General features: G+C 39.3%; 108 protein-coding genes and 2 tRNA genes (1 of these 110 running past the window's edge). 74 read left to right on the top strand and 36 right to left on the bottom strand.

Features of this window, described 5'->3' with window-relative positions; all coding sequences use genetic code 11:
• Positions 1 to 837: 837 nt before the first annotated feature.
• A complete protein-coding gene (locus H5157_RS06665) occupies positions 838 to 1,452 on the top strand; it encodes a trimeric intracellular cation channel family protein (RefSeq protein WP_002957915.1) in 615 nt (204 codons plus the stop codon).
• A 34-nt stretch (positions 1,453 to 1,486) separates the two neighbouring features.
• Positions 1,487 to 2,998: a YifB family Mg chelatase-like AAA ATPase gene (locus H5157_RS06660; RefSeq protein WP_182724398.1), complete on the top strand. Its 1,512-nt coding sequence runs from the start codon at positions 1,487 to 1,489 to the stop codon at positions 2,996 to 2,998.
• Here the strand turns inward: H5157_RS06660 and H5157_RS06655 are convergent.
• Positions 2,995 to 3,699: a response regulator transcription factor gene (locus H5157_RS06655; protein WP_002957913.1), complete on the bottom strand. Its 705-nt coding sequence runs from the start codon at positions 3,697 to 3,699 to the stop codon at positions 2,995 to 2,997. The genes H5157_RS06660 and H5157_RS06655 overlap by 4 nt on opposite strands.
• Before the next feature lie 216 nt (positions 3,700 to 3,915).
• Complete coding sequence (locus H5157_RS06650) at positions 3,916 to 6,411, bottom strand: S9 family peptidase (RefSeq protein ID WP_182724397.1); 2,496 nt, start codon at positions 6,409 to 6,411, stop codon at positions 3,916 to 3,918.
• 84 nt (positions 6,412 to 6,495) lie between these two features.
• Between H5157_RS06650 and H5157_RS06645 the strand changes: the two genes are divergently transcribed.
• Complete coding sequence (locus tag H5157_RS06645; protein ID WP_002957910.1) at positions 6,496 to 7,572, top strand: hemolysin family protein; 1,077 nt, start codon at positions 6,496 to 6,498, stop codon at positions 7,570 to 7,572.
• Between the two features lie 32 nt (positions 7,573 to 7,604).
• On the opposite strand, the gene H5157_RS06640 is transcribed toward H5157_RS06645, so the two are convergent.
• Positions 7,605 to 8,816 carry an EAL domain-containing protein gene (locus tag H5157_RS06640; RefSeq protein WP_182695530.1) on the bottom strand — a complete coding sequence of 404 codons (1,212 nt, stop codon included), beginning with the start codon at positions 8,814 to 8,816 and terminating at the stop codon, positions 7,605 to 7,607.
• Positions 8,817 to 8,982: 166 nt separating this feature from the next.
• Between H5157_RS06640 and H5157_RS06635 the strand changes: the two genes are divergently transcribed.
• The 6 genes from H5157_RS06635 (at position 8,983) to H5157_RS06610 (ending at position 14,694) form a co-directional block, all read left to right on the top strand.
• Positions 8,983 to 9,999 (top strand): metalloprotease, encoded by a 1,017-nt coding sequence (locus H5157_RS06635; RefSeq protein WP_182724396.1) that lies wholly within the window; start codon positions 8,983 to 8,985, stop codon positions 9,997 to 9,999.
• 146 nt (positions 10,000 to 10,145) lie between these two features.
• Complete coding sequence (locus tag H5157_RS06630) at positions 10,146 to 11,387, top strand: HlyD family efflux transporter periplasmic adaptor subunit (protein ID WP_182724395.1); 1,242 nt, start codon at positions 10,146 to 10,148, stop codon at positions 11,385 to 11,387.
• A gap of 188 nt (positions 11,388 to 11,575) precedes the next feature.
• Positions 11,576 to 11,731, top strand: coding sequence for a lactobin A/cerein 7B family class IIb bacteriocin (locus H5157_RS06625; RefSeq protein ID WP_182724394.1), 156 nt, complete (start codon positions 11,576 to 11,578; stop codon positions 11,729 to 11,731).
• A complete protein-coding gene (locus H5157_RS06620; protein ID WP_182724393.1) occupies positions 11,731 to 11,895 on the top strand; it encodes a hypothetical protein in 165 nt (54 codons plus the stop codon). The genes H5157_RS06625 and H5157_RS06620 overlap by 1 nt, the downstream gene beginning before the upstream one ends.
• A 50-nt stretch (positions 11,896 to 11,945) precedes the next feature.
• Entirely contained in the window at positions 11,946 to 12,521 is a 576-nt protein-coding gene (locus H5157_RS21095) for a CPBP family intramembrane glutamic endopeptidase (RefSeq protein ID WP_182724392.1), read from the top strand.
• 40 nt (positions 12,522 to 12,561) lie between these two features.
• Entirely contained in the window at positions 12,562 to 14,694 is a 2,133-nt protein-coding gene (locus H5157_RS06610) for a peptidase domain-containing ABC transporter (RefSeq protein WP_182724391.1), read from the top strand.
• 46 nt (positions 14,695 to 14,740) lie between these two features.
• On the opposite strand, the gene H5157_RS06605 is transcribed toward H5157_RS06610, so the two are convergent.
• A complete protein-coding gene (locus tag H5157_RS06605; protein ID WP_182724390.1) occupies positions 14,741 to 16,051 on the bottom strand; it encodes a short-chain fatty acid transporter in 1,311 nt (436 codons plus the stop codon).
• Positions 16,052 to 16,220: 169 nt separating this feature from the next.
• On the opposite strand from H5157_RS06605, the gene H5157_RS06600 reads away from it, so the two are divergent.
• A complete protein-coding gene (locus H5157_RS06600) occupies positions 16,221 to 17,288 on the top strand; it encodes a potassium channel family protein (RefSeq protein ID WP_002957906.1) in 1,068 nt (355 codons plus the stop codon).
• Positions 17,288 to 17,485 (top strand): PLDc N-terminal domain-containing protein, encoded by a 198-nt coding sequence (locus H5157_RS06595; protein WP_182675765.1) that lies wholly within the window; start codon positions 17,288 to 17,290, stop codon positions 17,483 to 17,485. The genes H5157_RS06600 and H5157_RS06595 overlap by 1 nt, the downstream gene beginning before the upstream one ends.
• A 36-nt stretch (positions 17,486 to 17,521) precedes the next feature.
• On the opposite strand, the gene H5157_RS06590 is transcribed toward H5157_RS06595, so the two are convergent.
• Positions 17,522 to 18,556 carry a cytosolic protein gene (locus H5157_RS06590; RefSeq protein WP_182724389.1) on the bottom strand — a complete coding sequence of 345 codons (1,035 nt, stop codon included), beginning with the start codon at positions 18,554 to 18,556 and terminating at the stop codon, positions 17,522 to 17,524.
• Between the two features lie 69 nt (positions 18,557 to 18,625).
• Positions 18,626 to 19,084: an EVE domain-containing protein gene (locus H5157_RS06585; protein ID WP_182693725.1), complete on the bottom strand. Its 459-nt coding sequence runs from the start codon at positions 19,082 to 19,084 to the stop codon at positions 18,626 to 18,628.
• A gap of 77 nt (positions 19,085 to 19,161) precedes the next feature.
• Here H5157_RS06585 and tesB point away from each other — a divergent pair, with 77 nt between their 5' ends.
• Positions 19,162 to 20,019 (top strand): acyl-CoA thioesterase II, encoded by an 858-nt coding sequence (gene tesB, locus H5157_RS06580; protein ID WP_024597275.1) that lies wholly within the window; start codon positions 19,162 to 19,164, stop codon positions 20,017 to 20,019.
• 20 nt (positions 20,020 to 20,039) lie between these two features.
• Here tesB and plsB read toward each other — a convergent pair whose 3' ends face one another.
• Positions 20,040 to 22,478 (bottom strand): glycerol-3-phosphate 1-O-acyltransferase PlsB, encoded by a 2,439-nt coding sequence (gene plsB, locus H5157_RS06575; RefSeq protein WP_002957901.1) that lies wholly within the window; start codon positions 22,476 to 22,478, stop codon positions 20,040 to 20,042.
• 417 nt (positions 22,479 to 22,895) lie between these two features.
• Here plsB and rpsJ point away from each other — a divergent pair, with 417 nt between their 5' ends.
• From rpsJ to H5157_RS06470, 21 genes are all read left to right on the top strand, one after another.
• The gene (gene rpsJ, locus H5157_RS06570) at positions 22,896 to 23,207 is read left to right on the top strand and encodes a 30S ribosomal protein S10 (protein WP_002957900.1); all 312 of its coding nucleotides are present in this window, start codon (positions 22,896 to 22,898) and stop codon (positions 23,205 to 23,207) included.
• A 27-nt stretch (positions 23,208 to 23,234) separates the two neighbouring features.
• Positions 23,235 to 23,870: a 50S ribosomal protein L3 gene (gene rplC / locus H5157_RS06565; RefSeq protein WP_002957898.1), complete on the top strand. Its 636-nt coding sequence runs from the start codon at positions 23,235 to 23,237 to the stop codon at positions 23,868 to 23,870.
• Positions 23,871 to 23,887: 17 nt separating this feature from the next.
• Positions 23,888 to 24,493: a 50S ribosomal protein L4 gene (gene rplD / locus H5157_RS06560; RefSeq protein ID WP_002957897.1), complete on the top strand. Its 606-nt coding sequence runs from the start codon at positions 23,888 to 23,890 to the stop codon at positions 24,491 to 24,493.
• On the top strand, positions 24,490 to 24,792 hold the full coding sequence (rplW, locus tag H5157_RS06555; protein WP_002957896.1) for a 50S ribosomal protein L23: 303 nt from the start codon (positions 24,490 to 24,492) through the stop codon (positions 24,790 to 24,792). The genes rplD and rplW overlap by 4 nt, the downstream gene beginning before the upstream one ends.
• Before the next feature lie 15 nt (positions 24,793 to 24,807).
• Complete coding sequence (rplB, locus tag H5157_RS06550; protein WP_002957895.1) at positions 24,808 to 25,632, top strand: 50S ribosomal protein L2; 825 nt, start codon at positions 24,808 to 24,810, stop codon at positions 25,630 to 25,632.
• Between the two features lie 15 nt (positions 25,633 to 25,647).
• A complete protein-coding gene (gene rpsS, locus H5157_RS06545; protein ID WP_004588689.1) occupies positions 25,648 to 25,926 on the top strand; it encodes a 30S ribosomal protein S19 in 279 nt (92 codons plus the stop codon).
• A 13-nt stretch (positions 25,927 to 25,939) separates the two neighbouring features.
• Positions 25,940 to 26,272 (top strand): 50S ribosomal protein L22, encoded by a 333-nt coding sequence (rplV, locus tag H5157_RS06540; protein WP_002957892.1) that lies wholly within the window; start codon positions 25,940 to 25,942, stop codon positions 26,270 to 26,272.
• A gap of 11 nt (positions 26,273 to 26,283) precedes the next feature.
• Complete coding sequence (gene rpsC, locus H5157_RS06535) at positions 26,284 to 26,985, top strand: 30S ribosomal protein S3 (RefSeq protein WP_002957891.1); 702 nt, start codon at positions 26,284 to 26,286, stop codon at positions 26,983 to 26,985.
• 12 nt (positions 26,986 to 26,997) lie between these two features.
• Positions 26,998 to 27,411 carry a 50S ribosomal protein L16 gene (gene rplP, locus H5157_RS06530; protein ID WP_002957890.1) on the top strand — a complete coding sequence of 138 codons (414 nt, stop codon included), beginning with the start codon at positions 26,998 to 27,000 and terminating at the stop codon, positions 27,409 to 27,411.
• Entirely contained in the window at positions 27,411 to 27,602 is a 192-nt protein-coding gene (gene rpmC / locus H5157_RS06525; RefSeq protein ID WP_002957889.1) for a 50S ribosomal protein L29, read from the top strand. The genes rplP and rpmC overlap by 1 nt, the downstream gene beginning before the upstream one ends.
• Positions 27,602 to 27,859, top strand: a complete 258-nt coding sequence (gene rpsQ / locus H5157_RS06520) for a 30S ribosomal protein S17 (protein WP_002957888.1) — start codon at positions 27,602 to 27,604, stop codon at positions 27,857 to 27,859. The genes rpmC and rpsQ overlap by 1 nt, the downstream gene beginning before the upstream one ends.
• A 622-nt stretch (positions 27,860 to 28,481) precedes the next feature.
• Positions 28,482 to 28,949 carry a tRNA (adenosine(37)-N6)-threonylcarbamoyltransferase complex ATPase subunit type 1 TsaE gene (gene tsaE, locus H5157_RS06515; RefSeq protein WP_182712012.1) on the top strand — a complete coding sequence of 156 codons (468 nt, stop codon included), beginning with the start codon at positions 28,482 to 28,484 and terminating at the stop codon, positions 28,947 to 28,949.
• 27 nt (positions 28,950 to 28,976) lie between these two features.
• On the top strand, positions 28,977 to 30,320 hold the full coding sequence (locus tag H5157_RS06510; RefSeq protein WP_138489744.1) for an N-acetylmuramoyl-L-alanine amidase: 1,344 nt from the start codon (positions 28,977 to 28,979) through the stop codon (positions 30,318 to 30,320).
• A gap of 36 nt (positions 30,321 to 30,356) precedes the next feature.
• Complete coding sequence (mutL, locus tag H5157_RS06505) at positions 30,357 to 32,204, top strand: DNA mismatch repair endonuclease MutL (protein WP_182724388.1); 1,848 nt, start codon at positions 30,357 to 30,359, stop codon at positions 32,202 to 32,204.
• A gap of 10 nt (positions 32,205 to 32,214) precedes the next feature.
• Positions 32,215 to 33,132 carry a tRNA (adenosine(37)-N6)-dimethylallyltransferase MiaA gene (miaA, locus tag H5157_RS06500; protein ID WP_182724387.1) on the top strand — a complete coding sequence of 306 codons (918 nt, stop codon included), beginning with the start codon at positions 32,215 to 32,217 and terminating at the stop codon, positions 33,130 to 33,132.
• Between the two features lie 78 nt (positions 33,133 to 33,210).
• Positions 33,211 to 33,474: an RNA chaperone Hfq gene (gene hfq / locus H5157_RS06495; RefSeq protein ID WP_002957883.1), complete on the top strand. Its 264-nt coding sequence runs from the start codon at positions 33,211 to 33,213 to the stop codon at positions 33,472 to 33,474.
• Positions 33,475 to 33,489: 15 nt separating this feature from the next.
• Positions 33,490 to 34,779 (top strand): ribosome rescue GTPase HflX, encoded by a 1,290-nt coding sequence (gene hflX, locus H5157_RS06490; protein WP_024597267.1) that lies wholly within the window; start codon positions 33,490 to 33,492, stop codon positions 34,777 to 34,779.
• Between the two features lie 100 nt (positions 34,780 to 34,879).
• On the top strand, positions 34,880 to 36,049 hold the full coding sequence (gene hflK, locus H5157_RS06485; protein WP_002957881.1) for an FtsH protease activity modulator HflK: 1,170 nt from the start codon (positions 34,880 to 34,882) through the stop codon (positions 36,047 to 36,049).
• Positions 36,050 to 36,054: 5 nt separating this feature from the next.
• Entirely contained in the window at positions 36,055 to 36,933 is an 879-nt protein-coding gene (gene hflC, locus H5157_RS06480; RefSeq protein ID WP_002957880.1) for a protease modulator HflC, read from the top strand.
• A gap of 214 nt (positions 36,934 to 37,147) precedes the next feature.
• On the top strand, positions 37,148 to 38,461 hold the full coding sequence (locus tag H5157_RS06475; protein ID WP_024597266.1) for an adenylosuccinate synthase: 1,314 nt from the start codon (positions 37,148 to 37,150) through the stop codon (positions 38,459 to 38,461).
• Between the two features lie 111 nt (positions 38,462 to 38,572).
• The gene (locus tag H5157_RS06470; protein ID WP_039489024.1) at positions 38,573 to 39,211 is read left to right on the top strand and encodes a tetratricopeptide repeat protein; all 639 of its coding nucleotides are present in this window, start codon (positions 38,573 to 38,575) and stop codon (positions 39,209 to 39,211) included.
• Between the two features lie 69 nt (positions 39,212 to 39,280).
• Here H5157_RS06470 and H5157_RS06465 read toward each other — a convergent pair whose 3' ends face one another.
• Entirely contained in the window at positions 39,281 to 41,128 is a 1,848-nt protein-coding gene (locus tag H5157_RS06465) for a sodium:proton antiporter (RefSeq protein ID WP_182724386.1), read from the bottom strand.
• Between the two features lie 869 nt (positions 41,129 to 41,997).
• Between H5157_RS06465 and proB the strand changes: the two genes are divergently transcribed.
• Positions 41,998 to 43,104, top strand: coding sequence for a glutamate 5-kinase (gene proB, locus H5157_RS06460; RefSeq protein ID WP_002957876.1), 1,107 nt, complete (start codon positions 41,998 to 42,000; stop codon positions 43,102 to 43,104).
• Positions 43,101 to 44,348, top strand: a complete 1,248-nt coding sequence (locus H5157_RS06455; RefSeq protein WP_182724385.1) for a glutamate-5-semialdehyde dehydrogenase — start codon at positions 43,101 to 43,103, stop codon at positions 44,346 to 44,348. The genes proB and H5157_RS06455 overlap by 4 nt, the downstream gene beginning before the upstream one ends.
• A 72-nt stretch (positions 44,349 to 44,420) precedes the next feature.
• Here H5157_RS06455 and H5157_RS06450 read toward each other — a convergent pair whose 3' ends face one another.
• The 4 genes from H5157_RS06450 to H5157_RS06435 all read right to left on the bottom strand — a co-directional run bounded on the left by H5157_RS06450 (position 44,421) and on the right by H5157_RS06435 (position 51,423).
• Positions 44,421 to 46,628 carry an EAL domain-containing protein gene (locus H5157_RS06450; RefSeq protein WP_182724384.1) on the bottom strand — a complete coding sequence of 736 codons (2,208 nt, stop codon included), beginning with the start codon at positions 46,626 to 46,628 and terminating at the stop codon, positions 44,421 to 44,423.
• Between the two features lie 59 nt (positions 46,629 to 46,687).
• Positions 46,688 to 49,906 (bottom strand): hybrid sensor histidine kinase/response regulator, encoded by a 3,219-nt coding sequence (locus tag H5157_RS06445; protein ID WP_182724383.1) that lies wholly within the window; start codon positions 49,904 to 49,906, stop codon positions 46,688 to 46,690.
• Positions 49,906 to 51,168, bottom strand: coding sequence for a PotD/PotF family extracellular solute-binding protein (locus H5157_RS06440; RefSeq protein WP_182724382.1), 1,263 nt, complete (start codon positions 51,166 to 51,168; stop codon positions 49,906 to 49,908). The genes H5157_RS06445 and H5157_RS06440 overlap by 1 nt, the downstream gene beginning before the upstream one ends.
• Positions 51,169 to 51,347: 179 nt before the next feature.
• Positions 51,348 to 51,423 (bottom strand) — tRNA-Ala (locus H5157_RS06435).
• Positions 51,424 to 51,589: 166 nt separating this feature from the next.
• Here H5157_RS06435 and H5157_RS06430 point away from each other — a divergent pair.
• Together H5157_RS06430 and H5157_RS06425 are read left to right on the top strand one after the other, a co-directional pair.
• Entirely contained in the window at positions 51,590 to 51,985 is a 396-nt protein-coding gene (locus H5157_RS06430) for a hypothetical protein (RefSeq protein WP_182694033.1), read from the top strand.
• 1 nt (position 51,986) lies between these two features.
• Positions 51,987 to 52,487, top strand: a complete 501-nt coding sequence (locus H5157_RS06425) for a prolyl-tRNA synthetase associated domain-containing protein (protein WP_154903604.1) — start codon at positions 51,987 to 51,989, stop codon at positions 52,485 to 52,487.
• On the opposite strand, the gene H5157_RS06420 is transcribed toward H5157_RS06425, so the two are convergent.
• Positions 52,454 to 53,602 carry an MFS transporter gene (locus tag H5157_RS06420; protein WP_165723902.1) on the bottom strand — a complete coding sequence of 383 codons (1,149 nt, stop codon included), beginning with the start codon at positions 53,600 to 53,602 and terminating at the stop codon, positions 52,454 to 52,456. The two genes, H5157_RS06425 and H5157_RS06420, sit on opposite strands and share 34 nt — an antisense overlap.
• A 198-nt stretch (positions 53,603 to 53,800) precedes the next feature.
• Between H5157_RS06420 and H5157_RS06415 the strand changes: the two genes are divergently transcribed.
• The 4 genes from H5157_RS06415 (at position 53,801) to H5157_RS06400 (ending at position 56,982) form a co-directional block, all read left to right on the top strand.
• Complete coding sequence (locus tag H5157_RS06415; protein ID WP_002957867.1) at positions 53,801 to 54,340, top strand: DUF2058 domain-containing protein; 540 nt, start codon at positions 53,801 to 53,803, stop codon at positions 54,338 to 54,340.
• 183 nt (positions 54,341 to 54,523) lie between these two features.
• On the top strand, positions 54,524 to 54,847 hold the full coding sequence (locus tag H5157_RS06410) for a c-type cytochrome (protein ID WP_024600212.1): 324 nt from the start codon (positions 54,524 to 54,526) through the stop codon (positions 54,845 to 54,847).
• A gap of 165 nt (positions 54,848 to 55,012) precedes the next feature.
• Positions 55,013 to 55,780, top strand: a complete 768-nt coding sequence (locus H5157_RS06405) for a class II aldolase/adducin family protein (protein ID WP_182724381.1) — start codon at positions 55,013 to 55,015, stop codon at positions 55,778 to 55,780.
• A gap of 26 nt (positions 55,781 to 55,806) precedes the next feature.
• A complete protein-coding gene (locus tag H5157_RS06400) occupies positions 55,807 to 56,982 on the top strand; it encodes a mandelate racemase/muconate lactonizing enzyme family protein (protein WP_007375956.1) in 1,176 nt (391 codons plus the stop codon).
• Between the two features lie 93 nt (positions 56,983 to 57,075).
• Here the strand turns inward: H5157_RS06400 and H5157_RS06395 are convergent, their stop codons facing one another.
• The 8 genes from H5157_RS06395 to zapB form a co-directional block, all read right to left on the bottom strand.
• The gene (locus tag H5157_RS06395; RefSeq protein WP_182724380.1) at positions 57,076 to 57,447 is read right to left on the bottom strand and encodes a hypothetical protein; all 372 of its coding nucleotides are present in this window, start codon (positions 57,445 to 57,447) and stop codon (positions 57,076 to 57,078) included.
• A gap of 49 nt (positions 57,448 to 57,496) precedes the next feature.
• A complete protein-coding gene (locus tag H5157_RS06390; RefSeq protein WP_182724379.1) occupies positions 57,497 to 58,336 on the bottom strand; it encodes an amidohydrolase in 840 nt (279 codons plus the stop codon).
• Entirely contained in the window at positions 58,333 to 59,061 is a 729-nt protein-coding gene (locus H5157_RS06385) for an SDR family NAD(P)-dependent oxidoreductase (protein ID WP_024595817.1), read from the bottom strand. The genes H5157_RS06390 and H5157_RS06385 overlap by 4 nt, the downstream gene beginning before the upstream one ends.
• 21 nt (positions 59,062 to 59,082) lie before the next feature.
• Complete coding sequence (locus tag H5157_RS06380) at positions 59,083 to 59,571, bottom strand: peptidylprolyl isomerase (protein WP_002957860.1); 489 nt, start codon at positions 59,569 to 59,571, stop codon at positions 59,083 to 59,085.
• A 66-nt stretch (positions 59,572 to 59,637) separates the two neighbouring features.
• Complete coding sequence (locus H5157_RS06375; RefSeq protein ID WP_182724378.1) at positions 59,638 to 61,107, bottom strand: LysM peptidoglycan-binding domain-containing protein; 1,470 nt, start codon at positions 61,105 to 61,107, stop codon at positions 59,638 to 59,640.
• Positions 61,108 to 61,162: 55 nt separating this feature from the next.
• Positions 61,163 to 62,185, bottom strand: a complete 1,023-nt coding sequence (locus H5157_RS06370; protein WP_182724377.1) for an MBL fold metallo-hydrolase — start codon at positions 62,183 to 62,185, stop codon at positions 61,163 to 61,165.
• A 63-nt stretch (positions 62,186 to 62,248) separates the two neighbouring features.
• On the bottom strand, positions 62,249 to 62,554 hold the full coding sequence (locus tag H5157_RS06365; protein WP_002957856.1) for a cell division protein ZapA: 306 nt from the start codon (positions 62,552 to 62,554) through the stop codon (positions 62,249 to 62,251).
• Entirely contained in the window at positions 62,554 to 62,784 is a 231-nt protein-coding gene (gene zapB, locus H5157_RS06360; protein ID WP_002957855.1) for a cell division protein ZapB, read from the bottom strand. The genes H5157_RS06365 and zapB overlap by 1 nt, the downstream gene beginning before the upstream one ends.
• Positions 62,785 to 63,022: 238 nt before the next feature.
• On the opposite strand from zapB, the gene H5157_RS06355 reads away from it, so the two are divergent.
• The gene (locus H5157_RS06355) at positions 63,023 to 63,862 is read left to right on the top strand and encodes a 23S rRNA (adenine(2030)-N(6))-methyltransferase RlmJ (RefSeq protein WP_182194443.1); all 840 of its coding nucleotides are present in this window, start codon (positions 63,023 to 63,025) and stop codon (positions 63,860 to 63,862) included.
• Positions 63,863 to 63,969: 107 nt separating this feature from the next.
• Here the strand turns inward: H5157_RS06355 and H5157_RS06350 are convergent, their stop codons facing one another.
• From H5157_RS06350 to H5157_RS06340, 3 genes are all read right to left on the bottom strand, one after another.
• Positions 63,970 to 64,788 carry an META domain-containing protein gene (locus H5157_RS06350; protein WP_182724376.1) on the bottom strand — a complete coding sequence of 273 codons (819 nt, stop codon included), beginning with the start codon at positions 64,786 to 64,788 and terminating at the stop codon, positions 63,970 to 63,972.
• A 121-nt stretch (positions 64,789 to 64,909) separates the two neighbouring features.
• Positions 64,910 to 65,476: an alkylphosphonate utilization protein gene (locus H5157_RS06345; protein ID WP_024605602.1), complete on the bottom strand. Its 567-nt coding sequence runs from the start codon at positions 65,474 to 65,476 to the stop codon at positions 64,910 to 64,912.
• A gap of 78 nt (positions 65,477 to 65,554) precedes the next feature.
• Complete coding sequence (locus H5157_RS06340; protein ID WP_024595823.1) at positions 65,555 to 66,304, bottom strand: ABC transporter substrate-binding protein; 750 nt, start codon at positions 66,302 to 66,304, stop codon at positions 65,555 to 65,557.
• Between the two features lie 149 nt (positions 66,305 to 66,453).
• Between H5157_RS06340 and H5157_RS06335 the strand changes: the two genes are divergently transcribed.
• The 7 genes from H5157_RS06335 to H5157_RS06305 all read left to right on the top strand — a co-directional run bounded on the left by H5157_RS06335 (position 66,454) and on the right by H5157_RS06305 (position 75,772).
• Positions 66,454 to 67,719: an EAL and HDOD domain-containing protein gene (locus tag H5157_RS06335; protein WP_024595824.1), complete on the top strand. Its 1,266-nt coding sequence runs from the start codon at positions 66,454 to 66,456 to the stop codon at positions 67,717 to 67,719.
• 2 nt (positions 67,720 to 67,721) lie between these two features.
• Entirely contained in the window at positions 67,722 to 68,336 is a 615-nt protein-coding gene (locus tag H5157_RS06330; RefSeq protein ID WP_024595825.1) for a paraquat-inducible protein A, read from the top strand.
• Positions 68,337 to 68,430: 94 nt separating this feature from the next.
• Complete coding sequence (locus H5157_RS06325) at positions 68,431 to 68,793, top strand: hypothetical protein (protein ID WP_240915895.1); 363 nt, start codon at positions 68,431 to 68,433, stop codon at positions 68,791 to 68,793.
• A 257-nt stretch (positions 68,794 to 69,050) separates the two neighbouring features.
• Positions 69,051 to 70,427: a TolC family protein gene (locus H5157_RS06320; RefSeq protein WP_182724375.1), complete on the top strand. Its 1,377-nt coding sequence runs from the start codon at positions 69,051 to 69,053 to the stop codon at positions 70,425 to 70,427.
• Positions 70,417 to 71,988 carry an efflux RND transporter periplasmic adaptor subunit gene (locus H5157_RS06315; protein ID WP_182724374.1) on the top strand — a complete coding sequence of 524 codons (1,572 nt, stop codon included), beginning with the start codon at positions 70,417 to 70,419 and terminating at the stop codon, positions 71,986 to 71,988. The genes H5157_RS06320 and H5157_RS06315 overlap by 11 nt, the downstream gene beginning before the upstream one ends.
• An 8-nt stretch (positions 71,989 to 71,996) precedes the next feature.
• The gene (locus H5157_RS06310; protein WP_182724373.1) at positions 71,997 to 75,116 is read left to right on the top strand and encodes an efflux RND transporter permease subunit; all 3,120 of its coding nucleotides are present in this window, start codon (positions 71,997 to 71,999) and stop codon (positions 75,114 to 75,116) included.
• 200 nt (positions 75,117 to 75,316) lie between these two features.
• Positions 75,317 to 75,772: a hypothetical protein gene (locus H5157_RS06305; RefSeq protein ID WP_002957844.1), complete on the top strand. Its 456-nt coding sequence runs from the start codon at positions 75,317 to 75,319 to the stop codon at positions 75,770 to 75,772.
• A 137-nt stretch (positions 75,773 to 75,909) separates the two neighbouring features.
• On the opposite strand, the gene H5157_RS06300 is transcribed toward H5157_RS06305, so the two are convergent.
• Entirely contained in the window at positions 75,910 to 76,416 is a 507-nt protein-coding gene (locus H5157_RS06300; protein ID WP_002957843.1) for a glycine cleavage system protein R, read from the bottom strand.
• A gap of 380 nt (positions 76,417 to 76,796) precedes the next feature.
• Here H5157_RS06300 and H5157_RS06295 point away from each other — a divergent pair, with 380 nt between their 5' ends.
• The 7 genes from H5157_RS06295 (at position 76,797) to H5157_RS06265 (ending at position 85,444) form a co-directional block, all read left to right on the top strand.
• A complete protein-coding gene (locus H5157_RS06295; protein ID WP_024597535.1) occupies positions 76,797 to 79,031 on the top strand; it encodes an ABC transporter permease subunit in 2,235 nt (744 codons plus the stop codon).
• A 15-nt stretch (positions 79,032 to 79,046) separates the two neighbouring features.
• A complete protein-coding gene (gene pstA, locus H5157_RS06290; RefSeq protein ID WP_002957841.1) occupies positions 79,047 to 80,696 on the top strand; it encodes a phosphate ABC transporter permease PstA in 1,650 nt (549 codons plus the stop codon).
• 27 nt (positions 80,697 to 80,723) lie between these two features.
• Positions 80,724 to 81,551, top strand: coding sequence for a phosphate ABC transporter ATP-binding protein PstB (gene pstB, locus H5157_RS06285; protein WP_002957840.1), 828 nt, complete (start codon positions 80,724 to 80,726; stop codon positions 81,549 to 81,551).
• Between the two features lie 46 nt (positions 81,552 to 81,597).
• Positions 81,598 to 82,299: a phosphate signaling complex protein PhoU gene (phoU, locus tag H5157_RS06280; RefSeq protein WP_007586465.1), complete on the top strand. Its 702-nt coding sequence runs from the start codon at positions 81,598 to 81,600 to the stop codon at positions 82,297 to 82,299.
• Positions 82,300 to 82,449: 150 nt separating this feature from the next.
• Complete coding sequence (locus tag H5157_RS06275; RefSeq protein WP_002957838.1) at positions 82,450 to 83,127, top strand: TIGR00153 family protein; 678 nt, start codon at positions 82,450 to 82,452, stop codon at positions 83,125 to 83,127.
• Between the two features lie 39 nt (positions 83,128 to 83,166).
• A complete protein-coding gene (locus H5157_RS06270; protein ID WP_024597536.1) occupies positions 83,167 to 84,435 on the top strand; it encodes an inorganic phosphate transporter in 1,269 nt (422 codons plus the stop codon).
• Positions 84,436 to 84,517: 82 nt separating this feature from the next.
• Complete coding sequence (locus tag H5157_RS06265) at positions 84,518 to 85,444, top strand: hydrogen peroxide-inducible genes activator (protein ID WP_002957836.1); 927 nt, start codon at positions 84,518 to 84,520, stop codon at positions 85,442 to 85,444.
• Between the two features lie 18 nt (positions 85,445 to 85,462).
• Here H5157_RS06265 and H5157_RS06260 read toward each other — a convergent pair whose 3' ends face one another.
• Together H5157_RS06260 and H5157_RS06255 are read right to left on the bottom strand one after the other, a co-directional pair.
• Positions 85,463 to 85,675 carry a hypothetical protein gene (locus H5157_RS06260; RefSeq protein ID WP_182724372.1) on the bottom strand — a complete coding sequence of 71 codons (213 nt, stop codon included), beginning with the start codon at positions 85,673 to 85,675 and terminating at the stop codon, positions 85,463 to 85,465.
• 190 nt (positions 85,676 to 85,865) lie between these two features.
• The gene (locus tag H5157_RS06255; RefSeq protein ID WP_039489071.1) at positions 85,866 to 88,397 is read right to left on the bottom strand and encodes a GGDEF domain-containing protein; all 2,532 of its coding nucleotides are present in this window, start codon (positions 88,395 to 88,397) and stop codon (positions 85,866 to 85,868) included.
• A 186-nt stretch (positions 88,398 to 88,583) separates the two neighbouring features.
• Between H5157_RS06255 and queA the strand changes: the two genes are divergently transcribed.
• The 7 genes from queA to H5157_RS06220 all read left to right on the top strand — a co-directional run bounded on the left by queA (position 88,584) and on the right by H5157_RS06220 (position 96,869).
• The gene (gene queA / locus H5157_RS06250) at positions 88,584 to 89,615 is read left to right on the top strand and encodes a tRNA preQ1(34) S-adenosylmethionine ribosyltransferase-isomerase QueA (protein ID WP_182724371.1); all 1,032 of its coding nucleotides are present in this window, start codon (positions 88,584 to 88,586) and stop codon (positions 89,613 to 89,615) included.
• A 183-nt stretch (positions 89,616 to 89,798) separates the two neighbouring features.
• The gene (gene tgt, locus H5157_RS06245) at positions 89,799 to 90,926 is read left to right on the top strand and encodes a tRNA guanosine(34) transglycosylase Tgt (protein ID WP_002957831.1); all 1,128 of its coding nucleotides are present in this window, start codon (positions 89,799 to 89,801) and stop codon (positions 90,924 to 90,926) included.
• A 25-nt stretch (positions 90,927 to 90,951) separates the two neighbouring features.
• Positions 90,952 to 91,287 (top strand): preprotein translocase subunit YajC, encoded by a 336-nt coding sequence (gene yajC / locus H5157_RS06240; protein WP_002957830.1) that lies wholly within the window; start codon positions 90,952 to 90,954, stop codon positions 91,285 to 91,287.
• Between the two features lie 19 nt (positions 91,288 to 91,306).
• Positions 91,307 to 93,166, top strand: a complete 1,860-nt coding sequence (secD, locus tag H5157_RS06235; protein ID WP_002957829.1) for a protein translocase subunit SecD — start codon at positions 91,307 to 91,309, stop codon at positions 93,164 to 93,166.
• A 9-nt stretch (positions 93,167 to 93,175) separates the two neighbouring features.
• Positions 93,176 to 94,123 carry a protein translocase subunit SecF gene (gene secF, locus H5157_RS06230; protein WP_002957828.1) on the top strand — a complete coding sequence of 316 codons (948 nt, stop codon included), beginning with the start codon at positions 93,176 to 93,178 and terminating at the stop codon, positions 94,121 to 94,123.
• 129 nt (positions 94,124 to 94,252) lie between these two features.
• Complete coding sequence (locus tag H5157_RS06225; protein WP_182724370.1) at positions 94,253 to 96,040, top strand: bifunctional diguanylate cyclase/phosphodiesterase; 1,788 nt, start codon at positions 94,253 to 94,255, stop codon at positions 96,038 to 96,040.
• A gap of 19 nt (positions 96,041 to 96,059) precedes the next feature.
• Positions 96,060 to 96,869, top strand: coding sequence for an ABC transporter substrate-binding protein (locus H5157_RS06220; RefSeq protein WP_182695500.1), 810 nt, complete (start codon positions 96,060 to 96,062; stop codon positions 96,867 to 96,869).
• A 53-nt stretch (positions 96,870 to 96,922) separates the two neighbouring features.
• On the opposite strand, the gene suhB is transcribed toward H5157_RS06220, so the two are convergent.
• Entirely contained in the window at positions 96,923 to 97,726 is an 804-nt protein-coding gene (gene suhB, locus H5157_RS06215; protein ID WP_002957826.1) for an inositol-1-monophosphatase, read from the bottom strand.
• Positions 97,727 to 97,969: 243 nt separating this feature from the next.
• Between suhB and H5157_RS06210 the strand changes: the two genes are divergently transcribed.
• Positions 97,970 to 98,386 carry a VOC family protein gene (locus H5157_RS06210; RefSeq protein WP_182682573.1) on the top strand — a complete coding sequence of 139 codons (417 nt, stop codon included), beginning with the start codon at positions 97,970 to 97,972 and terminating at the stop codon, positions 98,384 to 98,386.
• A gap of 38 nt (positions 98,387 to 98,424) precedes the next feature.
• On the opposite strand, the gene H5157_RS06205 is transcribed toward H5157_RS06210, so the two are convergent.
• Complete coding sequence (locus H5157_RS06205) at positions 98,425 to 99,093, bottom strand: LiaF domain-containing protein (protein WP_024597540.1); 669 nt, start codon at positions 99,091 to 99,093, stop codon at positions 98,425 to 98,427.
• Between the two features lie 328 nt (positions 99,094 to 99,421).
• Here H5157_RS06205 and H5157_RS06200 point away from each other — a divergent pair, with 328 nt between their 5' ends.
• From H5157_RS06200 to H5157_RS06185, 4 genes are all read left to right on the top strand, one after another.
• Positions 99,422 to 99,988: a BON domain-containing protein gene (locus H5157_RS06200; protein WP_182693927.1), complete on the top strand. Its 567-nt coding sequence runs from the start codon at positions 99,422 to 99,424 to the stop codon at positions 99,986 to 99,988.
• Positions 99,989 to 100,060: 72 nt separating this feature from the next.
• Positions 100,061 to 100,219, top strand: a complete 159-nt coding sequence (locus H5157_RS06195; RefSeq protein ID WP_002957822.1) for a YqaE/Pmp3 family membrane protein — start codon at positions 100,061 to 100,063, stop codon at positions 100,217 to 100,219.
• Positions 100,220 to 100,588: 369 nt separating this feature from the next.
• The gene (locus H5157_RS06190; RefSeq protein ID WP_259399352.1) at positions 100,589 to 101,086 is read left to right on the top strand and encodes a hypothetical protein; all 498 of its coding nucleotides are present in this window, start codon (positions 100,589 to 100,591) and stop codon (positions 101,084 to 101,086) included.
• Between the two features lie 253 nt (positions 101,087 to 101,339).
• Positions 101,340 to 101,416: transfer RNA gene (locus H5157_RS06185), tRNA-Ile, on the top strand.
• A gap of 310 nt (positions 101,417 to 101,726) precedes the next feature.
• Here H5157_RS06185 and H5157_RS06180 read toward each other — a convergent pair.
• Complete coding sequence (locus tag H5157_RS06180; RefSeq protein WP_002957818.1) at positions 101,727 to 102,056, bottom strand: 5-carboxymethyl-2-hydroxymuconate Delta-isomerase; 330 nt, start codon at positions 102,054 to 102,056, stop codon at positions 101,727 to 101,729.
• Positions 102,057 to 102,263: 207 nt separating this feature from the next.
• Here H5157_RS06180 and H5157_RS06175 point away from each other — a divergent pair, with 207 nt between their 5' ends.
• From H5157_RS06175 to H5157_RS06150, 6 genes are all read left to right on the top strand, one after another.
• Positions 102,264 to 102,749, top strand: a complete 486-nt coding sequence (locus H5157_RS06175) for a CreA family protein (protein WP_002957817.1) — start codon at positions 102,264 to 102,266, stop codon at positions 102,747 to 102,749.
• A 47-nt stretch (positions 102,750 to 102,796) separates the two neighbouring features.
• On the top strand, positions 102,797 to 103,570 hold the full coding sequence (locus H5157_RS06170) for a hypothetical protein (protein WP_002957816.1): 774 nt from the start codon (positions 102,797 to 102,799) through the stop codon (positions 103,568 to 103,570).
• Between the two features lie 11 nt (positions 103,571 to 103,581).
• Positions 103,582 to 104,220, top strand: coding sequence for a LysE family translocator (locus tag H5157_RS06165; RefSeq protein ID WP_024597544.1), 639 nt, complete (start codon positions 103,582 to 103,584; stop codon positions 104,218 to 104,220).
• A gap of 27 nt (positions 104,221 to 104,247) precedes the next feature.
• Complete coding sequence (locus H5157_RS06160; RefSeq protein WP_024597545.1) at positions 104,248 to 104,742, top strand: gamma-glutamylcyclotransferase family protein; 495 nt, start codon at positions 104,248 to 104,250, stop codon at positions 104,740 to 104,742.
• A gap of 15 nt (positions 104,743 to 104,757) precedes the next feature.
• Complete coding sequence (locus tag H5157_RS06155) at positions 104,758 to 106,299, top strand: serine hydrolase (RefSeq protein ID WP_182724369.1); 1,542 nt, start codon at positions 104,758 to 104,760, stop codon at positions 106,297 to 106,299.
• 118 nt (positions 106,300 to 106,417) lie between these two features.
• Positions 106,418 to 107,335 carry a histone deacetylase family protein gene (locus tag H5157_RS06150; RefSeq protein WP_149593802.1) on the top strand — a complete coding sequence of 306 codons (918 nt, stop codon included), beginning with the start codon at positions 106,418 to 106,420 and terminating at the stop codon, positions 107,333 to 107,335.
• A gap of 13 nt (positions 107,336 to 107,348) precedes the next feature.
• Here the strand turns inward: H5157_RS06150 and H5157_RS06145 are convergent, their stop codons facing one another.
• The 6 genes from H5157_RS06145 to purH all read right to left on the bottom strand — a co-directional run.
• Complete coding sequence (locus H5157_RS06145) at positions 107,349 to 107,642, bottom strand: hypothetical protein (RefSeq protein ID WP_002957811.1); 294 nt, start codon at positions 107,640 to 107,642, stop codon at positions 107,349 to 107,351.
• Positions 107,643 to 107,648: 6 nt separating this feature from the next.
• Positions 107,649 to 108,458, bottom strand: coding sequence for a DUF2797 domain-containing protein (locus tag H5157_RS06140; RefSeq protein ID WP_024597548.1), 810 nt, complete (start codon positions 108,456 to 108,458; stop codon positions 107,649 to 107,651).
• A gap of 22 nt (positions 108,459 to 108,480) precedes the next feature.
• Positions 108,481 to 111,021: an EAL domain-containing protein gene (locus H5157_RS06135; protein WP_182682567.1), complete on the bottom strand. Its 2,541-nt coding sequence runs from the start codon at positions 111,019 to 111,021 to the stop codon at positions 108,481 to 108,483.
• A gap of 112 nt (positions 111,022 to 111,133) precedes the next feature.
• On the bottom strand, positions 111,134 to 112,417 hold the full coding sequence (gene purD, locus H5157_RS06130; RefSeq protein WP_182724368.1) for a phosphoribosylamine--glycine ligase: 1,284 nt from the start codon (positions 112,415 to 112,417) through the stop codon (positions 111,134 to 111,136).
• A gap of 15 nt (positions 112,418 to 112,432) precedes the next feature.
• Positions 112,433 to 113,254, bottom strand: a complete 822-nt coding sequence (locus tag H5157_RS06125) for a class I SAM-dependent methyltransferase (RefSeq protein WP_182724367.1) — start codon at positions 113,252 to 113,254, stop codon at positions 112,433 to 112,435.
• A 106-nt stretch (positions 113,255 to 113,360) separates the two neighbouring features.
• Positions 113,361 to 113,721: the 3' portion of a bifunctional phosphoribosylaminoimidazolecarboxamide formyltransferase/IMP cyclohydrolase gene (purH, locus tag H5157_RS06120; RefSeq protein WP_024603688.1), read on the bottom strand. Its footprint extends 1,226 nt past the window's final position; only the last 361 of its 1,587 coding nucleotides appear in the window; its start codon lies beyond the right edge, outside the window; it ends in the stop codon at positions 113,361 to 113,363.

Raw genomic sequence — 113,721 nt, 5'->3', positions numbered from 1 at the left:
TAAAATTTGGTGTGTATATTGTGGCTCATAACCCGAAGGTCGTCGGTTCACCTTTTATAAGTTCAGGCTCCCGCAACCACTGAAATAAATAAGAATGAAACGGCACGCTTAAAGCGTGTTTTTTTATGTCTAAAATTTAGTGTGTATATTGTGGCTCATAACCCGAAGGTCGTCGGTTCACCTTTTATAAGTTCAAGCTCCCGCAACCACTGAAATAAATAAGAATGAAACGGCACGCTTAAAGCGTGTTTTTTTATGTCTAAAATTTGGTGTGTATATTGTGGCTCATAACCCGAAGGTCGTCGGTTCACCTTTTATAAGTTCAGGCTCCCGCAACCACTGAAATAAATAAGAATGAAACGGCACGCTTAAAGCGTGTTTTTTTTATGTCTAAAATTTGGTGTGTATATTGTGGCTCATAACCCGAAGGTCGTCGGTTCACCTTTTATAAGTTCAGGCTCCCGCAACCACTGAAATAAATAAGAATGAAATGACACGCTTAAAGCGTGTTTTTTTATGTCTAAAATTTAGTGTGTATATTGAGGCTCATAACCCGAAGGTCGTCGGTTCAGCTTTTATAAGTTCAGGCTTCCGCAACCACTGAAATAAATAAGAATGAAACGACACGCTTAAAGCGTGTTTTTTTATGTCTAAAATTTGATGAGAGTGGTGAGATCATCTTCACTGCATGAGGCATTCACTTCTCATAAGCGCAAGCTCCCGCCCCCCTGAGATACACTTTAAAATGTTATAAACTTCTTAAAATAAATCGTTATTACTTAAAACCTTGTTTGGTTTGTGTTAAAACGGCACAAATATTTTTAGGTTGTTACAAATATGACTGAACTTTACCACTGGTTTGATTTAATAGGCATTGCGGTGTTTGCTGTATCGGGCACTTTGCTAGCGTATGAGAAAAAAATGGATGGCTTTGGGGTCGTAGTTTTAGCGACAGTAACTGCTATTGGTGGTGGTACAGTGCGAGATCTAATTTTAGATGTTCCAGTGTTTTGGTTACACGATCAAAGTTACTTTTTTGCCATACTCGCTTCAGTATTTGTTACAACACGCCTTATAAATAAACAAAAGCCGATACCTCATTATATTTTACAAACAGCGGACGCGTTTGGGTTAGCTTTTTTTGCAGTAATGGGGGCGCAAAAAGCACAGCTTGTTGGTATGCCCGATATGACTGCGGTAATTATGGCTGTAATTACAGGCTGCTTTGGTGGATTAATTCGAGATGTGCTTGCACGCGAGATCCCTATGCTATTAAAGGGTGAGCTTTACGCTATTACCTGTATAGCGGGTGGTACTGTTTATACGCTTGGCATTAGTTTTTCGTTAGCAACCGAAATGGCGATGGTATTAGGAATGTTAATGACCTTATTACTTCGTTTAGCCGCTATAAAATGGCAAATCACATTACACGTTTTTAAATATCCTGACTAAACTGGTGTAATCACACCATTTACTAGGATAAGGAATGTCGTTAGCTCGTATATTTTCTCGTGCTCAAGTGGGCATAAATGCCCCTGAAGTTATTGTAGAGGTTCACCTAGGAAATGGTTTACCCGCTTTTCATATTGTAGGCCTGCCCGAAGCGTCTGTTAAAGAGTCGAAAGACAGGGTACGTAGCGCACTCGAAAACTCACAATTTGGTTTTCCCGATCAACGAATAACCGTAAATTTAGCCCCAGCCGACTTACCAAAAGATGGTGGGCGGTTTGATCTGGCTATTGCGGTGGGTATTTTAGTCGCCTCTGGGCAAATAGTGTGTCCTGATATTCATAAGTACGAGTTTTATGGTGAGCTTGCTCTTAATGGTGAAGTGCGTGGTGTAAACGCTATTTTACCTTCGGTACTTGCTGCAAAAGAAGAAGATCGCTGCTGCTTTTTACCTCTTGCAAACGACAGCCTAGCAAGCTTAGTTAATGGCGTTAAACGCAAAGCCGTAAGCTCTATTCAAGAAGTGTGGGGGGATTTACTTAATCAACAACCCTTGCTATTAAATATAGAGTACCCCGACTGCACACAAGCCCCTGACTTTTTGCTCGATTTAAGCGATGTGAAAGGTCAGCCTGGCGCCAAGCGAGTATTAGAAATAGCCGCAGCTGGCGGGCATAATTTACTATTTTTAGGCCCTCCAGGTACTGGTAAATCAATGCTGGCCCAGCGAATGGCAACTATAATGCCTACTATGTCGGACGATGAAGCTATTTCAACAGCTGCGCTTTACTCTATTATTGGACAATCCATAGATTTAACTAATTGGCGACAGCGGCCATTTCGTAATCCGCATCATACGTGCTCAGCTGTTGCTTTGGTGGGGGGCTCTTCAAATCCCAAGCCTGGTGAAATTTCGCTGGCACACAACGGTGTGCTCTTCTTAGATGAGTTACCGGAATTCGAGCGTAAGGTGCTTGATTCACTGCGTGAACCAATGGAGACCGGCACAGTAACTATTTCACGTGCAGCTAGGCAAATGGAGTTCCCAGCGCAGTTTCAGCTTATTACAGCATTAAACCCAAGCCCAACGGGGAGCCATACTGATAAGCGGGCAACTCCCGATCAAGTTATGCGTTATTTATCACGCGTGTCGGGGCCTTTTATTGACCGTATTGATTTGCAAATAGAACTACCTCGTTTAACGAGTGTTGAGCTACAAAGTACTCAGCCGGAGGAAACCAGTGCTGAGGTTAGAGCAAGAGTTGAGGCTGCTTATTATGTGCAGCTAAAACGCCAAGGTAAGGTTAATGCGAGACTTAATAATAAAGAAATGAGTGTGCACTGTGAACTTGCGCCTGCAGAGTTGCAATTTTTAGCTAGAGCAAGCGAGAAGTTGTCTTTATCGCCACGCTCTTACCATAGAGTAATTAAGGTGGCGCGGACTATTAGTGATTTAAAAGGCGCTGAAAACATTAGTTTAAATGAGCTTAAAGAAGCACTTAATTACCGCGCATTTGAGCGCCTTATTGCGCAATTAACTAAGTATTAAATAGAAAGCATATAGCCTTTACCGCGTACGGTAACGATGCGTTTTTGATCTTTTTCGTCATTTAATTTTTTACGTAAACGACCAATAAGCACATCAACAGTACGATCGTTTGGGCTCCAATCGGGCTGGCCTATTTCTTCTGATATTTTTTCACGGGATGTGGCTTTACCTGCATTACTAATTAAGCAAATAAGCACTTTATGTTCGGCTTCAGTTAAGCGTGACTCAACGCCCGCAGCAGTAATTAATGTGCGGTTATCAGGATGAAGCTTAAAGTCAGCATATTCTATAAACTCTTCGCTTTCGTCGTCTTCTAGGTTAACTGCAACACGCTTATAGAGCGCGCGCATGCGAAGTTCTAACTCAAGTAAATCGACGGGCTTACAAATATAGTCATCAGCACCTTGTGCAAGACCTGCAATACGATCGGCTTGGGAGTCACGACTCGATAATACAATAACGCCAATATCGGTCAGTGTGTTTAATTCTTTTGCGAGCTGAAGCCCGTCGCGCTTTGGTAAGACAATGTCAATTATGGCTAATGATATAGCACCGCGCAGGTTTACCCGCTGCCTTACAATGTTAAGTGCATCAGCGCCAGTGGGGTCTACCTCTATTGTAAATTCGGTATCTGCAAAGTGATTTTGGATGCGTTTAACGAGTAGTTCATCGTCTTCAACCAATAAAACATTAATAGCCATAGTACTTTATTTTGAATGCTTATAGCTCTGTATGGTAGCACCAATAGGTAAATGCTGAGAAGGGGGTTTATTAGTTTTAAGTAACTTAATATTTCAAAGGGGTATAAGACGTTATTAGAGGATGAGGTTAGCACCTTTAGACTAATTAAAAGGTGCTAAATAATTAATTCTACTATTAATAAATCTGTATTAAGTCGTTATTTTAAAGGTTCAGGCTCAGTCATTTTTATACATCGAGTCCCACCATTGAGGCTCGTTTTTTAGCTTTTTATCAAAGTATGCGAGCATAGTGTTCCACCAATCAAATCGTTTGTCGCGTGCAAAAATTTGATGGTCGGCGCCTTTGTATTCGATTAACTCTACGTCCTTATTAAGCAGTTTAAGTGCAGTGTACATTGTTAAGCTTTCGCCAACAGGTACATTGGTATCGCTATCACCATGAAGAAGTAGCATAGGTGTTGTTACTTTGTCGGCATGAAATACAGGGCTATGTTGGCTGTAAAGCTCAGGGTTATTCCACGGGAAGCTATTTTTTGATGCTTCGCCAGAATATAAGTAGCCCCACCAACCTTCACCCCAATACGAGGTAATATTAGAAATACCCGCATGAGCTATTGAAGCACTAAATATATCGGTTTTAGTTGCCAATAACATGGTCATGAAGCCACCGTACGATGCCCCTAAGTTACCTACTTTTTTACTATCAACATAGTTGTATTTATTTAAAAAGGCTTGTGTGCCTTCGATAATATCATCTGCGGTGTAGTCGCCCCAGGCATTAACATGCTGCGCTGAAAACTTTTGTCCAAACCCTGTTGCGCCAGTAGGTTGTACTACATAAACAACGTAGCCATTTTCTGCCCATAAGTTAAACGGGTAACGACCTGTAAAACCACGCGTAACGGGTGAAGTACCGCCGTAGTAATACACGAGCGCAGGGTGCTTTTTAGTTTTATCTAAATTGCTAGGAATGTACACACGACCAGTTATTTCGACACCATGTTTATTTTTAAAATTAAACTCTTCTAATGTAGGGAGTCGTGTATTTGCATAGCTACTTGGTTTTGAATCCCATATTAAATCTGTTTTATTTTTACTTACGTTAAGGCGCTTTAGTTGTTGTGGCGCTAAAGCGTTAGTGCCACTTAATAAAATTTCGGTATTACGGTCGTGTGAGTAACTAAATTGTTCAACAATATCCAATCCTGTATTTAACTTTTTAAAGCGCTGTTTACTTAAATCAAATAGGTAAAGTGGTTGAGTGTCTTGCTCTGTTACTTTAATAAGCGCATCGCCGTTTTCTAAAACGTGCAGTTGGCCAATAGCGGGGTCGAACTGTTTACTGAGTGCTTTTACGTTTTTACCGCCTTCAGTAAGTAGATAAATTTGCCCGTCGTAGTTATTAGCAAGCATTGCTTTTGGTAGAGCTCTGCCTGCGCCATTTTTAAAGTCAGGGCCTGCAACTACATAAATGTCTTTATTTGCATATTTAGCTAAATTAAACGTTTTAAATTTACCAAGCGATGAAAGCTTGTTTGATTTTAAATCGAGTTCGGCTAACTCTGTTTCAGGGTGGGTTGATGCCTGCATTGCCATTACTGGGCGGCTCATTAATACTTTGCCACGGTTACTATTTGAATCTTCAAGGCTGTAAGAAAGAGGACCTTGGCTAAGTGCTTTTGTTAAACCACTTTTAGTATCAAGCATATAAATTTGGCTGGTGGTACGTGCATACGACCAGCGATCTTGCAGACCTTTATAGTGCTTGGTTAAGCTGTTAGTGCTCTCAGGTGATTTAGACCAGCTAAACAAAAGACTGGTGTCGTTATAAAAGGTAAAGCCATTAGCTCCTTCTAAATCGTTTGCTAATGTTTTTATTGAGAGGTTTTTACGGTTAAGTTGTTTAAGCTCACCATTTAACAAATACACTAAATATTGGTTATCTGGACTCCAAATAATGTTACTTGGTTGGCCTGCTTCAAAGCGATAAAGCGTTTGATTGTCTGAATCTTTAAGTACAGTAACTGTATTTGCTTGATTTTGTGTTTTATCGCTATAAGTGCGAGTGGTAGTAACGTACTGCTTGGCATTAGGTGCGAGTGATAATTGGCTAATGGTAGGAGCATCAAACAGTTGTTTTGCAGATAAACGTTTTATGTGTGAAGTGCTGAGCGTAATTTTATCAATGTCGCTCTTTGGAGCAAAATCAAGCGTTACATCGTGCCAATTAGCTACTTGCTGGGCTACTATTAAAACAGTGTGAGTACTGTTATTTAAAGCTAACTTATAGCTATTTTTATCGCCTGTTTGTAGTTCGCCATTAATAAATAACTGCCCTTGCTCAATCCCTTTTAAGGTAAGCGTACCTTGTGTAAAGCGGGTTGTTTCAATATTAAATTTTAGTGCCTGTAACCCACCTAAAGTGAGCGCATTGATTTTATTAAATGGCTGCCAGTTTTGTTTTTTCCCAAATACAGAAAAACTATCTGTGTCTGCTTGTAATTGTGGCAATAGGTTGTTAATAATCGCACTGCCATGAGGTGTCTGAAAAGGCTTTAACTGCATATCTTCGGCAAGTGGGCCGATAAACTGAATTTTTGATTTATCCAATGGTGCCGCTATTGCAGCAAAGCTTAAGCTGCTAAGCGTTAAAAGAGCTGCTGCGTACTTAAATAGCTTATTTTGATGACACCATGGTGCGCTAAATTTCATTATTATGCCTATTATTATTGGAAGTTTGGCCAAATATAGCATGTATTGTTACCATGCTCACATATCCAATATAGAGGAGAGAAAGTGACTTTACTGATAGTTTATATGGTAGTGGCGATTGTTATTTCGTTTTTATGTTCTGTGATGGAGGCTGTGTTATTAAGTATTTCGCCCAGCTATGTTGCATCACTTAGAAAAAAACACCCTGAGCTTGCTAAACAGCTCGAAAAGCTTAAAAACAATATAGATCAGCCTTTAGCTGCTATTTTAACTTTAAATACAGTTGCCCATACTGCAGGTGCAGCGGGAGTTGGTGCACAAGCGGCTGTCGTTTTTTCCGATGCGGCTGTAGGTATTGCATCAGCCATCATGACATTTCTTGTATTAATTCTTTCTGAAATTATACCTAAAACCTTGGGGGCTAATTACTGGCGAGCTTTAACCCCAAGTGTTACCTACGCTTTGCGTTTTTTAGTTATATCGCTAAAGCCTTTTGTATGGTTTGCTCAAAAGCTAACAAATTTAATGGGTCCAAAGCACGATGAGGCTTACTATATTCGTCAAGAGATAGAGGCAATGGCAGATATAGGCACGGAGTCGGGAGCATTACACCAAGATGAATCTGATATTATCCGTAATTTGTTGCATTTTAAGCATGCAAAATTATGTGATTTAATGACGCCTCGAACGGTTATTTTCAAAATCCATAAAGATTTAACAGTTAATCAGTATTTAAATGAACATGGATCGTCATCGTTTTCTAGAGTGTTGGTATTTGATAAAGATGCCGATGATATCGTTGGGTTTGTGCATAAAAACGATATTATGCTGGCATTTCACCGCTTAGGCACCGATTACAAAATTAGCAAATTGATTAAGCCTATTTATACCGTACCAACTTCTCAGAACGTATCGTCGTTACTGCAAACTCTTTTAACAAAGCGCACGCATATATGCCTAGTTGTAGATGAGTACGGTGACGTGCAAGGTATTGTAACGCTAGAGGATATGATTGAAGCTTTAATGGGGCTAGAGATTGTAGATGAGCGTGACCAATCTACTAATATGCGCGCAGTAGCAAGGCAGCGTTGGCACAAACGTTTAGCAAGCAGTGCGCATATAGTCAGTGAAGAAGATAAACACACTCGGGGTGATAATTAGTTAACCAGCCCCGATTAAATATTAATACCGCTTTAAGCGGGGCTGCCATCAGTCTTCAGCCAATCTTTAGCCCAAGATATAAATTCGTCTTGTGGTTTAGGGCGGCTAAATAAAAAACCTTGTATGGCTAGTTTTCTTCTATAATGCCTTAAATAAACGAGCTCTTCTGGTCGTTCAACACCTTCTGCTACTAAGTCTAAATTATCTTTACTCGTAATATTAAATAACGAACTTACGACCACTTGAGAAAATAAATCTGTTTCTATATGGCTAATAAGTGAACGGTCTATTTTAATTTCAGTAAAAGGAAGATTTCGAAGCTGATTCATATTAGTAAAACCAACACCAAAATCGTCTAGCGATATACCAAAGCCATGCATTCTTAATCTGTTTAGTGTTTCTAATTGCATGAGGCTTGAGAGTGCATGTTGTTCTGTTATTTCTATAATTATATTACTAGGTGTGAGTTGGTTTAGTTCTAAAATGAGCAGTAATTTATTAGGGCAGTTTAAGTCGTCGAGCTGAGTTGGCGATAAGTTAAATGCCATTTTAAAATCATGACCTAGTTGCGCTTTCATATTTTTGAATTCGCTGGTGGCCTTTTCAAAAAGAGAAAATGTAATTTGATTAATTAAGTTGTGTTGTTCGGCAGTGTTTATAAAACGGTTAGGTAAAATAATATTGCCGTCTTTACTTGATAAAATACGTGCTAAGACTTCAACGCTTTCAATTTTATTGTTATCAGCGTTTATTTTTGGTTGGTAAAAAGGCGTTATTTCATCGTTTTTTAATGCATCAATAAGCTCATCTTTTGAAATGGCTGACTCTTTTAATAAAGTGTGGCTGTTTAATTGCGCCACTTTAATAAGTAACCTACTAACCTGAGACAGTTGCACTGGCTTTGAAATATTACCAATGAGGTGAGCGTTATGTTGTTTCGCGAGATTGGCAGCTAAGCTAATAACTTTATGGTCCATTTCAGAAACAATTATAATACCGCCTTGATAATGTAACTCTCCTAAGTGGCGGATTAGTTCCATGCCGTCCATTTCGGGCATATTGAGATCAGTAAAAATAGCATCAAAGTAGTTGATATCCTCTTTAACTTTTTCAAGAGCTTCTTTTGCATTCAGGCACGTAGTTATAGTGTTAGACATACCCAATTCGTTAAGTATAGCTTCCATAACGATCAAAATTGCTTTTGAATCGTCAACAACTAAAATATTAGGCACTATTTTGTCCACTGTTATCCCTTTCAATGTATCGCTTGGAGTTACTATAAAAGTAGTAGTGTTTTTTTATTTTGTCAGTATCAAATACTTTTATTTTGAAAATAGTTACCTAGCACCTTCACTCGTGTTTTTAAGCTGATTAGGTATACTAGCGCCATTATTTTAAACGGTCTTAATTATGATAAGAATAGATCTTACTTTAGCCGAGCAACCATTTTCGCTTATGGTGTCTGGGCAAAAAATTGTGCAGGTATTTCACGCGCAACAAGCCATTACATTTGATAACCCTCGTGAAAACTATTTTCAATTTACTTACGACAACAAAGTAATAGGTATTGATACAGCGGCAGTGGAAGAGCAAAGCATTTCGCTCTTTGTAGATGATCAATTTGCAACACAACTTGCGTTACCAGCACCTACAAATGGGTCACCTAAAAAAGGCTTTTTAGGGCTAGCTGCATTAGGTTTTAAGCTTTTTAAAAGTGCTAAGGTAATTAAAGTAGTGCTTGCCGGGGCTTCTGTTGCAGGCTATGCGTGGTTATTTAGTATTGAATTTGCACTAATGCTAATTGGTTGCTTAGTCGTACACGAATACGGCCATGTGCGAGCAATGAAATACTTTGGCATAAAAACCAAAGGTATTTACTTAATCCCGTTTGTTGGTGGGCTAGCTGTAAGTGACGATAAAATAACAACCCGTTGGCAAGATGTCGTTATATCATTAATGGGGCCTGCATTTGGTTTAATTACCTCGGTACTGGGTGTCGTTTTATATTACGCCACCGAGATGGAAATATTTGCAGGTGTGGCAGTTCTTAGTGCGTTATTAAATTTATTTAACTTGTTACCTATTTTACCGCTTGATGGCGGGCATGTATTAAAAAGTATTAGCTTTTCAATGCGTTCATGGATTGGTTTAAGCGTATGCTTATTAGGCGTACTATTTGGCTTATGGCTGAGCTACACCTTTGGCTTAATGTTACTGGTATTCTTTTTGTTTGTAGGTGCGCTGGAAATTGTATTTGAATGGCGAGGCCGTCACTATTCACATTTAATGCCACTAGATAAATATGGCCAAGGCTCTTCAGCCGCTATGTACGCGATTGTAGTTGCAGGCCATGTATCAGTAATGATGCATTTTGCGGATTCTGACAATCCAATATTGAGTCTGCCGATGACGATTTTATCAAGCTAATAATAAAAAACAGTATGGAAAGTTTAAAAAACGCGCATGATGCTGTTTTTTTGTTCGGTTGTTGCTGCTTTTAAAGGTTTTTGTGTTTTTATTGTTGTTTTTTTGTAACTGAAGATGTAACGTACTGGTATTAGTTTTGTTCAGGGATGTTATTTAGAAAGGAAGCTGTCGCTCAGCAAAGTGAGCGTTTAACGGGGGCTATAACCCTCGCACAACCGCTATCAATAAAATTAACTGTGTTTATTTTAGCTTGTGTGGCTATCGCAGTTATTACCTTCTTATTCACCGCAGAATATTCTCGTAAAGAAACCGTGCGCGGTTTTTTAATGCCCAACAAAGGGATGATCCAGAGCTTTGCTAATCAAGGCGGCATGATTGAGCAGTTATTTGTACAAGAGGGTGATGCCGTTACTAAAGGTCAGCCGTTGGCGACTATTATTGTGCAGCAAAATAACAGCCAAGGTATTGCCTTAAGTACCCAACTTATTGAGCAGCTAATTATGCAAATACAGTTGCTCAATGATGAGATAGCACAAAACCACACCCTACAAAAGCAAGAGTCACTTAACTTGCAAGCGCAAAAGCATGCGTTAACTAATGAGCAAGCTGCATTACAAAGTCAACTTGCATTGACCGATGAAAAACTAGCACTACTTAACCGTCAACAAAGCAACCTTAATCAACTTAATAAAAATGGCTTTTTATCAAACATCGAGCGAGAGCAACAGCAGCAAGCCCTCTTAGATGCTAAGCAAGAAAAACAAAACCTAGCGCGCTTGCTTATGCAGCAAGAAAATCAATTAAGTCAACTTAGCTTTAATACTGCCAATGTGCCCCAGCAGTATATGTTGCGTATAAATAGTCTTAAACGCCAACAAGCGGATATTCAAAACCAGCTCACACAAATTAAAAGTAACTATCAATATACCATAACAGCCAGTAACAGCGGTACGGTTACTGGTATTCAAGTGGTTGAGGGGGAAACACTTACCCAAGCCAAACCACTGTTGCATATTATTCCCGAAGGCTCAGAGCTAGTAGCAGAGTTGCTGCTCCCAACACGTTCAGCAGGCTTTATACAACTAGGTAACGATACGCGCCTGCGTTTTGATGCTTTCCCTTATCAACGCTTTGGTTTTATTAACAGCAAAATTATCCGCATCGACAAAGCACTCATTACCCCAAATGAAATACGTTTGCCCATTGCACTGCAAGAGCCTGTGTACCGTTTGCGAGCAACACTCAGCCAACAGCAAATGCAGGCCTATGGTAAGGCGTTTGAGCTGAAAAGCGGCATGTTGTTTGAGGCAGATATTATGTTGGAGCAGCGCACATTAATCGAGTGGTTACTCGAGCCACTGTACAGCCTAAAAGGGCGCGTAAGTTAAGTGTAGCACTTTATGAAATAAAGAAAAATTTGAAATTTTGGTGGTTTGCTAAATGCAAACAACCGAAAAAGACGGCCAGCTTTAGTTAACTTTAGCGAGCAGCTAAAGCCAGCCTATTAACCGCCCTCCTTTATTGTAAGGTTGGGCATATTAACAACCCGACGACTTAACTAAAAAGCGTCGGATACATGGAGTATAGTATTATGCGTGAAATAAACGCAAATGAAATTCAAGAAGTTAGTGGTGGTGGTGTTGGTCCGTTGCATTATTTTGCAATAGTTGGGGCTGCTGAATTTATGTATGAATTTTTTGCTGGTGTTGATGAAGGTTTGGGAGAAGGTTAATGAGAGAATTAAATAAATCAGAGCTTAATATTGTTGTTGGTGGTGGCTGGGCTAGAGACGCTGGCGTTTTTGTTGGTGAAACTATGAGAAGTATAGGGGATTCTCTCGAAAGTAGTGCTTATGAAGCAATTGATTGGTGGTTAGACCTAAATAATATTGACTAGAAATAAGTAGGGGGCTGAGCCCCCTTTTTTGAAATAATTAAGAGTTTTAAATGCTTAAGCTAATAGTAGAATGTTGTTATATATTTCTTTTTATATTTTTATCGGTAATTTCAGTTTATTTTTTTGATGCTAATGCCCCAAATTCATACTATTCAATTATAATGTATTTATCTATGATATTTATTATTATCCTTAATAGAAAAAGACTTACTCCAATCGGATGGGGTGTAAATCCATTTAACAAAAATGGAGGGAAGCTGATTTTATTATGTTTCTTTTCTATTTATCTTCTAGATAGAATATTATTTTATTTTTCATCGATTAGTAATTACAGTTTAGAACCTGCAAATAACAACTTATTTTATACTTTAGTCCTAGCCCCTATCCTAGAAGAACTCTTATTTAGAGGTGTAGTTTTTTTCCACTATTGTAAAGTCGTTGGAGTAAAGAGTTCCGCGTTAATAAGTTCGGCTCTATTTACAGTTGTACATTTTGGATTAGATATTTTTGGGCTCATTTCTATATTTATAAGTGGTCTTATTTTCTGTTATTTAACATATAAGGTTAAGGGGGGGATTTATCTTGCCCTAACACTACATGTGCTTATTAATATTGTGAGCTTATAAAAGTGTTTATTAATTTTATTTTTTCATATAAAAGATTTTTATGATTGATTTCTCAGTGAGCAACAGAGTTGATTTAATTCTTCAATCCGAAATTGCGGAATGTGGCCTAGCCTCTATCGCAATGGTGGCAAGTTACCACGGTCATCAACTTGATATGCCTGCTATGCGCAAGCGCTTTTCGGCTAATCTAAAGGGGATGAACTTACAGCAACTGATTGAGCTAGGTGATAATTTAGGGCTAGCTAGCCGTGCGCTACAATGTCCGCTTGATGAAGTGCATAAACTACAAACGCCGTGTATTTTACATTGGGATATGAATCACTTTGTGGTGCTGACCAAAGTCTCTGGCAAAGGTGTTGCAGCTAAATTTGCAATTAATGACCCAGCTGTTGGTAAGCGCAGTTTAAATAGTAATGAGTTTAGTAAACACTTTACCGGTATTTGTTTAGAGCTGACTCCAACCAGTCATTTTGAAGCCAAACAAGAACAAGCACAGATGAAGTTTACCCAACTTTGGAGCTCAATGAAGGGCTTAAAAGCAGGGCTACTAAAACTGATTGCGTTGTCACTGGTATTGCAATTATTTGCTTTGATGACCCCTTATTATATGCAGTGGGTGGTGGATGAAGTACTCATTAGTTTTGATGAATCGTTATTAACGGTACTCGCTATGGGGTTTGCGCTGATTGCGATTATTTCGGTGGTGACTAATGCTGTGCGAAGCTGGTTAATTTTACGGCTTTCCAGCCTTTTGAATATGCAAATGGGTGTGAACTTACTCCGGCACTTATTGCGGCTACCGATGAATTATTTTGAGTCGCGCCATGTTGGCGATATTGTATCGCGCTTTGGCTCATTAGCGCAAATACGGGAGCGCATAACTACAGGGTTTGTAGAAACACTGGTCGATGGCGTGATGGCTATTACCGTTTTGATTATGATGCTAGTTTATTCGCTAAAGCTCACTGCAATAGTTGTAGGTGCAATTGTGCTTTATACCTTAGTGCGTTTAGCGCTTTACAGGCCACTGCACCAAGCTACTGAAGAAATGATTCAATCATCTGCCAAAGAGCAGTCGAACTTTTTAGAAAATATTCGGGGTATGCAAACTATAAAATTGTTTGGTAATGAATCGCAGCGCCAAGGTATTTGGCAAAACCGTTATGCAGAGGTAATAAACAGTGAAATTCGTTTAGGGCGTTTAAACATTAGCTTTGATTCATTTAATAAACTGTTATTTGGCCTTGAAAATGTATTGGTGATTTACTTTGCTGCATTGCTAGTTATGAGCAATAGTTTGTCTGTTGGTATGGTACTGGCGTTTATTGCTTATAAAAACCAGTTAACCAGCCGCTTTGCCAACTTAATTGAGCAAATTATTCAATTCAAAATGATGCGCTTACACTTAGACCGTATTGCAGATATAGCACTCACGAAACAAGAAGCTAATCGTGACGGTGAAATGGCCTATACCGGTGATGACGAAGGTAAAGCAAAAGGTCAGCTTACCCTTGAGAATATTTGCTTTAGTTACAGTGAAGAGCAAGCGCCCATTTTAAATAATGTTAATTTAACGCTGAATACCGGTGACTCGATTGCTATTACAGGGCCATCTGGCGCGGGTAAAACTACACTAATGAAAATTATGCTGGGGTTATTACAGCCGACCTCGGGGACGGTGTTGCTTGATGGCAAAGATATTACCCAGCTTGGCCTTAAAAACTACCGTAAACAAATAGCTGCAGTGATGCAGGATGACACATTGTTAGCTGGCTCAATCGCCGATAACATCAGTTTTTTTGACCCACAGCCCAATTACTTGAAAATAGAGACGTGTGCTCGTCATGCGGCTATTCATGATGATATTACTAAAATGACTATGGGTTATAACTCATTAGTAGGTGATATGGGATCAAACTTATCTGGCGGTCAAGTACAGCGTTTACTCCTTGCACGCGCATTGTATCAATCGCCCTGCGTGTTATTTATGGACGAAGCAACCAGCCATTTAGATAAGGATAACGAGGCGAAAATAAGTGAGCAAATTCAGCACTTACCAATCACACGGATTATGATTGCTCATCGCCAAGAAACTATTAATATGGCTGGCAAAGTCTATCATTTAAATGCAGGTGAATTAGTGGACTTAGACCAGCAAAGTGAGAGTGCATAAAACAATCAAGGCGTGTGTATTACACGCCTTTTTATTATGCTTGCCGTTAGTAAAAGCTCAATACCAGCGATATAAAAACCCCAGTTACAAACAACTGCACAACACAAAACCCCATAATATCTTTTGCTTTTAAGCCTGCGATAGCAAGGACTGGTAATGCCCAAAACGGTTGAATTAAATTAGTCCACGCATCACCCCATGCAACGGCCATTGCAACGCGAGATATATCGGCGCCTAGCTCTTGCGCTGCGGGTATTACAATGGGTGCTTGTACAGCCCATTGGCCACCGCCAGAGGGAACAAACATATTAACGAGTCCTGCACTTATAAAACTAAAAAATGGCAAGCTATCAGCATCTGCAATGGCAATAAAGCCACGTGATATCTGTTGTGCTAATCCGCTATCAACCATTACCGCCATAATGCCAGCATAAAAAGGAAATTGAATAACAATGCCAGCCCCGCTTGGAGTTGCTTGTTGCAGACTGTTAAGTAAATTATGGGGTGTTTGATGCAGCGTAATAGCTAAAAACAAAAATACGGCAATAACGCTATTAAGGTTTAAGTTTCCGCCAGCAATAAAAAAGTAATAACCTAAATATGCCAAACCTAATAAGCCAATTGTCATGCCGAGTAGTTTGCTTTGTTCCAAATGTTGGGCAGGTCTGGTTATTGTAGTGGGCTTAGGTGTTGTCTCTTGTAAAAGAGCTGGGTCGATATATACGCTTTCTTGAACGCTTGGCAGCATATAGCGATTAACGAGCGGCATAATAATGAATAAACCAACTAATATGGCTATATTAAAGCCCGCAAATAAAGTGTGCTCTGTACTAATAATACCAATGCTGGCCTCTGAGAAGTGACCATCGGTTGCGATAGTTAAAGGAATCGAGCCAGCTAATCCGCCATGCCATACAACAAAACCTGAGTAAGCGCTGGCTACTAATAATCGATAATCAACACGAGTATGTTTAGCAATTGCTTTGGCAAAAAGGGCACCAATAACTAAACCAAATCCCCAATTTATCCAGCTCGCTAAAAGCGAAATAAGCGTTACCAATATAATTGCTTTAGGTGCTGTATTTGCGAGTGTTGCTAGTTTTTCTAATAACTTACTTATAGGTGGCGTACTTGCCAACATACAGCCTGTAATTAACACTAGTAGCATTTGCATCGCAAAACTTAATAAGTTCCAAAACCCACCTCCCCACGCTTGTAATACTTCAATGTTAGTTGCGGTTGTAAATAAGCTCGCACTGACAAGGGTAATTATTGTAAGTAAAATTACAAATATAAAAGGGTCGGGAAGATAGCGCTCTACAATTTTAGTAAAAGGGCGGGCTATTTTATTAAGCATAAGCACAACTGTTTTGGTTATTATTTTAACGCTAATTAATCATGAAAAATCACCATTGGCAAACAGCATTTAGTCTAATATTTGCGGTTAAAAGCTTAAACATTGCTTAAAAGCATCGCTTACAGTAACGTACTGTTTATAGATAATTTACTAACGAAGACTTTGTATTATGCCGGTGATATTTAAAAGGCTAGCGTTACTTGTTCGCGCTCATATAGATCAGTTGAGTTGGCAAGCAGTGGCATTAGCTATTTTGACTCATATGCTATTAACATGGAGCTTACTATTTATAGCGAATGAGAAAGCGTTAACCTCGCTTACTACCTTTTTTTACTATTACACAGTAACAACATCAACAGTGGGATATGGTGACTTTAGTCCAACTACTGATCTTGGTCGTTGGGTGGTTGCATTAATACAAATTCCATTTGGTTTAGCTTTATTTGGTGTTTTGCTAGGAAAAGCAGGACAAACTGTTACTTACTTAATTAGGCGCGCTATGACTGGTGATAAAAACTTTGCCCACAGTAACCACCATATTATTATTTTTGGTTGGCACGACACTCGTACAAAAAAGATGATTGATTACATTTTGGCAGATACGAAACGTACTGACCGTCGTATTTTACTCGCGGTAACAGAGCAAATGGATCATCCTTTTTTAGCTAACGAAAGCGTTGATTTTGCACGTTTAACGAGCTTTACTAATTTAGCTGAGCTAGAGCGGGTTGCTATTCGTAGTGCTGATAAAGTGATTATTGATGGTCAAGATGACGATCAGACATTTACAACAGCCCTGCGCATTAGTCGCTTAGTAAAAGATGATTGTCATATAAGTGCTCACTTTTTGGATGAAACCAAAGTTGAGATGATGTTAGAGCATTGCCAAAATGTAGAGTGTAGTAGTGCAAAATCAGCTGAGATACTCGTACGCTCAATGCAAGATCCAGGTTCGAGCCGTGTGCAAGAGGAGCTGCTATCTACTTTGCACGGCGATACACAATTTAGTTTGAAAATACCAGGCGGCTGCAAAGATATGGAGTTTGGTACTTTGTTTCATCATTTTAAGCTTGAGCATGATGCAATACTGTTGGGTGTTGCTCATAATTTAAGTGCGCAAAATATGGATTTAAATCCACCATTAGATTACAAAGTAAGTGAAGGCGATATTTTGCACTATATATCGGTAGATCGAGTATTAAGTAGTGAAGTAGACTGGTCGAGCCTAGAAAAATAATGAATGAAGTTGTATTTTTAATTGTTGTTTTAAGTGCTTATATATTACCTGTCGTTATTGTACTCAACAGTAAGCGTACACAGGGTCATGAAAAGAATGGCTGGCTAATGGGAATAATTATATTTTCTTGGTTAGGGTTAATGATGTACTTTGCCATTGTGCCCAAGTATGGGCACAAAAAGAAAAAGGTTAAATAGAGTAGTTGGCCTTTACAGCCGCTTTTACTGGCGTAATTACTCTTCTAGTTGCTTAATTTTATGCTCAATTAAAGGATCGTCAGGTACAAGTTGTTGAGCAACTTCTAATAACTGAATGGCATCATTAGGATGCTCATCTTGATGCTTGAGGGCAACATCTATTAATGGCTGAATATCAATTTTTGCCTGATGTTCCTGTACGTGAACTTCTTTTTCATCAATCAAAATATTATGAGCTTTGCTTAATAGTGTTTGACGGTGAGCTGAGTTTACATTCGCTTTATTAAGGCTTTTGTAATAATCCTCTTTAAAGCGTAAGGTTTTAGTTTGCATACGAAATTGCGCAATATCAATTTGCTGATGCTGGATAAAATCGACGGCTACTTGCTTATAAAATCCAAACTTATTCAAATATGTGGCATGTGTGCCATGTCCCATACCAAATACTCGTAAGTGAGTTAACTGCTTATAGCGCTTAGCGTGCATTCGGTCTATACGATTAGTAGGATCGTAAATAATATAGCCTTGGGCATCTCCTAAATCTAGATCGTGATAATCTTGCTGCCAATCAAACTGCTGAGCTATATCGGTACTAGAGCGGTCATCCCACGGTACTAATTCTTTATTTTTAGTACTTACCGGATGGAAGAACAACACCTGATTTAGCTTTAATAGTTTAGCAAAAGCGCCAACAGCAAATCCGCCACGACTTAAACCATAGCCAAGTCGACAGTCAAACGGCGTAAGTAATGTTGATAATTGCTCGAGAAAAAAGATTAAATTACGATTACGAAACCAATTACTTTTACCCAAATGCTGAAAAGCGATTACGTTTACGTTTTGTTTTTGAGCTAAGTGATAACCCCATGGTGCAAAATCAGGATGAAGATCTTGCTCTTGCACGTTAGTGCCAGCTGGGGAAAAGGTAAAAAGCAGGGGTTTATTAACGTCAACAAAATCATACTTAACAAATACATCGCCGAGTAAATCACTACCCGTCATGGGTAATCGAGTTTGTTGCTCATTGTGCGGGAGAGTTAACCATTCATCTAACCAATACAGTAATTTCATTAATCCTCCAGCTATAAGTCAGCATAGATCATATCAAACTCAATGAAATTAGGTCAAACCGATAGGGTATTACTGCGCCATTTTGATTATTACATCCCAGTCATTTTTAGTAACAGGCATTATTGATAGACGTCCGCCCTTTTTAAGTGCGATTTCAGTAATATTGTCATTGGCTTTAATATCTTTAAGGCTAATTAATTTTTTTAAATGGCTTTGATAAGTAACCTCAACAACAACCCAACGTGGTTTGTCGCTGGTGGCTTTTGCATCGTAATAGTCGCTGCTTAAATCAAATTGAGTGGGGTCTGGGTAGGCTTCTTTAGTAACCTCGGCAATGCCCGCTACGCCCACGTGTTTACAGCTTGAATGATAAATCATTACTGAATCACCGACTTTGACGTCGTCACGCATAAAATTTCGTGCTTGGTAATTACGCACACCTTCCCAAAGAGTTGTTTGTTTTGGTGCATTTTTTAAGTCATCTAATGAAAACGCATCGGGTTCAGTTTTAAATAGCCAGTAAGCCATAACAGTATTCCTAACAAATATTTACTTCCCACTATTGTATAGTATCATTTGGACACTAGGGTAATGAGGAAGAAATAATGAGCCAAGTATTAGATGATTTATTGTCGTTGTTAACACTTGAAGAAATTGAGCAAGGTTTATATCGAGGACAAAGCCAAGATTTAGGCTTTGGTGCTGTATTTGGTGGTCAAGTAATGGGGCAGGCGCTTTCTGCTGCCAAAGAAACTCTACCTGAAGGGCGAATAGTTCATTCATTACATTCTTACTTTTTACGCCCAGGCGATCCGGCTAAACCCATTGTTTATGACGTTGAAACTATTCGTGATGGAAAGAGCTTTAGTACGCGCCGAGTCAAAGCAATTCAGTACGGTAAACCTATTTTTTATATGACCGCGTCATTCCAAGGTGAAGAGAGTGGGTTATCGCATCAAGCGACTATGCCTGATGTTCCCGCACCTGAAGAATTACGTTCATCGCTTGAGTTTTACCAAGATAACGCTTCGCATATCCCAGAGGTTATCCGTAATAAGTTTACCCGTGAAATGCCAATTGAAATGCGACCGGTTACTTTTCATAACCCGTTTAAACCAGAAGTTATGGAGCCGGTAAAGCATATTTGGTTTAAAGCTAATGGTGAAATGCCGGACGATCAGCGTATCCATAATTACTTATTAGCGTATGCGTCTGATTTTGAGTTTTTACCAACTGCATTGCAACCTCATGGTGTATCGTTTATGCAGCCAAATATGCAAGTAGCTACTATTGATCATGCAATGTGGTTTCATCGTCCATTTAGAATGGATGATTGGATTTTGTATTCAATTGATAGTCCAAGTGCGAGTAATGGGTGTGGTTTGGTACGGGGGCAGTTTTTTGATCGCCAAGGCAACTTGGTTGCCTCAACAATGCAAGAAGGGGTTATGCGTCAACGTTAACCCCTTCTGTAAATGCATTGCTAGTTACACTGATCTTGAACTATATCGCTGATTGACTGCCAGACGCGTGCTGGCAGTAATGTTTTAAGGTGTGCGTAGGTTTCACATAGTTGTGTGCTACCTACTAAGCCCTTATCACCCTCTGTTATTAACGACTCGCCACGTAAGTTTTCGATAAAACTAACAAGTACTTTTTTGTCAAAAAACTCAGGTGTTTTAATACCATGCAGTGTACCTAAACGTTGTGCGAGTACTTGGCTTTCTCTTTCAAGCTCGGCTTTTTCAATGCCATCACTTGTTTGAATAAAACCAATCACAATAGCGTAACGTTGTAGGGTAAAGCTAAGTGCTCGTCCAAGCATTTCTAGCTTAGCTAAGCAGTCGTTACTGTTTGTTATATGAATGTTATCGCCATCAAACTCAATTAAATTTTGATCGGCAAAATTAGCTAAAATACGCGTTATGTAGTTTTCATCAAGAGGTTGTAAATACCATTCTTTAGCAAATAGCGGATAAAATGTTTTTACAAGTTGTTGGCATTGAGCAATCGTAGTGCTGTGTTGTTTAAATAGATGTAGTGCAATTAAGCTTGGTACTGCAAACAAGTGCAAAATATTGTTTCGGTAGTAGTTAAACAGTACTTTTTCTTTATCGCTAATCGTAATAATTTCGCCAAACTCATCACTGATAACTTCAAACTTATTAAGCTTTAATGCATGCGTTAGTAATTGCTCTGGTGTTTCGTCTGGTGTAGTTACTTTATTACTGTAGCTTGCATCACGCTGTAAGCGCAGATAAAAATCAAGCTGAGCTAATAGCTTTGGTTTACTCAATGCTTGCTTATCATTAACCAGCAATATCATCGCTAGTAAGTTAACCGCATTAAGCGCCGCTGCATTATTAATTTTAACCATTACTTGGTCGGCAAGTTTAGTTACTTGTGGTGCTAACCATTGTGGCTTTTGCACGTCAGTTGGGTGTATTGAATCACGCCAATCAGGTTGGTTATCGTTTAAGTATTGGTTAATAGAGATTGGATCGCCAAAGTTTAAATTACCACGACCGTAGTTTTTAAGGTTTTTGATTGCCTTAAAAATACCAAATATAGATTCGCCTTTTTTATCTTTACCATCCAGCTCTTTAAGGTAGGTGTTAATTTCCATGACGTGCTCGTAGCCAATGTACACAGGTACAATAGATATTGGTCTGTCTATTCCGCGTAGCATTGCTTGTAATGTCATAGATAGCATGCCCGTTTTAGGCGGCAGTAAGCGTCCAGTTCGGCTTCGACCGCCCTCCGTGTAAAACTTAACAGAGTAACCTTTAATAAACAGTTGGCTTAAATACTCTTTGAATATGGCAGAATAAAGTTTATTACCTGCAAACGAGCGACGAATAAAAAACGCACCAGAGCGTCTAAATATGCCTCCGGCAGGGAAAAAGTTAAGATTTATACCTGCAGCTATATGCGGAGGTACTAAACCTAAATGATAAATAGAGTAAGTAAGCAGTAAGTAATCCATATGGCTGCGATGACAAGGCATATAAATTATTTCATGGCCTTTATCTGTTAGTTCATGAATTTGTTCGGCGTGTTTAATATCAATACCATTATAAAGCTTATTCCATAACCAAGTTAAAAACCTTTCGGCCACACGTATCATTGCTTCAGAGTAATTAGCGGCTATTTCATCAAGTAGCTTAAGTGCATTTTGACGAGCTTCTGTTTGGCTAATGTTTTTAGCGTTAGCTTCATCTTGAATTGCTTTTTTTATAGTAGGTGACGCTAATAATGAATTAAACAATTGCTCACGAGATGGCATTTTAGGGCCTGTAGCAGCTAGCTTTTGGCGCTTAAAGTGAACACGTGCTACACGTAATAATTTATGTGGTAACTCGCTTACATCGGCTTTTTCATTGACTAAAAGAGATAAGTCGAGTGGTTGGCTAAAGCGAATAAAGTTATCGCGCCCTGAAAATAACACCACAAAAAACTTTCTAAACCAGCTTGGAGTAAGAGAGTGTGTAATTAAAGTACGTAGTCCTGGCTTTTCTTTACCTGGGTCGCGCCCCCATAAAATAGTAACAGGCACCACTTGTACGTTTTGCTGACCGCTTTTTATTAAGTACTCAATAATTTGCTTGCCTTGGGCTAAAGCATTGGTTGGTTTTGCTTCATCACCAAACAGTGGTGGTGGATTTTTAATACCAATAAAACGGTCTAAATTCTGAGTCCCTAGCACTTGCTCTTCTGTTGGGCTTGGTAGGCCATTCTTTTTACAAACATGCGCCAGCGCGGCTAAATCAAAACGTGAATTTAAACGCACTATATAAAATGTAGGGTACTCAGGGTTTAGCTCATACTGTTTAATAGGATTTTCTGGTAGCACTTTGCTTTTCACAAATAAGCGGCTAAATCCAGCAGACATAACATTTAAACAATAATTAAAAATACGCATCGACTCACCATATTGAGAGTATTAAGGGCAAAATTAGCGCAACAGGATACCATAATATCTAAAAATCCCTTAGTTTGCGCAATTAAGATGTTTAGTTGTTTGTTGACTAGCATCAAAAGCATTAGTTCAAGTATAGCGATTGAACATGTATGGACGCATATTTAATCAAATTAGTGTTCATTACATTGTTTCTAAATAGTTGTTGCATTTATCACCAATACCTCTATAATACGCAGGCTTTCAAAATTCCTCTGGGAATTAGAAAGGATAAATTAAGCTTGGATTTCAAGCTAATAAACAGGAGTTCCGATTTGGAACTCAACGTAGATATAATCAAACAGCCGACATCTTAAGTTTTAAGATTGTTTCGGTCGTTTTTTTATGCTCTTTTATATGCTCTTTATATTGAGGTTAAGAATGTCAAATCAACGCATTCGTATTCGCCTAAAAGCTTTTGACCACCGTTTGATTGACCAATCAACGGCAGAAATCGTGGAAACTGCGAAACGCACTGGCGCACAAGTACGTGGTCCAATCCCACTACCTACACGCTTTGAACGTTTTACTGTACTAACTTCACCGCACGTTAATAAAGATGCGCGTGATCAGTACGAGATCCGCACCCATAAACGTCTGATAGACATCGTAGAACCAACTGACAAGACTGTAGACGCGCTTATGCGTTTAGATCTTGCTGCTGGTGTTGATGTTCAAATCAGCCTGGGTTAATCGAAAGATTAGAGAGGTTTTAGGAAAATGGCATTAGGTCTAGTCGGTCGTAAAGTGGGTATGACACGAATCTTCACTGAAGATGGTGTATCTATCCCTGTGACAGTTATTGAAGCGACACCTAACCGCATTGCTCAGATCAAATCTGACGCAACAGACGGTTATAACGCGCTTCAAGTAACCGCAGGCACTAAAAAAGCAAGTCGTGTAAACAAAGCTAAAGCGGGTCATTTCGCTAAAGCTGGTGTTGAAGCGGGTCGCGGTCTGTGGGAATTCCGCCTTAACGGTGGTGAAGGCGATTTTGAAGTAGGCGCTGAGCTTACTGTTGAATTATTCAACGAAATCAACAAGGTTGACGTAACCGGTACTTCTAAAGGTAAAGGTTTCCAAGGTGGTGTTAAGCGCTGGAATTTCAGCATGCAAGACGCTACACATGGTAACTCTCTATCTCACCGTGCTCCTGGTTCAATCGGTCAAAACCAATCACCTGGTAAGGTGTTTAAAGGTAAGAAAATGGCCGGTCATATGGGTGCTGAGCGTGTAACGACTCAAAACTTAGAACTAGTTCGCGTTGACGCTGAGCGTAATTTGCTTTTAGTTAAGGGTGCAGTACCTGGAGCTATTGGCGGTGACGTTATCGTTAAACCAGCTGTTAAAGCATAAGTCCTGGAGATTTAGTGATGGAATTAGCAATTAAAGACGCTTCTGGCGGTCTTGAAGTTTCTGAAGCTACTTTTGGACGTGAGTTTAACGAAGCATTAGTACACCAAGTAGTTGTTGCATACGCAGCAGGTGCTCGTCAAGGTACTCGTGCTCAGAAGACACGTTCTGAAGTAAGCGGTGGTGGTAAAAAACCATGGGCTCAAAAAGGTACTGGCCGTGCACGTGCCGGTACAATCCGTAGCCCAATTTGGCGTTCAGGTGGCGTTAGCTTTGCAGCTAAACCACAAGACCACAGCCAAAAAGTAAACCGTAAAATGTACCGTGGTGCGATTAAAAGCATCTTATCTGAATTAGTTCGTCAAGAGCGTTTAATCGTTGTTGAAAGTTTTGCTCTAGCAGCACCAAAAACTAAAGAACTAGTTGCTAAGCTTAAAGAACTTGAGCTTAAAGATGTTCTTATCGTGACTGAAGAAGTAGATGAAAATCTTTTCTTATCGGCACGTAACCTTTATAAGGTTGACACACGTGATGTAGCTGGTATCGATCCTGTAAGCTTAATTGCTTTCGATAAGGTACTTATTACAGCCGCTGCTGTTAAGCAACTTGAGGAGGCGCTAGCATGATTCGCGAAGAACGTCTTTTAAAAGTGATCCTTGCTCCACATATCTCTGAAAAAAGCACAATTGCTGCTGAAGAAAACAATACTATTGTTTTTAAAGTAGTAAATGACGCAACTAAAGCTGAAATTAAAGTAGCAGTTGAGAAGCTTTTTGAAGTAGAAGTAACGGGTGTTCGCACACTTAACGTTAAGGGTAAAACAAAACGTACTGGCGCACGTTTCGGTCGTCGTAGCGACTGGAAAAAAGCTTACGTTACTCTTAAAGAAGGCAGCGAGCTAGACTTTGTCGGCGGCGCCGAGTAATAAGGGGATAGAATTATGGCACTTCAAAAGTGTAAGCCTACTTCTGCGGGCCGTCGTCACCTAGTTAAAGTGGTTAACTCTGATCTACATAAGGGTAAGCCATACGCACCACTTTTAGAAAAAAACTCTAAATCAGGTGGTCGTAATAACAATGGTCGTATTACGGTTCGTCATATCGGTGGTGGTCATAAACAACATTACCGTTTAATCGATTTTAAACGTACTAAAGATGGCATTCCAGCCACTGTTGAACGTTTAGAATACGATCCAAATCGTAGCGCAAACATCGCTCTTGTATTATATGCAGACGGTGAGCGTCGTTACATTATCGCACCAAAAGGCTTAAAAGCTGGCGATGCAATCCAGTCTGGTGTTGATGCACCAATCAAACCTGGTAATGCATTACCAATGCGTAATATGCCTGTAGGTTCGACTGTTCACAACGTAGAATTAAAACCAGGTAAAGGTGCTCAAATCGCACGTTCTGCTGGTGCATACGTTCAAATCCTTGCTCGTGATGGTCAGTATGTAACATTACGTCTTCGTTCAGGCGAAGTTCGTAAAGTTGAATCTGATTGTCGTGCGACTCTAGGTGAAGTAGGCAATGCTGAGCATATGCTTCGTTCACTTGGTAAAGCAGGTGCAAATCGCTGGCGTGGTATTCGTCCGACAGTTCGTGGTGTTGCCATGAACCCGGTAGATCACCCACACGGTGGTGGTGAAGGTCGTACATCTGGTGGTCGTCATCCTGTGTCTCCATGGGGTAAGCCGACTAAAGGTGCGAAGACGCGTAAGAACAAGCGTACGGATAAATTTATAGTACGTCGTCGTACTAAGTAATATTGAGGAATAGCCATGCCACGCTCTCTCAAGAAGGGTCCTTTTATAGACCTACACTTGCTGAAGAAGGTAGAGAAAGCTTTGGAAAGCGGTGAGAAAAAGCCAATTAAAACTTGGAGCCGTCGTTCAATGATCATACCTAACATGATCGGATTGACCATTGCTGTCCATAATGGTCGCCAGCACGTACCAGTTTTCGTTTCTGACGAAATGATCGGTCACAAACTAGGTGAATTTGCACCAACTCGCACTTACCGTGGCCATGCTGCGGATAAGAAAGCGAAGAAACGATAAGAGGGGAAGATAAATGCAAGCATTAGCTAAACATAAATTCGCCTCTGGTTCGGCGCAAAAAGCACGTCTAGTTGCAGATCAGATCCGCGGGTTACCTGTAGATCGCGCACTAGAAATCCTGGCGTACAGCCCTAAGAAAGCGGCTGTATTAGTTAAGAAAGTACTTGAGTCTGCTATTGCTAACGCAGAGCATAACGAAGGTGCTGACATTGATGAGCTTCGTATAACAACGATCTTTGTGGACGATGGTCCTACAATGAAACGTATTATGCCTCGTGCTAAAGGACGCGCAGATCGCATCCTTAAGCGTACAAGCCATATCACTGTTATGGTTTCAGATAGCTAGGAGTATAAGTAATGGGACAAAAAGTTCATCCTACTGGTATTCGCCTAGGTATATCTAAACCTTGGGTTTCTACCTGGTACGCGAGTTCAAAAGATTTCTCTGCACAGCTTTTTGGCGATCACAAAGTTCGTACATTCCTTACTAAGGAATTAAAAACGGCTTCTGTGTCTAAAATCGTTATTGAGCGTCCAGCAAAATCAATCCGAGTAACAATTCACACGGCTCGTCCGGGTGTTGTTATCGGTAAAAAAGGCGAAGACGTAGAAAAATTACGTCAAGCGGTAACTAAAATCGCTGGTGTACCTGCTCAGATTAATATCTCTGAAGTACGTAAACCAGAACTAGATGCACAACTAGTAGCAGACGGCATTGCCTCTCAACTAGAACGTCGTGTTATGTTCCGTCGCGCTATGAAGCGTTCGGTACAAAATGCAATGCGCATCGGTTCTAAAGGGATTAAAGTTGAAGTTAGCGGTCGTCTTGGCGGCGCTGAAATCGCACGTTCAGAATGGTATCGTGAAGGTCGTGTACCTCTACATACTCTTCGTGCTGATATCGATTACGCAACTTCTGAAGCCTTAACCACTTATGGTATCATTGGTGTTAAAGTTTGGATCTTCAAAGGCGAAGTTATTGGTGGTTTACCACTAGTACAAGAGCAAGAGAAGCCAGCTAAACGCGCACCAAAGAAAGCCAAGAAAAGTGCTAAGTAGAGGTAGCGAGTAATGTTACAGCCAAAACGTACAAAATTCCGTAAAATGCACAAAGGCCGCAACCGCGGTTTAGCGCAAAACGGTAACAAAGTAAGCTTCGGTACTTTCGGATTGAAAGCAACTGGCCGTGGCCGTATGACTGCTCGTCAAATCGAAGCAGCTCGTCGTGCTATGACGCGTCACGTGAAACGTCAAGGTAAAATCTGGATTCGTGTCTTCCCTGACAAACCGATTACAGAAAAACCTCTTGAAGTTCGTATGGGTAAAGGTAAAGGTTCTGTTGAATATTGGGTTGCTGAAATTCAGCCTGGTAAAGTACTTTACGAAATGGAAGGTGTTTCAGAAGAGCTTGCTCGTGAAGCGTTTGACCTTGCTGCTCGTAAACTGCCATTCAAAACAACTTTCGTAACTCGGACGGTAATGTGATGAAAGCTAGCGAACTAAAAGATAAAAGCGTAGAAGAGCTTAATGCTGAACTTCTAGGACTACTTCGTGAGCAATTTAATATGCGCATGCAAGCTAGCACTGGTCAGTTAGCTCAGACACACACGCTAAGAACAGTACGCCGCGATATCGCGCGTGTAAAAACAGTTATTAACCAGAAGGCAGGTCAATAATGAGCGATAAAATTCGTACTCTTCAAGGCCGTGTAATCAGCGACAAGATGGAAAAATCTTTCACTATCGCTATCGCACGTTATGTGAAGCACCCAATCTATGGGAAATTCATTAAACGTACGACTAAGTTACACGTACATGACGAAAATAACACAGCAAAAGCGGGTGACGTAGTTACTATCCGTGAATGCGCACCAATTTCTAAGAATAAATCTTGGACTTTAGTAGACGTTATTTCTAGTCCAAAACAAGCTTAATTTTTAATTAAGTTAGTTTTGTAAAAAAGCCCTGGCATTAGCCGGGGCTTTTTGTTTTCTGGAACTGCCTTGTCTTGAAACGTGTTTACACATTTAGGACTTATACCAATCCGCAATAATACTTAATCATTTTGTGGGGCTAAACGTGTCGCTACCTGCTTTAAAAAATGCTCATTTAGAACAACTAAATAGCGAATTTCTGCCTAGCTATCAACACGTTTTTCCAGCCTCAAAATAGATCACTTAATTAAGCGAATTGGTATTATCTTTTTATCAGAAATACAAAAGCATGCAGGGTAGTTTTCTGGTTTGTGTCATCAACTCCGTTGTTGCTATATATTTTTTAGTATCAGAACTAGTGGCTGAATCATAAAAGTTTGATTATAAGCTTACATATCTCAGTAACTTTAATACTTGCTATAGGCATATAAGCCGTAGCGTTACTTTTCTCTTACTTTATTTCAATGTTACAGTTTTAAGGTATCGAAAATAGATATTCAAATATAACTTAATCATTCGCTTGTCTGGTTTTTTTATGTCTAAAACCTCAATTTATCGCCTTAAATGAATATTCTGGTATGATTAGCAAATATGCGCTTTTGAATGAATTTTTGAGGTAATAATGACGCGTAGTTTTGAATTTCATTTAACTGATGAGATTGCCACGGTTACAATGGGTAATCGCGTTGCTGATATTATAGAGCAAGGTGCGGTTATTTATTTACATGGTGATTTAGGTGCTGGTAAAACAACGTTTACACGAGGTGTAGTGCAAGGCTTTGGCCATACAGGTAAGGTTAAAAGCCCGACCTATACACTAGTAGAACCTTATGAGCTTGAGCGTGCAAATGTTTATCATTTTGACTTATACCGCTTAGGTGATCCTGAAGAACTCGAATACATGGGAATACGCGATTATTTCTCAGCAGACGCAATTTGTGTTGTTGAATGGCCTGAAAAGGGTGGTGAATTTATTCCTGTGCCTGATTTAGATATTACTCTAAGCTATGTGGGTAACGAACGTAAAATTGTTATAAATAGTGCGAGTGAGCGCGGTATAGCAATTGTCGAAAAACTAAATAATCAATAATAATATAGTTAAGGCAGTAATTATCCAATGAGCCGAGGTGTAGTTAAACTTTTTATTTATCTTATGGTTATCACCATAAGCTTGCCGCTATGGGCTAAAAACACAATCAATAGTGTGCGTGTATGGCCGTCTCCAGATAGTACGCGCGTGGTATTTGATTTAAATGATAAGCCCGACTTTAGCTATTTCATGCTTAAAAACCCTAGCCGCCTAGTGATTGATTTAGAAAATACTAGCGAGTTAAAAACATTGCCAGGTGTGCCCCCGAAACATCAAATAGTAAGCAAATTACGTTACTCAAAACCTAAAAATAAACAAAGCGTACGTTTAGTATTTGAATTAAGTGCGCCAATAAAGCCAGTGGTATTTGCCCTCGCACCTACAGGCCCTTATAAAAATAGACTCGTTGTTGATTTATACAATAAAAGCCAAGCTACTACAGTTGTTTCTCCTGCTCAAACAGCCGCTAAAAACCGTCAACTAAGCCAAGAACGCGACATTGTTATTGCAATTGATGCGGGGCATGGCGGCGAAGATCCTGGTTCAATTGGGCCATCAGGCACCTACGAAAAAACAGTTACACTGCAAATTGCGAAACGTTTAGAGCGCATGATTGATGGCGAACGTGGCATGATTTCGCGCATGGTACGAAGCGGTGACTATTTTGTAAAATTAAATACTCGTACTAATCGAGCCCGTGAAAAAAAGGCAGATTTTTTTGTTTCTATTCATGCTGATGCATTTACAAGCCCTGGGCCAAATGGTGCCTCTGTGTGGGTTTTGTCATTAAGACGTGCTAATTCAGAAATAGGTAAATGGATAGAAGATAAAGAAAAACACTCCGAGCTTTTAGGTGGCGCTGCTGATGTAATGAAAGATGCCGCCAATGAAAAATATCTAGCACAAGCGTTGCTTGATATGTCGATGGACCACTCTATGAAAACTGGCTTAAATGTAGCTGATGAAGTGGTTAAAGAGCTTCGTAAGGTTGCCAAACTGCATAAAAAAGATCCCCAGCATGCGAGCCTTGCAGTACTAAAATCACCAGATATTCCATCTATTTTGGTAGAAACAGGGTTTATATCTAACCCGCGAGAAGAAAAGCTACTTAAAAGTCCTAATCATCAAGAGCGTTTAGCTAAAGCTATATTTACTTCAATTAAAAATTATTATTTGAAAAATCCGCCGGATGATTCTTTATTTGCTAAATTAAAGTCGCAATATCCAACAAAGCATAAAGTACGCCCCGGTGAATCTTTAAGTATGTTAGCGAGTCGCTATGGCGTTACAGTCAATAAATTAAAACAAGTTAATAAGCTTAGTTCTAATACCTTATTTATTGGGCAAGAGCTCGATATACCTCAAAGTTAGTCATTATTATTAGCGCAATGTTTGCTAGGAAGTCTCATGAATATTGAAATATTACCCGCGCGTTTAGCCAACCAAATTGCCGCAGGCGAAGTGGTTGAGCGCCCAGCGTCGGTAGTAAAAGAGCTTGTTGAAAATAGCTTAGATGCTGGCGCAACGCGTATTCAAATTGATATTGAGCGCGGCGGCCACAAACTTATTCGTATTCGTGATAATGGCGCAGGGATAAGTAAAGATGAGCTAACGCTTGCACTTTCTCGCCACGCGACAAGTAAATTAAAATCACTTGATGACCTTGAAAACATTTGCTCACTTGGCTTTAGAGGGGAAGCACTTGCGTCAATTAGTTCTGTGTCGCGTTTAACGCTGAGCTCAAAACCAAAAGAGCAAGAAGCGGCTTGGCAAGCTTTTGCAGAAGGCCGCGACATGGCCGTTCAAGTAAAACCTGTAGCGCATCCCGATGGCACAACCATTGAAGTAAAAGATTTATTTTTTAATACTCCAGCACGTCGTAAATTTTTACGCACCGAAAAAACTGAATTTAGCCATATTGATGAGTTGATAAAGCGTATTGCGCTTAGTCGCTTTGATGTCTCTATTACACTAACTCACAACGAAAAAGTAGTAAGGCAGTATCGTGCCAAAACTGATCCCTCTCAGGCTATAACACGCGTAGCACAAGTTGCAGGCAAGGCCTTTGCCGAGCAAGGTTTGCATATTCAATCAGGAGAAGGCGGTTTACAGTTGCATGGTTGGGTGCTACCTGTAGGCTCAGCTAATACGACTCAGTACACTTATGTGAATAATCGCATGATGCGCGATAAGCTTATTTTGCATGCTATACGCCAGGCATTTGAAGAAGTAAGTGGAACACAAGAATTACCCGGTTTTGTCATTTATATTGATATTGACCCTCGGCAGGTTGATGTAAATGTTCACCCTGCTAAGCATGAAGTGCGTTTTCATCAAGGGCGGTTAATTCATGATTTTATATTGCAAGCTATTAAGCAGGTAGTAGTGCCATTGCAAGGCGAATTCACTAACGAATCAGCGAGCACAGCAGCAGAACTCACGCCAGCGTTCATTGAGTCGTCTCATAGCAGTACTAATAATATAGAAAGCGAAGGAGTGTTTGATTACCCTAAATCGCAATTACAGCCCTCTTCCTCTGGAAGTGCTGGTAGCTCAAGTTCGTCCTCAGGTACTAGAAGTGTTGGCGGTGCATACCGTGCTGCACCAAGTACGAGCCATCATGACGTAAATGCGTTTTATCAAGGAGTGAGTGAGCAACACGCCGCGCATTTTGATAATGCAGCCAATATATCTGCTGCACCACACCAGTCCATATCTGTGGATAATGTCTTAAAAGCTGTTTCTATTATAAGTGTTAGTGAAGGAGTGTGTGTCTTTAGTGAAGAGCAGCAATTGTATTGCTCACATTTTAAATATGCATTAGTTGATGATTGGCATAATCAAATTAAAGAGTTCGGAAGTTTAGAAGGGAAAGCCCTTTTGTTACCAGTGCGAGTAAACTTAGAAAAAGAAGATTGCTTACTTATAGAATCCCAGCAATCGTGGTTTACCTTACTTGGTTTTGAACTTGTAATAGAAAAACAATTTGTAATGGTTAAAAAATTGCCAGCGTGTTTATATTTACTTGACGTAAGTGCAGCGGTAGGTGAGCTACTTGATGCGTGTAAAGCAAAACTTGAAAATATAGAGAATTGGTTAGAATGGCAAATGAAATGCGTGCCGACCCGATTTTATTTAAGCAATGTATTTTTAGCGCAACAAATGCGCTTAAAAAATAATCCACAAACTATTGAACGCTTGCGTAAAAAAGCAGTTAAAATAGAGCTAAATCACTATTTAACGCAATTAGATTAAGGTATCAGTGTTGAGTAATTTACCAGTTATATTTTTAATGGGTCCAACTGCAGCAGGTAAAACAGCATTGGCAATCTCGCTGTGCGAGCATTTAAATACAGAAATAATCAGCGTAGATTCAGCGCTAGTGTATAAAGGTATGGACATTGGTACAGCAAAACCTGATGCCGAAGAATTAGCCAAAGCTCCGCATCATTTAATTGATCTACTTGACCCGAGTGAAACGTATTCAGTTGCAGATTTTAGGCGCGATGCAGTGCAAAAAATTGACGAATTTCACAGACAAGGTAAAGTACCTGTGTTGGTTGGAGGTACAATGCTGTACTTCAAATCTTTAATTGATGGTTTATCGCCTTTACCTGAAGCAGATACAGAGATAAGAGCAGAGCTAGAAGCGCAAGCTAAAGAATTTGGCTGGCCTCATTTATATAAAGAATTAGTTAAAGTTGACCCAAAAGCAGCCGAAAAAATAAGTGAAAATGATTCACAAAGAATTAATCGAGCTTTAGAGGTTTACAGGTTAACTGGTAAGACCATAACTGAGTTGCAAATGCAAAAACAGCCGGCTTTACCTTATACTTTTCATCAATTTGCAATTGCACCGCAAGAACGCAGTGAATTACACCGCCGAATTGAAGAAAGGTTTAAAATAATGATTGATCAGGGGTTTGAAAATGAAGTTTCGACCCTATATCTACGTGAGGATTTACACCCCAATATGCCTTCTATTCGTTGTGTTGGTTATAGACAAATGTGGGATTACCTTGCGGGTGAAACAAACCATGATGAAATGGTTTTTCGTGGCATCGCAGCAACACGTCAGCTGGCAAAACGGCAGTTAACGTGGCTTCGTAGTTGGCCTGATGTTACTTGGTTAACAACAGGCGACGAAGAAAACTTGCATCGTGTAGTAAGTTCGCTAAGCTAGTAGTAGTTGAATATTGTTTTTTATCAAATAAGTTCAGCCACTTAATTATAATAACACCTAGAACGAAGGAACAATAACATGGCAAAAGGCCAATCGTTACAAGACCCATTTTTGAATGCACTACGACGTGAGCGCATTCCAGTATCAATCTTTTTGGTAAATGGCATAAAATTACAAGGCAAAATTCAGTCATTTGACCAATTTGTTATTTTACTAGAGAACACCGTAAATCAAATGGTTTATAAGCATGCAATTTCTACAGTTGTCCCTGCTCGCGCAGTTAACTTCCAAGCAGTTCAAGGAAGTGATGACACTGAAGAGGCAGAAGCTGGAAACTTTTAATTAGGAGCATAATGTTTGTTTGACCGCTATGAATCCGGCGAACAGGCAATTTTAGTTCATATCGACTTACCTAAAGAAGGAGATCGTGAAGATCTTCATGAATTAGAAATGTTGGTATCTTCTGCTGGTGTTAGTAGTTTGGCGGTTGTGCAAGGCAGCCGTCAAGCACCACATCCGAAACTATTCGTCGGTACCGGTAAAGCAGAAGAAATAGCTGAGATTGTCAAAATCCACAAAGCAGATGTCGTAATTTTTAATCATCAACTCAGGCCATCACAAGAGCGTAATTTAGAGCGCGTTTGTCAATGTCGTGTGCTTGATAGAACGACGCTAATTCTTGATATTTTTGCCCAGCGCGCACGTACCCACGAGGGTAAGCTGCAAGTTGAATTGGCTCAACTACGCCATATGTCAACTCGATTAATTCGAGGCTGGACTCACCTTGAACGTCAAAAAGGCGGGATTGGTTTACGTGGTCCTGGTGAAACTCAACTTGAAACTGACAGAAGATTACTTCGTGCCCGTATTCAAAATATTCGTGCACGTTTAGCTAAAGTTGCAGTGCAACGTGAACAAGGTAGGCGAGCTCGTACTCGCAACGAAATACCTACAGTTTCATTAGTTGGTTATACCAATGCGGGTAAATCTACATTATTTAATCGAATTACAAATTCAGATGTATACGCGGCCGATCAGTTGTTTGCCACGCTTGATCCGACTCTACGTAAGCTTGAGTTAGGTGATGTTGGCCCTGTTATCTTAGCTGATACAGTGGGCTTTATTCGTCACCTACCACATGACTTAGTTGCTGCTTTTAAAGCAACGCTTACTGAAACTCGCGAAGCTGATTTGCAGTTACATGTAATTGATGCCGCAGACTCACGTCTGCAAGAAAATATTGAACAAGTACAATCGGTGCTTAAAGAAATTGAGGCCGATGAAGTACCACAGCTATTAATTTATAATAAAATTGATGCGCTGGATAACGTAAGCCCACGTATTGATCGAGATGACGAAGGTCAACCTATAAGAGTATGGCTTAGCGCTCAGACTGGTGAAGGGTGTGAATTACTTAGCGAGGCTATCAGTGAGTTACTAGCTAAGAAGATGTTTAACGAAACATTATTTCTTACGCCATTGTATGGTCGCTTAAGAGCTGCATTGTTCAGTTTAAATGCAGTGCATGAAGAGCAATTTGATGAGCAAGGTAATTGGCTGTTAGATGTTAGAATGCCAATGGTTGAGTGGAATCGTTTAATTAAAGAATTTGGTCCTGAAATTGCTGGTTTTATCAACCGTAATTAAAAATTGACGTTTTAATGTCGGTTTTTGTATGAGAAACGCGGTAGATTTGTTAGATTTAACACAATTCCCTAATTTATTTAGATAACAATGGAGTATAGCTATGGCCTGGAATGAACCGGGTAATAATGGCAATGACAAAGATCCGTGGAATAATAAAGGCGGACGTGATCAAGGCCCACCTGATTTAGACGAGGTGTTCCGCAAGTTTAGTAACAAGTTCAGCGGCTTATTTGGCGGGAAAAAATCCGGCAATGGTAGCGGCGGTGGACTTGGCGGAGCCGGTATTTCATTCATACTTATTATCGCCGTTATTGTATGGGCGTTAAGTGGTATTTATACGGTTAAAGAAGCCGAGCGTGGTGTGGTTCTACAATTTGGTAAATATGACCGAATTGCTGATCCTGGTTTGCGCTGGAAAATGACTTTTATCGAAACGGTAATCCCAGTAGATATTGAAGCTGTTCGTTCATTATCGGCTTCTGGTTTTATGCTTACTGAAGACGAAAACGTAGTGAGCGTTGAGTTTCAGGTGCAATACCGTGTTATTGACCCATACCTTTATGAATTTAGCGTAACTAACGCTGATAGTAGCTTAGAAGAAGCGCTAGACAGTGCCCTGCGTTATGTTGTGGGCCATGCAAAAATGGACCAAGTATTAACTAATGGCCGTGAGGTTGTTCGTCAAAATACATGGGATGAGCTTAATAAGATTATCGAACCATATAACTTAGGTTTAATTGTTACTGACGTGAACTTTAAAGACTCTCGTCCACCAACTGAAGTTAAAGATGCATTTGATGATGCAATTGCTGCACAAGAAGATGAAGAACGTTTCATCCGTGAAGCAGAAGCATATGCTCGTGAAATTGAACCGCGTGCTCGTGGTCAAGTAACGCGTATGACTCAAGAAGCGGAAGGTTATCAAGAGCGCATTACATTGGAAGCACAAGGTGAGGTAGCTCGCTTTGAAAAGCTTTTACCTGAATATCAAGCAGCTAAAGAAGTTACTCGTGAGCGCTTATACATTGATGCAATGGAAGAAGTGTTAGGGAGTAGTTCTAAAATATTGGTTGATGTTAAAGGCGGCAATAACATGATGTATTTACCTCTTGATAAAATCATGGACAAGCAAGGAACCGCAACACGAGTTGCACTTCCAAGTTCAAGTGATATTCAAGACTTACGTAATAAAGTTAATACGTCGCGCAATAGCTCTGTTAATAGTGGCAATGACCGCTTTAACAACGACCGCTTCAATGATGGGAGATAATCATAATGAAAAACTTTAGTTTAGTAATACTATTAGCTGCCATTGTTATGTCTTTCTCATCGGTATTTGTTGTACCTGAAGGGCAAAAAGCAATTGTAATGTTATTCAGTAAAGTACAAAAAGATAGCGACGACAAAGCGATTGTATATGGCCCAGGCCTACAATTTAAAGTACCATTTTTTAGCCAAGTACGTCGTATTGATGCACGTATTCAAACGCTAGATGGTGCGCCAGATCGCTTTGTTACTAGCGAGAAAAAAGACTTAATTGTTGATTCGTTTGTAAAATGGCGAGTTAATGACTTTAGTGCTTTTTACTTACGTGCTCGTGGCGATAAGCAATATGCTGAAACGCTACTTAAGCAAAAAGTAAACAATGGTCTTCGTACAAACTTTGGTACACGTACAATTCGCGAAATTGTATCAGGTGAGCGTAGCGAGTTGATGGAAGAAGCGTTAGTACAAGCTTCTGAAAGTGCACGTGAGCTAGGTATTGAAGTACTAGACGTACGTGTTAAGCAAATCAACTTACCACAAGAAGTGAGTAGCTCTATTTACCAACGTATGCGCGCTGAGCGTACTGCGGTTGCAAAAGAGCACCGTTCTGAAGGTCAGGAAAAAGCAGAGACTATTCGTGCGGGAGTTGACCGTCGAGTAACTGTAATGCTTGCTGATGCTGAGCGTAATGCACGTTCTGTACGTGGTCAAGGCGATGCTGATGCTGCAGGCATTTATGCTAATGCGTATAACAAAGACCCTGAGTTCTTTAGTTTTGTACGTTCACTTGAAGCTTACAAAAAGACTTTTAAAGATAAGCAAGATGTTATGGTGCTTTCACCAGATAGCGACTTCTTCCAATATATGAAAGGCGCTAAAGCTCAATAGACTTTACGTTAATTATTTAAAAGTTAAAAAGCCTCGCATTTGCGGGGCTTTTTGTTAAATACAAACTAGTGCGTTAAATCACTGTTATTTATGTGGTTATTGGTCAATATTTGGATATAACAATTGCCCGCAGAAAAAATAAGCTGAACAGGGGTGATCTTTACTTTAGTTTTCTGGTAAAATCTCGTCCTAATTTTCTCTAAGTGAATTTACGATGGGTAAAAACGTTGTTGTATTAGGCACCCAATGGGGTGACGAAGGAAAGGGTAAGGTAGTTGATCTCCTTACAGACAAAGCATCTTTAGTAGTTCGTTATCAAGGTGGCCACAATGCGGGTCATACTTTAGTTATCGAAGGTGAAAAGACGGTTCTACACCTTATTCCATCGGGTGTATTACGTGACAATGTTAAATGTGTGATTGGTAATGGTGTAGTTTTATCACCAGAAGCGCTAATGAGAGAAATTGGCATGCTTGAAGAGCGCGGCGTACCAGTACGCGAGCGTCTTTTAATAAGTGAAGCATGTCCGCTAATCTTGCCTTTCCATGTTGCATTAGATGTAGCCCGCGAAACAGCTCGTGGCGATAAGCCTATTGGTACAACTGGCCGTGGAATCGGTCCTGCGTACGAAGATAAAGTAGCACGTCGTGGTTTACGCGTAGGCGATTTATTTAATCCTGAAGTATTTGCAGCTAAATTAAAAGAAGTGCTTGAGTACCACAACTTCACTTTAGTTAACTACTACAAAGTAGATGCTGTAGATTTCCAAAAAACGTTTGATGATGCAATGGCTGTTGCTGATATCTTAAAAGCAATGGTTGTAGATGTAACTGAGCTTTTAGATCAAACGCGTTTAGCAGGCGAAAACATTTTATTTGAAGGTGCACAAGGTACGTTACTTGATATAGATCACGGTACTTACCCTTATGTAACATCTTCAAACACTACCGCTGGTGGCGTTGCGACTGGTGCAGGTTTTGGTCCATTAAACCTTGATTACGTTTTAGGTATTATTAAAGCGTACACTACACGTGTTGGTTCAGGTCCTTTCCCTACAGAGCTTTACGACGGTCTTGATAAACAAGATCCAGTTGGTAAGCACCTAGGTGATAAAGGCCATGAGTTTGGCGCTACAACAGGTCGACTTCGTCGTACTGGTTGGTTAGATGCAGTGGCTATGCGCCGTGCAGTTCAAATCAACAGTATTTCAGGTTTTTGTTTAACTAAGCTTGATGTTTTAGATGGCTTAGAAACACTTAAAATCTGTACTGGTTACAAGCTTGAAGATGGCACAGTTACTAACGTAACACCATTAGCGGCTGAAGGTTACGATAAAGTAACACCAGTATACGAAGAAATGCCAGGTTGGTCAGAAAACACTGTTGGTGTAACTAGTCTTGACGGTTTACCAAAAGCTGCGATTGACTACATCAAACGTATTGAAGAAATTACGGGTGTTCCAATTGATATTATTTCTACAGGTCCTGACCGTGTAGAAACTATGGTGCTTCGCAATCCGTTTGCGTAATTACCATTAGATTAAAAAAAGCTGCTTCGTGCAGCTTTTTTTGTGTCTAAAATTCACCTTGGAACGATCTTTGTATATTATTTAATAAGTTTATTTATATAAGTGGTGAACATGCGTTTATTTAATCGTAATTGCGTACTAAGGCTTTCGTTAATACCGCTGTCTTTATTTATAGCAACCAACAGCTTAGCTACAGAAAGCCCTGCTGCTGTGCCGCTATATACAGAATCAGAGCTAATTGCGTTAATAAATAAAAATACGCATTTAGCGCGCGTAAAGGCAGATGATTGCCAGTTGGTGCAAGATATAGAAGCACGAGCCAATAAAATGGCATTGCCGTCTTATCAATTTTTATACGGCGATATGCTGGCTTATAACGTGTGCGTTGATCGCAATGTAGAGTTAGGTGTGTATTACATGCGAAAAGCAGCTGAGCAAGGCTTAGCGGCAGCGCTAGAGCAATTGGGACGATACTACGACACTGGTCGCTTAGTTCAGCAAGATAAAGCAATGGCAATTACGTATTTGCGTGAAGCCTCGTCGCAAGGCAATTTAAAAGCACAACTACGTTTAGTTAAATTATTTAATGATGGTTATGGCAGCCCGCGTGATTTTGAAGATGCCTATCGTTGGCTATTTAATTCTATGGTGGCAGATAAAGCGACTCATAGAAAAATTGAGCGAGCGCTGACTAAGTTAGCGCAAAAAATGCCAGATAGTGTGGTTGCTCGAGCTCGCCTTCCTATTTAATGGCTGTTAAAAACAAAACCCTAACTTTTTAAGTTAGGGTTTTTTAGTTTTTACAAACTGTAAAAGTATTTAACTGTCTTCTTTAGCCTTTGTTTGCGGGTCTTTTAAAACTGACATTTTAGGCGGCTGTAAAGCAACAACGCGTTCGCCTTCTTGCGGCGGTTTTTCCATGTTGATTGTAAACGGTCTTAGCTTAATTGGTGTATCGTCATCACTGTCTTTATCACCTTTGAGAATAAATAAAGGGATAGCCTCAGGGTTCATTTCTAAGTATTGTTCCCAGCTAAACTCATCCGAGATACGTGTTGAACTAACCTTACCGCCTTTAGCTATAATACTGCTTAAACGTGCATACGAGCCTTCGTCTCCAAACAGTATTTGTCTTGATAAAAACGTTGCGCTGTCTTTATTTGCTTTTGCATGCGACGTTGATGAGCGTAGCGAAAATACATTTTTCTCATTAAGTAAATGCGAAAAGTATTGAACACCTAACGCATTATGATGACGATTTGGCGATAATGCTAATACACTACGAATCGTTGTTAGAGGTAAGTAGCGTTCAGCATGCTCTGATTGTGGGTTACCATAATAACAAGCTAAACCATCCATACGTGCCATTCTGCAGTTTTCCCATGCAGGATCTGACAGGTGAACCGGAATGTTTTGCTCTTGTAAGCCTCGGCCGATTGCACGCGATACATGGTTTGCACCAATAATTAATATTGTATTTGGCGATGGCTGGCGTACACCTAATAGCTTGGCGACAGGAATGGCGGTTAAGCTCTGTAGTACAACGGTAATTATAATTACTGTAAATATAAGAGGTACCATTTTTTCAGCATCCGCAACACCAGACTCCATCATGCTAAGCGCAAATACCGACCCAACGGCTGCGGCGACTATACCGCGTGGAGCTATCCAGGCAAGTACCAAACGAGACTTCATTGGTAAGTCAGTACCAAAGGTCGAAATAGCAATACACAGTGGCCGAGCAACAAAAAGCACGATAGCTAAAAATATAAATACATCGCTGTCGAGCATCATTAAATCAGAGAGCTGTAAGCGTGCTGCAAGTAAAATAAACAGCGTTGATATTAATATCATCGACAAGTCTTCTTTGAACTCAAGTACAGAATCTATTTCTAAATCGTCTTGGTTAGCAAGCCAAATACCAAATACAGTCACTGCTAATAGGCCTGATTCATGGCTTAAATAGTTTGATACAGAAAAACTAATAAGTACTAGCGCTAAAATCCCAAACTTATGTAATTCAAATGGCAGCCACTCGCGACGCATTAATAGTGTTGTTAGCCAACCAGCGGTAACACCAATACTTAAACCAACACCTAGGGTTTTAACTAAAGCAATAATAGTATGACTAAATACTTCGCCTTGGCCTACAAGCATTACGGCTTCAAATACCAATACAGCAAATAATGCGCCAATAGGGTCTATTACAATACCTTCCCAGCGAAGTATGCGGTCAATGTCTTGTGTTGGGCGCATTGAGTTTAATAGCGGTGCTATAACAGTAGGGCCTGTTACAACTAGCACTGCACCTAATACCGCAGCTACACGCCAATTAAGTTCAAGCAACCAATAGGCGCTGAGGCTAATAATAATACAGGTAGTAAGCATGCCGATGGAGCAAAGGTTTCTTACAACTTTTCCGATTCCTTTTAGCTCTCTGAAATGCAGAGTTAAGGATCCTTCAAATAAAATGATGGCAACACTTAGTGATACAACTGGAAACAGTAAATCACCTAACAATGCATCAGGGTCTAAAACACCACTAAATGGCCCAAGTAAAAGACCAGTAAGCAATAAGAAAAGAATAGCGGGCACTCTAAAAGCCCACGCGACCCATTGGGCAAGCACAGAGCAAAGTGCGATACCGGCTATGTAAATTGCTGACATAGATTAAGAATTCCTTATTTATGACGGTTTGTTTAGAAAGTATAACTTTTGTTAATTATTAATACAGGGGTATACACGGGAAATTCAAATATTACTAATCAATTTTAGCTGCTTATAGAAGATTAGTAGGCTTAAATTATTTTGCGCGTGTTAAGCCGCCTTATTTTAGGCTGTATTAATTGTTTAATTGGTTGAATTTTAATAACAATCTAACACCACAAACGAGGAGGAATTAGCTTCGCTCGAATTTTAACCTTGATTTTTAAGGGGTATTTAGTGTAATATGCTTTGTGTTCTAATAATTAGTTATCTAATGAAGTTTATTGGAAGTAAAAGTGGTTTGTTAATCTTAACGTCATTTTTAATCTTTATAATCATGCATTAGTGGTGTCACTAGTATTCGAACACTATATAATTTCATTTGCCGAACTCTTGGTATGGTTTTGCTAAACAAGTTTATTTAATTATTTAAGTAAATAAAGGTTTGAGTTGAACTATTACTTTCAATGTTTAACCCCCATCGTGGCGGTTAAATCTCGGTCCTTTGGTCTTCACCCTATCTGTTGGTGTATCAGACTTTAGAGGCTCTATGTATGTTGTTAATAAAAAAGCCACACACAGCTTTTTACAGCGATGCATAAACAACACTTTTAAATTTTTTGATTAGTGCTGCTCAATATTATTGGGTTGTTGCTACTTTATACTTAACCTTAAATCTAAGCTTATTGTTTTAGATATGGTTTTCGCGTGTGTGTAAAAAAGTGTTGCCTAAATGAAAGACAAATTCGAAGCTATGTTTTAAACCTAGCTACTTAGTTTTAGCTCGTCTAATTAAGGTGAGCGCAGATAAAATGGAAAGTTGAGCATTTATGCAAAAGTTAAATTGGCGACGTATCGTACTTAAAGTAGGTAGTGCATTAATTGCACCAGATCAAGATGGCTGCCGTTCGCGTTACATATTAACCATCGCACAGTTCATTGTTCGTTGTCGTGCCCGTGGAATCGAGGTGATTTTAGTATCATCGGGTTCTGTAGCGGCTGGCGCGCATTTATTCCCATCAGACAAACCACGCTCTGTGGTAATGAAAAAAGCAATGGCGGCAGCAGGTCAAACAGAAATGATTGCCATGTGGGACCGCTTTTTTGACTTTCCATCTGCGCAGCTATTATTAACGCATGGCGATTTACGTGACCGCGAGCGTTACCAGAGCATCCGTGAAACCGTGTTCACTTTACTTGAACATGGTGTACTTCCTATCATTAATGAAAACGATGCAGTAACCACCGACGATTTACGAGTAGGGGACAACGATAACTTATCAGCAATGGTCGCAGCAGCTGCCGATGCCGATGCTTTATTAATATTCTCAGACGTTGATGGGCTATATGATAAAAACCCTAACTTACATGATGATGCGGTGTTACTGCCTGAAATAAAATCAATTGATGAATCTATTTATGCTATGGCAGGATGTGCTACAAGTGCGGTAGGTACTGGTGGTATGAAAACTAAAATAGAAGCGGCAGAAAAAGCAACGTCACATGGTATAGCGACTTATATTATAAATGGCTTTAAAGAAGAAACATTTACAAAACTGCTAGCTGGAGAAAACCCAGGTAGTGTATTTTTACCGTACGAAAAACCGATGCAGGACTCTATTCATTGGATGACACATACAGCAAATGAGCAAGGTGAAGTTGTTGTTGATGGATCATTTGATGAATCTCTTGAAGGTGAAAGTGGATGTATTCGTGGTGACGAAATCATGGAAGTTCACGGTGAATTTGCCGTGGGTGATACCATTTTAGTACGTAGTGAAGACGGTACGCGTTTAGCTAAAGCGACCGCAAATTATAGTAGCTGTTTGTTAAACTTTATTGCAGACAACGAACAGAGTGAATTCAGCGAAAAAATGCAGGATTCAATTGGACCAGTTATATCTGAAAAACATATCGCATTATTGGAGAAGTCATGAGTTTAATTACGGACATTTCACGCCAGACAGCTAAAGCTGCACATACACTTGCTTTACTCGATACCGAGACTAAAAACAAAGTACTAGTTGAAATGGCAGCGGCACTAAGAGAGCAAAAAGCATTTATAATAAAAGAAAATGAAAGTGATTTAAGCGCAGCACGCGACAATAACTTAGCTGCCTCAATGATCGACCGCTTAACGTTAAACGATGAGCGTATTGAAGCAATGGCTGAAGGAATTGAAGTAATCGTAAGCCTTGATGATCCTGTTGGTCAGCTGCGTGATATTACTGAGCGCCCAAATGGTATTAAAATTCGCAAAATGCGCGTACCTCTTGGCGTTGTATGTATGATTTACGAAGCACGCCCGAATGTGACAGCAGACGCTGGTGCATTATGTTTTAAGTCAGGTAATGGCGTAATTTTACGTGGCGGCAAAGAAGCACTTAGAAGTTCACAAGCTATCGCAAGTGTAATGCACAGCGTACTTGAGAAGTACAACTTACCGGTATCACTTATTTCAGTGATTCCAGATCCAGACCGTGCGCTGTTAATGGAACTGATGCAGCAACGCGAAAGCATTGATTTAATCATTCCACGCGGCGGCGAGGGTTTAATTAACTTTGTTACTGAAAACAGTACGATCCCAGTAATTCAGCATTACAAAGGCGTTTGTCATCTATATGTAGATAAAGATGCCGACCTAGAAATTGCGCTTAACTTACTGCTTAACGGTAAAACCCAGCGTACCGGTGTTTGTAATGCACTAGAAGGTTTAGTTGTGCATCAAGATGTGGCAGATGAGTTTTTAAATTTGTGTGCAGTTGTATTACGCCAAGAAGGTGTAAAAATAAATGCTGACAGCTTTGCAGCTAAATACTTTGATAACGCAACAGTCCTAGCTGATAACGAATTTGGTGAAGAATATCTAGACCTAGAAATCGCTATTCGCGTTGTACCAAACTTTACGGCAGCGGTTGAACACATTGCACAGTTTGGATCAAACCATACAGAAGTAATTTGTACTAAAAATGAAGCTGCTGCAGAGTTATTCCAACGTAGTGTTGATGCTTCTGTAGTAATGGTTAACGCATCGTCTCGTTTTTCTGATGGCTCACAATTGGGCCTAGGTGCAGAGATTGGAATAGCTACTTCCAAGCTACATGCATACGGTCCTATGGGCCTCGAATCACTAACGACAGAAAAGTATTTAGTTAATGGAGTTGGCCAAGTTCGCGAGTAACCGCAAAAATTAAGTCCATAAAAAGCCGAGCATATTTATGCTCGGCTTTTTAGTTTATAAATCACGCTACAGTTACTTTAACTTTTTTAACCAATCACTTGCAGGTTCTGGTCTATGCAAATAATAGCCTTGCAGAATAACCTCAGGATACTCCTGTAGTAAATCAAAGTGGGACTGGTTCTCTACGCCTTCAGCAACTATCTCGAGTTCAAATAAACGACCTAAGCTTACAATCATATCAATAATTAGTTTATCGTTGTTATCGGTAGGAGCCTCTAACACAAAAGAACGATCAATTTTAAGTTCTTGTATTGGTAATTGTTTTAGGTAGGTTAAGCTCGAATATCCAGTACCAAAGTCATCAATTGATACTCTAATACCTAGCTTCTTGAGAAAGTGAACAGCTTCAATAGCCGCTTCCATATGATTAAGTAACGTACCTTCAATTATCTCAATAGTGAGTTGTTGAGGATTAATGTTATGTTGCTTTATCTGTTGGCTAATAAAGTTTAAAAAACGCGCTTCATGAAAGTGCCTGCCACTTATATTAATTGATAAGTTTAACTCAGGGTGGGTTTTACCAAGTTGCGTTAGTATTTCAAGTGCATTTGAAGTTACCCAGCAATCTAAATCATAAATTATGTCTGACTCTTCGGCTATAGATATAAACTCACCAGGGCTAATAAAGCCTTTTTGAGGGTGCTCCCATCTTAATAAAACCTCAGCGCCCTTAAGAGTTTGGTTTCGATCAAATTGGGATTGTAAATATAGCGATAGCTCATTATTTAAAATAGCTTTACGTAAATCTTGTTCTATTTCAAAACGGCGTTTTGCTTGCTCGCCAAATGAAGTATCAAAAAAGGTAACTCTATTGCCGCCTTTCTCTTTTGCCTTGTAACAGGCCGCTTCACAGTTACGAATAGTCTCAATAGCACTTTCCCATTGATCTTCTCGTGGAAAAATATAGGTGCCTATACTTACTGTTAAGCTAACGTCTTGTTCAGCAACGACAAATGGATGGTTTACACTTGCAAGTAGCTCTTGGGCTTTATTTTCAGCCATAGCTTGAGCTCTAGCTCTGCCCACACCTTTTTCAACTGTACATAGTACTGCAAATTCATCACTACCTAAGCGAGCAATAACATCTTTTTTACTCACGTGAGTATGGATTCGTTTAGTTAATTCTTTTAATATGTTATCGCCAGCGAGTAATCCTAATCCATCATTGATTGAGTGGAAGCTGTCTATGTCAATAATATAGATATAGGCATAACTATTTTCGGTACTGCAAACCTGAAGTTGCTGCTCTAACTGCTTTAAAAAACCATTTCGGTTTGGTAAACCTGTAAGGTCATCGTGCCATGTTAGGTAGTCAATTCTTTCTTGGGTTACTTTAACGCTCGAAATATCACTAAATACACCAATATAGTGCACGTTAGTATCTTGATCGCCTTTAACCAAACTGAGAGTTAGTAGCTCTGGATAAAGTTCGCCATTTTTTCGTCTGGTTACAAGCTCACCACTCCAATAGCCTGCTTGATTCGCATGTTCCCATACTTGGTCAAAGCTAATACTAGGGTGGTTGTTTTGTTTAATATCGTGCAACTGCATTTGCAGTGAGTCTGATTCACAGTAACCGGTTATACGGCAAAATGAAGGGTTTACGGCTATAATTTTGCCATTACTATCGGCAATAACAACACCATCAGCGGTTCCCGTTAGGGCTTGATAAAATAATTTTTGTTTTGATGAGAGTTCTTTTAATTCTTCTTCTCGCTGGCTAAGCTCTTTCGCAAGAGACTCTATTTCGAGTAATTTGTCGTGCAGGTCGAAGTTTTTTTCTATAAGCCTATCTAGCATTCCTTGAGCGGTAATATGAGTGCGAATGCGTGCTCTAACGAGCGCTAGCTTGTAAGGTTTGTGTATGTAGTCAATTGCGCCCATAGCAAAGCCTTTTTCTTCAGACTCTTCTTCGGTAAGCGCAGTTACAAATATGACGGGGATGCCTTTGGTATTTTGTTTCGCTTTGAGTATATTACATACTTCGTAGCCGTCCATGCCAGGCATCATTATGTCTAATAAAATCAAGTCAGGCCGAGTTGACTCAATAAAGATCAAAGCCTGCTCACCACTAGTTGAAATACGTACGTCGTAGTCAGTTAAAAGTCCTTCAACTAATACGTGTAAATTACTAGGTTCGTCATCAACAATAAGAATTAAAGGTTTATGCTTTCTCTCTGTAGTTAATCCCTTACTGTTTGCGAGATAATTTGAATGCACTATCTATCCTTCTTTGCGTTCTTTGCTATGTTAAATCTAGTTCAGGTTAGTGGTTATGCCTAATTTTTATTATCGTTTCTATATTTATCAATCAACTCTATTACTAATGCGTAGTTAAAATGATCAATTGCTTCTTTGAGCTTAAATAGAGAGTGGCTTCTATCATATTGATTCATTTCTAGCTGTCTAACCAAACTGCTAGGTACGGGGCGAGCCGTTAATGCTAATGAGTATATTTTATCGATAACCGAGTCTTCGTTTTCTAGTTCATGTCGCTGTATATGTTCTTTTTTAAAGCTATCAGCTACCAAGAATTGTTTTACGGCAAAAAGTGTAAGTGTTAATTGTTCATTAAAGTGAGATAAGTTAATACTTTTCTCATTTATTAAGCTTTTCTCAACACTTTGCGCGCTTTGTTGCAGTAGCTCCAAACCTAATGTGCCGGCAAGGCCCTTAAGTGTATGTACTAGTCGAATTAAGCTTTCTAACTCTCCATTTTTAATTAATGTATCAGCTTTAATTGAAAAGTCATTGTAATCGTTGATAAACTGAGTAAATAATTTAGTTAATAATACGTCATTATTTTCTAGGTTTTCTTTTGCTAAAAGCAGATTTATAGTGCTCAGAGGTTCATTACTTTGCAGATGTTTCTCTATACTTTTGTAAAGTGCATCAAAAATAATCGGTTTTACTAAAAAGTCGTCCATACCCGCTCTAAACGCTGCTTTTTTATCATTAGGATCTGCGGCTGCCGTAATAGCAATTATAGGAGTTTTGTAGCCTCGCTCTCTTAATATGCTTGTTGCTTCTAGTCCGTCCATAACTGGCATTTGAACATCCATAAAAATAATATCGATGTCATTTGTCTCTATTTTATCTAATGCATCACGTCCATTATCAGCAATGATCACAGTCATATCTAATCTTGTTAAAAGGGCTGAGGCTATTTCTTGGTTAATTTTATTATCATCAACAACTAATGCATTAAAACCCGAAAATTTAGGATGGGGCTTTAATTGCTTTTCTTTGAAATTATTGGGTGAAAGCTTTCTTAAAATTTCAACTTCACTATTTTTATTACCAATAATTATAATGTCTATATTTTCATTTTTTGCAATTGGCTCAGGAGACTCTTCATCGGTAATTAATAAAATAAGTGTTAATTTTTCATTAGCGGTTTTATTTTGAGCGTACAGTTGTTGTAAAATAAAGTTATCGTTGAGCTCTTTTTTTTCTATCGACATTATTACAATACTAAATGGGCTACTAGGCTGAGACATTTTTGCAATGGCTCTTAATGGTTCTTGTGTTGTTTCTGTCGTTATATTTATATCACTTAGTAAGTCCATTAATTTTTTAATTTGCTCATTATCAGGGCTAATTAATAAGGCGTGTTTTTTAAGCTTTTGTTGCTCAGATAAAGTAAAGGGTAGAGTAAAGAAAAACTCGCTACCTTGATTAATCGTGCTCCTTACTTGTATATCTCCGCCCAGCAATTTAGTTAATTGTTTGCTTATAGTGAGTCCTAAACCGGTCCCACCATACTTTCTTGTTGTGCTTGAATCACCTTGCGAGAAAGACTGGAATATAATTTTTGATTGCTCTTCAGTCATCCCAATACCCGTGTCTTTTATACTAAAGCGAAGGTTTATTGTTTTTTCGTGTTGAGATGTCGCTTCTATAATTAATGATATTTCACCATGCTCAGTAAACTTAATTGCGTTACCTACACAGTTATTTATTATTTGGCTTAAGTGCATTGGGTCGCCAATAAGTTCAAGCCCTGCATCAACGTGTAAAGTAAAGTTTAATAACAAACCTTTTTGCTTGGCATTTGTTGAGAATAAATTTTGAACGTTAGAAACTATAGTATGTAAGGTAAAAGGGATTTGCTCTAACTGAACTTTTTCCGATTCTAGCTTAGAAAAATCCAGAATATTGTTTAAAATCTGCAATAAATTTTGAGCACTTGAAAAAGCTTTATCTGCGTAGTGTTTTTGCCTTGAGGGAAGCTCGCTGCTTTGTAAAAGTTGCAACATACCTAATATGCCATTCATTGGGGTGCGAAGTTCATGACTCATATTGGCTACAAAATCTATTTTTGTTTTATTGGCTTTATCGGTTTGCTCCATGGCACTCGTCAGGTCGGCATTCATTGCTTCCATTTGGGAATTTAATACGCGGGTTTCATTGAGTAGCTCTTTGGTTTGCTTATTTTTTAAATATAAAGCGTTAGCTGCTTTTATTACCGATGCTATTTCAGTTTGATTTTGGCTGTTATTTGAAATAGTTACTGGCTTTTCGCTATTCATGTCTTTAAGTAATAAAGTGAGCTGAGTAATTGGTTTTATAACCGATCTAAAAATAAAATAGCTTAAAAATAAAATGATTAACATAATTAAAACGGCAAATATATTTGCCTGTTCTGTATTTTTTGTTAAGTGGCTACTTAGTAGCTCTTCTGTTTTGATTAGTTTATTTTTTTCTACGTTTTTAATTTCATTAGTTAAATACAGCAATTCGTTTTCTATGCCTGTAAGCACTACATTTACAGAAAAAGTGTAGCTACGGGTGAGTAATACAAGTTGGTTATAAGCTTGTTTTAAGCTTGTTGTTTTATTGGAGAGGGATTCATTTATTACAGAGGTGCTCGTTAGTTTTTTATGTAAGTGATTTAAGTTTTGTTTTACATTTTGTGCTTCATCAAAATTAGGTTTATAGAGGTAGCTTATAATTGCATGTTTTAAATTACTTATTGTGAGTAAAACATCGTTAAAAATAACTTTATTATCATTGTTTGAAGACCCTTCTAAATCACTAATTGTTACTTGTAAGTCATCAATAGGTTGTTTGAACTGAGTAATGTAAATGTGTTCGCGTTTTTGTCTGTTTACGACAACTTGGCCAAATGTATCTTGGTAATTATTTAAATACTCGCCAAGGCGTATTAGTGAGTTTTGATACTCAGGGGTCTGGTTTTGAGTGTTTGTTTTTAGCTGCTCGAGATTTAGATTTGCCTTATTCAAATAAAAATTAAATTTGGTAATCGTATTTTCATTTGCATTGTCAATAAATGAAACTGCATGCCCTTGCAGGGAAATAATATCGTTTTCTAAGTTAGTTACAGCTTCACTTTGAATAAGCGCGTTATGTTGCGATTTTTGCAAGTTAAGTAAAGACGTTTGCGAATAGTTAAACAAATAGCTCTGTAAAAGAAGTAATCCAATCAGCGAACACAGAGCTAATATTATTTTTGATTTAATTGAGTTTATTATCATTATCGGCTAATCAACTCATACCATTTTTGCAGGCTGTAGTCATAGGTTGGCATAACTGTATTCCACACTGCTACATTACTAAAGCGTTTATGGTAACTACCGCCATTACGTTGCCCACCTGCTTTTACAGCTACGTCGCCATTGGTATTTAATAAATCTATGTTTGTTGCTTTTCCACCGTACCAGTAATCCCATTCAGACTGAGATAGGAGTAGTTTAGAGCGCTGCGGGTTACTAATGTAATAACCTTGGCGAGCAATAAATGCACCAGGCCAGCCTGAAAGCCACCAATTCATATAATCGTAAGCTGCATCTTTTGCGCTACTTTGTATTTGTGACGATAAACACATAACACCATGCCAGCCTCGGTAGCCTTCTTTTGGCGCGGCAAATTGAACATTAATATTTTGGCTGTTTAATGCAGAAACTGCAGGCGAAAACATGCTTTCTATATGGGCTCGCTTACTTCTCATAAATTCAATCGACTCAGGAACCGAATTCCAATAGCCACTAAAGTGACCTTGGCGTTTAAAGTCGAGTAATATACTAAACAATCTATCAAGTTCTGGGCGGGTCATTGCACCTATATTGTTAAATTTTATAAGCCCTTTACTTTGTGCTGCTAGGGCTAGGTCAAATAATCCAATGGTAGGCGCATTTACAATAGCTACTTTACCTCTGTTCTCGTCATCAAGCAGCCAACTCCAGCTTTCTGTTTCGTATGCTATACCGGGCTTAATAAAGTCGGTGTTGTAACCAAAAGAGTCAACATTATGCACATAAGGTAAAAAGCTAAGATGATCGCTTTCTTGTGCGCTTAATGTGCCATCGGGTTGAACATTTAATAATTTATAGGGGGAATCACCTGCACCAATACTTGCAGTTTCGGTTAGTTTTCCCGTTTTAGTAAGTGGATTTATCTCGTTAAAGTAGGTGAGTCGTTTTTTTTCTATTGGCTGAATGGAACCTGCATCCCAAAGCACATTAATGCTGTCTGACCATTGTTCGTATAAATCAAAGGAGCTAGGGTCCATTGATGCCTTTTGCAAAACAGCAGCGCTGCCTGCGGGAGTAAATTCTATATTAATACCCAAGTCACTCATCGCTTGCTTGCGGATAGCCTCTTGGAGTGTTACATGCGTACCAAGCACTCTTAATGTGACTTTTTTTCGAGCAAAAACATAAGGCGCATGTGTTATTGCACCAGCTGTTAAACCTATTGCAGCTAGCTTTTTTAGCGTTGAACGCTTAGGGTTGTCCATGTTAAGCCTAAAGTACTAATGTGTGACATTATGTATAGCTAAGAACTTGTAAAGACACAAGTTGAATGGATAAATTTAAAATTATATAGAATGAAAAATTAGAATATTAGGGTGTCAAAAAATAATAAAAACAGTGGAAAAATAGAAGAGTAGAACGAATTTGAAAAGGAGTAGGAAAGTGGTGGAGCTAAGCAGGATCGAACTGCTGACCTCCTGCGTGCAAGGCAGGCGCTCTCCCAGCTGAGCTATAGCCCCACATTCCTAAGTTACATATAATGTAACTGCTTGACTGCTGAGTTCCAAGCGGGACGAACTTTAAGTTTTTTTATAAATTTGGTCAAGTATTTTTTCGTAAATTTTCACTGTTTACGTCAATTTTTGTTAGACTCGGCTTAATTCAAAACTAAAACGATAAAAAACAATGAAAAAATGTGTTCTAGCGCTTATGGTTTTACTCGCTGGCTGTGCCTCAAATGATGAGCCGCCTTTTGAAATAAATAATAAACAGTTTCACGAAAAGCAAGATGATCAAGGCAATAAGCTTTTTGCTTATGTTGTTTCGGTAAAAGCTAAGCATCGTGAAAACTTTAACCTTGACCGTGGTTCTAATAAGAGACCAAGTCGTGGTGAGGTTAAGCAGTATATAGAGAAAGAGCATTTTGAAGAGTCGAGCATTCTGAAGTTACAGCTAGAAGACCAAGCAGTTGAATTATTAAATCAGGAGCTAAAAGATCGTAAGTATTGCGACAACAAGCATGAAGTTAATGATGTTTTATGGCGAGATTTGAGTGTACAACTAAGAGGGCGTTGTTTGTAATATGTTGGCTGATAAAACTAAGTTAGCAGAGCTTTTGGCGCACCTAGATATTAACTATGATGTAATAGAGCATCCGCCGCTACATACTAGCTTAGCGGCAGATGAGTTTATGATTGAGCGCCCAGGTACTCGTCTTAAAAACCTATTTTTACGCGATAACGAAGGCAAGCGACACTTTTTAGTTATTACAGCGCACAATAAGCAGCTCGACTTAAAGGCACTATCAAAGCAACAAGGGCTTTCACGCTTAGGGTTCGCATCGAGTGAGCGGCTAGCTAAATATTTAAAAGTGGCTCCTGGGTGTGTATCTATGTTGGCTCTTTTAAATGATAAGCAAAACGAAGTGAGCTTATGGGTTGACCAAGATATTTGGCACGGTGATTTGTTTCATTGTCATCCGTTTGAAAACACCCAAACATGGTTGCTTAGTAAAGCTGATTTAGAAACATTTTTTAATTACACAAAGCATCAACCGCGCGTTGTATTTTTACCCTCAAAATAAGCCCACATAATTAACGATAAACCACATAAGCAAACCGCAAGCAGCGTAAACATAAACGCTGTTTGCCCATGATGTTGGTATACCACACCGGGTAATAACGACCCCAATGCGCCACCACTGTAATAAAACGATACATATCCGCCATTGGTTACACTTGGTGGGGCTTTACTTATTTTATTAACGAGCGGTGCGGCAGTTGAATGAATCACAAACATAGCACCACAAAACAAAGTAAATGCGATTAAAAATAAGCTAAGCTGATGGCTCATTAATAAAATAATACTCACACTATAAAAACTAAATACCGCAGTTAATAAGTGCCAAGGCGAAGGGACTTTTTTAAGTAACCAAGGTGCAGCAATAGAGGCGAGGGCACCAATTAAATAACCACTGTAAACTAAACCTATGTCACGAGTATTGGTAATTAAAAACGTGTTTTGTAATATAAACGGTAAGTAATTAAGCAGTGCAGCGAAACAAAAAAACATACAAAAAACGGCGCCGTAAACTTTAAGTACAGCGCCTTCTTTAAGTTGTTTAATGTAATCGAGTGGGGAGAGCTGCGACTGTTTAGCTGGGTTTGTAAAGCGGGAATGCTTAACTGTCAAAGCTAAGCAAAGAAGCATAAAAGCAATTACGTAATAAAAGCTCTGCCAATTCCATAAGTCGCTAAACAAAGCGGCAAGCACACGTCCAAAGTAACCACCAACTATACTGCTACCAATATATAGGGTCATATTTTTTTGAAGTGTATCAGCGCTATAACTCATGCCTATATAGCTAGTCATTGCTGTTAAAGCTGCGGGGAGCGTTAAACCTTGTAAAAATCTGACTAATAATAAAAGCTCAAAGCTAGGTACATAAATAAAAAGTAAGCAGCTAAGGCCTAAAAGCACCATTGCAATACGTAATATAAGTAGTGGGTTTATTTTTGCTAAAAATAAACCGTAAACGAGCGGGGCAATGGCTAAGGGCAGCATAGTTGCAGTCATTAAGCTGCCAGCTACCGCAGGGGCTACATTAAATTCGCTCGCAAAAAGGCTAAGTAGAGGTTGTGGTGCATAAAGTACAAAAAATATAAATACCGAGCAAACGAGTAGATGAGGTAAACGCATTATATGGCTTATACATTTGCTGATTGGTTGTCTGGTATTGTATTAAAAATTGGTTTTAATTCATAATTAAAACCATAGTCATTGCGCTATATCATGGTTTGTTTTAACTAGTTTGCTAGATTAATGTCGATAGCGCTGTTATTTGAACTCGTTGGTGATTAAAATAGCGATAATATTAGTTTTTAGTGGAACAAAGCCATGGGTTCATTACAAGACCAATTGCTTCAAGCAGGATTAACAACATCGCATAATGCTAAAGTTGCTAAATCAGAAAAGCGTAAGCAACAAAAAAAGCAAAAGAAAGGGGCTACTAGCAACCCAAGTGATCTGCAAAAGCATATTCAACAAACCAAGCTAGAGCAGCAAAAAAAAGCTGAAGAGCTTAACCAAACACGCCAAGTGAGCTTAAAGCAGCGCGAACAAGAAGCGCGTGTTAAACAAATTTTAGAGCACCACAACCAAGACGCTATTCGTGGTGAGCGCACATTTAATTTTACTTATCAAAACAAAGTAAAAAATATCGACGTGAACGAGAAAACGCAAAAAGCGTTATCGGGCGGTCGTTTAGCTATTTGTGTACTAGAAGGGCAATTTTACGTATTAGACGACGAACCAGCACGCAAAGTGGCTGAAGTTGACGAAAAGTATATTGTTTTTCATGTAGAGCCAGAAAACAAACCAAAAGATGAAGATGACCCGTACGCAGACTTTGAAGTACCAGATGATATAGTGTGGTAATAGTTTATTAAGGGTAAGCTCATTTTTATTTGCTAAAGTATATAAAAGTGAGACAGAAACGAGTTAGCGGTTTTTGGTTAAGTTGATCGTCTAGTGTCGTTTCGTACGTATGCTTTTTATTTGATTGTTTACTACAATCAATAGAACAGTTTTTCTAACCGTCAAAAAAGAAGAGTAAATACAATGAGCAAGATGAAAACACTACTATTAGGCGCGGGTATTACTTTAGCCGCAAGCTTCTCGTTTAATGCAGCAGCGGCCGATGGCGCCACACTTTATACCGCTAAGAATTGTCAAACTTGTCATGGCGCTGAAGGTAAAGCACCAATTATGGGTATGTACCCTAAACTAAACGGTCAAAATAAAGACTACTTAGTAGCGCAAATGAAAGATATTAAGTCAGGTGCACGTAATAACGGTATGACCATGGCTATGAAAGCAATGGTTGCAACGGTAACTGATGAAGAGTTTGAAGCAATTGCAGATTACCTAGCTAACGTAAAATAATTTACGCAGCTATACCATTTTAATACAATTGGTATTTTAGTTTTACAAACAGCCACACAATAGTGTGGCTGTTTTGTTTGGTGTTTGCTATAAAATAGAGACTGCTTTAGACTTCTAAACATCTGTTCGTACAGGTTAATAATGTACGTTTTTAAAAGGCTCATTATGTTTGATTTACCCCAACTCGATTTAAAAAATAAAGTATCAGCACAAGAGTGGCAACTTCGTGTTGATTTAGCCGCATGTTATAGACTGGTAGAGCACTTTCGTTGGGGGGATTTAATCTATACGCATTTATCAGCACGTTTGCCTGGCACCGACCACTACTTAGTGAATGCGTTTGGTTTAACCTTTGATGAAGTAACAGCCTCTAATTTAGTAAAGGTCGACTTAGACGGTAACATTATTGACGATACGCCATTTAGTATTAATCCAGCTGGTTTTACTATTCACAGTGCGATTCACGAGGTACGCGAAGACGCTCATTGTGTTATTCACCTTCATACTAAAGAAACAATCGCAGTCGCTACACAAAAAAATGGTTTATTACCGCTTAGCCAATATTCAATGTTTTCAATGCCATCGCTTTCTTATCATGGTTACGAAGGGCTTGCAGTAAACGACGACGAGCGAAAAGTGCTGCAAGATGATTTGGGCAGCACTAACCATATGTTATTGGTAAATCATGGTGGCTTAACAGTAGGCCCAACGGTAGGCGATGCGTTTATGCGCTTTTATGATTTACAGCGAGCGTGTGAAATTCAACTAGCGCTACAATCAAGCTCGCAAGAGGTGATTGAAGTACCGCAACCTATAATCGACAATATTTATAATCAAGCAAACGTAGTACACAGTGGCAGCACCGGCGGGCAACTTGCGTGGCCTGCAATGTTACGTAAAGCGTATCGACTTGACCCTAGTTTTGCAAAATAACCCATAGCGGTTAATAAGGAATTTTAATGAAAGTAAATCGCGTTGAAGTATTTGATATTCACTGTCCTGATAGACCTTCTTGGACACCTGTGTTTGTACGTATTCATACTGACGAAGGTATTAGTGGTGTTGGCGAAGCGGGCCTTGCATACGATTTAGGTCACAGTGCTGCAGCGGCTATGATTAAAGAAATGGCCGACGCCTTTTTAATCGGCCACGACCCTTTTCAAACAGAAAAACTATGGTCACGTATGTTACGTGAAAGCTTTTGGGGCTTAGGTGGCGGACCTGTTGTATATGCTGCAATGAGCGCAATTGATACCGCACTTTGGGATATAAAAGGTAAAGCGCTTGGTTTACCTGTATACCAGTTATTAGGCGGTAAAGTTAACGACAAACTACGCACTTACGCTTCGCAATTACAGTTTGACTGGGATAGCGAATTTAAAGCGCTAGTACAACCGCAAGAATATGCAGAAGCGGCTTTAAAGGCGATGGCCGAAGGTTACGATGCAGTAAAAGTAGATCCAATTCAGTACGATAAAGACGGTAATACTTATTATGACCGTACAAAAATAATTTCACGTACTGAAATGAAGCTATACCGTGCGCGTATGCAAGCTATTCGCGAAGCAGTAGGCGACGAAGTGGATATTATTTTTGAATGCCACAGTTTACCAGGTGTTACAACAGCCATTCAGCTAGGTGAAATTGCAGAAGAATTTGACTGTATGTACTTTGAAGAGCCAGTTAACTATTTAAACCATTCATTGCATGCAAAAGTAGCAGATAAAGTTAATGTGCCAATTGCTGGTGGTGAACGTTTGTATAATCGCTGGGGTGTGCGCCCGTACTTAGAAGATCAAAGTATTGATGTTCTGCAACCTGATATTGGTTTATGTGGTGGCTTTACCGAAACTAAAAAAGTATGTGATTACGCAGATATCTTTGATGTGCGTATTCAAGCTCACGTATGTGGCGGGCCTGTTGCAACAGCAGCATCACTGCACTTAGAAACGGCTATCCCTAACTTTTTGATTCATGAGCACCACACTTATGCGATTAAAAAGTGGAACCGCGAGTTATGTTTACAAGACCCACAACCTAAAAATGGTTTCTTTGAAGTGTCAGAAGAGCCAGGGTTGGGTATTGAATTAAATGATGAGATTGTTATGCGTTCTCAACGCGTAGAAATAAAATAATAGTCTTTTAACCTAACTTAGGTCATGCATTAAAAAGCCGGTAAGTGATTAGTCACTTACCGGCTTTTACTCGTTTGGTAAAGTTTTAGCTTGTTATAACTCGTTAATTCTACATTCTACGTCTTTAAGCTCAATAGTGGCTTTACTATCAAGGTGGCGTATATAGCATTGCTTGCCTTTAATCATCAATTCAAACTGATCGGGTGTATTGCGACTTTGCGTGTCGATAATATTATTACCATCCACATTGCTAAGGGTTACTGTGCTGCTGGTAGTAAATACATTATCAGCTAATTGAGTTTCTTGTATATGTACAAGTGTTTTAATTGCTTTGCTAACGGCTGTTTTATTTGGCTTTGCCAGTAGAGCATGTTGCAGCTTAGGTGTCGGATCTGGATTTTGAGATATGCAGCCATTGAGAAAAAACGCAGAAAATACAACGATTAGTAAAAAGTACATTTTCATAAATTGGCCGTATTATTATAAAAAGAGAGTTTAATATAACTAGTTTTACTTAAACTTGGTAGTAGTGCTTAGCGTTTGCATAGCTAAGGTTATGCCATGTCTTATCGTTTGAGCATAACGCCTTATGGCAGTGCCATAGAGTGTTGTAGCTTGTATTTATTTGGCACACAGGAAAGTTGCTTGCAAACATAATACGCTGCTGGCCAAAGTGATTAAAAAGAATATTAAAACACGCTGCTTGTTGCTCACTGGTGAGCCTAAGTAATTCAAAACCAGAGAATTTAATTGCTATGTTGTCGTGCTGAGCAAGTAACTCAGCACCTTGTTGCCAGTCATTTAAATTACTTGGTAGTCCTGCATGATTAATTATAATTTGAAGCTGCGGTAGCTGCTTAGCGTAGTAAGCTATTTGTTTGGTTATTTCGCTATTTTCAATATCAAATTGAGCTTCAAAATGCAGTTTATTTGTAGCCAATAAATTAAGGTTATTAATACAATGAGGGCTTTTTAGTCTCACTGCATCATCGTCTTCGGTTATATCTCTTATACCACAAAGGCTTGAATGAGCCAGTGCATTTAGCGCGTGATTAAATTGCTCTGCGGGCGCATCAATTTGGTTGTAACTAATAGCCTTAAATGAAAGGTTTTTTAAATGCGAGCTTAGCCAGTTTAACTCGTTTATAGGTGATTGATTATCAAACCCAGCCTCAATGTGCACAATACCCGCAAGTTCAAAATCAGTACTTTTAACAAGTTGCTCTGCACTTATTGCTTGTTTAATTTTTTCTAGGTTAGGCCATGCTGGTGGGTTTTCGCCTTGTAGCCAAGTATATTGCCCCTCGGCAAGATTAAAAAAATGCACATGAGGGTCAATAATTTGCATGCTCATTGGGCAGTGTAACCACCATCAATACTTTGTAGGCTGCCTGTTATAAAACTGGCATCGTCACTTGCTAAAAAGCTCACAAGGGCAGCAACCTCATCGGCTTGACCTAATCGGTTAAGCGGTTGAAGACTTGCTTCCTCGGCAACTATTTCTGCTTTGTTTGCGCCACTTTTTGCGCAGTACGCATCTATCGCGTTATGAAATAGCGGGGTTTCTATTGTGCCAGGGCATACTGCATTTACTCTAATATTAAAGCTCGCGTAATCAAGCGCCGTTGTTTTGGCCATTGAGGCAAGGGCATGTTTTGTTAGGTTATACGCAAAAGAGTTTTGCTTACCTATAATTGCTTGATCGGATGCGACTAATATAATAGCGCCGCTATTTTGCGCTTTCATGCTTGGCAATACGCTTTGTACTGCGGCATAGGCGCCTTTAACATTAAGCGCAAAAAGTGCATCGAGAGTTTGCTCATCGGTGCTTTCTATATTTGCGCTTAAGTGTTTTCCAGCATTAGAAACAAGTACATCAATACGTTTGCTTTGTTCACAGATAGCGTTGATGCAGCTTTGTACCGCCGATACATCACTTACATCACACTGATGAAATATACCAGTTTCGCTTGGCTCTATATCAAGGTTATGTACTTTATAGCCATTACTTAGCAAACGCTTTACAACGGCTAGACCAATTCCTTTTGTACCACCTGTAACTACTGCAACTTTAGACATACTTACTTCCTTTATTGCTAACTAGTGAGAGTGACCGCAGCCGCCTTCAGCGTGCACATGTCCGTGAGAAACTTCTTCACTCGTCGCTTCACGTACAGATACAACTTCAACGTCGAACGTTAGTGTTTTGCCCGCAAATGGGTGGTTTAAATCACAATCTGCGTTAAAACGACCAACCTTAACAATAGTAACCTGATGACGACCTTGGTTAGAGCTAACCATTGCTGTCATACCTGGTTTCCATACTTTAACGTCGCCTTGTAGGTGCTTAAGCGGAATACGTTGAATTAAATCATCAACACGCTCGCCGTACGATTCACTTGGCTCTAGAGTTACACTAAATTTTTCGCCGGCTTCTTTACCTTCAAGTGCTTTTTCTAAACCAGGAAGCATGCCTTCGCTGCCATGAATGTAAGTAAGTGGCGCTTCGTTTGTGCTACTTTCAATTTGCTCGCCCGCTTCGCTAAGGGTGTAATGAAATTCAACTGCTGAATTTTTGCTAATTTGCATGCTTGTCTCTTCAAATAATAACTATGTTAGGGCGCAATTTTACGCGAAATATACTTGTTTATAAACTTAACGTGGCTGATTTAGTGTTTTTTGTAAATTTAGCAGAAAATCTTTTTTTATTGGTGCTGCTTTTTGCTTTTCAGCCTGTGGTATAAACAGTACTAATTGAGTGCCAGGCTTTAAAATGCTCGATGCAGAGAGTTTGTTCCATTTTGCCAAGTCGCTATGAGGTACATCGTAAAGCTGACTTATACTCCAAAGGCTATCGCCTGACTTAACTTCGTAATCTATTTCAATGGTGGGAATCGCAATCTCTTGGTGTTCTAAATAAGGGCTGATTTTGTAATCAACAGTTAATGTGCTTGGCAGAGTTTTAGGTTGCCCAACTAATAACTTTTCTCCAACACCTATTAAATTATTATTTTTATTATTAAGTTGTTTCAAAGCTTTTACAGACATACTAAAACGCCTGGCGATACTGTAAAGCGTATCGTTTTGTTTAACGATGTACTCTCCAGCAAAGTTTGATTTGAAGAACTGACTTTTTAATAATGCTTCTTGCCCTATAGGCAGCAGTAAAGTATGCGGCCCGTTAGGTGAGCTTTGATTTTTTAAATATCCCTGATTAATAGCATGTAACTGCTTTGAACCTATACCAGAGAGCTTGGCAATGACTGAAAAGTCGAACTGCTGGCCTATGTTCATCTGTGTTGTAAATGGTTTATATGCTAGCTTTGGGCGTTTAATGCCCTTTTGTGGATGTTTAACTAAATAACTTAAAGCGAGTAATTTGGGTACATAGTCAGCAGTTTCTTTTGGCAGACTGAGCGACCAGTAATCGGTGCTTTTACCGCGTTTTTTGTTTTTTTCGATTGCACGTTTAACACGGCCTTCACCACTATTATAAGCGGCCAAAGCATGTAGCCAATTACCATCAAAGCGTTTATGTAAGTAACTTAAGTAATCAAGTGCAGCATCGGTTGAAGCAAGTACGTCTTGGCGCCCGTCATACCATTGGTCTGACTTAACACCAAAGTGATGCGCCGTTGCGCCAACTAACTGCCAAACACCAACAGCTTGCTGTGATGAGGCTATTGTTGGTCTAAAATCGCTTTCTACAAATGGTAGTAATGCGAGCTCCATAGGTAATTGCTTTTGCTCAATTTTTTTTACGATGTGATACAGGTAAGGCGCTGCGCGTTTGCTCACCGTTTGTAAGTAGTTAGGTTGCTTTGCATACCAGCTGATACGCTTTTTTAAAGCGCGATTTTGATAAATCGTAAAGTGTAGATTATTGGCTATATGCACCCACAGATCGGTGGTTTTTGGTGGGCGCTTTTTTACGATTGTTTTTTTGAATTGAAGTGGCGTAACTGGCTCATTAACTTGAGGCGTTTGAGCTACTTCATCGTCAATATCATAAGTATAGTCAGGCTCAAAATGAGTAAATATTTGTGGAGCGTCTTGTGGTTCTTGTTCCGTTGATTGACAACCAAATAACAAAATACCCAAACAACATAAAACCAAACTGCGCATAGTGATCACTTTTGTAAATTCCTTTTATTATTTTAACACAATCCGTTGTGTTGAGTTATTCTGCGCTTTTTGCGCGATTTAGGCCAGCTTGTAAAAAGAAGTTGCTCGATTTTATATTAAGCGCTTCTTGTTTATAAGGCTCAATAACTGATTCAGGAAACGATAGCATTAACTGCTCAATACTTTGATCTTTATTGTTTTTAACGTGCTCTGTTATGGCTGTTAAAAATGATAGTGGCTGTTTCAGCTGCTCTTTTGTTAATGTGCCGCCGTGGCCAGGTATAATAATAGTGAGCTTTTCGTCGTTAATATATTGCTTAAGCAACGTTTGCCAACTTTTAAGTTCACCGTGTCCAGGGTAAGGAAGCCAGTCAACGATATCGCCACCAATCAGCACACTGCCATTATTAGTAGTAATAGTTAAATCACCGTTAGTATGGGCTTGCTGCGGCTCAAGCGTTACCTCAAAACCACCAAGGTCGATAATTTTACGACTATTAATGACTATTTCGGGTTTGCTAAGCTGATACTCCTGCCAGCGAAAAAGTCGCTTTTTTGCAAGCTTTAACTTATCACGCCATTTAGGTTGCTCTTCTTTGGGTACATTCGCTAATCGTTGGTAGCTCAGCTCAATGCTCTTTTCATAGGTGTCTAGTTTGTCGGTATATGCTGTTTGGTAAAGGCTAAAATTTTTATTTACTTGCTGATGAACAACGAGCTTGGCATCAGGATAAAAATTTTGCATAACCGCCATACCGAGCAAGTGATCGTCATGGTAATGCGTGGCAACCAAATAGCATAAAGGTGTTTTAAGGCGTTTTTTTAAATCTTCAGCAAGTTGTTCAACTGCAGCAAAATTGGCACTCGTATCAACCAGTAGGGCACATTTTTCGCCTTCAATTAATACTTGGTTAGAGTCGTAAAAGCGAAGCTTGTCTTGTTGCTTTAAAAACTGAATATGAGGGTTTATTGTATTCCAAATAACGGCAGCGTAGGTGCTAGGTGCTATTGATAGTAAAGTGCATGCCAATAGTAAGTGCTTACATGAAGAGGTTATGTTTGAAAGTTTTAACTTCATTTATTATCTCTACGCTGAGGTTTAATTACTTTAATAATAAACAAAAAGCGCAGTATGCGCTTTTTATTTTTGGTGTTTGGGGTCATTTGCCAAATGCTGACTGAGTTTATCAATCAATTGGTCTTGATGCTGTTGTTCAACTGTAGCCTGTGTTTTTGCTTCTAGCAATTCGTGGCTTAAGTTTAATGCTGCCATTAGTAGGGCTTTTTGATCGTTTCTAACGGTTGAGCGTTGTTTCATTTGCTCAACTAAGTCATTTAGATTTTTAGCTGCTGCTATTAATGCATCTTCCTGCCCTTCAGGGCAAGCAAATTGCTGCTCTTTACCTAGCAACTCAACAGTGACCCGCTGGTTTTGCAGCTCAGACATTAGCTAGCCTGTTGTGCGCTTTGTAATTTATCAAGAAGACCAGATAAAGTAGTGCTGGCATCTTTTTGCTTTTCTTCATTTTCTAAAGCTTCAAGCTGTAGTAATTCGTTTTCATCGCTTAGTTTAGTGTTCTGTTCTTTTAAAGTAGCAACATCTGTTTGTAATTGATTATTACGTTCGATTAAAGAATCGATCAGTTGTTCGAGTTGTTGAAGAGTAGTGTTGTTCATAAAGGCGCTCATATAACTGTAATTAATGTCATGCAAATGTAAAGCAAAGTGTGTTGATTTGCCAGCATTTACGGTGGTTTTAGCTGATTTTTCTTCTGCGTTAAGGGATAATTCAGCATATGAGCTTTTTCATTCAGAAATGGTTCACTTTAACACTCTCTTATCTTGGTGTAAGTTGCCAAAGCCTAGTGCTTATGGTTCACTTACGATATTAAATTGCGTATGGCGAAAATAAATAATGCTTAGTTACAGACACTCATTTCATGCGGGTAATCCTGCCGATGTACTTAAACATTTAGTACTGGCACAAGTACTAAATTACCAAACAATTAAAGATAAACCGCTTGATTATATAGACACGCATTCAGGTGCTGGCTTTTTTGAACTGGCAGCTGCTGATGCGCAAAAAACGCAAGAGTATCAAGATGGTATTGAAAAACTTTGGCAACATAAAAGTGAACATGCTGAGCTTAATGAGTACATTGAATTAATTAAGTCATTTAACGACACTGACGAACTTGCATTTTATCCGGGTTCACCAAAAATTGCAGAGCATTACTTGCGCCGCCAAGATAAGGGTTGGTTTTTTGAACTGCACCCGCGCGATTTATTATTACTTGAAGAAAACATGCAAGGTAAGCGATCTATTCGTGTACGTGGAGAGGATGGTTTTGCAGGTTTAGTTGGTTTATTACCACCAGCATCTCGCAGAGCGTGTGTGTTAATTGACCCTCCATACGAAATTAAAGATGACTACGAAACGGTTGTAAAAACCTTAGTTAAAGCTCATCAGCGTTTTGCTACAGGTACTTACATGATTTGGTATCCGGTTGTAGACAGAGAGCGCATTGATAATATGGAACAGGGCTTAATTGACTCAGGAATGCGCAACATTCAGTTATTTGAATTAGGCACTGAAGCGGATACTGACGTACATGGTATGACAGCATCGGGCATGATTGTAATTAATCCTCCGTGGAAGCTAAAGCAAACAATGGATGCAATAATGCCTGAACTTGTTAGTTTGTTAAGTGAGCCAAGTGGTTTTTACAGAAGTGAGCAACTCGTGGATGAGTAACTTTAAATAGCGCTTATAACGAATAATAAAATGCCCGGCTTTGCTGGGCATTTTATTTAAAATCAGTACGAATGTGTTAGGTAATATTTATATAAGGGAGCTAAATATTAATTAAAATAAACCGCACTAAAAGTAGCAAGCGTATTACCGCGACTGTTTTTAAGTTTTAGTGATTCACCTGTTATTTCCCACTTTGAAGTTTTGCTAAGTACGTCAGACATAGCCGCTTCTTGGCTCATATTATCCGAGCACATCTTTTTTGTACTTGCTAGCTGACTAAGTGTAATTGTTTGCTGCTCGGTACTATAGCTTCCGCTAAAATTATTACAGCCTAAAAAGCCATTAACGCGGTGGTCTTTATTGAACTGAATGAACGGTTCTTTAGTTGTAACATTCACAGTTTGAGCATTTATTGTTATTGCTTTCCAGTAAGTATTTGTGAGTGTTACATCGGGTTTTTGAGTCGACACTTTTGAAAGCTCAATTTTATAGGGGGTAGTTAACTGTGATTCTGTAAACGGGTCGTGATTTGTTGTACTTGTGTAAAGCACTTTGTCTTTATTTATAATTCTGGCGCTTAGGCTATAGCGATGTTTATCGCTAATTTTGCTGGCATCATAAATTAGCTCAACGGTAAATGGCGGGGCTTGGGAAACATCAATCACTTCTTGTGTGATTATATCGGCTTTTACATCCATTTTAGATACATTGGAAAGCGTAACTATTAATTGCGAGCCAGGGCGAAGCATACTGCGATCTTTATAGCTAACTTGAATAGTTAGGGTAGATATTGCTTTTGCTTGCTCTGTATTTTCAGTTGGCTTAGTTTGCTCACCGCAGCCAGTTACTGCAAAAGCGCTAAGCGCCAATAAGCCAATCCCTGCAGCTGCTTTTTTACGCGAAGATACTGCTTGATGCTTTTCCATGTTGGTTATCCTTACTCAATATTATCCCCCTAGTGTATTACCTAGTTACTTAATCATTCCTTAACTTATTTTAAACATAAAAAAAGGCGCATTAGCGCCTTTAATAATTAAAAACAAACGATTATTTTTTAACAAACTTAGTTAAAATAACAATGCGCTGGCCGTCAACTCGCCCTTCAATATGATCAGGGTTGCTGGTTAGGCCAATATTACGAACAGCTGTTCCACGTTTAGCGGTAAGGCTACTGCCTTTAACATCTAAGTCTTTAATTAGGGTAACAGTATCGCCTGCTTGAAGTACTACACCGTTGCTATCTACATGCTTTAAATCGTCATCTTCGGCAAGTGCTTTTTTAGCCCACGTTAGCGTATCTTCTTCAAGGTAAATCATGTCTAGCGCATCTTGTGCCCAGCCATTATCAGGCGCTAAACGCGAAAGCATTCTGTAAGCTACAACTTGTACTGCAGGAGTTTGGCTCCACATGCTATCGTTTAAACAGTGCCAATGTGTAGGCGTTATTTCGCTGTTATTCTCGATTTGATCTTTACATGTTTGACATGTGTAAATACATTTATCTGAGTGGGTTTCAGTTACCGGTGGTACTTCATAAACAGATAAGTTCTCGGTGGCTGCACACAATTCACATTGATTACTACTACGTTCGATTAAGGCTTTTTCAATACTCATGGGGCTCTTTCTGGTTCTGGTCGAGTTAACATTTGCTGCTATTATACTCCAAAACACGAGCTCTGCGCCATTAGTCCCTTAATTTTGTGTGGGTATATTACTCATATACTTATCTTCAATAGTTTTTATATATCCTTGAGCGTGAAGGTTTTTAATTGCTAGGTTTATCTGGGGCAATAATTCTTTGTGTTTGCTCAATAAGCGAATTCTTAAAAAACCATGGGAATGCTGTGCGCCAAAGGCAATGTTTATCCCTAACTGCTTTGCCCAATAGAGCGCAGTTAACTTACCTACTAGTGCAGCTTCTACACGGTTTCTTGATAGGGCTGTCATAAGTTCTTTTTCGGATGGAAAGTCAACACGCTCAAAGGTGTTGTCATTAAAGTAATAGTAACCTAGTACCGTTCCTATATTTTTACCCTTCAAGCTATCAGCGCTTTGCCAATGCTGGGCATTTTTAGGCAAGGTAACAATCATTTCTGTGGCATAAATAAGCGGCTCTGAAAAAACATAACGAGGGTCATTTCTCTCACTCTTTGAGAGCCATTCTAATGAAATAACATCAAAATCGATTATTTCATCTTGTAAATATTTGGTAATACGCTTTGTAGGTAGGTCGATATGAGAAGCTGCAATATTGGCATCATCGAGTACTTTTTCAATAATTTCGGGTAATATGCCAGGCTTTTCTGGATCATTTGTATAATATGGATAATGACTCCCTGACGCGCTAACATTATATTTGAGGGGAGTAGGATTAATGCTGGCATAGCTAAAAAATACAAATAGCAGAGGGCTCAGTACTAATAACCGAATAAAGTTAGTCAAATCTCTACCTTTTATATTAATATTTTATATTAGTGTTGTGTAATTTTAACGTTTTTGCAATGACGACTATATTTATCTTATGCGTGTTGCATTAAAGTACACATATTATTGGCTGTTTTGCCATCTTTTATTTATAGGTTTAGAGCCAAGTGAAATTACATAACATACCTGATGAAGTACAAAAAATAACTCAGTTTGTTGCGCGGCAACCTATTTTTGATATAGACCAGAATGTTTTCTCGTACGAATTGCTTTATAGAGACTCAGCCAATAATGCGTTTCCTGTAGGCACTTCAGATGTCCATGCGACAAGCCGCCTATTTTTTAATGCTTTAATGTTGGTTGGTTTAGATAGACTTACCGCACATCATTTAGCTTTTATAAACTTGTCATCAGAAACTATTCTCGATAACTTCCCCAAACTTTTATTGCCAGAAAATAGTGTTATTGAAATAGTGGAGCGCACGGGTAATATTCCTGCGGTGGCTGAGCGTGTGCAAGAACTTAAAAAAGAAGGGTATGTTTTTGCGTTAGATGATTACGATGGCGATCCAAAATGGGAGCCACTGTTAGCACATGTTGATTACATAAAAATTGAGATAGATGATCCGGTTATTAAAACCAATATGCGCATTAAAAAAATAAAACGCGCAAATCCACATGCAAAAATAATTGTTGAACGAATAGAGACGCATGAACAATTTAATGTATTAAAATTGGCTGGCTGCGATTTATTTCAAGGGTTCTTTTTTTCTCGCCCAGAAATGATTACGTATAAAGGTGTAGAGCCTTCTAAGCTAACCGTTTTTGATCTATTGCGTTTTACAGCAAAAGAAACACTTTGCTTTAAAGAAGTTCATCAACGAGTGGCCAGAGATGTCGCCATAACAGCGAGGGTTTTAAAGCTAGCTAACGCGCGTTCAGGCAAAGCAAATTTAGTCATTACGTCTATTTCACAAGCGGTTATTTATTTAGGTGAGGACACAATAAGACAATTTGTTCGCGTATTAGCAATTAGTGAGTTGGGGGTCGAAAAACCAACCGAATTAACTAAGCTTGCTTTAACGCGGGCTCAATTTATGTCGCTAATATTGGAGCAAAATAATAAAGAGTTGACCGAGCAAGGGTATCTGGTGGGTTTGTTCTCGGTGCTTGATGCTATTTTAGATGCTGAATTAAAAGACATAGTTAAAGAGTTTACTTTAGATGCTGCAATATCTGATGCGTTACTATTAGAGAGCGGCATTTTAGGGAACTGTTTATCGCTTATAAAAGAGTTTGAATTAGATAATATAGATGAAGCTATGGTCCATTTGGCCAACATAAACTCAGAGCTGCACATTGGCGATATATTTAATTTTTTATTGGATGCTGTTTTATACAGTGATGACATTATTGAGGCAATAACAGAATAAATATGCGTAATTGGTTGTCGGTTATAAGTGTAGTGGTTGCTCTTTGTTTATTGTTTCCTGGTATTACAAAACCAGTATTAACAATAGAGGGCAACATAGATAAATCAAAATTAGCGCAAGCGGGCATTGAAATGCTTGCTGAAGAGGGCGATGGTCGGACTCGTAGCATGCTAATGATGTTCTCGAATATGCTAGGGCTTGATAAGTTAGAGGGCGAGATCAGCGCCTATAACAAAACACAAAGTATTTTAGGCACAGTTCAAGAGCTTGCTAGTAATAATAATTTATTTGTAGCTGCTTTAGTGGGGTTGTTTTCTATTGTTATTCCAAGCTTGAAGCTGCTATTACAATTGCTTTATTGTTGCCTACCTTTGAATGGGTTGAAGCAAAAGCTCGGTCTGGTTATTTGTGCATTAAGTAAGTGGAGCATGGTTGATGTATTTGTTATTGCATTAATAGTGACTTACCTAGCAGGTAACGCTCATGGTAAAAGTGGTGAGCTACTTGTTATGAATACACAATTTGGTGAGGGTTTTTGGTATTTTAGCGCATATTGTATATTTGCAATTATAGCGAGTAACTTAATTAAAACACCTGATAAACCGCAGTCTACATAATTAAAGTATTTGTGGTTGCCGTTAGGTTATCTTACAATCATTTTAAAATTTATTAAAAGGCATAATGTTGCAACGTTTTTACTCTAGTTTACTCATGATAACTTTACTGCTCACTTTTGTGGGTCAGGCAGTTGCGTCTGTAGCTATGGTATGCGAAATGCCACATTTGCCAATGAAAACAGCAACGCATGCCCAAATGCCAATGACACACAGTAGTGATGCAACAGCTGTTGCTAGCATGTCTGAAAATATGATGCAGATGGATTGTTGCGACGACGAAAGTACGCCACAAAATGATTGCAAATGCCCTATCAGTGGCTGCGCTGCTAATTCAATGCTTAATGTTGATACTTTATTTAGCGTTACTTTACTTGAATCTGAAAAAGTAAATATAAGTGTATTTACTACACAAATTAATATACCTCGTTCACTTTACCGCCCTCCTATGTCTGCTTAATAGCAGGATAGGTGTAATATCAATTTTATTGAAAACATGCTCATTCTAGGAACTAAATACCTCTCTAACTGCGTTAAAAATTACTTATATAAAGCAACTATACTGCGTAATTTTTTCCTTGTTATAGAGCAATTTTCCTACCGCAATAATAGATCATTAATTCAATGCAATTGATATAAAAGGTTTTTGTAAAACTCCTAAACACCTTTTTTGCTTCCTAATTTAAGAATTTCTTTTATTTTTAGATGGAGCAGGTGATGAACCACGCTGTAAGTATTAAAGCCGTATTATGTAGTGTTGTGTTTTTTAGCACAGCTGTTAATGCGCAAAACAATTCAAATAACCTAAATATCGATACGCTAAAGCAAGCCCGCAATGAGCAAACGCTTAGCTTAACGCAAGCGCTTAATTATGCACTAACGCATGAGCCATGGCTAAAAGCGAGTGGCTACCAAGAAGATGCCGCAATAGCACAAAGTATTGCCGCAGGCACCTTACCCGATCCTGTTTTAACGGTTGGCTTACTTAACTTACCTACTAACGGTTATGCGTTTGATCAAGAAGGGATGACGCAGCTTAAAGTCGATTTGAGCCAAAAGTTTAGCCGAGGGAATAGTTTAGCGCTTAAACAAAAGGCATTAGCTCAGTCTGCTCAACAATATTCTTGGCAGCGCGCCGATCGCTTAGCACAAGTAAAAGCAATTGTGATTGAGTCGTGGTTAAACGCGTATCGTGCTCAGCGAAGTATTGCTTTAATTGAGCAAGATAAAGGGCTATTTACTCAGCTTATTGAAGTTACCGAAGCAAGCTACGCAAGTACCTTAGGTAAAACACGCCAGCAAGATATTATTCGTGCGCAATTAGAGCTCACTCGCCTTGAAGATAAGCTGGTTATGCTTGAGCAGCAATTTGAAAGTGCTAAAAACCGTTTAGCACAGTGGTTACCTATGAATATGCTTATGCAGCCCTTAAATGCCGAATTTACTAAAACCACAGGGCTGGTTGATTTTGCAAACCTTGAATTTGATAAATTAATACAGTTGCTTATGGCGCATCCCGCAATTATTGCGATAGAAAAAACCGTCACCGCAAAGCAAACCGAAGTTGCACTCGCCAAGCAAAGTTACAAACCTCAAATGGGCGTTAATGTGGGTTATGGTTACCGAGATGATACGCCTATGGGGGAGTCGCGAGCTGATTTACTTTCAGTAGGATTTAGCATTGATTTGCCATTGTTTACTGATAACAGACAAGATCAACAGGTTAAATCGGCTATTGCTAGTGCAGAAGCTACTAAAACACAAAAGCTGGTGGCGCTTCAAAAACTCAAAGGCATGTACTTTAAGGAGTTTAGCCAACTCGCTCGTTTGCAAAAACGCGATGCGCTTTATCAAAATACGTTATTACCGCAAATGTCAGAGCAATCTCAAGCAACACTTAATGCTTATACGCGCGACGATGGGGATTTTTCTGACGTGATGCGCGCGCGCATTGGTGAACTTAACGCCAAAATAGACGCGCTTAATATTCAAGTAGAGCAGCATATTATTACCGCTCGCCTTAATTATTATGCAAGTAGCTTAGACCCCCAAGTAATGAGCGAGCAAACTGGAGAATTACATAATGAATACTAATTTAAAGTTACTTGTTGCTGCCTTAGTTGGTGCGGTCGCATTTGCGTTAATTGGCGCCTTAGTGATGCAGTTTTTACCTAGCAGCTCGGAAATGAATGAACAGCAAAGTGCTGAAAAACAGCCCTTATATTGGGTAGCCCCTATGGATAGTAATTACAGGCGTGACGCGCCAGGGCTGTCGCCAATGGGAATGGATTTAGTCCCTGTATATGAAAACGATAGCAACGCTCAGGATGGACCAAGTGCAGTAACTATTTCGCCTGCAGTCATTAATAACTTGGGTGTAAGAACTGCCAAAGTAGAGCTTAAAACACTTCACAGCGATATAAATACTGTGGGGTATGTGCAATATAACCAAGACCAACTTATTCACATTCATCCGCGTGTAGAGGGCTGGATTGAAAGCTTGTACGTTAAAGCGCAAGGAGCACAAGTTAAAGCCGGTGAGCCTTTATATACTTTGTATTCACCACAATTGGTGAATGCACAGGAAGAGTTTTTATTGGCGGTTAATCGTAATAATACCGTGTTAATTCGCGCAGCAAAGGCACGTTTAGAGTCGTTAAATGTGTCTGATGGATTTATTGAACGTTTACAAAAAAATAAAAAGATAATGCAAAATATTACTTTTTACGCAAAGCAAAGTGGTGTGGTAGATGAGCTAACAGTACGAGAAGGCTTTTACGTTAAACCAGGCACATCAATGATGAGTATTGCTCAGCTTGATGAAATTTGGGTAGAGGCAGAAGTATTCGAGCGCCAATCAGAACAAGTGAGCGTGGGCTTGCCCGTTACAATGACGCTTGATTACTTAAAAGGTCAAAAGTGGGAAGGTAAGGTTGATTACATTTACCCCGCGCTTGATGCTAAAAACCGAACTTTGCGTGTAAGGCTTAGGTTTGAAAATGCAGATCATCGGTTAAAACCAAATATGTTTGCACAAGTGAGCATTCACGCTAAAGCGAGTAAGGCGCAATTTACAGTACCAAAAGAAGCGGTAATTCGCACGCAGCATCAAAACCGTGTAGTTATTGCATTAGGTGAGGGTCGTTTTAAATCGGTAGAAGTCGAAGTTGGGCAAATTAATAGTAATGAAGCGGTCATTTTGTCAGGTGTAATGACAGGTGACACGGTAGTGACCTCAGCGCAATTTTTAATAGATTCTGAGTCAAGTAAGAGCTCCGACTTTAAACGAATGGAAATGCCTAGTTCTAGCATTGGCTCAGGTATGAGTTCGGATTCTGGTTCAGACTCAAATATGAACATGGATATACAGCCACAAAGCGCCACGGTTAACGGCACTATTAATGCCATAGATACACAAAATCGCATTATTAATATTAGTCGAGAGGCCATTGAAAAATGGAATCGAGAACCCGCCACAATGGACTTTGTATTAGCGCCAGATATTGATATTACCAAGTTTGAAAATGCCCAGTATATTAATTTTACTTTTAGCATTATTAATGATGGATTTGTAATTACTAACGCGCAAAACGCAGAGCCGATTGATCATTCTACTATGCAACCTATGCAACCTATGCAACACAGTTCTCACTAGGAGCCATTATGATAACTGCCATTATTCGCTGGTCTGTTGGCAATCGCTTTTTTGTGTTGTTGCTTACATTAATTTTACTGGGTGGAGGATTGTTTGCACTAAAAAATACGCCCGTGGATGCCTTACCTGACTTATCTGATGTTCAGGTCATTATAAAAACTACTTACCCGGGGCAAGCGCCGCAAGTAGTGCAAGACCAAGTTACATTTCCGCTCACCACTGCAATGCTTTCTGTGCCGGGTGCACAAACTGTAAGGGGTTTTTCGTTTTTTGGTGACTCGTACGTTTACGTTATTTTTGACGAAAAAACTGATTTGTATTGGGCGCGTAGCCGAGTACAAGAATACCTAAGCCAAGCAGCAAACCGATTGCCCGATAGCGCTACGCCAGAGCTTGGCCCTGATGCAACAGGCGTAGGTTGGATTTACTTATACGCACTAATTGATAAAACAAATAAACACGATATTAGTCAGCTACGAAGCTTACAAGATTGGTTTTTAAAGTTTGAGCTACAAACTGTGCCCGGTGTATCTGAAGTGGCTGCTGTTGGTGGCATGGTTAAGCAATACCAAGTCAATGTAGAGCCTGATAAATTACGAGCATATGGTATCCCGCTTAGCCTTATTCAAACGGCGATTCAACAAGGCAACCAAGAGATGGGCGCCTCGGTAGTTGAAATGGCTGAAGCTGAATACATGGTAACAAGCACAGGCTACATTAAAAGTGTTGCCGACCTAGAAGCTATTCCGCTTGGTGTAAACGCTAATGGTACTGCGCTGCAATTGCGTGATGTAGCCGATATTAGAGTCGGGCCGCAAATGCGCCGTGGTATTGCAGAGCTTAATGGCGAAGGCGAAGTAACCGGCGGCATCGTTATTATGCGCTATGGCGAAAATGCACAAAAAACCATTGAGCTGGTAAAAGCAAAATTAGAATCGCTTAAAAAGGGATTACCAGAGGGCGTTGAAATAGTCCCTGTGTACGATCGCTCCAACTTAATAAATAACGCAGTAGATAATCTAACAAGTAAGCTAATTGAAGAGCTGATTGTAGTTGCTTTAGTGTGTGTGGTGTTTTTGTTTCATATGCGCTCATCATTGGTGGCGATTATTACGTTACCGCTTGGGATTTTAACGGCATTTATAATTATGTATTGGCAGGGGATTAACGCCAATATTATGTCTTTAGGGGGAATTGCAATAGCGATAGGCGCAATGACCGACGGCGCTATCGTCATGATTGAAAATATGCACAAACATATGGAAAAAACGCCACTTACCAACGAAAACCGCTGGGAAGTTGTGGCTAAATCGGCGAGTGAAGTGGGTCCTGCATTATTTTTTAGTTTATTAATTATTACCGTCAGCTTTATGCCGGTATTTATTTTAGAAGCGCAAGAAGGGCGTATGTTTGCGCCACTGGCTTACACTAAAACCTATGCTATGGCAGCGTCTGCTGGGCTTGCGATTACCTTAGTGCCGGTATTAATGGGTTACTTTATTAGAGGTAAAGTTATTTCGGAGCAAAAAAATCCAGTTAACCGATTACTCGTCGCAGCGTATCGCCCACTACTTAACTGGGTGCTTAAATTTCCAAAAATGACATTGGTACTCGCGGTGGTTGTTTCTGTTATTGGCTTTTACCCGGTAAACAAAATAGGCAGTGAATTTATTCCGCCACTTGATGAGGGCGACTTAATGTATATGCCCACAACGTATCCTGGTTTATCGGTAGGTAAAGCGCGCGAAATACTACAGCAAACCGACAAGCTAATTGCCACAGTACCCGAGGTTAAAACAGTATTTGGTAAAGTTGGGCGAGCAGAAACTGCAACAGATCCTGCGCCGCTTACAATGATAGAGACGTTTATTCAGCTAAAACCAAAAAACGAATGGCGCGAGGGTATGACGCTTGAAAAACTTAAAAAAGAACTCGACGGTTTGGTTAAGTTTCCGGGGTTGACGAATGCGTGGGTAATGCCAATTAAAACACGTATTGATATGCTCGCAACCGGTATTAAAACCCCTGTGGGCATTAAAGTTGCGGGACCAAAGTTGAGTGAAATTCAAAAAATTGGTCAACAAATAGAAGTGCTTTTAAAAGATGTGCAAGGCACTGCATCGGTTTACTCAGAGCGAGTAGCCGGTGGGCGTTATATAAAAGTAGATATAAACCGAGAAAAAGCGGCGCGTTATAGCTTAAATATTAGCGACATACAGCAAGTTGTATCTACTGCAATAGGTGGTACAAACGTAACACAAACGGTAGAAGGGCAAGAGCGCTACCCAGTTAATTTGCGTTACCCGCAAGCATACAGAGACTCGCCAGAAGAGCTAATGTTGTTACCTATTGTAACGCCTACAGGGCAGCGTATAGCACTTGGTGATGTAGCTGATGTATTTATTGAAGATGGACCGCCTGGTATAAAAAGCGAAAATGCACGTTTAAACGGTTGGAGTTTTATTGATATAGATGGCGTTGATATTGGTACTTACGTTGAGCACGCTCAGCAAGTGCTCGATAAGGACCTAATACTACCTGCTGGCTACTCAATTACGTGGGCTGGGCAGTATGAATACATGCAGCGCGCTAAAGACAAACTGACTTATGTATTACCACTTACATTAGCGATTATTATTGTGTTGCTTTATCTTAATTTTAGAAGCTTTGCTGAGGTCACTATTATTATGGCTACTTTGCCACTGGCAATGATTGGTGGCGTATGGCTAATGTATTTAGAGGGCTTTAACTTTTCAGTTGCAGTGGGTGTAGGTTTTATTGCCTTAGCTGGGGTAGCGGTAGAAATTGGGGTCATTATGTTGGTGTATTTAAACCAAGCCTATCAAGAAAAATGCATCGAAGCAGAGCAGGCAGATAAGCCACTTAGTTTAGTGCAATTACAGCAAGCTATTATTGAAGGTGCAGGGCTTCGAGTACGCCCGGTTATGATGACTGTCGCGACAATTATTATTGGCTTGCTACCTGTGCTGTATGGCACAGGCACCGGAAGCGAAGTAATGAGTCGAATAGCTGCACCTATGGTTGGCGGTATGGGCAGTGCAATTGTACTCACCTTACTTGTTATTCCTGCGGTTTACCTACTGTGGCGCAAACAAGGACTTAAATAATATAAAGCAACAAGACGATAGAGCAGTGCGGTTACTACCCACGCATTGCTCTATAAAAATTACCTATAATTTGTAAGTTATTCTATTAAATTGCTAACTAATATCCATTTTAAAATTAACCTTCTGTTTTTAAATGGTTTTTTAATTGGCACGCTTTACGCAGTGTAGTACCTATACAGTCAACTAAGTAAGGAATGCACATGCAAGTTAAAACAATTAAAGAGGTATACGATTGGACCGTTTTGTTTCATACGCAAATGGCGGCTAATTTTCATAGCGTAAAGGATTTACTCGATGAACATAATGCAATGCTGGTGGACTACTACCTAAATTACGAAAAAAAACTCGCTGAAGATTTAGTCGGGTTTAAAGCGATAACCGAAATAAATACGCTCGATACGTACTGTTATGAATACTTTGCTAAAAATCCTGAGCTAATTACTTTCGAAGACATTAGTAAAGACCAGCAATTTGATGAGAAAGTTATTCAAGCTTATTTATCAGAGCAGCATCAAAAGGTAATTGAATTATACGAATACTTACTTGAGCGCGCTGAAACTCAAAGTGGCCAAGAAAAGCTGCAACAAATACTAGAGCTGGAAAAGCAAGGTATAAAGCAAATGATGCAAAGTACGAATCGTCATATGGATATGTAGCTTTATAAGATAACTATTCAAAATAGCCGATGCTTGCATCGGCTTATTTTATGTCTGCGTTAAATAACCCGCAGAGGGCTTTGATAAACTGGCTAAAATAATATGCGTGTCAACAGTGTGGCACGCACCTAGGGAGATCAAACTTCTTCTGTATCTACAATTAAATCACTTGTTATTGATTCCAATGCTTCAATGACTTCATCTTTATTCATACCATTGGGTAAAGTAACGGTAGCAACAGCGCTAAAAATAGGCACCCCCCAATTAGGCGCACTTTGCTGCCTTGAATTTAAATGAGTAATGTTAGCGCCTTTGTGGCGTATTACACTCGCCAACTCTTGAACAATACCTGGGCGATCGTTACCTGTTATAACCAGATTGATTTGTTCTAATGTTGATGGTTCAATTTCTGTGTTTCCGGTTTCAATTCGAACGTCTAACTTAGGTAACTTATTTAAAGCGCTTTGTAATGATTGAAAGTGTTCCTCAGCAACTTCAAGTTGAATAATACCTGCAAAATGACCTAATAAATGGCTTAAGTTACTGCTTAGCCAGTTGCCATGATTTTGTAACACGACGGATGAGATACTCTCTACTAAACCAGGGCGATCTTGCCCTAGAATAGTTATAACCAACTGCTTCATAAATAATTCTCTTTTTAAGCCCAAAGAAAGTAAATGCATAGGCATTAAGTGTATTGTCTAATCTAAATTGTGTATTGTTGCACTTTTATAAATCGTTGATTCTAAAATAATAAAATTGAATGTGGTTGTGTTGACTATACGCGGTATTAATAGTCATTCTTATTTAGTAAGTACTCTTTTAGTATTGACCTCGATAAATGCTTTGTCCAATTATTTTATAATTTAGTTCACTTAAAAATCATCTATATGAGACTTATTTAGCGATTTTCTTCGCTAGTTTTATTTAAAACCGTTTTAACGTGCTTATTATTACTGCTGTAACATTACTGTCATCTTGATGAAATATAATTTATAGAACGTTAAGATTTAAGGGTGTTTTGATGACTTCAAATCCGAATAAACCGACTTTTAATACGGATCGAAGCCGTCTATTTAAAGATCGGTTTGCCAAATTTGGTATAACCGCAGGTGGGATAATGGTATTGGTAGCACTGCTATTAATATTCTTTTACCTTCTTTATGTAGTACAGCCAATTTTTGAATCAGCAAAAGTAGAAAAACGCGATAGCTTTCAGGTCGCTAATTCGCAGCAAATAGCAGGCCTAGGTGTAGAAGAGCAAACTGAAGTTGCTTATTTACTCAGTCAGCAAGGTCAGGTTGATTTTTACAGTGTGCAAGATGGCAGCTTTGGTAAAAAGCTTAAAACATTAAACGCCGAGCTACCAAGTGATGCAACAAGCTTTGCAACTAGCGCGCCTTTTCAAGGGTATTATGCGTTTGGTTTAAAAGATGGCACTGTAATGGTCGTAGCACCTAAATTTTTGGTCACCTTTCCTAATAATGAGCGTAAATTAACGCCTCGTTTAGACTTTCCTCTTGGGGAAATGGCTTTGGAAGTAGATGAACAAGGCTCAGCTATTAAACGCTTTGCATTTAGCCACTATGAAGACAGAACAGCTGTTGTCGCACTTACAGAAGACAAACGGGTGCTGTTTAGCAGTTTTGTTGCTGAAGAGAATATGTTTACTGGCGAAGTTGAGTGGGTTGTTGAGCGCACAGAGCTAGATGTTGAAGGGCGTGTAGATGAGCTATTAATGTCGCCAGATACAACCCGTACTTTTGTACGTTCTGCTAATCAAGTTTACGTATACGATACACGTGACCCAAGTGATGTAGAGCAAATTCAGCTACTTTCAGCTAACGAAGAAAATGCCAATATTGTATCTGCACAATTACTAGCAGGTGCAAACTCATTAATGCTTGCCAATGATAACGGCGAAGTTTCGCAGTGGTTTGAAGTTAACACTGACACTGGCCGCGAATATGAAAAAATACGTTCATTTGAAACGACTAAGCAAAGTAAATTAAATGTATTTACAGAGTTCTACCGTCGTACTTTTTTTACGACCAGCAGTAACGGTGAGCTTGGGGTGTACTACACAACAAGCGAAGCAAAATTATGGCAAGGTAAAGTAAGTGAAGGCGCAATACAAAACTTTGCAATTTCACCGCGTTCAAATGCTGCATTAATTTTGGCGGATAACAAACTAACAGTATTAGAAATACATAACGAGCATCCAGAAGTCACTTGGTCAGCGCTTTGGCAAGAAGTGTGGTACGAAGGTTACCCAGAGCCAGGTTATATATGGCAGTCAACATCAGCCAGTGATGACTTTGAATCTAAGTTTTCATTAGTGCCAATTTCGTTCGGTACATTAAAAGCAGCCCTTTATGCGATGTTATTTGCAGTGCCTATTGCGCTTTCGGCGGCAATTTACACGGCATACTTTATGTCGAGTAAATTACGTAAGGTAGTTAAGCCTACTGTTGAAATAATGGAAGCATTACCAACCGTTATTTTAGGTTTTTTAGCCGGTCTTTGGTTAGCTCCTTTGATAGAAGAGCACTTACCTGCAATTGTTGGGTTACTCATATTATTACCTTTAGGTATGTTAGCGACAGGTTTAGCTTGGACTAAATTACCAACCAAAATCCGTCATCGAATTCCTGAAGGATCTCATTCAATTATCCTTATTCCGGTCGTTTTACTTATTGGCTGGTTTTCGTTTGCGATGAGTGAATTTGTTGAGCTTTGGATGTTTGACGGCAATGTACGTCAGTACTTAACAAATGAGCTAGGTATGACATTCGATCAACGTAACTCGCTGGTTGTAGGTATTGCGATGGGGTTTGCAGTTATTCCAACTATATTCTCAATTGCAGAAGACGCCGTATTTAGTGTTCCAAAGCATTTATCAAATGGCTCATTAGCATTAGGTGCAACGCAGTGGCAAACACTAATACGTGTTGTATTACTAACAGCAAGCCCTGGTATTTTCTCTGCGGTAATGATGGGACTTGGCCGCGCCGTTGGCGAAACCATGATTGTACTTATGGCAACGGGTAATACACCTATTATGGATTGGAGCATCTTCCAAGGTATGCGTACGCTTGCAGCAAATATTGCAGTTGAAATGCCTGAGTCAGAAGTAGGTAGTTCGCACTATAGAATATTATTCTTAGCGGCCTTTGTACTATTCATATTCACATTCATTTTTAACACAGTCGCTGAGTTTGTTCGCCAGCAACTGCGTGAAAAATATAGCTCAATGTAAGCGGAGAGACATGACATGGTAAAGCAGTGGTTTAAGTCTGGTTCTCCTTGGATTTGGATGACCGGTGGTGCAGTGAGCATCAGTTTAATTTCAGTTCTAGGCTTATTAGCAATGATAGCCTGGAAAGGATTAAGTTTTTTCTGGCCTTCAGAAGTTGTGCAGTTTGAACTTGAAGGGTCAATTTCAAAACAAACCGTTATTGGCGAAGTTTATGACCGTGAATTAGTACCAAAAACGCGTTTAGCCGCGACAGGTATTGACGTTAGCGGATTTGAAAAAGAAGAAATAGAGCGCTTACTTATTAAAACAGGTAATCGTGAGTATGTAGATTTAGACTTTCGTTGGATATTAGAAACCGACATTAAAAATAAAACAACGCCTGCAACGCTTGCTGTATTTGAGCGTAGTAAAAACGGTAATTTTTATGGTTATGTTGAAAGTGTAATTAAAGATGGTAAACCAGTCGAAGGCGATAAAATTGAAGCTCTACATGAACTTGTAGAGCGTGCCGTGGATTTAAACGACGAAGCACTTGATTTACAAAATGGTGACATTGGGCATATTAACTATGAGCTTGAGCGTCTTCGTTTAAAAGAAAAGGGCTACTTACTAGATAACGCACTCACTGATGAACGTGTTGCTGAGCTTGCTCAAGAGCGTGCTGAATTACGTGCGCAGTATGGTGTACTTGAAAAAGATTTATTTGCACTACGTAAACAAGCTAAACGTGACCACGTAACTGTAAAAGATATGCGCGGTGAAGTAGTTACGATTCCAATGTATCAAGTACTTGATGTTTGGTTTCCAAATGATATGGGCTTTTTTGCAAAGCTAGGGCACTACTTTGTGCAGCTAGGTAAGTTTGTATCTGATGACCCACGTGAAGCAAATACAGAGGGCGGTGTTTTCCCTGCTATATTTGGTACTGTGTTTATGGTTATGCTGATGGCTGTAATAGTGACGCCGTTTGGTGTTGTTGCTGCAATTTACTTACACGAGTATGCCGCTAAAAATGCAGTCACTAAGATGATTCGTATTGCGGTGATTAACTTGGCCGGTGTGCCTTCAATTGTGTACGGTGTGTTTGGCCTCGGCTTTTTTGTATACATGTTAGGTGGTAGCTTAGACCAATTATTTTACCCTGAAGCGGCACCAACGCCAGTATTTGGTACGCCAGGTGTAATGTGGTCGGCGTTAACGCTTGCTATATTAACTTTGCCAGTTGTTATTGTATCGACTGAGGAAGGCTTATCTCGTATTCCAAGTACCGTACGTGACGGTTCACTAGCGCTTGGCGCAACAAAGGTTGAAACGTTATGGCGCATAATTATTCCAATGGCAAGCCCTGCAATTATGACTGGTTTAATACTGGCAGTTGCGCGTGCTGCAGGTGAAGTTGCACCATTAATGTTAGTAGGCGTTGTAAAAATGGCCCCTACATTACCACTTGATGGTAACTTCCCGTATTTTCACTTAGATAGAAAGTTCATGCACTTAGGCTTTCATATATACGATGTTGGCTTCCAAAGCCCTAATGTTGAAGCGGCACGTCCGCTGGTATACGCCACTGCCTTTTTATTGGTGTCGGTGATTATTACCCTAAACATAACGGCCATTGGTATACGTAACCATTTACGTGAAAAATTCAGATCGCTTGAACACTAATTAGTAAAGATTTTATAGGTAACAAAAATGATTACAGTCGCTCCACAAGTAAACCAAGCTAATATTGGTCAAAAGTTAGACCTAGAAAATTTAACGGATGATCAAAAAGCGCTAGAGATTAAAGACCTCGATCTTTACTACGGTGATAAGCAGGCGCTTAATAAAGTTAATATGAACATTCCTAAAGGCCAAGTAACTGCGTTTATCGGGCCGTCTGGGTGTGGTAAATCAACATTACTGCGTTGTATTAATCGCATGAATGATTTGGTTGATATTTGCCGTATTGAAGGTGAAATATTACTCCATGGTCAAAATATTTACGATAAGAGCGTAGATGTAGCAGCACTTCGTCGTAATGTAGGCATGGTGTTTCAGCGCCCTAATCCATTTCCTAAATCAATTTATGAAAATGTAGTTTATGGCCTGCGCTTACAAGGCATTAAAGAGAAACGTAAATTAGATGAAGTAGTAGAGCAATCACTTCGTGGTGCTGCTTTGTGGGATGAAGTAAAAGATAGATTGCACGATAGCGCGTTTGGCTTATCGGGTGGTCAGCAACAACGTTTAGTTATAGCTCGCTCAATTGCAATTGAGCCTGAGGTACTTTTACTTGATGAACCAACATCAGCACTCGACCCTATTTCTACTTTGGTAATCGAAGAGCTAATAAACGATTTAAAAAACAAATTTACCGTTGTTATTGTTACACACAACATGCAACAAGCAGCGCGTGTATCTGATCAAACAGCCTTTATGTATATGGGCGAATTGATTGAATACTCAGACACAAATACCTTATTTACTACACCAACGAAGAAAAAGACTGAAGATTACATTACCGGTCGTTACGGTTAATTAGCCCGTTATAGCGTGTTGTACAAGATTAAGAGAGAAGGTAACTATGGAACATAATATTAATAAGCATATTTCTGGGCGCTTTAACCAAGAACTAGAAAATGTACGTAACCATGTATTGAGTATGGGTGGCTTAGTTGAGCAGCAATTAAATAGCGCGCTTGATGCGGTGAGTCGTAACGATGCTGAGCTTGCTCAAAAGGTACGTCAGAACGATTACAAAGTAAATGCAATGGAAGTCAGCATTGATGAAGAATGTACGCGTATCATTGCTCGTCGTCAGCCTGCAGCAAGTGACTTACGTTTAGTGATTGCAATTGCAAAAACTATTGCAGATTTAGAACGTATTGGCGATGAAGCTGAGCGAATTGCTAAAGTTGCACTAGACTCATTTACTAAAGATCAACAAGACTTGTTAGTAAATATTGAGAATATGGGCCGCCAAGTTTTAAAGATGTTACATGATGTACTAGACGCATTTGCACGTATGGATGTGCAGCGCGCATTTCAAGTACATAAAGAAGATGCAAAAGTTGACCGTGAATATGAAGCTATCACACGTCAAATAATGACTTATATGATGGAAGATCCACGCTCAATCCCTAAAATTATGGACTTAGTTTGGTCTGTTCGTTCATTAGAGCGCATAGGTGATCGCTGTCAAAATATTGCGGAATACATTATTTATTTTGTAAATGGCAAAGATATTCGTCATACATCTCAAGAAGATATAGAAAAATCGCTATAATTTTTTACCTATTTTTCTTTTTTATTAAAGCGGCTTAGTGCCGCTTTATGCATTGCAAGCCTTAGTGAAGTAATAAAAAGCGTTCACAATCTTGGTTAATACTGTAAAATTCATGCTGCAAAGCATATCAATTTGATTAAAGGGTCAGTTATGCCTACAAACGCGTTTTTAGGAGTATTTGCAAAATCTCCTATCAAACCAATGGAAGAACACATCAAGAAGGTTCATCAAGCAAGTAAAGCTTTGATACCTTTTTTTAATCACGTATTTAAAGAAGAGTGGGTACAAGCTGAAGAGCTTCGCATCACTATTCGCAATTTAGAACGTGAAGCTGATGATATGAAAAGAGATATACGCTTACAATTGCCACGTGGTTTATTCATGCCGGTAGAGCGTACAGATCTTCTCGAATTAGTAACTCAACAAGATAAAATTGCCAATAAAGCAAAAGATATTGCAGGACGAGTGATTGGTCGTGAAATGACCATTCCTAAAGTTATGCAAGCTGATTTCTTAGCTTACTTAACCCGTTGTGTAGATGCGACTAAACAAGCATCTAAAGCAATTAACGAATTAGAAGAATTGCTAGAAACGGGTTTTAAAGGTCGAGAAGTCACCTTAGTAGAAAAAATGTTAGTTGAATTGGATGCCATAGAACAAGACACGGACGAAATGCAGATAAAAGTACGCCGCCAGCTACGTGATGTAGAGGGTGAGTTAAACCCAATTGATGTGATGTTTTTATATAAAATCATTGAATGGGTTGGCGAGCTTGCAGATATTGCAGAGCGCGTAGGATCACGTCTTGAGCTGATGTTAGCTCGTTAATTTAAAATCAGTTCAAACACGAAAGATTAAGGTTTTACAATGGATATCATTGCATCTTACGGCACGGTATTAATTTTAATTGCCGCAGCAGTCGGCTTTTTTATGGCTTATGGTATTGGCGCGAACGACGTAGCGAACGCCATGGGTACATCTGTAGGTTCAAAAGCGCTAACAATCAAACAAGCTATTTTTATAGCGATGATTTTTGAATTTGCAGGCGCCTATTTAGCAGGTGGTGAGGTTACATCAACAATTCGTAAAGGAATTATTGATGCAGCACCATTTGCAGATATTCCGGAATTAATGGTTCTGGGTATGATTTCGTCTTTATTTGCAGCCGGTGCTTGGTTATTAATGGCCTCGTTCTTAGGTTGGCCTGTATCTACAACTCACTCAATCATTGGTGCAATCATTGGTTTTGCGTTAGTTGCAGTAGGTACTGAGGCGATTCAATGGGATAAAGTAGGTGGTATTGTAGGTAGTTGGATTATAACACCTGCCATATCAGGCTTTATTGCATACTTAATATTCATGAGTGCACAAAAGCTTATCTTTAATACAGATGCACCACTAAAAAATGCTAAACGTTATGTCCCTCTTTATATGGGCTTAGCAGGTTTTATCATGGCATTGGTTACAATTAAAAAGGGCTTAAAGCACGTTGGTATAGACCTAGGCTCAGCTGAAGGCTATGCACTGTCAGTAGGTGTTGCAATAGTTGTTGCTGTGATTGGTAAAATTGCCATATCTCGCTTAAATATTGATCCAAAAGCAGATAAACAAATGCAGTTCAACAATGTTGAAAAAGTATTTGCTGTTCTTATGGTACTAACAGCATGTTGTATGGCATTTGCACATGGTTCTAATGACGTTGCTAATGCAATTGGTCCACTAGCAGCTGTTGTAAACATTGTTGAAAACAATGGTGAAATTGCTAAAAAAGCAGCTATTGCTTGGTGGATTCTACCTCTAGGTGGTTTTGGTATTGTTGCTGGTCTTGCTATTTTAGGCAAAAAAGTAATCAAAACAATTGGTGAAGGTATTACACATTTAACACCTAGCCGTGGTTTTGCTGCTGAACTAGCTGCTGCTTCTACCGTTGTTATTGCCTCAGGTACTGGTATGCCAATCTCTACTACTCAAACCCTAGTGGGTGCGGTATTAGGTGTAGGTATGGCACGTGGAATTGGCGCGCTTAACATGGGTGTTATCAGAAACATTGTAGTTTCTTGGGTAATTACATTGCCAGTTGGCGCTGCCCTTGCTATTGTTATTTTCTACGTACTAAGAACCGCATTTGGGGTTTAATAAAAAAGTACTCAAAGACTTTTAGCTTGAAAAGATCTCAATGCCCTAGGTGTTGGGGTCTTTTTATTTGTGGAAAGAAAAAATGACTAACCTTCCAAGTATTAAACAACTACAGTATTTATTAGCTGTTCATCAACATCAGCACTTTGGCAGAGCCGCTAGCGCCTGCTTTATAGGACAATCTACTTTAAGTAGCGCTATTCAAAATCTTGAAGAAACACTAGGCTGTCAGCTAATTGAGCGTGAAAATCGCAGCCTTATGTTTACCAGTATTGGTGAAGAAGTTGTTGAGCGTTCTCGTAAAATAATTAACGATACAATTAGTTTAAAAGAACTTACAAAAAGCTTTTTAACACCACTAAGTGGTAAGCTGACTGTGGGTGTTATACCTACAATTGCAAGCTTTATAGCGGCTCCGCTTTATCATTTTTGTAAAGAAACCTTTTGTGATTTAGAGCTGGTATTAATTGAAGATACGAGTGACAAGCTACTGGATAAACTTGAACATGGGCATATTGATTTAGCGCTACTTGCACTGCCGTACGAAACAGATAAATTTCATACACAAGTATTGGCAAAAGATCAGTTTAGTTTAGTGCACCATAAGGATTACAGCGCTGCAAAGGGCGTAGTCGACTTTAACCTATTACCAGAGGCTAGCGTATTCTTATTAGAGCGCGAGCACTGCATGACGGGCCATGCGCTTAGTGCATGTCACTTAAACCGTGCCAGTTGTATTAACCCATTTGAAGCTGCAAGCTTACATACTCTATTAAGCATGGTTGAACATCAGCTCGGGGTGACTTTTTTACCACAGATGGCGATTAATGCGGGTATTTTAGATAATAAAAATATGGTGGCTACACCATCACAAAGTGATGCATATAGAGATATTGGTATCTTGTGGCGTAAAACTACGGGCCGAATTCGAGACTTTAGGCTATTTAGTCAACAGCTTGAGGTGTTTTTAAAGCGTCAATGTAGTTTAGATTTTTCTAAAGCAGAATAATAAGTGAACTAAAGCAGCCTACAAAGGCTGCTTTTGATTTTGAAGATGACTTTCAAAAGGCTCAAGTTCAGGTAAAAATAATAAATAAATCCATACCACCAAGTTAAAGTAAGGCACGAAGCCTAATACAGTAAAAACCTTAACTGGGTAGCCTTTAATATTCGCGTAGCGGTAACACTGATACGCGATTGCAAAATGTATAATCAGTAATAACATAACTAGTTGTGTCATACCTTCTTCCTTAAAAGCTTAAATAGCTTTGAAACCCACTATAAATATCGGTACTACGCCGCCAAAAGGTAATGTCATGTTTTTAAAGTGAAAAGCATAAAAAGGCACGACATTTTTATTTGATGCTGAAAGTATAGGCAAGAAAGGTAATATTGGTAGTAATAAAATGATTAAAATTGTTTAATTTTGTTTATTTTGGGCTAGCTTGTTGTTGGTAAAACGTTTTATTTTTAGAAATTTTTTCGAGTTCATCTTTTACTTTTTCAACAGGTATTGGGCGTGCAATAAAGTAGCCTTGCCCATAATCAACACCAATTTCTTTTAGTGCAAAAAATATCTCTTCGTTTTCAACGTACTCAGCTACAGAGCGCTTATCGAGAGACCGACTAATATCATTTATTGCTTTTACTAACGCTAAATCTATAGGGTCATTGAGCATATCACTTACAAATGAGCCATCAATTTTTACATGCTGTGCTGGTAGCTGTTTTAAATAATTAAATGTACTAAATCCAGTTCCAAAATCATCGATAGAAAAATGACAGCCTAAGCTATTAAGCTTCTCAATCATTTTACGAGTGGCCTTTAGGTTATTAATACTCGCAGATTCAGTTATTTCAAAAATTATCCGCGAAGCAGGCACGTTATACTTTTCAAGGTTTGATTCAATTAATGGCAATAAGCGTTCATCTAAGAACGATTGTGCTGACAAATTAATAGCAACTTGGTTTAACTCTGGGTGCTTAGATACACAAGCAATAGCATTACGTATAACGCATTGATCCATCAAAAATGTGTCGTTAAGCATTTCTAAAGAAGGAATAAACTGATTTGGGTATACGAGTTCACCTTTTAGTTTTAAGCGTAAAAGCGCTTCAAAATAAGCAACTTTACACTCTTTAAAATCCCAAATAGGTTGGTAATGTAGTTCAATATTATCTTGCTGTAGTGCTTGGCGAATTTCATGGCCCCATTCAAGCCCTGTTTGTAGTGTATTGTTTTGAGCATCTTCTTTTGAATAGCAATGTACTAAGTTACGCCCTAGGTTTTTGGCAATATACAAAGCAATATCGGCTTGTTTTAAACACTCATTAGGGTCATTATTTTGTGTCGTGATTTGAGTTAAACCAATAGAGCAGCTAATAGTGTATATCTGATCTTCTGATTTAAAAGCATGTTTTTCTATCGCACTACACACACCTTCTGCAATAAGGTGTGCATCCAGTAAATTCATATTGGTAAGTATGACTGCAAATTCATCCCCACCAATTCTGCATACCAGGTGATCGTCGCCAATATTTGCTTTAAATAATTGCGCCACTTCTTTTAAAACTATATCGCCCTGATGATGGCCTTTACTGTCGTTTATTATTTTAAAGTGATCGAGGTCAATATAAATAACAGCATGCTCTATGCCATCATAGGTGTATTTATCTTGGCATATTTTATTAAGCTGTTGATCAAAATAATAACGATTATGTAAACCAGTTAATGGGTCATGGTGTGCTAAATGACGTAGTTGAATCTCAGCTTGCTTTCGTTCGTGTATATTGTCGATAGTTGCGGTTATAGTCGCGTTGTTACGACTATTTTTTATTAGCTGCAATCTGCATTCAACCCAAATTAAATTGCCATTTTTGTGGGTTAACTTTACTTCTATTTGTTGCTGTTGCTCGCCACCATGTAAAATATCGTTAATAGTGTAGTCAAGCCTTCCTTTATCTTCGTTATTACAATAAGCGCTTAATGGGTTTTGTAGTGATGATTTAACACCAAAACCGCTTAATGTTTCCCATGCGGGGTTAATAAAACGAATATTACCTTGCTGATCGAGCTCTAAAACAACTGTATTTAAGTGCAATAAAATACGCTGATGAGCTGAAAATAACTCTTTGTAACGCACTTCGCTCACGCTTAATTGTTCTACTTTGTAAGCAAATTCAGCATAACTCACCATAAAATCTTCACGTCGTGCGGCGTGGTCACACACTTTGTTTAAAAATGAAGGATCGTAAGGGGCTCTAATAAAGTCGGTAACACCCGAAAGCAAAAGCTGCTCAGCGTAATCGGCATCGTCACTTTCTATAATTGTAACAATAGCTTGTTTAGAATTGTGCTGGAGGATTTCTTCAACGAGTACACTCGAGCTCTCTGCACTTGATGTAGTGGCATCGAGTAGCACAATTGAAAACTGCTGTTGGTTATAAGCGTTAAGTGCCGCTTTAGCTGAAGTTACGTGAGTGATAGCAAAGTTTAACTTTAGCTGTTCACTTATTTTGTCGGCCGTATTTTGAAGTGGCTCTAATAATAATAAGTTTAGCCGGCTACTTTTTTCTAAGTGAGTAGATAAAACATTCGCAAGTACTTGAGGGAGCATATCTTTGTGCTCAAACGGTAGTACAGCATCTATCCCATAGCTTCGGGCTGTTGTTTCGGCAATCCGCTCACAGTAAATTGGCGGAATAAGTAAGATTGGTGTGTTTTTTGGTGTTTTTAATAATCCTGAGCGGATCATCCTAGAAAAGCGCCAACCATCAATTTTACCAACATTAATGCCCGTTATTATAATATCAACAGGGTGTTGTTTTAAAAGCTTTAAAGCTTGTTGGCTGTCTTGGGCATCAATAAAGGTAAATACATTTAAGCTCTCTAAAGTGCCCTTAATCGCGCGACGTTCAGCACTACTTGCGTTTAATATTAGCAATTTAAGCTGGTTTGGCACGAGTTGAACACCCCTAATATAACTTATAATAATTTAGCCGAATAAGAATAGTGACATTTAACCATAAGAACAAGAGAATTTAGTGGCAAACACGCAAACAGACATTATAAGTTTGGCTGATTTCTTGAGCTTAATATCCGATACATATACACTTGGCGCGATTTTAAATGATGTGGATTACTAATTATGCGCGTGGCTGACTTTAGCTTTAACTTACCTGATGAATTAATAGCTCGTTTTCCTAAAGCGGACAGAACCAGCAGCCGTCTACTCACTTTAGATGGCCCAAGCGGAACTTTAGAACATAAAGTGTTTAGCGATATACTTGATTTAGTAAACGAAGGCGATTTATTGGTCTTTAACAATACACGCGTTATTCCAGCACGTATGTTTGGTCAAAAAGCTTCAGGCGGAAAAGTTGAAGTACTTGTAGAGCGGGTATTAGATGACCATCGCGTACTTGCGCATGTACGGGCAAGTAAGTCGCTTAAGGTCGGTAACGAAGTTATTTTAGAAGGCAAAGCCAAGGCAATAATGGTTGCACGCCACGATACTTTATTTGAGCTTGAGTTCGATCATAGCCAAAACGTGTTAGATATACTTAATGATATTGGCCATATGCCACTGCCTCCTTATATTGACCGACCTGATACCGATGCTGACCGTGAGCGTTATCAAACTGTTTATGGTGAAAAACCAGGTGCAGTTGCAGCACCAACTGCAGGTCTACATTTTGACGATAAGTTAATGACAGCACTCAAAGATAAAGGCGTAAATATGGCTTTTGTTACGCTACACGTTGGCGCTGGTACTTTTCAGCCGGTACGAGTTGATAGTGTTGATGAGCATGTAATGCACTCAGAATACATAGAAGTACCTGATGACGTAGTTGCAGCTGTTGCGCAAACTAAAGCAAATGGTGGGCGTGTAATTGCGATAGGCACAACTTCAGTTCGCTCATTAGAGTCGGCTGCTAAAGTTCACGGCGGCAAGTTAGATACGTATTTTGGTGATACCGATATATTTATTTTTCCTGGTTATCAATTTAATGTTGTTGATGCCATGGTCACAAATTTTCACTTACCAGAATCAACGCTTATAATGTTAGTCAGCGCATTTAGCGGCCAAGACAATATTATGGGCGCTTACAATACTGCAATAGAGCAGCAGTACCGCTTTTTTAGTTATGGCGACGCGATGTTTTTAACACGTAAGTAACAAAATATTGTTTAATACTCAGTAGAATATATTAAAACCCCCAGCTTAGTTGCTGGGGTTTTTGTTTGCGGCAATTGGCAAAACTGAATTTATCGCAGCTAATAGTATTAGTGAGGCAAAAAGGGTAGAATCAGGCGGTTAAATTATAGCTTGTTGGACTGTTTTTCCGACATTGAGGATGATATGAAATTTGAATTAGATTGTACTGACGGAAAAGCGCGCCGCGGCCGCTTAATTTTTGACCGTGGTGTAATAGAAACACCTGCTTTTATGCCTGTTGGTACTTACGGTACTGTAAAAGGTATGACGCCAGATGAAGTTAAAGCCACTGGTGCGCAAATATGTTTAGGTAATACCTTTCATTTAATGCTTCGCCCAGGTACTGAGATCATTAAACAACATGGTGATTTACACGACTTTATGAATTGGGACTTCCCAATTTTAACTGACTCAGGCGGTTTTCAAGTATTTAGCTTAGGCGCAATGCGTAAAATCACTGAAGAAGGCGTTTTATTTCAATCTCCAGTAAATGGTGATGAAATTATGATGTCGCCTGAAAAGTCGATGGAAGTACAGCGCGACTTAGGCTCAGACATCGTTATGATTTTTGACGAGTGTACGCCATACCCAGCAACTGAAAAAGAAGCTAAAGATTCTATGGAGTTATCTCTTCGTTGGGCTAAGCGTTCAAAAGAAGGGCATGGCGATAATCCATCTGCTTTATTTGGTATTATCCAAGGTGGTATGTACCCAGAATTACGTGCACAATCACAAGCTGGCCTTGAAGAAATTGGTTTTGACGGTTATGCATTAGGTGGCCTATCAGTAGGTGAGCCTAAAAACGAAATGATGAATATCCTTGATCATTGTGCGTTTAAAATGCCAGAAGACAAGCCTCGTTACCTTATGGGTGTAGGCAAGCCAGAAGACTTAGTTGAGTCGGTTCGCCGTGGTATTGATATGTTTGACTGTGTTATGCCAACACGTAATGCGCGTAACGGGCATTTATTTATTACCACGGGTGTAGTAAAAATACGTAACGCAGTGCATAAAACAGATACAGGGCCACTTGACCCTGAGTGTGATTGCCATACGTGTAAAAACTATTCACGAGCTTATTTGCATCACCTTGATAAATGTAACGAAATTTTAGGTGCGCGACTAAACACAATTCATAACTTACGTTACTATCAACGTGTTATGGAAGGTTTACGTAATGCAATTAGCGAAGGTAAATTAGAAGAATTTGTACAAGATTTTTATGCTCGCCGAGGCCAAGATGTGCCAGAGTTAGCAGATATAAAAAATTAAACTTTAAAATTAAAGAGGAAGTATCATGAGTTTATTTATTTCAAATGCACACGCAGCAGCTGGTCAACCTGCGGCAGGCGGTGGTTGGGAAATGCTAATAATGTTAGCTATTTTCGGTTTGGTTTTTTACTTTTTAATCTACCGCCCACAAGCTAAGCGCGTTAAAGAGCACAAAAGCTTAATGAGTATGATGGCTAAAGGTGATGAAGTACTTACCCAAGGCGGTTTAGTGGGTAAAATTGTGAAAATTTCTGAAGAGAAAGATTTCATCGTTATCTCTTTAAACGAGCAAGCAGAAGTTACAGTACAAAAATCTGCAGTATCTGCAGTATTGCCAAAAGGCACAATGAAGTCGCTATAAAAATAATAAGGACGACCCCGTGTTAAACAAGTTTCCAGTTTGGAAGTATTTACTTGTTTTAGCTGTGGTAGCCATTGGCCTTTTATATGCCTCTCCAAACTTGTATGGTCGCGATCCGGCCATACAAGTTTCAGGTGCTAAAGGCGCTGATGTCGATCTCAGTGTTGTAGACAAAGTAAACGCAATCCTTAAAACAAATAATGTAACCGCTAAATCGACAATACTTGAAGATGGACAAATTTTAGTTCGTTTAAAAAATGTTGAAGAGCAACTTAAAGCGCATGACTTACTTCGTGATTCGCTGAGCGATGATTACATTTCTGCTATTAATATGGCACCTGCTCAACCAGCTTGGTTAAAAGCGGTTGGTGGTAACCCTATGAAGCTAGGTCTTGATTTAAGTGGTGGCGTACATTTCACCATGGAAATCGACATGGCAACAGCGGTTGATAACCAGCTTGAGCAAATGGAACAAGATTTTCGCAGTGACCTGCGCGAAGAAAAACTACGTTATCGTAGTGTTCGCCGCGTAGCAGGCTCCGATCGTATGCGTGTAGAAATGCGTACCGAAGAAGACAAAAATGCTGCAGAGAGTTTCTTAGAAACTCGCTACCCGCTAAATGTCTACATTGATGACAGCAGTAACGATAAAGCATTTTTTGCGACAATGAGTGAGCAAAAACTCAAAGAGATTCGTGACTACGCTATCAAGCAAAATGAAACGATTATTCGTAACCGTATCAACCAAATTGGTGTTGCAGAGCCTAACGTACAACGCCAAGGCGCTGAGCGTATTATTGTTCAACTACCAGGCATTCAAGATACTGCACGTGCTAAAGAAATTTTAGGCGCGACAGCAACACTTGAATTTCGTGAAGTAGACGAAAACGCAGATATTAGCGCTGCTGCCCAAGGTCGTATCCCAGCGGGTACTGAAATGATCATGAGCCGCGACGGTTACCCTGTTGTACTTAAAAAGCGTATTATTTTAGAGGGCAGCCATATTACGGGCGCGCAATCTGGCGCTGATGAATACCAACGTCCGCAAGTAAGTATTACGTTAGATAGCAAAGGTGGGGCAAAAATGAATGCCTTTACCAAGCGTGCTATTGGTAAGCGTATGGCAACGGTATTTATTGAGTACAAGCCATCAGGTAAAAAAGATGCAGATGGTAAAGCGCTTCCGCCTATTAAGGTTGAAGAAGTTATTAACGTAGCAACAATTCAAGCACGTCTTGATCGCTCGTTCCGTATTACAGGTATCGATAACCCAGCTGAAGCACATAACTTAAGTTTGCTACTTCGTGCAGGTGCGCTTGTAGCACCAATTCAAATTGTTGAAGAGCGCACTGTAGGTCCAAGTTTAGGTCAAGAAAATATTGAAGCGGGTATGACTGCGGTTGCACTTGGTTTTGCGTTTGTACTTGTGTTTATGCTTGTGTACTACAAAGGCTTTGGTATGGTTGCAAACCTTGCGCTTGCGGCTAACTTAGTACTAATTGTAGGTGTTATGTCTTTAATTCCGGGCGCTACACTTACGCTACCAGGTATTGCCGGTATTGTATTAACGGTAGGTATGGCGGTTGATGCTAACGTACTTATTTTTGAACGTATTCGTGAAGAGCTGGCCGATGGCCGTAGCCCTCAACAAGCGATTCATTTTGGTTACGATAGCGCATTTAGCACTATATTTGATGCCAACATCACGACACTAATTGCTGCCATTATACTGTTTGCAGTGGGCACTGGTCCGATTGCGGGCTTTGCAGTGACACTTGCGATTGGTATTTTAACTTCAATGTTTACAGCCATCGTTGGTACCCGTGCGGTAATCAACTTATTTGTTGGTGGTAAACGCATTGATAAACTTTCGATTTAAGGAGCAGACATGCAAATTTTAAGTTTGGGTAGTAGAACCCTTCGTTTCATGTCTCTTCGAAAAGTGGCTATGGGTTTCTCGACGCTACTAATTTTAGCGTCGTTTGCATCAATTTTTATCAAAGGCCTAAACTTTGGTTTAGATTTTACCGGCGGTACTGCGGTAGAAGTGGGTTTTTCACAACCGGCTGACCTTAAAAAAGTACGTGATGCACTAGCTGATAATGGTTTTGCTGATGCATCAGTGCAGCTATTTGGTTCAAGCCAAGAAATTTTAGTTCGCTTAGCACCACGCGGTAGCGATGTAAAAGCTGAAGTAATTGGTAACCAAGTAATCGATGCACTTAAAAAAGCAGACGACAGCGTAGTAATGCGCCGTATTGAATTTGTAGGCCCAAGTGTAGGTGAAGACTTAAAAGAGCAGGGTGGCCTTGCCATGTTAACTGCGCTTATTTGTATCTTAATCTACGTTGCGTTTCGTTTTGAATGGCGCTTTGCAGTAGGTGCGGTAGGTGCACTACTACACGATGTTATCATTACTGTGGGTTTATTTTCGGTATTAGGTTTAGAGTTTGATTTAACTATATTAGCGGCAATTCTTGCGGTAATTGGTTATTCACTTAACGATACGATTGTTGTATCAGACCGTATACGTGAAAACTTCCGTAAGGTACGCATTGACGATACGATAGAAATTATTGATATTTCACTTACACAAACACTTAACCGTACACTTGTAACATCAATCACGACTATTTTAGTATTGATTGCCTTGTTTGCATGGGGCGGACAAACCATTCATGGTTTTGCAACTGCATTACTGTTTGGTGTGTTTATTGGTACTTATTCTTCGATTTATGTTGCAAGCTCTGTTGCTATAGCAATGGGCGTAAGCAAAGAAGATTTAATACCTGAAGTAATTGAAAAAGAAGGCGCAGACCAAGACGCTATGCCGTAACTAGGTTTGTACTTAATAAAAACCGCTCTTATGAGCGGTTTTTTTATGAGCGCATTTTTTTGCGCAATAAAAATGTCATACACACTTGGTACTTTATTGCTCCAATCAAAATAGTTGTAAGGCAAATACGTGACGATTCAGCGCAAAGTATTAGAGTACATTTTAAAAAGCGGTGAAATAACAACGCTGTTTCAGCCTATTTTTGATATTAGTAATCAAGTTATTTTAGGTTACGAAGCACTTAGTCGAGGACCTAAAAATAGCCCGTTAGAAATGCCTAATACGTTATTTAAAGTTGCCCATGAGGAATGTTTAATTTCGGAGCTTGAATTACTATGTCGCTCTAAAGCGATTGAAAACTTTGTAAGGCTTAACCTACAAGGTAAATTATTTTTAAATGTAAGCCCTAAAACACTACTAGACCCTTGCCACCCTAAAGGGGAAACATTGCACCTAATAGAGCAATTTGGCTTAGCTGCTAACCGTGTAGTTATAGAGGTTACTGAGCAAGAAAAAGTAGATGATGGCTTCTTGTTATTAAAAACGATAGCCCATTACCGAGAGCTCGGTTTTACTATAGCAATAGATGATTTAGGCGCTGGGTATTCAGGGTTAAAGCAATGGTCTGAACTATGCCCTGATTTTGTAAAAATTGACCGCTATTTTATTGATCATTGTGATGAAAGCGAAGTTAAAAAAGAGTTTTTGAAATCTATTACTATTTTGGCCAGAGCTACTAATACTCAGGTTATTGCTGAAGGCATCGAGCGTCCAGAAGAGCTTACATTTGTAGAAAACTTAGGCATTAGTAATGTACAAGGGTTTTTACTCGAAAAGCCAAGCATAAAGCCAAGTGAAGATTTCAGCTCAGAGCAACTAAAAGCTCTTTCATTTACGCAATCAAACACATTGTTTGATCAATCTATGGCTATAGGTCGCTTATCGATTACGCAACTTGCAATAAGCAGCGACACTCGCTGTAAAGATGCGCATAAGCTCTTTGAGCAAGATAAATCACTCATAAGCATTGCAGTGTTAAATACTGAAAACCAGCCAGTAGGGTTACTTCACAGAGATCAATTAACAGAAGTTTTTGCAGCGCCCTATGGGCATGCTCTTTACGATAAACGCCCCGTTACTGCACTGATGGATAAGCAGCCCTTAGTCGTTGACGAAAATCAATTACTCGATACCGTAAGTAAGCAAATAACTGAGCAGGACTTTGATATACGCCGCCATATAGTGATAACCAGAGAAAACGCTTATTTAGGGTTAGCGCCGCTTCGCGATATTTTAAAACACATAACCGAAGAAAAAATACGCCATGCACAACACGCTAATCCACTGACTATGCTCCCTGGTAATGTGGCAATTAATGAAGCTATAGAGCAGCGATTAAAAGGTAGTAATCCGTTTTCACTCGCGTATATAGACTTAAATCATTTTAAGCAATTTAATGACTTATACGGCTACGCTAGCGGCGACAGTGTAATTAAACTATTAGCTGATGTAACAGTGCAAGCGTGTAAAAATAGTGCTAACTTTGTAGGACATATAGGTGGCGATGACTTTATGGTGGTGTTTGATCAGCACAACGCGGTTGATATATGTAATACCATTATTGAGCAATTTCAACTCCAGTCTCGTATATTTTTTACATCTGAGCACATAAAGAGCGAAGGGTATTGGGCCACAAATCGTGAAGGAGAAAAGCAATTTGTGCCGCTACTAACGTTATCGATTGGCTTAGTTGAGCCTGATTTACAACAATGTAAAAACAGTCACCAAGTTGCAGCACTCGCAACTGATGCTAAAAAAGAAGCCAAACGTTATCGCCATAGTTATTTGTTTATTTGCAAACGTAAAGGGCCTGCGCCCGCAGTGGTGCGCCTAGCAAGCAATAAGCAGGTAATTTAAATAAAAATAGGTAATTATTATGTTGCCAATAAAAATCTCGACCAGTGTACTTGGTCTGCTTGCAAGTTTTGCACTTATGGCGCAAGAGCAAATAATTAATGTAGCCCAAAAGCAAGATACTCAAAACGCACGAGAAGAGTACTTAAGTGAGCTACTGGTACGTGCACTTGAGAGTGTTAACTATCCTGGGGTTATTAGGATGACTCCCATATCAGATCAGCAAAAACGTAAGCTCATAAACCTAAATGATAACGAACTAGATATGTATTGGAGTATGAGTAGTCCAGAGCGAGAGGCACTTGCTTTAGCTATTAAAATACCACTATTTAAAGGTTATATAGGAAAGCGGGCTTTACTCACTAATAAACAAAACGTAGCACGCTTTAAAGACGTAAAAACCCTAGAGCAGCTAGGAGAGTTTTCAGCAGTGCAGGGTCACAACTGGCCAGATACAAGAATAATGTCCTATAACGGCTTACGTGTAAGGCCGCTTACCAATTACCAAGCCATGTTCACTTTAACGAGCCGTGGGCGAATAGATTACTTTCCTCGCTCGTTTATTGAGGTTAATTCTGAGCTTATTGAAAACAAACAAAGTAACTTAGTCGTTGTGCCTGATTTATATATAAGCTACCCAACGGGTATTTATTATTTTGTGACTAAGAGTAAACCCGAATTGGCAAAGGCAGTAGAGGAGGGCTTAATATTAATGCAGACAAACGGCGAGTTTGATGCATTATTTAATGAATACTTCGCAAAGGATTTAAATACACTACCTTATACAAAAGGTAAAACAATAGAGATTAAGCTCGATAACCCTTATTTTTAGGCACAAAAAAAGGAGCCTAGGCTCCTTTTTAGTATGCTATTAATAGCATTTAATTAGCGAAGTAACGACTCAGTTAATACTGGACGAATTTCGCGGATAATTGCTTGAGTCAGTTTTGGTGAACCACAGATAATATTGCCGCTGTGGTTATAGTTATTACCACCGGCGAAATCTACAACCATACCGCCCGCTTCTTTAACCATTAGTTCGCCCGCAGCAGAGTTCCAAGGTTTTAAACCAATTTCAAAAAATCCATCAACACGGCCAGCTGCAACGTATGCCATATCTAAAGCAGAACAACCTGCACGGCGAATATCAGCAGTGTGTACAAACAATGCTTTAAACGCTTCAGTGTATGCATCCATGTGGTTTTTGTTTTTGAAAGGGAAACCAGTAGCAAGTACAGTGCCTGCAAGAACCGTAGTTTTGCTAACGCGTAGACGTTTACTGTTTAACTGAGTGCCTTGACCGCGAGATGCAGTGAAAAGCTCACCACGAATTGGATCATAAATAACAGCTTGGTCTAAACGACCTTTAACTTTAAGTGCGATAGAAACCGCGTAATGAGGGATACCTTTGATGAAGTTAGTTGTTCCATCGATAGGATCTACAATCCATTGGTAATCATCATCCTTTCCTTTATGCTCACCTAGTTCTTCACCAACAATTGAGTGAGTAGGGTAAGACTGTAAAATAGTGTCACGAATTACGGCTTCGGCTTCTTTATCAATGTTAGTTACTAAGTCGTTAGCGCCTTTTTGTTGCACTTCAACTTTTGATAAATCTTCACTTGCGCGAAGTAAAATTTTGCCTGCGTTGCGCGCAGCGCGAACCGCAATGTTTAACATTGGATGCATGGTATTACCTTTGGGTTGTAAAAGAACGTTTATATATTTCAGCCGGCGTATTTTAGCGACTTTTGCCATAAAGTAAACAATAAACCCCAAATACTTGTGTTTGTTTTTTATACAAGATTGAAAAGTTTATATATTTTTAAAAAATAATTATCTGCATTTAAATAAATTAATTTTAAATAACACTTTACCTAAAGTTAACTTGAGGTTTTATCGTGCTCCTAACTTAACTGATAGGATAACATTATGTATTTAGAGCACGTAAACTTAGTCGCGAGTGATATAGATAGTATGCTTACATTTTATCGCGCTGTATTTCCACATTGGTCGATTAGAAGTGAGGGCAGAGGCGATTGGCATGGAAAACCAAGACGCTGGGTACACTTTGGAGATGACACGCATTACATTGCGATAAGCAGTCATGGTGAAGGTGAAAACAGAAACTTATCGGGCCATCAAATTGGTTTTGCACACTTTGCTTATGTAACTAATAATTTAAGCGCAGTAGTAATGCGCTTAAATAAAGTGGGTTTTACTCTAAGCAAGCAAGGTAACGAGAATCCTTTCAGAAAGAATGTCTACTTTATTGATCCTGCAGGGTTTGAAGTTGAGTTTGTAGAGTATTTAAGTGATATACCAAGCGAGCGAAATAACGATTTATAATAAAATACTAAGCAGCACGCTAAAGTGCTGCTACTCAATTATAGTGAGCGATTATTATTACCCGTGCCAAACTGGGTTTTTAGCTCATTTGCAAAGCTCATAAATTTTTCTTTAATTGTGCGCTTTATTTTTACCTCAACCGAGCCCATTACTGCCTTTCCTTCAATATGAATTGTAGGGCCTTGGCGTTTGTTAAGCGACACAGATTTATTTTCAAGGCTACTTAAAATACAAAACATTTTAGACACTACATTGACATGCTCTGGTACGTAAATTTCATCGCTACCAAAAATACAGTTAACGTGAATAGTTACATTTTGATGCGCAAAAATAGCATCGGTAAAATCAAGCACCACCGATCCCATAAAGTTACTCAAATATATATTTTTTGGCACAACCCACTGACCACTTCGCTCGTTAGATCCTAAAATACTGCGTAATGTAAAATCATCATCACTGTTTTGCTGTGCACTATAATGTGGTGTAAATTGCGATTGTTTTTCTGCTTTATATTGCTGATCGGTATTAAGTGTTAAGTCTTCTACTAAGGCTAGCAGAGCTTCGTTATTAGGTGCATCCATCGCATTATCTAAACGTCTTTCGAATGCATCAACAGAAATAACACCATGACTGTAATTATAAATTAATTGATCAATCACTTGTTCGCGTACTTGCTCTATTGGGCGGTCTTCAACTTTTACAGACATGAGTTATTCCTTATTATATTTACTATTGATACTGCTCTTGTAGTTAGGCTGCAAACCGCGTACCAAATATAATTTCATTAATTATCAATTGGTTATTTTTTAACGGTGTTTTTTGTTTTGTTATATTAACGATAGATTAACCAAAAGAGCAATTATCTAGCTATTTTCACTATTTGAGAAAGTTTTACCGAGTAGCCTGTAAATAGTTACACAAACATAGATAAGGTTTTATCTTTTAATTAATTCAAGCCTTTGAATTTTAAGTATAAATAAAGTTGGCCTGAAGCTCGCATTAGTTAAAGTGTCTTTAATCAAAAGGAGAAAGATTATGAAAACATTTAACAAATCTATTATCGCAGCTCTAGTTCTTGGTACTACGGCTATGGGTGCCCAAGCAAACAGCTGGGAAAACGAAAGTAAAGATGCTTGGATTGATGGTAAGGCAGAAACCGTTCTACTTATGAACACTAATCTAAACAACTTTGACATTAACACTGATGTAAAAAATGGCAAGGTAGTACTTACAGGTAAAGTTAATAGCGAACTCGATAAAGAGCTAGCAGAAGAACTTGTACTTAGCCTAGATGGTGTAACTGATGTTGATAACAGCCTTACTGTTGTTAAAAGCATGGACACCGAAGATAAAAACAACGACATGATGGACGATGATGATAACGACCTAACGGACGCTAAAATCACCACTGTAATCACAACTCGCTTCCTGTTTGACTCAGAAGTAGGTGGTACAGACATTGATGTTGATACCGACAACGGTGTGGTAACTCTGAATGGCTCTGTAGAGTCTGAAGCTGAAAAGCAACTAGCAGTTAAAATTGCTAAAAATGCTGAAGATGTTCGCGACGTAGTTGATAAACTAGCTATTGTTGCTGAATAATACAGTATAGTTAAGGCCCAGTAATACTGGGCTTTAAGTCTTTTCAATGTTTAATTTAAATGGAGTTTGATCATGGATATTATTCGTATAATACTTTCGGTTTTATTACCGCCATTAGGTGTGTTTTTGCAAGTTGGCTTAGGTATGCATTTTTGGTTAAATATTCTATTAACACTGCTAGGTTATTTCCCAGGGTTAATACATGCAATCTACATTATTGCGAAAAAATAATGACAGATTATATATTGTGTAAGCCGACTACTGAGGTTTAGCTAAATACTTTAGTACCGATCGGCTCACAATATTAGTTTTTAGAGAGTTTTTAGATTAAATCCATTTTTTAAAACTCTTCAACCCATTAATTCACTTCCTTAACTCACTCCCAATATTATTTTAAAACTATACTTATTGTTTACTAATAAGCTTTCCAGCTAACAGTCGCGCTCAGATTCTGATTTGATGCCATTTAGGAAATCTTCAACATTAGTGTGTTTATACATCTATAATATACAATCAAATACCTTATTATTTAGTGACAATATTACCTTCACTTCTAGTGTTATCATTAAACTAGGTTTTTAGGCATGTTGAGGTAGTTAATTGAATATTCGACTTATAATGTCAGGCGTTGTGTCATTCATTTTTTATTTTAGTTGGGCCTTCTGGGCAAATAGTGCGGCAGACATTGCTAAATCGGTCACTTTTCAAGCTGCATTAGTGCAAGGGTTGTATAGTGGATTTGTAACGCTGTTTTTTACCTTTATTTTAGAAAAGGTCGTCAACAAGTATAAGTTTAGTTATGTAACGCTTGCGTTCGTAACTCCAATTATTTGTATGTTTCATTCTAAAACACCACAAAACGTCGCAATACGACAAAGTTTTAATAATGCAATTAACTCTAGCGCCTCGTATTTAAGTAATAAAAAAAAAGCAGGCGTACTTTTTGCGCCTATTATTCCGATTACTGTTCAATCGAGCTTAGTGATTATGGTGAATGTAGTTAATCAGACACCTAATCTGGCACTGACAGTAGCCCCAAGCATATTTTTTACAGCCTTGTATGCCTACACATATATGTTAGCTTTGCTTAAAAAGTAGAGGGTTAAATATAAAAGACTATATGGGATAGGTTTTGTTTATAATTTAATGCAGTGAATAGCACGGTAAATATCTTACATTTTATGTTTATGCCCACTTAAAAGATTACTATTTAAGCAGTTAGCTTGTTGATTGTTAAAATAAAGGTTTTTGGTAGTGACAAGCACCTAAAAAGTTTTTATACTGCAACCCGCTTTAGTCGCTCTGTGACTGAACGCTTCAAAAATTAACTGCCTAGCAGTTATATAAAGTTGGCCCCTTAGCTCAGTTGGTTAGAGCACACGACTCATAATCGTTAGGTCCCCAGTTCGAGTCTGGGAGGGGCCACCACTTTTACAAATTTCCCAAGTAAATATCTATCCAAATTATTTAAAGCTACATTAATTTAATATTGTGTAATTTTTATTCTTTAGTTACCCCTAAGAATAAACGTAATCTAAATAAAGTTAATCCATAGATTAAGCTAAGCTTTCTTAAATTTGGAATAGTGCGAATGCACTATTAAATTCCAGCGTTAGATCAGATGCTTTGCTTTATAAGTGACAGTGATCAGCATTTAATGTCAGAAGACAAAAAAGCCCCTATTGGGGCTTTTTACTTACTAGTGTTTACTTTTATTGCTCAAAGCTACAAGAGTTAACTAATTTTTACGGTATATCTCATGCTCAATATCGTAAATATTTACGCTTAGACTGTCTGATGCTCTGCAATATGTTTTTAAACATGAAAGTAGCAGTTCGCTTAACATTTGTTTTTGCTCAATTGAGCGTCCTGCCAAAATATGTACCGCGATATGTATAAACCCTGATTTTCCTGCGCCAAGTTGATATTGCTGATAAGCAATAGCACGTGTTTTTATGGTTTCTAATTCAAACAAGTTACTTTCGAAAGCGGTTGTATGAATTTTTTCTACCAGTACTTGAGGTAAAACGGGGAGGTCTTCTGAGTGTTCAATAATAATGTGCGGCATTTAGGCGTTTCCTATTATGAGTTACTGCATGAGCGAGAGGTAATTGTATCAAATACAAGAGGGGTCACTAAACCCTGAGCTATCTAAAATCTTTACTTTAAACTAATTTAGTCGTATTTATTTTTGATGTTAGTATAAAAACAAACAGGTGAACCTTCGCTTAGTAACTTATCTACTAAGTTACCTATATATTGATTAAGGATAAGTATGAAATTACCACAAAAATTTAAACGTTTAGCTTTACTTGCAGGTGCAATTGTTACGTTAAGTGCTTGCTCTGACGATGTTGCTTCGGTAAGCCTTGGGTTATTTACAACTAAAGATGTTGTGGTGAATTCGCAGCAAGATCCTATTGTTGAGGGCGTTACTTGTCATATTAGTCATATAGAGGCTAATTTAGATTTTTCAGATCCCTCTGATATGTCTATAGCGTGTCGTCAAACGGGGCCAATTACAGCGCAGCAGCTACAAAAAATAGACCGTAGCAAATCGGGCGAAGTGATCTTTAAATCATCTAAAAGTATATTATTTAAATCACTAAAAGTACGTCGTATTTACGATGCTGAAAATCGTACTTTATTGTACTTATCGTACTCAACTAAAGAGTCCAGTGGAAGCCACCACCATGCGCTATCAACAGTGCCGCTATACAATACTCAAGCGTGGGACTGGGCGCTTACACAAAAAGACTAAGTTAGCACCTACGTAAGCACCTAAACTAAAACCTAAAAGAGCACACTATGTTAGCTTTATTTAAATCAAAGCCATTATTAGAGCAGCAAGAACAGCAATGGCTTATTGATACATTTATTTGGGCTGTAGAAAACTTTGATGCTGAGTTTTTTACAAAGCACACTCAAATAATACTGCCAACGGCCACTTTTTTCCCTGATTCGGTATCGAGCATTGAAGAAATGGCGAGTAATGTTTTTAACCGCGTTACTAATTACGCGGGTATGAACGCATGGCCTATCCAACTAGTTGCACCGCAGCAATTACAACCGCAAGTTTTTCCACACTTTGAATTTAGCAATGAAATACGTGGCGAAGGCAGCCATCTAATTGTGCCGCCAAGCCATACGATTAATATTTCTTTTAATCCTAACCAGATTAATCAGCCACAAGATTTAGTGGCTAGTTATGCAGGTACTCTGGCCACCATACTTATTCATCACGTTGGGGTGCTACCGCCAGGTGGTAGGGAGTATTTACCACAAGCTGCTGATGCACTTGCTTGTTTTTTAGGGTTTGGTGTGATGATGAGTAATACGGTGTATCAGTTTAAAGGCGGGTGTGGCTCTTGCTATAACCCATACGCTAACCGTGAAGCTAAGTTAAGTGAAACGCATACGGTATTTATGCATGCCCTAATTAGTTACTTTAAAAACGATAAAGTGTCTAAAAAGCATTTAAAGCCGCATTTACGTGGCCAGTTTAAAAAAGCACAAAAAGAAATTAAAGCATTGGTAAATAACTCGGCCAACCCGCTGTTATTAGCTTATTCGCCAAACTAGCAAGGATCTGCGTGGAATACTTAGATGAATTTTTACTGATTGTTATTGCTCATTTTTTTGCAGTAGCAAGCCCAGGGCCTGACTTTGCCGTAGTACTTAAGCAAAGTGTGCAACAAGGAAGGCGCAATGCATTGTGGACAAGCGCAGGTGTTGGCGCTGCTATTTTACTGCACGTTGCCTATTGTGTTTTAGGTGTTGCGCTTATTTTAACGCAATCGCCTAGTTTATTTATGGCGCTCAAGTACCTTGCTGGTGCATATTTAGCTTACTTAGGCGTACAAGCTCTTAGAGCTGCAAAACCGCCTGCAAGTAATGAAGGCGAGGCTGTAAAAGATGTTGAAAACAAAACCGTTCAAGAGGAACCCGTTTGGGTGGCTTTTAGGCGCGGCTTTTTCACCAATGCATTAAACCCAAAAGCCACGTTATTTTTTATGTCGTTATTTACACTCGTGATTAGCCCAACAACACCTACTAGCATACAGGTCGGCTACGGCGTGTATATGGCATTGGCTACTTGGGCGTGGTTTTCAATGCTTTCAATGATGCTTTCTCGAGATAATGTAAGGGGCTTTTTCCAACAACGCGGTTATTGGTTTGACCGTGGAATTGGCATTATTTTAATTGCACTTGCAGTACGTGTTGTTATTTAACTTATTCAAAAAGCGCAGGAGATAAAAATGCCGCTATATAATTTTTCATTTGGTTCTAATATGTCATCTAATCGTTTGTTAGCGCGCTTGCCCAATGTAAAGCGTGTAGGAACTGCGGTACTTAAAGGCTACGAGCTTACTTTTGATATGCTATTTAAAGATGGCTCAGGTAAATGCAGTATTTGTCCAAGCGATAAAGAAGATGCATTGGTTTACGGCGTTATTTATGAGCTCAATGAAGAAGAAAAAGCTATTTTAGATGGTATTGAGGGCGTAGGTTACGATTGTGTAGATATAGCCCCAACGCTTTTAACGGGTGAGACTGTAGCCGCACATTGTTATATAGCTAATACCCATGACAGCGATGTACTGCCATATGATTGGTACATAAAACACGTTCATCGCGGTTCACTTGAAGCGGGCGTACCAAAAGAATACAGTGATGCCATATTAAATCGCGCACAAAAAAGCGACACCAATCAAGAGCGCGCAGCAATTGAATTTGCAGTTCATCAAAAATAATAAAATAGGATTGATATGAAATTAACCAAACTTGCCGCAATTGCACTATTAGCAGGCACTACGTTTAGCAGCTGGGCACAAGTTGATACCAACAAAATTGACGACGTAATTAAAGCGTCAATGGCACGTTTTGACGTACCCGGTATGGCAGTTGCCATTGTTGAAAACGATAAAGTAATATTTGCTAAAGGCTTTGGTGTAACTAATCTCGATACCAACAAAAAAGTAAACAAAGACACTTTATTTGGTATTGCTTCAAACACAAAAGCATTCACTACTGCGGCACTGGCAAAGTTGGTTGATGAAGGTAAATTAAGCTGGGATGACCGCGTAATTGATCATTTACCAGAGTTTAGATTGTACGATTCGTACGTAACACGCGAAATGCGTATTCGTGACTTATTAAGTCATCGCAGTGGGCTAGGGCTTGGGCAAGGCGATTTAATGATTTGGCCAAGCACGGATAAGCCCGTTGATGAAATTTTAGCGGGATTACAGTATTTAAAACCAGCGAGCAGCTTTCGTAGTAAGTACGCTTATAACAACTTGATGTTTGTTACCGCTGGCGAAGTGGTTGCACGTGTGTCGGGTATGAGCTGGAACGATTACATCGAAAAAAATATATTACAGCCGCTACACATGGACAACTCACGCGCAGGTTTTTCACGCATCCCAAAAAGCAACACTAACTGGGCAACAGGTCATATTCCTATGGATGGCTCACTTCATCCCTTTTTTGTGAACTACCTTGAGGACTTTAGAGGCGCAGGTGCCATTGCTTCAAGTGTAAGCGACATGAGCCAATGGCTTCGTACGCAATTAGCGGGCGGTAAAATGCCAAGTGGCGAGCAGCTGTTTAGCGAAAAGCAACAAGCGCAAATGTGGCACCCACATATTACGTCTATGGCGTCTAAAAGTGCGTTTGAATCGTATCATCAGCAGTTTAGGGGTTATGGGTTAGGTTGGAGTATTGAAGACTACCACGGCTTTAAAAAGCTAGGTCATGGCGGTGGTATTTTAGGAATGGTATCGCAAGTTACTTTATTGCCAGAGAAAAACCTCGGTATTGTTATTTTATCTAATCAACAAGCTTTTGGTGCACTTTCGGCAGTAACCCATGAAGTACTTGAAGATGCACTTGAGCTCGAAGATAAAGACTGGGTAGAGGATTTAGCTAAAAGTCATTTTGAAGGTAAACAACACGCGTACGCTAATGCAAAACCAGAAGCCCCCGCCGACTACCAACCACAATTACCAAACATTAATTACACCGGTACATTACATGATGATTGGTATGGCGATGTAATTATTGAGCAGCTTGATAGTAAATTGCATATTGATTTTACGCATACCAAGCGCTTAAAAGGCACACTTGAGCATTACACTGGTAATACATTTATAGTTAAGTGGGATGAAAAACTGCTTGAAGCGGATGCGTTTATTCGTTTTGAAATGAGCTCACAAAACCGTGTAAACAGCGCTAAAATGCGTGCAGTATCAACACAAGTTACCGACTTTAGCTTTGACTTTAGAAACCTACATTTAAAAGCAAAATAGCTAATAATATTGATATTCAAGGTATCGATATTTAAAGTATTGATATAAACCAAAGTCGCAAAGCCACCCATCGGTGGCTTTGCTATATTAAGTTTTTACACCTTGTAAGGGACTTTTTATGCGTACCGCTGTTATTTCTCATCCTCATTGCCGTAAGCATAAAATGATAGACGACCACCCCGAGTGCCCAGAGCGTCTAGATGCCATAACCGATAGATTACTTGCCAGCGGCGTAGATGTTGGCTTAACACACCTACAAGCACCCAAGGCCGAGCGTGAACATTATTTACTTGCTCACGATGAAGCTTTACTTAAACACGTAGAAAATACGCTACCAACAGAAGGGCTCGCTAATTTAGATGGCGATACGTGGCTGTGCCCCGATTCGTTTAAAGCGATTGAGCGGGCAGTAGGTGCAGGATTGTTAGCGGTTGATGAAATACTTGCCGATAAACTCGATGCTGCTTTTTGCTCAGTGCGCCCGCCAGGGCATCACGCTAATAAAAACTCATCATCTGGGTTTTGTGTGTTTAATAACTTAGCTATTGCTGTTAAGTACGCACAAAGCAAAGGGGTTAAGCGCATTGCTATTGCGGATTTTGATGTACACCACGGTAATGGTACGCAAGATATTTTTATTGATGACGAAAATGTACTGCTTTGTTCGTTATTTCAGTATCCGTTTTATCCAAATACAGCGGTTAAAAATAATAGCCATATAGTTAATTCACCTCTGCCAATTGCCAGTAATGGCGACGATTTAAAAGAGGTGTTTACTGGGCAATGGCTACCAAAATTAAAAGCGTTTAAACCTGAATTACTTTTTATAAGCGCAGGGTTCGATGCTCACCTAGAAGATGATATGGCAAGCTTAAAATTTGTTGAAGATGACTATATTTGGCTTACCGAGCAACTATGTGGCGTTGCTAAAGAGGGCGGTTGTAAAGGGGTTATTTCGTATTTAGAAGGTGGCTATGCGCTATCAGCTTTAGGTCGCAGTGCTGTAGCGCATATAAAAGTGCTTACTGAGGTTTAAATAAAGAGAGTGTTTATAGCCCTAGTAAATCAAACGCCTGCGCAGTACTTAGGGTTTTGATTTTACCAAGGCAGCATTGTCCTTCATTTAATAAGTAAGCTGTAACAAGCTGTGCTAGTTGCTCGCCATTCAATTTAGGGCAAACAGTGCCTTGTAAATTAAGGTAGTCACCTTGCTTGTTAAGTACTCGCACATCGCTTAGCTCACTTTGCGTAACGCTGTGCAAGCACTCTTGTTGCTCTTGTTGGTTATGGGCTATCTCAAGCTCATTATAAATAACCAATAATTGTGGGTAGCTGTTTAACATGGCCCGTTAGCCTACGGTTACTTCATAAGACGTAAATTTACGTATATTAATAACGCCTTTTTCAAAGATTAAGTACTGACCTTTAATACCTTGTAAAACACCACTTACAACAGGGTCTTTATCAAAGTTAAATGAGCTGATTTTTGTTGGGTATTCGGTTACTGGAAAGTTTAAATCAACCACATCTTCATCAAGTTGCTCTATTGCTGTTGCGCCAAATAATTCACTGAGCTCGTTTAGCTTTTCACTAATTTGTGGGATCAGCTCGGCTGCCGCTGCTTTTAAGTCAATTGCGTCGTTTTGACCTTTTAGCATATTGCGCCAATTAGTTTTGTCGGCAATAAATTCAGCCAATGCAACTTCTACTAAACCAGATTGCAGGCGAGTTTGCACTTTAAAAATAGGTAATGCCTGAGTGGCGCCTTGATCAACCCAGCGAGTCGGTATTTGTGTGTGGCGGGTAATACCTACCTTTAAACCTGAGGTGTTAGCGAGATACACATAGTGTGGGATCATGCAGTTTTCTTCGCCCCACTGCGGCTCTCTGCAAGTGCCTTGATCGTAGTGGCAGGTTTCTGGTTTCATTATGCACATATCGCAACTAGCAAGCTTGCGCATACATACAAAACAGTGACCTTGAGAATAGCTTTTTTTGGTTTTTTTACCGCAGTTAGAACATAAAATAGTGCCACTAAAGGTAAGCGTAAGCTCCTTACCTATAAATGCATTTAAGTCTACTAAGTGTTCACCTACAGGTAAGTGATATTGTACTGGTTCGGTTAAGCTCGATTTTAGTTTACGCAGTGTGCCTTGCATCTTTACTTGGCCCCTAAAGATGTTAAAAAGAGGAGTCTAACATTTTTAAGCTATATTGGCTTTTTAAGAAGTGTAAATAGTCGGTGTAAGGCAGTGCTTTTGCGTATAAATAACCTTGGGCGGAATCAGCGTTCATATCTTTGAGCAAGTGATGGATTTCTTGGGTTTCTACCCCCTCAATTGTTATTGATAAATTGAGGTTATGCGCCATATCAATGGCTGTTTGTACAATAACTTGGTGAGTTGGGTTGTTAGGCAAATCAAAAACAAATGACTTATCTATTTTAAGCTCACTAAAGTGATAATTAACTAAGTAGCTAAGTGACGCGTAGCCTGTCCCAAAGTCATCCAGTACCACTTTAATACCTAATGCGGTTAACTCATCAACTAACTTTATAAGTGCATCTTGACTATCTACGAAGGCCGATTCGGTTAGTTCAAATTTAAGTAAGTGTGCCGGCACTTGGTATTTAATTAAAATATTTTCTACTTTTTCGGCTAAATTATTTATGGTTAAGTTTTTAGCACTTAAATTTACGCTAATTGTGTGCTCGTTATAGCCATTTTTAGTAAGCTCAACTATGTCTTTACAAGCTTGCTCTATTACCCACAGTGTTAGCTCGTTAATAATACCTGTGTGTTCAGCAAGTATTATTAGCTCTTCAATTGATAAGTTGCTGTAAGTTGGGTCGGGCCAACGTAATAAAGCTTCAGCACCACTTACGTGGTTACTTAATAAGTTTATTTGAGGTTGGTAATAAAGCGCCAGTTGATTTGTTTTGATTGCTTGTTGCAGCTTAGCGGCTAGAGCAACGTCCATCATCAGATTATTACCGTTTGACGATGACCCAACTTGATTAACGCTACCTTTTGCTTTTTTAAGCGCTAAATAACCACGCTTTAACCAATATTCAAAGTCGTTAGTCTTGCCTGCACTACTAATACCTATACTGTAACTAAGTTGCAGGTTTAGCCCTTTAATTTCATATTGTTTTGGTAGGCTACTAATTATTTTAGTCAGTAGTGCTTCTAGCATTTCTTGGTTTTGTGTTTTTGTAGAAATACAGGCAAATACACCACTGCTTAAATCGGCTAAGCGAGGACTGGTGTTTAAATCTGTTTCGAGGTTTGTAAATTCACGTTCATGGCTGAGTTCTAATTCAAGCTCTTTGGCTATATGCTTTATAAGTGTGTAGCCCTGAGAAGAGGTAATAATCGTATTGAGTGAATTAAAGTGACGTATTTTTATTAAACACAACGTTGTTGAGCGGTTTTGGCTCTGTAGTGCCATAAATGCTTGTTTTAGCTTGGAGCTATTAAGTAATCGTGTTTGTTGTGTATGCGTGGCATGATAAAGCGCACGTTCTCGCTGATACCTTACCCTGTCTGCTAATGCCATCGCCATTAAAATAACTTCACACAAAATAGCGACTAAAAAGGCATGGCGGGTTGCAAAGGTATACGGTAAAACACCAGTGAGTTCCATAGGCTGAATTGCCGCACCAAAAATTAGCGGTATCCATGATAAAACATAAAACTTAGCCCACCTAAAACCACTGCGTAACTTGTTATATATTAAAATAATACAAGTAATATAAAGAAGTACCATTACACCAAAAAATATAGGAGCCGCTATATTTTCAGGAATAAACAAGCTACATACAGCAAGAGTAAACATTAGCCAAAGTAGAGCTATGCTCATTTTGTAACGCCAACATTTATCTTTATGATAGCGCAAAAACATGGTGCAAAAAGCAAGGGTGAAAAAGGCGACCCCATAATTACTAAATACAATTTGTTCGTGAATAAAGAGCTGCCATTGCTTAGGCCATAAATAAAAACCAAAGCCCAGTACTGCACCCATTAGCGTAATAGCGCTGACGATGTAGCCAATATAAATTAAATAAACACGGTCTTTTATACCAAAATAAAGCACCAAGTTGTAAAGCGCAGCCATCAATAGCACGCCTACAAAAATACCCCAGATCCCAGTTTGAGATCGCACTAAGTCAATAAACTCTTTATCACGATACAAGTTTACAGGTGTTTTACTTATGCCGATTGTGTCTATTTTTATTACTAGGCGTTGTGATGATTTTCTTTCTACTAAAAAGCGAATATGCGGTACGCTGTATTCAAACAAAGAGAGGGCTTCTTCTTTATCGCCGAGTTTGTATGTTTCAACTAGTTTGTTATTTTTATCGAGGCGATAAACCGTAAGGTGATCGACCATAGGGTTGTCAAAATGTGCCACAACATTTTGCTTGTTAAGACTTTTATTTTCTAAATCAAGAAACAACCAATAATTTTGTTGGCTAAAGCTCCATGGAACATCTGAAAATGGTTGATGAGTAAGTAATTCAGGTTGGTTAATGATGGTATCGAATGTTTTAGTTTTGGTTTCGTCAATATAGTAGGCGTAATCGAGGTACATTGGAGCCGTTTTATCAATTGTATATCGTGTAGGCACGACGAGGTTTGATGCCAATGTACTGATTATAAAAAATATAAAAATCAGTATGGCAACAGCAATTGCATGGTAACGTAAAGTTCTTAGTTCCAACGTTAATTTACTTTTAAAAAACCTTTTAATTAGTGTAGCACTAAAAAAGCGCAGGGAAACTGCGCTTTTTTAGTTAAATTAATTGGTTATACCAATGAATAGGTATTATAGGCTATTGCTCGCGTGCAATAGCACGGTAAGCTATATCTGTACGATATTCCATACCATCCCAGCTAATTTGTTTAACAAGCTCATAGGCGCGTTGCTGCGCTTGCGTAACAGTGTTACCAAGTGCTGTTGCGCATAATACGCGACCGCCTGCGGTTACAACGTCATTGCCACTTTGTTTAGTACCCGCATGAAACACTTTTTCACCTGCAGGGTAATCCACTTTTAGCCCCGAAATAGCGTCACCTTTAGGGTAATCACCAGGGTAACCTTTAGCGGCAAGTACAACACCAACGGCTGCGCGTGGGTCAAACTCAATTGTTGTTTTATCAAGTTCTACACGGTTAGCAGCTTCAATCAATTCAACCAAATCTGATTGCAAACGTAGCATCATTGGTTGAGTTTCAGGATCGCCAAAGCGACAATTGTACTCAATTACTTTAGGGGTGCCTGTTTCGTCAATCATTAAACCTGCATATAAAAAGCCGGTGTACGGATGGCCTTCGCTTGCCATACCTTCTACCGTAGGGTAGATCACTTCGTTCATAATACGCTGGTGGATTTCATCAGTAACAACTGGCGCGGGTGAGTATGCACCCATGCCACCCGTGTTAGGACCCGCATCGCCATTGTAAGCGCGTTTATGATCTTGACTGGTTGCAAATGGTAATACGTTTTTACCATCAACCATTACGATGAAAGACGCTTCTTCACCGTCTAAAAACTCTTCAATAACAACACGACTTCCCGCATCGCCAAAAGCATTACCCGCAAGCATATCGCGAATCGCTTCTTCGGCATCGGCCTCCGTCATGGCTACAATTACGCCTTTACCCGCAGCCAAACCATCTGCTTTTACAACAATTGGTGCGCCTTTCTCTTTTAAATAAGCAAGGGCAGGCTCAATTTGTTCAAACGTTTGGTAGTCGCCCGTTGGGATTTTATGACGTGCTAAAAAGTCTTTAGTAAACGATTTCGAACCTTCAAGCTGAGCTGCGCCCGCCGTTGGTCCAAAAATAGCCATGTTATTTTCACGAAACTTATCAACAACACCCAGTACTAACGGTATTTCTGGACCTACAATAGTAAGCTCTACCTTATTTTGCTGTGCAAAACTAAGTAAACCATCTAAGTCGTCAACGTTTATAGCTACGTTTTCAAGTTTTGGTTCAAGTGCAGTACCTGCATTACCAGGGGCTACAAATACAGTATTTACTTTGGTGTTTTGAGCGGCTTTAAACGCAAGTGCGTGTTCGCGGCCGCCGCTGCCAATGACTAAAACATTCATGGCGAAAATTCCTATTTAAAGCGGTTTCTTAAATTTCAGCGTCATGCGATCGCTTTCACCAATGGCTTTATATTTGTCAGCATCTTGTTCGCCGAGTCTTAAGCTTGGTGGTAGCGTCCATACACCTTTAGGGTGATCGGCTGTATCTTTTGGATTTGCATTTATTTCACTGCTTGCTACTAATTCAAACCCAGCTTGTTCAGCAAGGCCTACTACGTAGCTCTGCTTCATATAGCCTGATGTTTTTTGATCTTCATCAGCACGCTCTTCAGCTAAACGGTGTTCAACTAAACCTAATGTACCGCCTGGTTTAAGGGCTTTATAAAAAGCTTGGAATGCACTTAATGCACCGCTTTTATCTTTGCCCATATACCAGTTATGTACATTACGAAATGTTAAAACCATATCGGCACTGCCAGCTGGCGCAATATCTAAATGTGTTACAGGTGCAAACTCAGTAATTTTAACGCTACTAAAGCGCTCATCTTCAGCTACTTTTTGTTTAAAGCCTGCAAGAGAGCGTTGGTAGTAGCCAACTGATGAATCAGCAGGAAAGTGCGCGGCATAATAAGTGCCTTGTTCTTTTAATGCTGGCGCTAAAACTTCACTATACCAACCACCACCGGGTGCAATTTCAACAACTGTCATGGTTGGTTTAAAGCCAAAAAATGCAAGTGTTTGAGCTGGGTGACGATATTCATCACGAGCGCTGTTTTTAGCACTGCGTTCGCTTGATTGAAGTGCATGTTCAAGGCTTGATTCGTGGTTATGGCTAAGCGCCATAGTCGATGTCATTGTTAGTGTGGCTACAAGTAGCGATTTTAGCGCAAATTTCATTGTTTGTTCCTTCACATTATAATTTTAAATAGGTTATTGAATAATCAGAATACGTGAATTTATAGCAAACAAAAAGGGTTAAACCAACGTTTAACCCTTCGTGTGATTAGTGGCGGAAATGGCGCATACCAGTGAGTACCATTGCCATGCCAGCTTCATCAGCAGCTGCAATCACTTCTTCATCACGCATTGAGCCACCAGGCTGAATTACCGCAGTAATGCCAGCGGCTGCGGCTGCGTCAATGCCATCACGGAATGGGAAGAATGCGTCAGACGCCATAACTGAACCTTTAACTTCAAGGTTTTCGTCGGCGGCTTTTATACCTGCAATTTTAGCTGAGTATACGCGACTCATTTGGCCTGCGCCCACACCAATGGTCATACCGTCACGGGCATAAACAATTGCGTTTGATTTAACAAACTTAGCTACTTTCCAGCAAAACAGTAAATCTTTAAGTTCTTGCTCA

The sequence above is a fragment of the Pseudoalteromonas sp. SG43-3 genome (assembly GCF_014164385.1).
Classification (GTDB): Bacteria; Pseudomonadota; Gammaproteobacteria; order Enterobacterales; family Alteromonadaceae; genus Pseudoalteromonas; species Pseudoalteromonas distincta.
This window is presented reverse-complemented; position numbering and strand designations above follow the sequence as displayed.

Bases quoted from the DNA above. Each gene is read 5' to 3' on its own strand.
- H5157_RS06665 (WP_002957915.1), top strand. From the start codon at position 838: ATGACTGAACTTTACCACTGGTTTGATTTAATAGGCATTGCGGTGTTT.
- H5157_RS06660 (WP_182724398.1), top strand. From the start codon at position 1,487: ATGTCGTTAGCTCGTATATTTTCTCGTGCTCAAGTGGGCATAAATGCC.
- H5157_RS06655 (WP_002957913.1), bottom strand. From the start codon at position 3,699: ATGGCTATTAATGTTTTATTGGTTGAAGACGATGAACTACTCGTTAAA.
- H5157_RS06650 (WP_182724397.1), bottom strand. From the start codon at position 6,411: ATGAAATTTAGCGCACCATGGTGTCATCAAAATAAGCTATTTAAGTAC.
- H5157_RS06635 (WP_182724396.1), top strand. From the start codon at position 8,983: ATGATAAGAATAGATCTTACTTTAGCCGAGCAACCATTTTCGCTTATG.
- H5157_RS06630 (WP_182724395.1), top strand. From the start codon at position 10,146: ATGTTATTTAGAAAGGAAGCTGTCGCTCAGCAAAGTGAGCGTTTAACG.
- H5157_RS06625 (WP_182724394.1), top strand. From the start codon at position 11,576: ATGGAGTATAGTATTATGCGTGAAATAAACGCAAATGAAATTCAAGAA.
- H5157_RS06620 (WP_182724393.1), top strand. From the start codon at position 11,731: ATGAGAGAATTAAATAAATCAGAGCTTAATATTGTTGTTGGTGGTGGC.
- H5157_RS21095 (WP_182724392.1), top strand. From the start codon at position 11,946: ATGCTTAAGCTAATAGTAGAATGTTGTTATATATTTCTTTTTATATTT.
- H5157_RS06610 (WP_182724391.1), top strand. From the start codon at position 12,562: ATGATTGATTTCTCAGTGAGCAACAGAGTTGATTTAATTCTTCAATCC.
- H5157_RS06605 (WP_182724390.1), bottom strand. From the start codon at position 16,051: ATGCTTAATAAAATAGCCCGCCCTTTTACTAAAATTGTAGAGCGCTAT.
- H5157_RS06600 (WP_002957906.1), top strand. From the start codon at position 16,221: ATGCCGGTGATATTTAAAAGGCTAGCGTTACTTGTTCGCGCTCATATA.
- H5157_RS06595 (WP_182675765.1), top strand. From the start codon at position 17,288: ATGAATGAAGTTGTATTTTTAATTGTTGTTTTAAGTGCTTATATATTA.
- H5157_RS06590 (WP_182724389.1), bottom strand. From the start codon at position 18,556: ATGAAATTACTGTATTGGTTAGATGAATGGTTAACTCTCCCGCACAAT.
- H5157_RS06585 (WP_182693725.1), bottom strand. From the start codon at position 19,084: ATGGCTTACTGGCTATTTAAAACTGAACCCGATGCGTTTTCATTAGAT.
- tesB (WP_024597275.1), top strand. From the start codon at position 19,162: ATGAGCCAAGTATTAGATGATTTATTGTCGTTGTTAACACTTGAAGAA.
- plsB (WP_002957901.1), bottom strand. From the start codon at position 22,478: ATGCGTATTTTTAATTATTGTTTAAATGTTATGTCTGCTGGATTTAGC.
- rpsJ (WP_002957900.1), top strand. From the start codon at position 22,896: ATGTCAAATCAACGCATTCGTATTCGCCTAAAAGCTTTTGACCACCGT.
- rplC (WP_002957898.1), top strand. From the start codon at position 23,235: ATGGCATTAGGTCTAGTCGGTCGTAAAGTGGGTATGACACGAATCTTC.
- rplD (WP_002957897.1), top strand. From the start codon at position 23,888: ATGGAATTAGCAATTAAAGACGCTTCTGGCGGTCTTGAAGTTTCTGAA.
- rplW (WP_002957896.1), top strand. From the start codon at position 24,490: ATGATTCGCGAAGAACGTCTTTTAAAAGTGATCCTTGCTCCACATATC.
- rplB (WP_002957895.1), top strand. From the start codon at position 24,808: ATGGCACTTCAAAAGTGTAAGCCTACTTCTGCGGGCCGTCGTCACCTA.
- rpsS (WP_004588689.1), top strand. From the start codon at position 25,648: ATGCCACGCTCTCTCAAGAAGGGTCCTTTTATAGACCTACACTTGCTG.
- rplV (WP_002957892.1), top strand. From the start codon at position 25,940: ATGCAAGCATTAGCTAAACATAAATTCGCCTCTGGTTCGGCGCAAAAA.
- rpsC (WP_002957891.1), top strand. From the start codon at position 26,284: ATGGGACAAAAAGTTCATCCTACTGGTATTCGCCTAGGTATATCTAAA.
- rplP (WP_002957890.1), top strand. From the start codon at position 26,998: ATGTTACAGCCAAAACGTACAAAATTCCGTAAAATGCACAAAGGCCGC.
- rpmC (WP_002957889.1), top strand. From the start codon at position 27,411: ATGAAAGCTAGCGAACTAAAAGATAAAAGCGTAGAAGAGCTTAATGCT.
- rpsQ (WP_002957888.1), top strand. From the start codon at position 27,602: ATGAGCGATAAAATTCGTACTCTTCAAGGCCGTGTAATCAGCGACAAG.
- tsaE (WP_182712012.1), top strand. From the start codon at position 28,482: ATGACGCGTAGTTTTGAATTTCATTTAACTGATGAGATTGCCACGGTT.
- H5157_RS06510 (WP_138489744.1), top strand. From the start codon at position 28,977: ATGAGCCGAGGTGTAGTTAAACTTTTTATTTATCTTATGGTTATCACC.
- mutL (WP_182724388.1), top strand. From the start codon at position 30,357: ATGAATATTGAAATATTACCCGCGCGTTTAGCCAACCAAATTGCCGCA.
- hfq (WP_002957883.1), top strand. From the start codon at position 33,211: ATGGCAAAAGGCCAATCGTTACAAGACCCATTTTTGAATGCACTACGA.
- hflK (WP_002957881.1), top strand. From the start codon at position 34,880: ATGGCCTGGAATGAACCGGGTAATAATGGCAATGACAAAGATCCGTGG.
- hflC (WP_002957880.1), top strand. From the start codon at position 36,055: ATGAAAAACTTTAGTTTAGTAATACTATTAGCTGCCATTGTTATGTCT.
- H5157_RS06475 (WP_024597266.1), top strand. From the start codon at position 37,148: ATGGGTAAAAACGTTGTTGTATTAGGCACCCAATGGGGTGACGAAGGA.
- H5157_RS06470 (WP_039489024.1), top strand. From the start codon at position 38,573: ATGCGTTTATTTAATCGTAATTGCGTACTAAGGCTTTCGTTAATACCG.
- H5157_RS06465 (WP_182724386.1), bottom strand. From the start codon at position 41,128: ATGTCAGCAATTTACATAGCCGGTATCGCACTTTGCTCTGTGCTTGCC.
- proB (WP_002957876.1), top strand. From the start codon at position 41,998: ATGCAAAAGTTAAATTGGCGACGTATCGTACTTAAAGTAGGTAGTGCA.
- H5157_RS06455 (WP_182724385.1), top strand. From the start codon at position 43,101: ATGAGTTTAATTACGGACATTTCACGCCAGACAGCTAAAGCTGCACAT.
- H5157_RS06445 (WP_182724383.1), bottom strand. From the start codon at position 49,906: ATGATAATAAACTCAATTAAATCAAAAATAATATTAGCTCTGTGTTCG.
- H5157_RS06440 (WP_182724382.1), bottom strand. From the start codon at position 51,168: ATGGACAACCCTAAGCGTTCAACGCTAAAAAAGCTAGCTGCAATAGGT.
- H5157_RS06430 (WP_182694033.1), top strand. From the start codon at position 51,590: ATGAAAAAATGTGTTCTAGCGCTTATGGTTTTACTCGCTGGCTGTGCC.
- H5157_RS06425 (WP_154903604.1), top strand. From the start codon at position 51,987: ATGTTGGCTGATAAAACTAAGTTAGCAGAGCTTTTGGCGCACCTAGAT.
- H5157_RS06420 (WP_165723902.1), bottom strand. From the start codon at position 53,602: ATGCGTTTACCTCATCTACTCGTTTGCTCGGTATTTATATTTTTTGTA.
- H5157_RS06415 (WP_002957867.1), top strand. From the start codon at position 53,801: ATGGGTTCATTACAAGACCAATTGCTTCAAGCAGGATTAACAACATCG.
- H5157_RS06410 (WP_024600212.1), top strand. From the start codon at position 54,524: ATGAGCAAGATGAAAACACTACTATTAGGCGCGGGTATTACTTTAGCC.
- H5157_RS06405 (WP_182724381.1), top strand. From the start codon at position 55,013: ATGTTTGATTTACCCCAACTCGATTTAAAAAATAAAGTATCAGCACAA.
- H5157_RS06400 (WP_007375956.1), top strand. From the start codon at position 55,807: ATGAAAGTAAATCGCGTTGAAGTATTTGATATTCACTGTCCTGATAGA.
- H5157_RS06395 (WP_182724380.1), bottom strand. From the start codon at position 57,447: ATGAAAATGTACTTTTTACTAATCGTTGTATTTTCTGCGTTTTTTCTC.
- H5157_RS06390 (WP_182724379.1), bottom strand. From the start codon at position 58,336: ATGAGCATGCAAATTATTGACCCTCATGTGCATTTTTTTAATCTTGCC.
- H5157_RS06385 (WP_024595817.1), bottom strand. From the start codon at position 59,061: ATGTCTAAAGTTGCAGTAGTTACAGGTGGTACAAAAGGAATTGGTCTA.
- H5157_RS06380 (WP_002957860.1), bottom strand. From the start codon at position 59,571: ATGCAAATTAGCAAAAATTCAGCAGTTGAATTTCATTACACCCTTAGC.
- H5157_RS06375 (WP_182724378.1), bottom strand. From the start codon at position 61,107: ATGCGCAGTTTGGTTTTATGTTGTTTGGGTATTTTGTTATTTGGTTGT.
- H5157_RS06370 (WP_182724377.1), bottom strand. From the start codon at position 62,185: ATGAAGTTAAAACTTTCAAACATAACCTCTTCATGTAAGCACTTACTA.
- H5157_RS06365 (WP_002957856.1), bottom strand. From the start codon at position 62,554: ATGTCTGAGCTGCAAAACCAGCGGGTCACTGTTGAGTTGCTAGGTAAA.
- zapB (WP_002957855.1), bottom strand. From the start codon at position 62,784: ATGAACAACACTACTCTTCAACAACTCGAACAACTGATCGATTCTTTA.
- H5157_RS06355 (WP_182194443.1), top strand. From the start codon at position 63,023: ATGCTTAGTTACAGACACTCATTTCATGCGGGTAATCCTGCCGATGTA.
- H5157_RS06350 (WP_182724376.1), bottom strand. From the start codon at position 64,788: ATGGAAAAGCATCAAGCAGTATCTTCGCGTAAAAAAGCAGCTGCAGGG.
- H5157_RS06345 (WP_024605602.1), bottom strand. From the start codon at position 65,476: ATGAGTATTGAAAAAGCCTTAATCGAACGTAGTAGTAATCAATGTGAA.
- H5157_RS06330 (WP_024595825.1), top strand. From the start codon at position 67,722: ATGCGTAATTGGTTGTCGGTTATAAGTGTAGTGGTTGCTCTTTGTTTA.
- H5157_RS06325 (WP_240915895.1), top strand. From the start codon at position 68,431: ATGATAACTTTACTGCTCACTTTTGTGGGTCAGGCAGTTGCGTCTGTA.
- H5157_RS06320 (WP_182724375.1), top strand. From the start codon at position 69,051: ATGAACCACGCTGTAAGTATTAAAGCCGTATTATGTAGTGTTGTGTTT.
- H5157_RS06315 (WP_182724374.1), top strand. From the start codon at position 70,417: ATGAATACTAATTTAAAGTTACTTGTTGCTGCCTTAGTTGGTGCGGTC.
- H5157_RS06310 (WP_182724373.1), top strand. From the start codon at position 71,997: ATGATAACTGCCATTATTCGCTGGTCTGTTGGCAATCGCTTTTTTGTG.
- H5157_RS06305 (WP_002957844.1), top strand. From the start codon at position 75,317: ATGCAAGTTAAAACAATTAAAGAGGTATACGATTGGACCGTTTTGTTT.
- H5157_RS06300 (WP_002957843.1), bottom strand. From the start codon at position 76,416: ATGAAGCAGTTGGTTATAACTATTCTAGGGCAAGATCGCCCTGGTTTA.
- H5157_RS06295 (WP_024597535.1), top strand. From the start codon at position 76,797: ATGACTTCAAATCCGAATAAACCGACTTTTAATACGGATCGAAGCCGT.
- pstA (WP_002957841.1), top strand. From the start codon at position 79,047: ATGGTAAAGCAGTGGTTTAAGTCTGGTTCTCCTTGGATTTGGATGACC.
- pstB (WP_002957840.1), top strand. From the start codon at position 80,724: ATGATTACAGTCGCTCCACAAGTAAACCAAGCTAATATTGGTCAAAAG.
- phoU (WP_007586465.1), top strand. From the start codon at position 81,598: ATGGAACATAATATTAATAAGCATATTTCTGGGCGCTTTAACCAAGAA.
- H5157_RS06275 (WP_002957838.1), top strand. From the start codon at position 82,450: ATGCCTACAAACGCGTTTTTAGGAGTATTTGCAAAATCTCCTATCAAA.
- H5157_RS06270 (WP_024597536.1), top strand. From the start codon at position 83,167: ATGGATATCATTGCATCTTACGGCACGGTATTAATTTTAATTGCCGCA.
- H5157_RS06265 (WP_002957836.1), top strand. From the start codon at position 84,518: ATGACTAACCTTCCAAGTATTAAACAACTACAGTATTTATTAGCTGTT.
- H5157_RS06260 (WP_182724372.1), bottom strand. From the start codon at position 85,675: ATGACACAACTAGTTATGTTATTACTGATTATACATTTTGCAATCGCG.
- queA (WP_182724371.1), top strand. From the start codon at position 88,584: ATGCGCGTGGCTGACTTTAGCTTTAACTTACCTGATGAATTAATAGCT.
- tgt (WP_002957831.1), top strand. From the start codon at position 89,799: ATGAAATTTGAATTAGATTGTACTGACGGAAAAGCGCGCCGCGGCCGC.
- yajC (WP_002957830.1), top strand. From the start codon at position 90,952: ATGAGTTTATTTATTTCAAATGCACACGCAGCAGCTGGTCAACCTGCG.
- secF (WP_002957828.1), top strand. From the start codon at position 93,176: ATGCAAATTTTAAGTTTGGGTAGTAGAACCCTTCGTTTCATGTCTCTT.
- H5157_RS06220 (WP_182695500.1), top strand. From the start codon at position 96,060: ATGTTGCCAATAAAAATCTCGACCAGTGTACTTGGTCTGCTTGCAAGT.
- suhB (WP_002957826.1), bottom strand. From the start codon at position 97,726: ATGCATCCAATGTTAAACATTGCGGTTCGCGCTGCGCGCAACGCAGGC.
- H5157_RS06210 (WP_182682573.1), top strand. From the start codon at position 97,970: ATGTATTTAGAGCACGTAAACTTAGTCGCGAGTGATATAGATAGTATG.
- H5157_RS06205 (WP_024597540.1), bottom strand. From the start codon at position 99,093: ATGTCTGTAAAAGTTGAAGACCGCCCAATAGAGCAAGTACGCGAACAA.
- H5157_RS06200 (WP_182693927.1), top strand. From the start codon at position 99,422: ATGAAAACATTTAACAAATCTATTATCGCAGCTCTAGTTCTTGGTACT.
- H5157_RS06195 (WP_002957822.1), top strand. From the start codon at position 100,061: ATGGATATTATTCGTATAATACTTTCGGTTTTATTACCGCCATTAGGT.
- H5157_RS06180 (WP_002957818.1), bottom strand. From the start codon at position 102,056: ATGCCGCACATTATTATTGAACACTCAGAAGACCTCCCCGTTTTACCT.
- H5157_RS06175 (WP_002957817.1), top strand. From the start codon at position 102,264: ATGAAATTACCACAAAAATTTAAACGTTTAGCTTTACTTGCAGGTGCA.
- H5157_RS06170 (WP_002957816.1), top strand. From the start codon at position 102,797: ATGTTAGCTTTATTTAAATCAAAGCCATTATTAGAGCAGCAAGAACAG.
- H5157_RS06160 (WP_024597545.1), top strand. From the start codon at position 104,248: ATGCCGCTATATAATTTTTCATTTGGTTCTAATATGTCATCTAATCGT.
- H5157_RS06155 (WP_182724369.1), top strand. From the start codon at position 104,758: ATGAAATTAACCAAACTTGCCGCAATTGCACTATTAGCAGGCACTACG.
- H5157_RS06150 (WP_149593802.1), top strand. From the start codon at position 106,418: ATGCGTACCGCTGTTATTTCTCATCCTCATTGCCGTAAGCATAAAATG.
- H5157_RS06145 (WP_002957811.1), bottom strand. From the start codon at position 107,642: ATGTTAAACAGCTACCCACAATTATTGGTTATTTATAATGAGCTTGAG.
- H5157_RS06140 (WP_024597548.1), bottom strand. From the start codon at position 108,458: ATGCAAGGCACACTGCGTAAACTAAAATCGAGCTTAACCGAACCAGTA.
- purD (WP_182724368.1), bottom strand. From the start codon at position 112,417: ATGAATGTTTTAGTCATTGGCAGCGGCGGCCGCGAACACGCACTTGCG.
- H5157_RS06125 (WP_182724367.1), bottom strand. From the start codon at position 113,254: ATGAAATTTGCGCTAAAATCGCTACTTGTAGCCACACTAACAATGACA.